89 protein-coding genes, 2 tRNA genes and 12 pseudogenes (1 of these 103 cut by a window edge) are annotated in these 115,343 nt (G+C 69.8%); 49 read left to right on the forward strand and 54 right to left on the reverse strand.

Annotated features, from left to right (window positions below; translation table 11 throughout):
• The 3 genes and pseudogenes from BM536_RS28055 to dnaA form a co-directional block, all read right to left on the reverse strand.
• Positions 1-566: NADP-dependent phosphogluconate dehydrogenase (locus tag BM536_RS28055; RefSeq protein WP_143650987.1), on the reverse strand; the 566-nt coding region annotated here is incomplete at its 3' end.
• Between the two features lie 198 nt (positions 567-764).
• A pseudogene (dnaN, locus tag BM536_RS28060) lies at positions 765-1,894 on the reverse strand (DNA polymerase III subunit beta).
• An 870-nt stretch (positions 1,895-2,764) separates the two neighbouring features.
• Positions 2,765-4,711: a chromosomal replication initiator protein DnaA gene (dnaA, locus tag BM536_RS28070; protein ID WP_073491207.1), complete on the reverse strand. Its 1,947-nt coding sequence runs from the start codon at positions 4,709-4,711 to the stop codon at positions 2,765-2,767.
• A gap of 377 nt (positions 4,712-5,088) precedes the next feature.
• Between dnaA and rpmH the strand changes: the two genes are divergently transcribed.
• From rpmH to BM536_RS28115, 9 genes and pseudogenes are all read left to right on the forward strand, one after another.
• Positions 5,089-5,226 (forward strand): 50S ribosomal protein L34, encoded by a 138-nt coding sequence (rpmH, locus tag BM536_RS28075; RefSeq protein WP_018846094.1) that lies wholly within the window; start codon positions 5,089-5,091, stop codon positions 5,224-5,226.
• Positions 5,227-5,247: 21 nt separating this feature from the next.
• Positions 5,248-5,619, forward strand: coding sequence for a ribonuclease P protein component (gene rnpA, locus BM536_RS28080; protein ID WP_073491208.1), 372 nt, complete (start codon positions 5,248-5,250; stop codon positions 5,617-5,619).
• Positions 5,616-5,969, forward strand: coding sequence for a membrane protein insertion efficiency factor YidD (yidD, locus tag BM536_RS28085; protein WP_073491209.1), 354 nt, complete (start codon positions 5,616-5,618; stop codon positions 5,967-5,969). Before rnpA ends, yidD begins: the two co-directional genes overlap by 4 nt.
• Positions 5,970-5,972: 3 nt before the next feature.
• Positions 5,973-7,235: a membrane protein insertase YidC gene (yidC, locus tag BM536_RS28090; protein ID WP_073491210.1), complete on the forward strand. Its 1,263-nt coding sequence runs from the start codon at positions 5,973-5,975 to the stop codon at positions 7,233-7,235.
• A gap of 15 nt (positions 7,236-7,250) precedes the next feature.
• Positions 7,251-7,763 (forward strand): Jag family protein, encoded by a 513-nt coding sequence (locus tag BM536_RS28095; protein ID WP_073491211.1) that lies wholly within the window; start codon positions 7,251-7,253, stop codon positions 7,761-7,763.
• A 117-nt stretch (positions 7,764-7,880) separates the two neighbouring features.
• Positions 7,881-8,597 carry a 16S rRNA (guanine(527)-N(7))-methyltransferase RsmG gene (rsmG, locus tag BM536_RS28100; protein ID WP_073491260.1) on the forward strand — a complete coding sequence of 239 codons (717 nt, stop codon included), beginning with the start codon at positions 7,881-7,883 and terminating at the stop codon, positions 8,595-8,597.
• A 265-nt stretch (positions 8,598-8,862) separates the two neighbouring features.
• Positions 8,863-9,933: a ParA family protein gene (locus BM536_RS28105; RefSeq protein ID WP_073491261.1), complete on the forward strand. Its 1,071-nt coding sequence runs from the start codon at positions 8,863-8,865 to the stop codon at positions 9,931-9,933.
• Positions 9,930-11,030, forward strand: coding sequence for a ParB/RepB/Spo0J family partition protein (locus BM536_RS28110; RefSeq protein ID WP_073491212.1), 1,101 nt, complete (start codon positions 9,930-9,932; stop codon positions 11,028-11,030). The genes BM536_RS28105 and BM536_RS28110 overlap by 4 nt, the downstream gene beginning before the upstream one ends.
• Positions 11,031-11,354: 324 nt before the next feature.
• Positions 11,355-11,971, forward strand: a pseudogene (locus BM536_RS28115) (GNAT family N-acetyltransferase).
• A 43-nt stretch (positions 11,972-12,014) separates the two neighbouring features.
• On the opposite strand, the gene trxA reads toward BM536_RS28115, so the two are convergent.
• From trxA to BM536_RS28150, 7 genes are all read right to left on the reverse strand, one after another.
• Positions 12,015-12,344, reverse strand: coding sequence for a thioredoxin (trxA, locus tag BM536_RS28120; protein ID WP_073491213.1), 330 nt, complete (start codon positions 12,342-12,344; stop codon positions 12,015-12,017).
• Between the two features lie 43 nt (positions 12,345-12,387).
• The gene (gene trxB, locus BM536_RS28125) at positions 12,388-13,356 is read right to left on the reverse strand and encodes a thioredoxin-disulfide reductase (protein ID WP_073491214.1); all 969 of its coding nucleotides are present in this window, start codon (positions 13,354-13,356) and stop codon (positions 12,388-12,390) included.
• 168 nt (positions 13,357-13,524) lie between these two features.
• Positions 13,525-14,403, reverse strand: coding sequence for an anti-sigma factor family protein (locus BM536_RS28130; protein ID WP_073491215.1), 879 nt, complete (start codon positions 14,401-14,403; stop codon positions 13,525-13,527).
• Positions 14,400-15,125: an RNA polymerase sigma factor SigM gene (gene sigM / locus BM536_RS28135; RefSeq protein WP_073491216.1), complete on the reverse strand. Its 726-nt coding sequence runs from the start codon at positions 15,123-15,125 to the stop codon at positions 14,400-14,402. Before sigM ends, BM536_RS28130 begins: the two co-directional genes overlap by 4 nt.
• Positions 15,126-15,152: 27 nt before the next feature.
• Positions 15,153-16,868 carry a protein kinase family protein gene (locus tag BM536_RS28140; protein ID WP_073491217.1) on the reverse strand — a complete coding sequence of 572 codons (1,716 nt, stop codon included), beginning with the start codon at positions 16,866-16,868 and terminating at the stop codon, positions 15,153-15,155.
• A gap of 136 nt (positions 16,869-17,004) precedes the next feature.
• Positions 17,005-19,305, reverse strand: a complete 2,301-nt coding sequence (murJ, locus tag BM536_RS28145; protein ID WP_073491218.1) for a murein biosynthesis integral membrane protein MurJ — start codon at positions 19,303-19,305, stop codon at positions 17,005-17,007.
• A 44-nt stretch (positions 19,306-19,349) separates the two neighbouring features.
• Positions 19,350-21,734, reverse strand: coding sequence for a DUF6049 family protein (locus BM536_RS28150; protein ID WP_094103669.1), 2,385 nt, complete (start codon positions 21,732-21,734; stop codon positions 19,350-19,352).
• 255 nt (positions 21,735-21,989) lie between these two features.
• Here BM536_RS28150 and BM536_RS28155 point away from each other — a divergent pair, with 255 nt between their 5' ends.
• Complete coding sequence (locus BM536_RS28155) at positions 21,990-23,456, forward strand: CCA tRNA nucleotidyltransferase (protein ID WP_073491220.1); 1,467 nt, start codon at positions 21,990-21,992, stop codon at positions 23,454-23,456.
• A gap of 106 nt (positions 23,457-23,562) precedes the next feature.
• Here BM536_RS28155 and BM536_RS28160 read toward each other — a convergent pair whose 3' ends face one another.
• The 4 genes from BM536_RS28160 to BM536_RS28175 all read right to left on the reverse strand — a co-directional run bounded on the left by BM536_RS28160 (position 23,563) and on the right by BM536_RS28175 (position 27,429).
• Entirely contained in the window at positions 23,563-24,069 is a 507-nt protein-coding gene (locus BM536_RS28160) for an LppU/SCO3897 family protein (RefSeq protein ID WP_073491221.1), read from the reverse strand.
• Between the two features lie 123 nt (positions 24,070-24,192).
• The gene (locus BM536_RS28165; protein ID WP_073491262.1) at positions 24,193-25,455 is read right to left on the reverse strand and encodes an MFS transporter; all 1,263 of its coding nucleotides are present in this window, start codon (positions 25,453-25,455) and stop codon (positions 24,193-24,195) included.
• 163 nt (positions 25,456-25,618) lie between these two features.
• Positions 25,619-26,701 carry an inositol-3-phosphate synthase gene (locus BM536_RS28170; protein WP_073491222.1) on the reverse strand — a complete coding sequence of 361 codons (1,083 nt, stop codon included), beginning with the start codon at positions 26,699-26,701 and terminating at the stop codon, positions 25,619-25,621.
• A 44-nt stretch (positions 26,702-26,745) separates the two neighbouring features.
• A complete protein-coding gene (locus tag BM536_RS28175) occupies positions 26,746-27,429 on the reverse strand; it encodes a PadR family transcriptional regulator (protein WP_073491223.1) in 684 nt (227 codons plus the stop codon).
• A 384-nt stretch (positions 27,430-27,813) separates the two neighbouring features.
• Here BM536_RS28175 and BM536_RS28180 point away from each other — a divergent pair, with 384 nt between their 5' ends.
• Positions 27,814-30,504, forward strand: a complete 2,691-nt coding sequence (locus BM536_RS28180) for a transglycosylase domain-containing protein (protein ID WP_073491224.1) — start codon at positions 27,814-27,816, stop codon at positions 30,502-30,504.
• A gap of 131 nt (positions 30,505-30,635) precedes the next feature.
• On the forward strand, positions 30,636-32,135 hold the full coding sequence (locus BM536_RS28185) for a glycosyltransferase family 87 protein (protein WP_073491225.1): 1,500 nt from the start codon (positions 30,636-30,638) through the stop codon (positions 32,133-32,135).
• Between the two features lie 80 nt (positions 32,136-32,215).
• Here the strand turns inward: BM536_RS28185 and BM536_RS28190 are convergent, their stop codons facing one another.
• The 3 genes from BM536_RS28190 to BM536_RS28200 all read right to left on the reverse strand — a co-directional run bounded on the left by BM536_RS28190 (position 32,216) and on the right by BM536_RS28200 (position 34,995).
• Positions 32,216-33,247, reverse strand: a complete 1,032-nt coding sequence (locus tag BM536_RS28190; protein WP_073491226.1) for an alanine racemase — start codon at positions 33,245-33,247, stop codon at positions 32,216-32,218.
• Between the two features lie 92 nt (positions 33,248-33,339).
• On the reverse strand, positions 33,340-34,461 hold the full coding sequence (gene femX / locus BM536_RS28195; RefSeq protein WP_073491227.1) for a peptidoglycan bridge formation glycyltransferase FemX: 1,122 nt from the start codon (positions 34,459-34,461) through the stop codon (positions 33,340-33,342).
• A gap of 222 nt (positions 34,462-34,683) precedes the next feature.
• Positions 34,684-34,995 carry a hypothetical protein gene (locus tag BM536_RS28200; protein WP_073491228.1) on the reverse strand — a complete coding sequence of 104 codons (312 nt, stop codon included), beginning with the start codon at positions 34,993-34,995 and terminating at the stop codon, positions 34,684-34,686.
• A gap of 288 nt (positions 34,996-35,283) precedes the next feature.
• On the opposite strand from BM536_RS28200, the gene rpsF reads away from it, so the two are divergent.
• The 4 genes and pseudogenes from rpsF to rplI all read left to right on the forward strand — a co-directional run bounded on the left by rpsF (position 35,284) and on the right by rplI (position 37,051).
• Positions 35,284-35,574 carry a 30S ribosomal protein S6 gene (gene rpsF, locus BM536_RS28205; protein ID WP_006604399.1) on the forward strand — a complete coding sequence of 97 codons (291 nt, stop codon included), beginning with the start codon at positions 35,284-35,286 and terminating at the stop codon, positions 35,572-35,574.
• An 80-nt stretch (positions 35,575-35,654) separates the two neighbouring features.
• A pseudogene (locus BM536_RS28210) lies at positions 35,655-36,268 on the forward strand (single-stranded DNA-binding protein).
• An 81-nt stretch (positions 36,269-36,349) separates the two neighbouring features.
• Positions 36,350-36,586 carry a 30S ribosomal protein S18 gene (gene rpsR / locus BM536_RS28215; protein ID WP_020130672.1) on the forward strand — a complete coding sequence of 79 codons (237 nt, stop codon included), beginning with the start codon at positions 36,350-36,352 and terminating at the stop codon, positions 36,584-36,586.
• An 18-nt stretch (positions 36,587-36,604) separates the two neighbouring features.
• Positions 36,605-37,051, forward strand: coding sequence for a 50S ribosomal protein L9 (rplI, locus tag BM536_RS28220; protein ID WP_073491230.1), 447 nt, complete (start codon positions 36,605-36,607; stop codon positions 37,049-37,051).
• 139 nt (positions 37,052-37,190) lie between these two features.
• On the opposite strand, the gene BM536_RS28225 is transcribed toward rplI, so the two are convergent.
• Positions 37,191-38,528, reverse strand: coding sequence for an MATE family efflux transporter (locus BM536_RS28225; protein WP_073491263.1), 1,338 nt, complete (start codon positions 38,526-38,528; stop codon positions 37,191-37,193).
• Between the two features lie 460 nt (positions 38,529-38,988).
• On the opposite strand from BM536_RS28225, the gene dnaB reads away from it, so the two are divergent.
• On the forward strand, positions 38,989-40,464 hold the full coding sequence (gene dnaB, locus BM536_RS28230; protein ID WP_073491231.1) for a replicative DNA helicase: 1,476 nt from the start codon (positions 38,989-38,991) through the stop codon (positions 40,462-40,464).
• 195 nt (positions 40,465-40,659) lie between these two features.
• Here the strand turns inward: dnaB and BM536_RS28235 are convergent, their stop codons facing one another.
• Together BM536_RS28235 and BM536_RS28240 are read right to left on the reverse strand one after the other, a co-directional pair.
• Entirely contained in the window at positions 40,660-41,226 is a 567-nt protein-coding gene (locus tag BM536_RS28235) for a dihydrofolate reductase family protein (RefSeq protein WP_073491232.1), read from the reverse strand.
• A gap of 284 nt (positions 41,227-41,510) precedes the next feature.
• The gene (locus BM536_RS28240; RefSeq protein WP_073491233.1) at positions 41,511-42,626 is read right to left on the reverse strand and encodes an FAD-dependent oxidoreductase; all 1,116 of its coding nucleotides are present in this window, start codon (positions 42,624-42,626) and stop codon (positions 41,511-41,513) included.
• A gap of 73 nt (positions 42,627-42,699) precedes the next feature.
• Here BM536_RS28240 and BM536_RS28245 point away from each other — a divergent pair, with 73 nt between their 5' ends.
• Both BM536_RS28245 and BM536_RS28250 read left to right on the forward strand, forming a co-directional pair.
• Positions 42,700-43,380, forward strand: a complete 681-nt coding sequence (locus tag BM536_RS28245) for a TetR/AcrR family transcriptional regulator (RefSeq protein WP_073491264.1) — start codon at positions 42,700-42,702, stop codon at positions 43,378-43,380.
• Positions 43,381-43,690: 310 nt separating this feature from the next.
• The gene (locus BM536_RS28250; RefSeq protein WP_073491234.1) at positions 43,691-45,076 is read left to right on the forward strand and encodes a serine hydrolase domain-containing protein; all 1,386 of its coding nucleotides are present in this window, start codon (positions 43,691-43,693) and stop codon (positions 45,074-45,076) included.
• A 97-nt stretch (positions 45,077-45,173) separates the two neighbouring features.
• Here BM536_RS28250 and BM536_RS28255 read toward each other — a convergent pair whose 3' ends face one another.
• Both BM536_RS28255 and BM536_RS28260 read right to left on the reverse strand, forming a co-directional pair.
• Positions 45,174-45,626 carry a GNAT family N-acetyltransferase gene (locus BM536_RS28255; RefSeq protein WP_073491235.1) on the reverse strand — a complete coding sequence of 151 codons (453 nt, stop codon included), beginning with the start codon at positions 45,624-45,626 and terminating at the stop codon, positions 45,174-45,176.
• Positions 45,627-45,635: 9 nt separating this feature from the next.
• A complete protein-coding gene (locus tag BM536_RS28260; protein ID WP_073491236.1) occupies positions 45,636-46,100 on the reverse strand; it encodes a MarR family winged helix-turn-helix transcriptional regulator in 465 nt (154 codons plus the stop codon).
• Between the two features lie 144 nt (positions 46,101-46,244).
• Between BM536_RS28260 and BM536_RS28265 the strand changes: the two are divergent.
• Positions 46,245-47,452, forward strand: a pseudogene (locus tag BM536_RS28265) (MFS transporter).
• Between the two features lie 113 nt (positions 47,453-47,565).
• Entirely contained in the window at positions 47,566-47,988 is a 423-nt protein-coding gene (locus BM536_RS28270) for a GlcG/HbpS family heme-binding protein (RefSeq protein WP_073491237.1), read from the forward strand.
• Positions 47,989-48,062: 74 nt separating this feature from the next.
• Here BM536_RS28270 and BM536_RS28275 read toward each other — a convergent pair whose 3' ends face one another.
• Positions 48,063-48,929: a GNAT family N-acetyltransferase gene (locus BM536_RS28275; RefSeq protein ID WP_073491238.1), complete on the reverse strand. Its 867-nt coding sequence runs from the start codon at positions 48,927-48,929 to the stop codon at positions 48,063-48,065.
• A gap of 167 nt (positions 48,930-49,096) precedes the next feature.
• Between BM536_RS28275 and BM536_RS28280 the strand changes: the two are divergent.
• Together BM536_RS28280 and BM536_RS28285 are read left to right on the forward strand one after the other, a co-directional pair.
• A pseudogene (locus BM536_RS28280) lies at positions 49,097-49,432 on the forward strand (HAD family hydrolase); the annotation flags it as partial.
• 998 nt (positions 49,433-50,430) lie between these two features.
• Complete coding sequence (locus BM536_RS28285) at positions 50,431-51,579, forward strand: globin domain-containing protein (protein ID WP_079274871.1); 1,149 nt, start codon at positions 50,431-50,433, stop codon at positions 51,577-51,579.
• Between the two features lie 16 nt (positions 51,580-51,595).
• Here the strand turns inward: BM536_RS28285 and BM536_RS28290 are convergent, their stop codons facing one another.
• The 5 genes from BM536_RS28290 to BM536_RS28310 form a co-directional block, all read right to left on the reverse strand.
• A complete protein-coding gene (locus BM536_RS28290; RefSeq protein ID WP_073491239.1) occupies positions 51,596-52,078 on the reverse strand; it encodes an NUDIX hydrolase in 483 nt (160 codons plus the stop codon).
• 97 nt (positions 52,079-52,175) lie between these two features.
• Positions 52,176-53,084 (reverse strand): LysR family transcriptional regulator, encoded by a 909-nt coding sequence (locus BM536_RS28295; RefSeq protein ID WP_073491240.1) that lies wholly within the window; start codon positions 53,082-53,084, stop codon positions 52,176-52,178.
• A gap of 227 nt (positions 53,085-53,311) precedes the next feature.
• Positions 53,312-54,457, reverse strand: a complete 1,146-nt coding sequence (locus BM536_RS28300) for a cystathionine gamma-lyase (protein ID WP_094103670.1) — start codon at positions 54,455-54,457, stop codon at positions 53,312-53,314.
• A complete protein-coding gene (locus BM536_RS28305; RefSeq protein WP_073491241.1) occupies positions 54,454-54,945 on the reverse strand; it encodes a low molecular weight protein-tyrosine-phosphatase in 492 nt (163 codons plus the stop codon). Before BM536_RS28305 ends, BM536_RS28300 begins: the two co-directional genes overlap by 4 nt.
• Before the next feature lie 7 nt (positions 54,946-54,952).
• Positions 54,953-55,330 carry a phage holin family protein gene (locus BM536_RS28310; protein WP_073491242.1) on the reverse strand — a complete coding sequence of 126 codons (378 nt, stop codon included), beginning with the start codon at positions 55,328-55,330 and terminating at the stop codon, positions 54,953-54,955.
• A 48-nt stretch (positions 55,331-55,378) separates the two neighbouring features.
• On the opposite strand from BM536_RS28310, the gene BM536_RS28315 reads away from it, so the two are divergent.
• The 4 genes from BM536_RS28315 to BM536_RS28330 all read left to right on the forward strand — a co-directional run bounded on the left by BM536_RS28315 (position 55,379) and on the right by BM536_RS28330 (position 57,686).
• The gene (locus BM536_RS28315) at positions 55,379-55,696 is read left to right on the forward strand and encodes a cupin domain-containing protein (protein ID WP_073491243.1); all 318 of its coding nucleotides are present in this window, start codon (positions 55,379-55,381) and stop codon (positions 55,694-55,696) included.
• A 175-nt stretch (positions 55,697-55,871) separates the two neighbouring features.
• Positions 55,872-56,084 (forward strand): DUF5326 family protein, encoded by a 213-nt coding sequence (locus BM536_RS28320; RefSeq protein ID WP_073491244.1) that lies wholly within the window; start codon positions 55,872-55,874, stop codon positions 56,082-56,084.
• A gap of 344 nt (positions 56,085-56,428) precedes the next feature.
• The gene (locus tag BM536_RS28325) at positions 56,429-57,142 is read left to right on the forward strand and encodes an IclR family transcriptional regulator (RefSeq protein WP_073491245.1); all 714 of its coding nucleotides are present in this window, start codon (positions 56,429-56,431) and stop codon (positions 57,140-57,142) included.
• Between the two features lie 97 nt (positions 57,143-57,239).
• Positions 57,240-57,686 (forward strand): SsgA family sporulation/cell division regulator, encoded by a 447-nt coding sequence (locus tag BM536_RS28330; protein ID WP_073491265.1) that lies wholly within the window; start codon positions 57,240-57,242, stop codon positions 57,684-57,686.
• A 107-nt stretch (positions 57,687-57,793) separates the two neighbouring features.
• Here the strand turns inward: BM536_RS28330 and BM536_RS28335 are convergent.
• Positions 57,794-59,233 (reverse strand): annotated as a pseudogene (locus tag BM536_RS28335) (YibE/F family protein); the annotation flags it as partial.
• A gap of 598 nt (positions 59,234-59,831) precedes the next feature.
• On the opposite strand from BM536_RS28335, the gene thiC reads away from it, so the two are divergent.
• Both thiC and BM536_RS28345 read left to right on the forward strand, forming a co-directional pair.
• Positions 59,832-61,628 carry a phosphomethylpyrimidine synthase ThiC gene (gene thiC / locus BM536_RS28340; RefSeq protein ID WP_245873847.1) on the forward strand — a complete coding sequence of 599 codons (1,797 nt, stop codon included), beginning with the start codon at positions 59,832-59,834 and terminating at the stop codon, positions 61,626-61,628.
• A gap of 58 nt (positions 61,629-61,686) precedes the next feature.
• Positions 61,687-63,101, forward strand: a pseudogene (locus BM536_RS28345) (VWA domain-containing protein).
• A 141-nt stretch (positions 63,102-63,242) separates the two neighbouring features.
• Here BM536_RS28345 and BM536_RS28350 read toward each other — a convergent pair.
• The 3 genes and pseudogenes from BM536_RS28350 to BM536_RS28360 form a co-directional block, all read right to left on the reverse strand.
• Entirely contained in the window at positions 63,243-64,118 is an 876-nt protein-coding gene (locus tag BM536_RS28350; protein ID WP_073491246.1) for a hypothetical protein, read from the reverse strand.
• 193 nt (positions 64,119-64,311) lie between these two features.
• Positions 64,312-65,394 (reverse strand): metallophosphoesterase, encoded by a 1,083-nt coding sequence (locus tag BM536_RS28355; protein ID WP_073491247.1) that lies wholly within the window; start codon positions 65,392-65,394, stop codon positions 64,312-64,314.
• Positions 65,395-66,224: 830 nt separating this feature from the next.
• Positions 66,225-67,336, reverse strand: a pseudogene (locus tag BM536_RS28360) (LacI family DNA-binding transcriptional regulator).
• 480 nt (positions 67,337-67,816) lie between these two features.
• Here BM536_RS28360 and hisC point away from each other — a divergent pair.
• The 5 genes from hisC (at position 67,817) to BM536_RS28385 (ending at position 76,408) form a co-directional block, all read left to right on the forward strand.
• A complete protein-coding gene (hisC, locus tag BM536_RS28365) occupies positions 67,817-68,896 on the forward strand; it encodes a histidinol-phosphate transaminase (RefSeq protein WP_073491248.1) in 1,080 nt (359 codons plus the stop codon).
• 201 nt (positions 68,897-69,097) lie between these two features.
• Positions 69,098-70,603, forward strand: a complete 1,506-nt coding sequence (locus BM536_RS28370) for a cytochrome ubiquinol oxidase subunit I (protein ID WP_073491249.1) — start codon at positions 69,098-69,100, stop codon at positions 70,601-70,603.
• Between the two features lie 21 nt (positions 70,604-70,624).
• Positions 70,625-71,629, forward strand: coding sequence for a cytochrome d ubiquinol oxidase subunit II (gene cydB / locus BM536_RS28375; protein WP_073491250.1), 1,005 nt, complete (start codon positions 70,625-70,627; stop codon positions 71,627-71,629).
• A gap of 59 nt (positions 71,630-71,688) precedes the next feature.
• Positions 71,689-75,183 (forward strand): thiol reductant ABC exporter subunit CydD, encoded by a 3,495-nt coding sequence (cydD, locus tag BM536_RS28380; RefSeq protein WP_094103671.1) that lies wholly within the window; start codon positions 71,689-71,691, stop codon positions 75,181-75,183.
• Between the two features lie 154 nt (positions 75,184-75,337).
• The gene (locus BM536_RS28385; RefSeq protein ID WP_073491251.1) at positions 75,338-76,408 is read left to right on the forward strand and encodes a peptidoglycan DD-metalloendopeptidase family protein; all 1,071 of its coding nucleotides are present in this window, start codon (positions 75,338-75,340) and stop codon (positions 76,406-76,408) included.
• Between the two features lie 7 nt (positions 76,409-76,415).
• On the opposite strand, the gene BM536_RS28390 is transcribed toward BM536_RS28385, so the two are convergent.
• The 5 genes from BM536_RS28390 to BM536_RS28410 all read right to left on the reverse strand — a co-directional run bounded on the left by BM536_RS28390 (position 76,416) and on the right by BM536_RS28410 (position 81,862).
• On the reverse strand, positions 76,416-77,297 hold the full coding sequence (locus BM536_RS28390; RefSeq protein ID WP_073491252.1) for a Cof-type HAD-IIB family hydrolase: 882 nt from the start codon (positions 77,295-77,297) through the stop codon (positions 76,416-76,418).
• Positions 77,298-77,398: 101 nt separating this feature from the next.
• Positions 77,399-78,301, reverse strand: coding sequence for an LLM class flavin-dependent oxidoreductase (locus tag BM536_RS28395; RefSeq protein WP_073491253.1), 903 nt, complete (start codon positions 78,299-78,301; stop codon positions 77,399-77,401).
• A 127-nt stretch (positions 78,302-78,428) separates the two neighbouring features.
• Positions 78,429-78,977, reverse strand: a complete 549-nt coding sequence (locus BM536_RS28400) for an RNA 2'-phosphotransferase (RefSeq protein WP_073491254.1) — start codon at positions 78,975-78,977, stop codon at positions 78,429-78,431.
• Positions 78,978-79,211: 234 nt separating this feature from the next.
• Positions 79,212-81,005, reverse strand: coding sequence for an SDR family oxidoreductase (locus BM536_RS28405; protein WP_211362965.1), 1,794 nt, complete (start codon positions 81,003-81,005; stop codon positions 79,212-79,214).
• A 2-nt stretch (positions 81,006-81,007) separates the two neighbouring features.
• Positions 81,008-81,862, reverse strand: coding sequence for a M24 family metallopeptidase (locus tag BM536_RS28410; RefSeq protein WP_073491256.1), 855 nt, complete (start codon positions 81,860-81,862; stop codon positions 81,008-81,010).
• Positions 81,863-82,100: 238 nt separating this feature from the next.
• On the opposite strand from BM536_RS28410, the gene BM536_RS28415 reads away from it, so the two are divergent.
• The 6 genes from BM536_RS28415 to BM536_RS28440 all read left to right on the forward strand — a co-directional run bounded on the left by BM536_RS28415 (position 82,101) and on the right by BM536_RS28440 (position 86,441).
• Positions 82,101-83,066, forward strand: coding sequence for an ABC transporter ATP-binding protein (locus BM536_RS28415; protein ID WP_073491266.1), 966 nt, complete (start codon positions 82,101-82,103; stop codon positions 83,064-83,066).
• Positions 83,056-83,964 carry an ABC transporter permease subunit gene (locus tag BM536_RS28420; RefSeq protein WP_073491257.1) on the forward strand — a complete coding sequence of 303 codons (909 nt, stop codon included), beginning with the start codon at positions 83,056-83,058 and terminating at the stop codon, positions 83,962-83,964. The genes BM536_RS28415 and BM536_RS28420 overlap by 11 nt, the downstream gene beginning before the upstream one ends.
• On the forward strand, positions 83,961-84,872 hold the full coding sequence (locus tag BM536_RS28425; protein WP_073491258.1) for an ABC transporter ATP-binding protein: 912 nt from the start codon (positions 83,961-83,963) through the stop codon (positions 84,870-84,872). Before BM536_RS28420 ends, BM536_RS28425 begins: the two co-directional genes overlap by 4 nt.
• 10 nt (positions 84,873-84,882) lie before the next feature.
• Positions 84,883-85,602 carry an ABC transporter permease gene (locus BM536_RS28430; protein WP_073491259.1) on the forward strand — a complete coding sequence of 240 codons (720 nt, stop codon included), beginning with the start codon at positions 84,883-84,885 and terminating at the stop codon, positions 85,600-85,602.
• 178 nt (positions 85,603-85,780) lie between these two features.
• Positions 85,781-86,032, forward strand: coding sequence for an SGM_3592 family protein (locus BM536_RS28435; RefSeq protein WP_073491267.1), 252 nt, complete (start codon positions 85,781-85,783; stop codon positions 86,030-86,032).
• 324 nt (positions 86,033-86,356) lie between these two features.
• A tRNA-Ser gene (locus tag BM536_RS28440) sits at positions 86,357-86,441 on the forward strand.
• A 520-nt stretch (positions 86,442-86,961) separates the two neighbouring features.
• On the opposite strand, the gene BM536_RS28445 is transcribed toward BM536_RS28440, so the two are convergent.
• The 9 genes from BM536_RS28445 to BM536_RS28485 all read right to left on the reverse strand — a co-directional run bounded on the left by BM536_RS28445 (position 86,962) and on the right by BM536_RS28485 (position 97,458).
• Complete coding sequence (locus tag BM536_RS28445) at positions 86,962-87,777, reverse strand: HAD family hydrolase (RefSeq protein WP_073499713.1); 816 nt, start codon at positions 87,775-87,777, stop codon at positions 86,962-86,964.
• Positions 87,774-89,051 carry a serine--tRNA ligase gene (gene serS, locus BM536_RS28450; RefSeq protein WP_073499715.1) on the reverse strand — a complete coding sequence of 426 codons (1,278 nt, stop codon included), beginning with the start codon at positions 89,049-89,051 and terminating at the stop codon, positions 87,774-87,776. The genes BM536_RS28445 and serS overlap by 4 nt, the downstream gene beginning before the upstream one ends.
• 637 nt (positions 89,052-89,688) lie before the next feature.
• The gene (pheA, locus tag BM536_RS28455) at positions 89,689-90,621 is read right to left on the reverse strand and encodes a prephenate dehydratase (RefSeq protein WP_073499717.1); all 933 of its coding nucleotides are present in this window, start codon (positions 90,619-90,621) and stop codon (positions 89,689-89,691) included.
• A 94-nt stretch (positions 90,622-90,715) separates the two neighbouring features.
• Positions 90,716-91,993 (reverse strand): iron uptake transporter deferrochelatase/peroxidase subunit, encoded by a 1,278-nt coding sequence (gene efeB, locus BM536_RS28460; protein ID WP_073499719.1) that lies wholly within the window; start codon positions 91,991-91,993, stop codon positions 90,716-90,718.
• 7 nt (positions 91,994-92,000) lie between these two features.
• Positions 92,001-94,382, reverse strand: coding sequence for a copper resistance CopC/CopD family protein (locus BM536_RS28465; protein WP_094103672.1), 2,382 nt, complete (start codon positions 94,380-94,382; stop codon positions 92,001-92,003).
• Positions 94,383-94,395: 13 nt separating this feature from the next.
• Positions 94,396-94,848 carry a copper chaperone PCu(A)C gene (locus BM536_RS28470; protein ID WP_073497391.1) on the reverse strand — a complete coding sequence of 151 codons (453 nt, stop codon included), beginning with the start codon at positions 94,846-94,848 and terminating at the stop codon, positions 94,396-94,398.
• On the reverse strand, positions 94,845-95,501 hold the full coding sequence (locus BM536_RS28475; RefSeq protein WP_073497389.1) for an SCO family protein: 657 nt from the start codon (positions 95,499-95,501) through the stop codon (positions 94,845-94,847). The genes BM536_RS28470 and BM536_RS28475 overlap by 4 nt, the downstream gene beginning before the upstream one ends.
• Before the next feature lie 86 nt (positions 95,502-95,587).
• Positions 95,588-96,346 (reverse strand): YcnI family copper-binding membrane protein, encoded by a 759-nt coding sequence (locus BM536_RS28480; RefSeq protein ID WP_094103699.1) that lies wholly within the window; start codon positions 96,344-96,346, stop codon positions 95,588-95,590.
• 236 nt (positions 96,347-96,582) lie between these two features.
• Entirely contained in the window at positions 96,583-97,458 is an 876-nt protein-coding gene (locus tag BM536_RS28485; protein WP_073497387.1) for a hypothetical protein, read from the reverse strand.
• A gap of 242 nt (positions 97,459-97,700) precedes the next feature.
• Between BM536_RS28485 and BM536_RS28490 the strand changes: the two genes are divergently transcribed.
• The 3 genes and pseudogenes from BM536_RS28490 to BM536_RS28500 all read left to right on the forward strand — a co-directional run bounded on the left by BM536_RS28490 (position 97,701) and on the right by BM536_RS28500 (position 100,217).
• Positions 97,701-98,165 carry an ATP-binding protein gene (locus BM536_RS28490; protein WP_073497386.1) on the forward strand — a complete coding sequence of 155 codons (465 nt, stop codon included), beginning with the start codon at positions 97,701-97,703 and terminating at the stop codon, positions 98,163-98,165.
• A 123-nt stretch (positions 98,166-98,288) separates the two neighbouring features.
• Positions 98,289-99,347, forward strand: a complete 1,059-nt coding sequence (locus BM536_RS28495; protein WP_073497384.1) for an intradiol ring-cleavage dioxygenase — start codon at positions 98,289-98,291, stop codon at positions 99,345-99,347.
• Between the two features lie 10 nt (positions 99,348-99,357).
• Positions 99,358-100,217: pseudogene (locus BM536_RS28500) on the forward strand (triphosphoribosyl-dephospho-CoA synthase).
• Here BM536_RS28500 and BM536_RS28505 read toward each other — a convergent pair.
• From BM536_RS28505 to BM536_RS28520, 4 genes and pseudogenes are all read right to left on the reverse strand, one after another.
• Positions 100,168-101,411, reverse strand: a pseudogene (locus BM536_RS28505) (MFS transporter). The pseudogenes BM536_RS28500 and BM536_RS28505 sit on opposite strands and share 50 nt — an antisense overlap.
• A gap of 76 nt (positions 101,412-101,487) precedes the next feature.
• Positions 101,488-102,861 carry a MocR-like pyridoxine biosynthesis transcription factor PdxR gene (pdxR, locus tag BM536_RS28510; protein WP_094103673.1) on the reverse strand — a complete coding sequence of 458 codons (1,374 nt, stop codon included), beginning with the start codon at positions 102,859-102,861 and terminating at the stop codon, positions 101,488-101,490.
• Between the two features lie 78 nt (positions 102,862-102,939).
• Positions 102,940-104,403 (reverse strand): aminopeptidase P family protein, encoded by a 1,464-nt coding sequence (locus BM536_RS28515; RefSeq protein ID WP_073497382.1) that lies wholly within the window; start codon positions 104,401-104,403, stop codon positions 102,940-102,942.
• Between the two features lie 118 nt (positions 104,404-104,521).
• Entirely contained in the window at positions 104,522-106,030 is a 1,509-nt protein-coding gene (locus tag BM536_RS28520) for a PP2C family protein-serine/threonine phosphatase (protein ID WP_211362971.1), read from the reverse strand.
• A gap of 542 nt (positions 106,031-106,572) precedes the next feature.
• Between BM536_RS28520 and BM536_RS28525 the strand changes: the two genes are divergently transcribed.
• Positions 106,573-107,238: a bifunctional DNA primase/polymerase gene (locus tag BM536_RS28525; RefSeq protein WP_073497381.1), complete on the forward strand. Its 666-nt coding sequence runs from the start codon at positions 106,573-106,575 to the stop codon at positions 107,236-107,238.
• 322 nt (positions 107,239-107,560) lie between these two features.
• Positions 107,561-107,911, forward strand: a complete 351-nt coding sequence (locus BM536_RS28530; RefSeq protein WP_425444689.1) for a hypothetical protein — start codon at positions 107,561-107,563, stop codon at positions 107,909-107,911.
• Positions 107,912-108,266: 355 nt separating this feature from the next.
• Here BM536_RS28530 and BM536_RS28535 read toward each other — a convergent pair whose 3' ends face one another.
• The 3 genes from BM536_RS28535 to BM536_RS28545 form a co-directional block, all read right to left on the reverse strand.
• Positions 108,267-109,232, reverse strand: a complete 966-nt coding sequence (locus tag BM536_RS28535) for a DUF5926 family protein (protein ID WP_094103675.1) — start codon at positions 109,230-109,232, stop codon at positions 108,267-108,269.
• A gap of 279 nt (positions 109,233-109,511) precedes the next feature.
• Positions 109,512-110,156 carry an ATP-binding protein gene (locus BM536_RS28540; protein ID WP_094103676.1) on the reverse strand — a complete coding sequence of 215 codons (645 nt, stop codon included), beginning with the start codon at positions 110,154-110,156 and terminating at the stop codon, positions 109,512-109,514.
• 180 nt (positions 110,157-110,336) lie between these two features.
• A complete protein-coding gene (locus BM536_RS28545; RefSeq protein ID WP_073497376.1) occupies positions 110,337-111,176 on the reverse strand; it encodes a glycerophosphodiester phosphodiesterase in 840 nt (279 codons plus the stop codon).
• A 314-nt stretch (positions 111,177-111,490) separates the two neighbouring features.
• Here BM536_RS28545 and BM536_RS28550 point away from each other — a divergent pair.
• Positions 111,491-112,946, forward strand: a pseudogene (locus BM536_RS28550) (S1C family serine protease).
• 85 nt (positions 112,947-113,031) lie between these two features.
• Positions 113,032-113,118: transfer RNA gene (locus BM536_RS28555), tRNA-Ser, on the forward strand.
• 71 nt (positions 113,119-113,189) lie between these two features.
• On the opposite strand, the pseudogene BM536_RS28560 reads toward BM536_RS28555, so the two are convergent.
• Positions 113,190-114,106 (reverse strand): annotated as a pseudogene (locus BM536_RS28560) (bifunctional DNA primase/polymerase).
• Between the two features lie 326 nt (positions 114,107-114,432).
• Between BM536_RS28560 and BM536_RS28565 the strand changes: the two are divergent.
• Both BM536_RS28565 and BM536_RS28570 read left to right on the forward strand, forming a co-directional pair.
• On the forward strand, positions 114,433-114,687 hold the full coding sequence (locus tag BM536_RS28565) for a hypothetical protein (protein ID WP_073498723.1): 255 nt from the start codon (positions 114,433-114,435) through the stop codon (positions 114,685-114,687).
• Between the two features lie 199 nt (positions 114,688-114,886).
• Positions 114,887-115,343, forward strand: partial view of a bifunctional MaoC family dehydratase N-terminal/OB-fold nucleic acid binding domain-containing protein gene (locus BM536_RS28570; protein ID WP_073498725.1) — the 5' portion only. 467 nt of this gene lie beyond the right edge of the window; 457 of the gene's 924 nt are visible here — the first part of the coding sequence; it begins with the start codon at positions 114,887-114,889; the stop codon falls past the right edge of the window.

Raw genomic sequence — 115,343 nt, forward strand, 5'->3', positions numbered from 1 at the left:
TCGACCTTCTCCAGCAGCTCCCAGCCCTCGGCGTAGGCCTGCATCATGGCGTACTCGATGCCGTTGTGGACCATCTTCGCGAAGTGGCCGGCGCCGACCTTGCCCGCGTGCACCGCGCCGAAGTCGCCCTCGGGCTTGAGCGCGTCGAAGACCGGCTGCACCTTGGCGACGTTCTCGGCGTCGCCGCCGTACATCAGCGCGTAGCCGTTCTCCAGGCCCCAGACGCCGCCCGAGACGCCGCAGTCGACGAAGCCGATGCCCTTGGCCGCCAGCTCCTCGGCGTGCTTCTCGTCGTCCGTCCAGCGGGAGTTGCCCCCGTCCACGACGACGTCGCCCGGCTCCAGCAGCTCGCCCAGCTCGTCGACGGTCGACTGGGTGGCGGCACCGGCCGGGACCATCACCCAGACGACCCGCGGGCCCTTGAGCTTGCCCACAAGCTCGGAGAGGCTGTGGACATCGGCGAGGTCCGGGTTGCGGTCGTATCCGACGACGGTGTGGCCTGCGCGGCGGATCCGCTCACGCATGTTGCCGCCCATCTTGCCGAGGCCGACGAGACCGAGCTCCATCAGTTGTTCCTTAGGTCGCTGTGTGGCGTGTGGGGCACCTTCGTACCCATGTCCGAGCCTAAACCCGGGCCGTCACGCACACCTGTGGGCATACGCGCTCAGACGTACACCCCATCCGCCGCGCTCACCTGCGGCTTCTGCCGCTTCACCCACAAGCCGGGAGGCGTTCCTCCACGGCCTGTGGACAAGTGCGGGGGCTCAGCCGCTGAGGCGGACCGGCATGATCAGGTACTTGTAGGCCTCGTCCGCCTCCGCGTCGACCGCCGGCCTGCCGCTGAGCAGCGCGGGCTTGGTGGACGTGGTGAAGGACAGCTGGGCCACCGGGGAGTCGATGGCGCTGAGGCCGTCCAGCAGGAAGGTCGGGTTGAAGGCGATCGAGATGTCGTCGCCGTCGAGCTGGGCGTCGACCCTCTCCACAGCCTGTGCGTCGTCGCTGGAGCCGGCCTCCAGGATGAGCACGCCCTGTTCGAAGCTCAGCCGCACCGGCGTGTTGCGCTCGGCGACCAGGGCCACGCGCTTGACGGCCTCCACGAAGGGGGCGGTCTCGATCACGGCGATGGAGTTGAACTCCGTCGGGAACAGCGTGCGGTACTTGGGGAGGTCGCCCTCCAGCAGTCGGGTCGTGGTGCGCCGGCCGGCGCCCTCGAAGCCGATCAGGCCCTCGCCGGCGCCCGAGCCGGACAGCGCGATGGTGACGCTGTCCCCGCTCGTGAGTGCCTTGGCGGTGTCCAGGAGCGTCTTGGCGGGCACCAGAGCCACCGCCGAGGCCTCCGGGTTCTCCGGCTTCCACAGGAACTCGCGGACCGCGAAGCGGTAGCGGTCGGTGGAGGCCAGCGTCACGGTGTCGCCCTCGATCTCGATGCGCACACCGGTGAGGACGGGCAGGGTGTCGTCACGGCCGGCCGCGATGGCGACCTGGGCGGCGGCGGAGGCGAAGACCTCGCCGGGGACCGTGCCCGTCGCGTTCGGCATCTGGGGCAGCGACGGGTACTCCTCCACAGGCAGTGTGTGGAGGGTGAACCGCGAGGAGCCGCAGACCACCGTGGCCCGTACACCGTCTGTGGAGATCTCCACCGGGCGGTTCGGCAGGGCACGGCAGATGTCCGCGAGCAGACGGCCCGAGACGAGGACCGTGCCCTCCTCCTCGACCTCGGTCTCCACCGACACGCGTGCGGAGACCTCGTAGTCGAAGCTGGAGAGGCTGAGCGCTCCGTTCTCGGCCTTCAGCAGGAGGCGGCGAGGACAGGCGCCGGCGGACGGGCCGGGAGGCTGCGTGCCGCCCAGGCCACTGCCTCCGCGAGTACGTCGCGTTCCACCCGGATCTTCACTCTTGCCGCCTCCTGCTGTTGCCGGCGCTTCTCGCCCTGCCTGGCTTTTCGTCGTCTGTCTCGGTGTCGTCGGCCCCTGTGAGGGGAAGGACCACCGGGGTCCAGTCTGACGCACCGCACTGACAGTAGGTGCCTCTCGGGTCAAGTCGTGACGAGGAGCAGTCGGGACCCGGACAGCGAGTTGTGCACAGCCCCTCCTTCGAACCGGACTTCTCGCTCTCTCTAGTTGGGAGTAGTAGTAGGGGCTGTGGATACCGTGGATAACCCAGTTTTCGCAGGTCAGAGCCGATATTTTATCCACCGGTCCTGGGGACGGAGGCGGTGGACAACTCGGGTCTTCTGTGGAGAACAGAAAGTTCTGCACACTCCATGCACAGGTAGAGGCGACTTCTCCCCAGGTGCGTCCCCAGGTTTCCCCGGCTTTCCCACAGCCCACTCCGGCAACTTCGTGTGACGCCTTTCACTCGACCCGGTGAGGAGGCGCGTCTGGTTGCCGAACAGTGGACAGCCATGTGGAGAAGCCGCTGATCGCTGGGGACAACCGGCCGCAGCCTGTGGGTTACCGGTGGACAACTTCGTGCACAGCCTGTGGACGAAGAAACTGTCCACAGGCTGTGGAAAACTTTTGTCCACCAATCCACAGCCAGGTGACCTGCCCCGATTCTCTTTCACCCGTGGCGCCTGTGGACACGATCTGGACAACTTGGCAGTCCCCAGGTTGTGGACGGAAGAAAGTCGCCGAATCTGTGGAGAGTGGCCGTAACCCGGCGAGTATTCGAACAGCGGATGGCGGGGCGCCGACCTGTGGCACGGCGAAGGGCGCCCCGGGAGCAGTTCCCGGAACGCCCTCGACGGGTCCGTGCGGCTCGGTCAGCCCGCCTTGATGCGGTTCGTCAGCTCGGTCACCTGGTTGTAGATGGAGCGCCGCTCGGCCATCAGATTGCGGATCTTGCGGTCCGCGTGCATCACCGTCGTGTGGTCACGGCCACCGAACAGAGCGCCGATCTTCGGCAGCGAGAGGTCCGTCAGCTCACGGCACAGGTACATCGCGATCTGCCGGGCCGTCACCAGCGCGCGTCCGCGGGACGTGCCGCACAGGTCCTCGACCGTGAGCCCGAAGTAGTCGGCGGTCGCGCCCATGATGGCCGTCGAGGTGATCTCGGGCGCCGAGTCGTCGCCGCCGGGCATCAGGTCCTTGAGGACGATCTCGGTCAGCCCCAGGTCCACCGGCTGCCGGTTGAGCGACGCGAACGCCGTCACCCGGATCAGCGCGCCCTCCAGCTCGCGGATGTTGCGCGAGATGCGGGACGCGATGAACTCCAGCACCTCCGGAGGGGCGTTGAGTTGCTCCTGTACCGCCTTCTTGCGCAGGATCGCGATCCGCGTCTCCAGCTCGGGCGGCTGGACGTCCGTGATCAGGCCCCACTCGAAACGGTTCCGCAGCCGGTCCTCCAGCGTCACCAGCTGCTTGGGCGGCCGGTCGCTGGACAGCACGATCTGCTTGTTGGCGTTGTGGAGCGTGTTGAAGGTGTGGAAAAACTCCTCCTGCGTCGACTCCTTGTCCGCCAGGAACTGGATGTCGTCGACGAGCAGGATGTCCATCTCGCGATACCGCTTGCGGAAGCTGTCGCCCTTGCCGTCACGGATGGAGTTGATGAACTCGTTGGTGAACTCCTCCGAGCTGACGTACCGCACCCGTGTGCCCGGATAGAGGCTGCGCGCGTAGTGCCCGATCGCGTGCAACAGGTGAGTCTTGCCGAGACCCGACTCCCCGTAGATGAACAAGGGGTTGTACGCCTTCGCGGGAGCCTCGGCGACGGCGACGGCGGCCGCGTGCGCGAAGCGGTTCGAGGCGCCGATGACGAACGTGTCGAAGAGGTACTTGGGGTTGAGCCGGGCGGTCGGCTCGCCGGGACCGCCCGTCGGCGCGGGCTTCGAGCCCAGCGGACCGGGCGCGCCCTGCTGTCCGTGGCCGGCCGGGCCGCGGTGCGGATGCCCGCCGCCCGCCGAGGGCTCGGGCATCTCACGCCGGGTGGGGTCGCGCTGGTCGTACTCGGGGCGCGACTGCTGGTACTCCGAGCGCTTCTGGTCGTAGGACGAGCGGTCGTAGGACGGCCGATCCATGGCCTGGGGCCGGTAGTCCTGCGAGGGCGGGCCGTAGGAGTCCTGGTCCTGGGACCCGTACCCGTCCTGGGACGGCGGGCCGTAGGAGTCCTGCCCGGACCCGCCGTACGAGTCCTGCGGCGGCGACGCGTACGGGTCGCGTTCGGGGAATCCGAGGCGCTGCTGCTGCCAGCCGTAGTCGTCCTGTCCCTGTCGGGGCCAGGCCCCGGGCTCGGGCCGCTGGTACTCCGACGGGTAGGCCGGCCGCGCGGTGGGCAGCTGGTCCTGGCGGGAACCCTGGTCACCGCCGCCCTGGGACTGATCGGCGCGGTGCCGGCCGTAGCCCTGGTACGGGTTGTCGCGCGGACCGTCGTACTGGCCGGACGGACGCTCGGGTTCGTCGTAGCGCGACGGCCCCGACGAGGCGGGAGGTTCGCCCACGGAGTCGTCGACGGTGATCGCGATGCGGATCGGCCGACCGCACTCGCGGCTCAGCGTCTCACTGACGATCGGGGCGAGGCGGCCTTCCAGTACGCCCTTCGCGAATTCGTTGGGCACGGCGAGCAGGGCGGTGTCCGCGACCAGGGCGAGCGGCTGGCAGCGTCTGATCCAGTGTTCGTCCTTCACCTCGACACCCTGGCCGCGGCCCTCACCGAGGAGCTGCTCCAGTACTCGTGGCCACACTGCGGCAAGATCGGCAGGTACGTCAGCCACAGGGCACGCTCTCTCGTGGGTCCCACGTTCGTGTGACGGTGGGACGGTGGGGGATTCGCATCGGGTGCGGGCAGGGACAAAGGAACGAATCGGAGTTCAGCCACGGTAGTCAGGCCGACGGGTACGGTTCAAGTTGTTGTCCCCAGCCTGTGGACAGTGTCTCCCACGGCCGCCGGTTTGACCGGATGGCGTAGCCGCGCGTACCGTGACCAGGTCGAGTTGTCGATGGCTGCTGCCGCCTGCCTCCGATGGGCACAGATCGCGTCAGGTGATCGGGAAGCGGTGCACTCGGGCGTTGACCGCGAGCTACCTCGTGGGCGCACGGTGACAGCCAGGACGGCACCCCGCCACCACCGATTGATTTCTGGAGCCCCCGAGTGAGCAAGCGCACCTTCCAGCCGAACAACCGTCGTCGCGCCAAGACCCACGGCTTCCGCCTGCGGATGCGCACCCGTGCCGGTCGCGCGATTCTCGCGAACCGCCGCAGCAAGGGTCGCGCGAACCTGTCCGCCTGAGCCTGATCAGGTCATGACGTCGTGCTGCCTACCGAGCATCGGCTGAGGCGGCGCGAGGACTTCGCGACCGCGGTACGACGGGGCCGTCGGGCCGGCCGTCCGACTCTCGTCGTCCATCTTCGAAGCGGTGCCACGGACCCGCACGCGCCTGGGGAGAGCGCTCCCCCGACGCGTGCGGGTTTCGTCGTGAGCAAGGCCGTGGGCGGAGCGGTCGTGCGCAACACAGTGAAGCGCAGACTGCGCCATCTGATGCGCGACCGAGTCGCCCTCCTTCCCCCCGGTAGCCTGGTAGTCGTACGGGCGCTGCCCGGTGCGGGCGACGCAGACCACGCACAGCTGGCCCAGGACCTCGATGCCGCCCTTCAACGGCTACTAGGAGGGGGCGCGCGATGAAGTACCCGCTGCTGGCCTTGATCAAGCTCTACCAGTGGACGATCAGTCCGCTGCTCGGGCCGGTGTGCAAGTACTACCCGTCGTGTTCCCACTACGGCTTCACCGCCATCGACCGGCACGGTGCGGTCAAGGGAACGGCCCTCACGGCCTGGCGCATCCTGCGATGCAACCCCTGGTCGCTCGGCGGCGTGGACCATGTCCCGCCGCGCAAGCGCCCGCGGTGGCACGAGATGCTGCGCAACACATGGCGCGCACGCAAGGGCGGGCCCTCCGCCGCCGAAACGGCCACCGAAGAGAACCCTTCTTCAAGCCCGGCCGCAGAGACACCGTCCCATGCCCAAGGAGCATGATTAGTGGACACGATTGCCAGCCTCTTCAGTTTCATCACCACACCCGTCTCCTGGGTCATCGTCCAGTTCCACAAGGTGTACGGCGCCCTCTTCGGTGCTGACACCGGGTGGGCCTGGGGCCTGTCCATCGTGTCCCTGGTGATCCTGATCCGGATCTGCCTGATTCCGCTCTTCGTGAAGCAGATCAAGGCGACACGGGCGATGCAGACGCTGCAGCCCGAGATGAAGAAGATCCAGGAGCGCTACAAGAACGACAAGCAGCGCCAGTCCGAAGAGATGATGAAGCTGTACAAGGAGACGGGTACCAACCCGCTCTCCTCGTGCCTTCCCATCCTGGCGCAGTCCCCGTTCTTCTTCGCGCTGTACCACGTGCTCAACAGCATCGCCAACGGTGACACCATCGGTGTGATCAACGAGAGCCTGCTGCAGAGCGCGCAGAAGGCGCACATCTTCGGCGCCCCGCTGGCCGCGAAGTTCACCGACAGCGCCTCGGACGTCTCCGCGCTCGACGCCTCGCTGTCCACCGTCCGCATCGTCACCGCGATCATGATCGTCATGATGTCGGCCTCGCAGTTCTTCACGCAGCGCCAGCTGATGACGAAGAACGTCGACACCACGGTGAAGACGCCGTTCATGCAGCAGCAGAAGATGCTGCTGTACGTCTTCCCGGTCATGTTCGCCGTCTTCGGCATCAACTTCCCGGTCGGTGTCCTCGTCTACTGGCTGACCACCAACGTGTGGACCATGGGCCAGCAGATGTACGTCATCCGCAACAACCCGACCCCGGGTTCCAAGGCTCAGGCCGCTTACCTGGACCGCCTGTACAAGCACGTCACGAACCACGGCAAGATCCGCGGCCGGGGCCAGAAGGCCATCGTCAAGGCGATCGTGGCCAAGGGCCGCGACCGCAACGACTACGAGCGCAAGTTCATCAACGGTCTGAGCAAGGCGGGCCTGGCGGCCCAGCCCGACGGCACCGTGGCGAAGGGCGAGGCCCAGACCGCCACCCTGACCGAGGACGGCGAGGCCACGGCCGCCGCGGCCCGGCGCCAGCAGCCCAAGCGCCAGAGCAAGTCCCAACGCCAGTCCGGTACCCCCAAGGCGGCCGGTGAGCCCACCTCGCTGACCAAGTCCGACGAGCCGCAGGACGCCAAGCCCGCCGGCGCAGCCAAGCCGAAGACCGGCTCCGGCGGTGGCCGCAGCAAGGCCCAGTCCGGGCAGCGCAAGGGCGGCCCGCAGCGCCCCAAGTCCCCGTCCAAGAAGTAAGAAGGAGCCCATCCCGTGACGGAAGGCACCACCTCCGCCGCCGCCGAGGGTGCAGACACCCTGACCCGCCTGGAGCAGGAGGGCGAGATCGCGGCGGACTACCTCGAGGGCTTGCTGGACATCGCTGATCTCGACGGCGACATCGACATGGATGTCGAGGCCGATCGTGCGTCGGTGTCGATCATCAGTGATGTGGCAGGACGCGACCTGTACAAGCTCGTCGGCCGGGACGGCGAGGTGTTGGAGGCGTTGCAGGAGCTGACGCGTCTGGCCGTGCACCGGGAGACCGGTGACCGTAGCCGACTGATGCTGGACATCGCGGGCTACCGGGCCAAGAAGCGCACCGAGCTCTCCGAGCTGGGCGCCAAGGCCGCGGCCGACGCGAGGAACAGCGGCGAACCGGTCAAGCTGAACCCGATGACGCCCTTCGAGCGCAAGGTCGTCCACGACGCGGTCAAGACAGCCGGTCTGCGCAGCGAGTCCGAGGGCGAGGAGCCGCAGCGCTTCGTCGTCGTGCTGCCCAACTGATTCAGCGCGTACGTATTCCCGGCCCCGTCTGTCGAGCAGGCGGGGCCGGTCTTGTCAGACCTGGTAGTTCTGGTGGCCGGCGCGAACGCGCCGAAGCGGTACGGAAGGACGGTCCCCGTGACGGAGGCAGCGGAGCTCCCCCCTGCGCCCGAGCAAGCACGCGAGGTATTCGGTGATCGCTTCGCGGATGCGGTCCGGTACGCCGAACTCCTGGCCGAGGCAGGTGTGCAGCGTGGGCTCATCGGCCCACGGGAAGTGCCCCGGCTGTGGGAGAGGCACATTCTGAACTGTGCGGTGCTCTCCGAAGCCGTGCCCGAGGACGTGACGGTGTGCGACGTCGGTTCCGGCGCCGGCCTGCCGGGCATCCCCCTGGCCCTGGTGCGGGAGGATCTGAAGATCACCCTGCTGGAGCCGCTTCTGCGGCGCACGAATTTCCTGACCGAGGTCGTCGAACTTCTCGGCCTCGACCATGTGACTGTCGTGCGCGGGCGGGCCGAGGAGGTCATGGGCAAGCTTCCACCGGTCCATGTCGTGACCGCACGGGCGGTCGCTCCCCTGGACCGCCTCGCCGCCTGGGGCATCCCGCTGCTCCGCCCCTACGGTGAGATGCTCGCGCTGAAGGGCGACACCGCCGAGGAGGAGCTGAAGAGTGCGGCCACCGCTCTGAGCAAGCTCGGCGCGGTGAGCACGTCGATCCTCCACGTCGGCGAGGGACTGGTGGATCCGCTCTCCACGGTCGTGCGGGTCGAGGTCGGGGAGAGCCCGGGTGGTGTGAGGTTCGCCGCCAAGCGTGCCAAGGCGGCCCGGACAGGGCGCACACGCCGTCGCCGCTGACCCGGCCTGAAGAACAGCGGTACTCCACACAAGCTGCCCAACCCATGCGTGACGGAGTGTCGCGGCGGTTCGGCCACTGGCGCTGTGCATCGTGTTTCACGTGAAACGTCGCTCATTGCTGCACGGCATCATCAGCCGCGGTCGCGCCGCGGCCGAACCCCGTGACCGGAAGCCGCTCGGCTCACTCGTCAAGGGGACGGAGTTGTCCACAGAGGTGGATTTCTCCACAGAAGACCAGGCCTCACTGGTTCGCGACCCCGAAGGCATGGGAGGCTCTGTTCATTGCGAGCCTGAAGTCGAGGAGAGTGAATCCTTGCGGTCCGACGCCAACATCGCGGGACCGATGACCGATCCGGTCCCCGGTCCCCGTACCGAGTCGATGGGGGAGGATGTTTCACGTGAAACACCGCCTCCGATGGACGACACTCCGATCGGTCGTGCCGCCCAACTGGCGGTGGAGGCTCTCGGCCGCGCCGGCGAGGGCCTGCCGCGGCCCGAGCAGACCCGCATCATGGTGGTCGCCAACCAGAAGGGCGGCGTCGGCAAGACGACGACGACCGTCAACCTTGCCGCATCACTGGCTCTGCACGGTGCCCGCGTCCTGGTGATCGACCTCGACCCGCAGGGCAATGCGTCCACCGCCCTCGGAATCGATCACCATGCCGAGGTTCCGTCCATCTACGACGTGTTGGTCGAGAGCCGCCCACTGGCGGAAGTGGTCCAACCCGTCCCCGATGTTGAAGGCCTTTTCTGCGCTCCCGCCACGATCGATCTTGCCGGTGCGGAGATCGAGCTGGTGTCGCTGGTGGCCCGCGAGAGCCGACTCGAACGAGCCCTCCAGGCGTACGAGCAGCCGCTGGACTATGTCCTGATCGACTGCCCGCCCTCGCTGGGTCTACTGACGGTCAACGCGATGGTCGCGGGCCAGGAGGTCCTCATCCCGATCCAGTGCGAGTACTACGCACTGGAGGGGCTGGGCCAGCTACTGCGCAATGTCGAGCTGGTGCGCGGCCACCTCAACCCCGCCCTTCACGTCTCCACCATTCTGCTCACCATGTACGACGGCCGGACGCGCCTCGCGTCGCAGGTCGCCGACGAGGTGCGCACCCACTTCGGCGACGAGGTGCTGCGGACGAGCATTCCCCGCTCGGTCCGCATCTCCGAAGCGCCGAGCTACGGGCAGACGGTACTGACCTACGATCCCGGATCGAGCGGTGCACTGTCCTACCTCGAAGCAGCCCGAGAGATTGCGCTGAGGGGTGTCGGCGTCAGCTACGACGGCACCCACGCCCATATCGGCGCTCAGAACAACCCGACCATGGAGGGGATCCAGTGAGTGATCGACGGAGGGGGCTGGGCCGTGGTCTTGGCGCACTGATCCCTGCCGCCCCGACCGAGAGGACACCGGCGCAGACCGCCGTGGGAGGCGTGACCTCCACGTCGTCCGCCGGTGTTCCGGTCCTGACCACCGACCGTGGGGTGGCCGCGGCGAAGGTGGCCACGCTGCCGCCTGTTTCACGTGAAACGGAGGAGCCCTCGCCGAACGGGGTGGCGGAGGTTCCCGCAGCGCCCATGGGCGTCCACTTCGCGGAACTCCCGCTCGACTCCATCACGCCGAACCCGCGCCAGCCGCGTGAGGTCTTCGACGAGGACGCGCTTCAGGAGCTGGTCACTTCCATCAAGGAGGTCGGCCTCCTCCAGCCGGTCGTCGTACGGCAGACCGGTCCCGCACGCTATGAGCTGATCATGGGCGAGCGGCGCTGGCGAGCCTGCCGTGAGGCGGGCCTGGAAGCGATCCCGGCGATCGTGCGGGCCACGGACGACGAGAAGCTCCTCCTGGACGCACTGCTGGAGAACCTCCACCGTGCTCAGCTGAACCCGCTGGAGGAGGCTGCCGCCTACGACCAGTTGCTGAAGGACTTCAACTGCACCCATGACCAGTTGGCGGACCGGATCGGGCGCTCGCGTCCCCAGGTCTCCAACACACTGCGTCTCCTCAGGCTCTCCCCGGCGGTCCAGCGTCGGGTGGCGGCCGGTGTCCTCTCGGCGGGTCATGCCCGGGCGCTGCTCTCCGTCGACGACTCGGAGGAACAGGACAGGCTTGCCCACCGCATTGTGGCGGAGGGGCTGTCAGTGCGGGCGGTCGAGGAGATCGTGACCCTCATGGGGTCGCGCCCACAGGCCCCTCAGCGTGCCAAGGGTCCCCGTGCCGGAGGCCGGGTGTCGCCGGCGCTGTCCGACCTCGCCACCCGGCTCTCGGACCGATTCGAGACGCGGGTGAAGGTCGACCTGGGCCAGAAGAAGGGCAAGATCACCGTCGAGTTCGCCTCCATGGAAGACCTCGAGCGGATCCTCGACAGCTTGGCACCCGGTGAAGGGCCCGTCCTCCAGAAGGGCCTGGTAGAGGGTGAGTCCGAGGAAACGGACGACTGAGCGCCCCATGGCCGGGTCCAACCGCCCGCCGACTGCCAAGAGCGAGCCGTCTCCGGTGTGTCCGGAACACGGCTCGCTCTTTGCTTCTGGGCGGTGTCGAGGGAATCGTGTCGTGGATACGATGCAATGAGCTATGGCGCAACCACCTGATGACACCTTCGAGTGGGAGGCGGGGGCCATGCGAACAATCAGCCGGACCGGACTGGTGGGCGCAGCCTTGGGGATCGGCGCGGTCGGCGGGTTCGTCGCCAGCCTGCTCAGGGAACGGAGCGCTCTGACTGCCGCTCGCGACGCCGCGGGCGAAGGAAGCGAGGATCAGCCTTCATGGGGCGACGGCTCGTACCGCTCACACTGGACAACCTTCAGGACCTTCCCCAACGCTGCCGCTCGTGTGTCTTCTGGGAACTGGACCCCGTCAGCGGTGAAGCAGCGGTAAGAGCGGGTACGGCGGCGGTGGAGAAGGAGGCCTGGATCTCCGCGGTCCTACTCGACTGGGGTTCCTGCGGCCGGGTCGTCTTTGTCGATGACGTACCGGTGGGCTACGTGCTCTACGCCCCGCCCGCGTACGTTCCCCGTTCGACGGCGTTCCCCACGAGCCCTGTGTCCCCGGACGCGGTCCAGCTGATGACCGCGTTCATCGTGCCGGGTTACCAGGGCCAGGGACTCGGCCGGGTGATGGTCCAGACGGTCGCCAAGGATCTGTTGCGCCGGGACTTCAAAGCGATCGAGGCATTCGGTGATGCCCGCTGGAAGGACCCGGCGTGTCTTCTGCCGGCCGACCATCTGCTGGCGGTGGGTTTCAAGACGGTCCGGCCGCACCCTTCTCACCCCCGCCTGAGGCTGGAGCTGCGCACCACCCTTTCCTGGAAGGAGACGTGGAGATGGCGCTCGACCGACTGTTGGGAGCCGTACAGAAGGAGCCGGCGCTGCGCCCCCTGTGACTGGCTTGGTGAAACACACGCCTCGTGTGCGACGTTCAGATCGTCACTCGGCGATGAAGTCCTCAAGGTCGCGGACGAGCGCGGCCTTGGGCTTGGCGCCGACGATGGTCTTGGCGACCTCGCCGTTCTGGTAGACGTTCAAGGTCGGGATGGACATCACGCCGTACTTGGCGGCCGTACCCGGGTTCTCGTCGATGTTGAGCTTGACGACCTCGATCTTGTCGCCGTACTCGGCCGCGATCGCCTCGAGGGACGGAGCGATCTGGCGGCACGGGCCGCACCAGGCAGCCCAGAAGTCCACCAGGACGGGCTTCTCGCTCTTGAGGACGTCCTGCTCGAAGGAGTCGTCGGTTACGTGCTTGAGGTCGGCCACGGCGGGCTCCTTTAACTGATGTGTGCGGTGGGGCGGAAGGGGGTCAGACGGCGGTCTTCTCGGGCTCGGCCTGCTCCTCGTCCGCGAGGGCGGCGAGGTAGCGCTCGGCGTCGAGGGCGGCGGAGCAGCCGGTGCCGGCTGCGGTGATCGCCTGACGGTAGGTGTGGTCGACGACATCGCCGGCGGCGAAGACACCGGTCACGTTCGTCCGGGTGGACGGGGCGACGACCTTCAGGTAACCCTCTTCGTCCAGGTCGAGCTGGCCCTTGAAGAGTTCCGTGCGCGGGTCGTGGCCGATCGCGATGAACAGGCCCGTCACCGCCAGGTCGGAGAGTTCACCGGTCTTGAGGTTGCGCAGCTTCAACCCGGCCAGCTTCGGGTCACCCTGGATCTCGGCGACCTCGCTGTCCCAGACGAACGAGATCTTCGGGTCGGCGAAGGCACGCTCCTGCATCGCCTTGGAGGCACGCAGCGTGTCCCGGCGGTGGACGATCGTCACGGACTTGGCGAAGCGCGACAGGAAGGTGGCCTCCTCCATCGCAGTGTCGCCGCCACCGATGACGGCGATGTCCTGGTCCTTGAAGAAGAAGCCGTCACACGTGGCACACCACGAGACGCCGCGACCGGAGAGAGCGTCCTCGTTGGGCAGGCCGAGCTTGCGGTGCTGGGAGCCGGTGGTGACGATGACGGCCTTGGCCCGGTGGACTGTTCCCGCCGTGTCGGTCACCGTCTTGATCTCACCGGTGAGGTCGACGGAGACGACGTCGTCGGGGATCAGTTCGGCGCCGAAGCGCTCGGCCTGGGCGCGCATGTTGTCCATGAGCTCGGGGCCCATGATCCCGTCCTGGAAGCCGGGGAAGTTCTCGACCTCGGTGGTGTTCATGAGGGCGCCGCCCGCGGTGACGGCTCCTTCGAACACCAGCGGCTTCAGTGATGCGCGCGCGGTGTAGAGCGCCGCCGTGTAGCCGGCGGGCCCGGAGCCGATGATGATCACGTTTCGGACGTCGCTCACGGCTTCATTCCTCGTCTCTGGTCTATGTCGATCGACCGGGGGAGCTTCTGGAAACTCTCACCCCACCCAACGGATCCTAAGGGGCGCGCATTCCCGCTGTGGCCGGGCACACCAAGGGGCCCGACGCCGTACCGGATACCACGCTCGGCGGGGACGAAGCCCGAAGCGTCAGGGGCGGGTGTAGGAGTCCTTGAGAAGGATCTTCGCTGTGCCGGACGACGGCTGGCTGACGCAGGTCGCATCCATCAGGTACGCGGTGACCCGGGTGCTGTCGGCGCTGTCGGGGAGGACGACGAGAAGCGCGTCCCTCCCCTGGTACGTGCCCTTCTCGACGGCCAGGGCCGCGTCGTTCCGGTCCATGCCCTTCTGGACGCAGCCGGGCACCGTGGGCTCCTGGAAGACTCTGGGGGTCTTCGTCTCCGGCTCGCCCTGCATGCCGAGAGTGTGCGGACTGGCGTTGGGGGAGGCGGCCAGGAGATCAGCGACCTGCTGTTCCAGACCGCTCTCGGAGAAGCTGTGCGCGACGGTGGACCGCTGACCGGGCACAGAGGTTCCCGGACTCTCGTCGCCGGTCAGTGACGACACCAGGACCGACCCGATACCCAGGGCGGCGACGGCGAAGGCGGTCCCCAGCACGGCGATCCTGCGTCGCCCATTCCGCCGGCGATCCTTGCGGCCCGGCCCGGTGGTGGTGGTTCGGGCATGCCCTGCGGGCCGCGGCGGCGATGTCGATGTTTCACGTGAAACATGCCCGGCGCTGTCCGACTCGAGTGTGGTGGGCTCCGGGGCCGTGGAGCTGATCAAGGCTTCCACCGCCAGCGCGGCATCGATGCGGTGGGCGACCTCGTCCGGCATCCGCGTCGGCCCGGGCAGCGTCCCCAGGAGGCCACGGATCTCCTCCAGCGAGGCGTGGACGTCCGCGCAGAGCACGCAGTCGTCGAGGTGTCGACGCACTTCCGTACTGCGGTCGGTAGGGAGCAGGCCCTCGGTGAGGTCGGAGATCTCCGTGACGTCCGGGTGTTCGGTCCTGTCCGTCGTCGATGTCACGTTCGCCCACCTCCGCCCTTCACAGCAGCTGAATCGCCGGTCCCGGCGCCGTCCGGGCCTTCGTCCCGAGGACCCGCTGCCGGTGGGACGGATGTCCCCTCCGCCCGGTTCCGTCCTCGCCCGGTTTCCCTCATCTCGCCGGAGTTGGCCGGCCGCAGATGGGTGAGCAGTGGCAGGAGTCTTGCTCTGCCCCGAGCGCAGCGGCTCTTCACCGTCCCCGTCGGGACGTCGAGCACACGGGCGGCCTCGGCGACGGGATAGCCCTGCATGTCGACCAGGATGAGCGCCGCACGCTGGTCGGGCGGCAGGGTACCGAGGGCTTCGAGGAGCTGGCGGTGCAGGTCGTTGCGCTCGGCGGGTGCCGATGCCGACTCGTGCGGCTCCAGCAACTGCTCCAGGCGCTCGGTGTCGTCGACCGGAGAGGTCTTGCGGGAGGCCGCCTTGCGGGCCCGGTCCAGGCAGGCGTTCACCGTGATCCGGTGCAGCCAGGTGGTGACGGCGGACTGGCCGCGGAAGGTATGGGCGGCCCGGTAGGCGGAGACCAGAGCGTCCTGAACGGCGTCAGCGGCCTCCTCGCGGTCCCCCAGGGTTCTGAGGGCCACGGCCCAGAGCCGGTCACGGTGTCGCCGTACAAGCTCACCGAAGGCGTCAGGATCGCCCTCCACGTGACGGGTGAGGAGGTCATGATCGCTGAATCCGTCGTGTTCGGCGCCTGCTGCCATCGGACCCCCTCCCCCTCAGGTGAGATCTCAGCCCGTGAATTTCACGTCGGTGATGGCCTGTTTGTAGCCGGAGCCACTGAAACCATCGGTGGGCGCATACGGTACGGCGGTGATCCAGAGCAGCACGTACTGGGTCTTCACCGTCTTCGACGTCTTCACCGTGAGCGAGGTACCGCTGGCGTCGGCGGTACCGATCTCCTTCATCCCGCCGATGCCCGTGGACGGAGTGAGCGAGTCCGTGGCGTAGAGCTTCACGGTCGTGTGGTCCCCGGCGTACCGGAGTCCTATCGACGCCGCGGAGACCTCCCGTGCCGACCCGAGGTCGTAGATGATGCCCACTCCGGGCTTGTACGGAGCAAGGGTCGGACCCTCGGCGTATTTCTTGGTCCGCCAGTACGTGGAGCTGTCACCGTCGTAGGTGTTGCCGACGTCCTCCGGCGCCTGGGCGGAACCGCTGGCTACGTACTCCTGCGAGCCCTGGATGCTGAGCTGCTGGACGGGCCTGGGCGCGGCACTGTTGTTGTCGTCGCCGTCCGTCGTCTGCGTCTGGTTCGTGTCGTCGGAGTTGCCCTGGTCCATCAGGGCGTCCGCGAGCTGCCAGCTGCCGAGACCGAGGGCGGCGATGAGCAGCGCGGAGACCGCCCACTTCAGCGCTTTGCCGGTGCGGCTCTGCAACGGGGGAGGCGGGGTCCGCACCGGCTGGGTGGCGCCCGGGTGGGCCGCGGGCCGTCCGTAGCTGCCCTGCTGGTACGTCGTGCGCTGGTATTCGGGGGGCGCGGTGAACGTGGGCTCCGGCGGGCGGATGCGGGGCATCTCACCGATGGCCTTGACCAGTTCCTCCGGTGTGGCGCACGCGGACTCATGCCGGGAGGCGGTCGCTCCGTCGTTGACGAGAGCGCGCATGGCCAGCTCCGACAGGCCCCGGTGGATGCCGGCACGCACCTGGTCGGGGGCGATCAGCCCGATGTCCTTGGGTAGTCCGGACAGACCATAGGCGTCGTTCTCGTACGGCCAGCGCTGAGTGAGCGCGGCGTACAGCAGAGCGCCGATCGCCTCGGTGTCGGTGCGCTGGGGGGTGTCGGAACTGACGCCGCGCAGCGCCGCGTTCACGGCGAGGCCGCGGATGCGCCACTGGCCGGTGGAGGTGCGCAGCACGGCGTTGGGGTTCAGCCGCAGATGCGCGAGCCCTTCACGGTGGGCGGCCGCCATGGCGGAGGCGATCTGACTCACCATCTGGTAGGCGTCGTGCGGCTCCAGCGGCCCGGAAGCGAGGAGCGTGGTCAGTTCGGTGGCGTCGGGCAGCCACTCGTGAACGACGTAGACGAGGTCGTTCTCCTCGACCGCGTCGAGAACTTGGACGAAGCGGGGGTCGCCGAGCAGGGCGGAGGACCTGGCCGCCGCCAGGACGGAACGGGCCCGCGTGTGATCCGCGGGCAGAACATGGACGCCGACGGCACGGCGGAGTTTCTCGTCGACCGCACGCCAACTGCTGAAACCGTCCAGACGGGTGACGCAGTCCTCGAGCCGGTAGCGTCTGGCGAGCTTGTGGCCGCTGTGCAGTTCCGGCGCCGAGGCCTTCCCGGGGCTCTCAGCCCCGCCACTCCCCTGTGCCTCGTCGCTGTCCGTGTCCCGCTCCCGGTTCTTGGCCACACCGTCGGCCGTGGACTGGTCCGCCTGTGCGGTCAGCGGCTCGTCACCGCTGTTGTCTGCCACGTCGACGGCAGCCGTACTCCGTTCCGCCACCGTCGTTCCTGCCTCCCCATCCATGCGCGCCGTCCGACCTCGTGCGCGCCGTCCGACGCCGAACCCAATTGTGCCCACAGTCCGCCGCTATGCACGACACGCGGCGACGAACGATGGTTGTGCGCCTACCCCCGCCTCAGCGACCCAGGCGCCCGCGCACCATGCCGACGAGCGAGTTGAGCTCCTCGATACGCATACGGCGGGCGGCGACGAAGAAGACGCCGACCAGGACGATTCCACCGGCCAGCAGGGCGGCGAAGGAACCGGCGACGCCCTGGCCGAGAGTCTGGGCGATGCCGTAGCACGCGGCGCCGCTGAGCAGGGCGGCCGGCACGGCGGCGATGCACAGCCGCGCGTACGTCCGCAGCACCCGGGTTCCGTCCAGGTCCCCGCCGAGCCGCTTGCGCAGCCGGTTCCAGGCGACGCCGACACCGATGACGTAGGCCAGGCCGTAGGAGGCGGCCATGCCGACCACGGCCCAGCGGGCCGGGAGCACGAAGTAGCAGGTGGCGGAGGCGGCGGCGTTGACCGCCGCCACGATCACGGTGTTGTAGAAGGGGGTCCGCGTGTCCTCGTAGGCGTAGAAGGCGCGCAGCACGACGTACTGCACCGAGTACGGGATCAGGCCGAGGCCGAAGGCCATCAGCATGAAGCCCATGTTGGTGGCCTCGCTGATGCCCGAGGAGCCGAAGATCAGGGTGCACATCGGGATGCCGAGCGCGATGAAGCCGAAGGCGATGGGCACGATCGCGACGGCCGTCGTGCGCAGGCCCTGGGAGATGTCGTCGCGGACGGCACCTGCGTCCTGCTCGGCCGCCGAGCGCGAGATGCGGGGCAGCAGCGCGGCCATCAGGGACACCGTGATGATGGCCTGCGGCAGGCCCCAGATCAGCTGGGCGTTGGCGTAGGCGGCGAAACCGGTGCCCTTGACGCCCGAGTCGATGCCGGCCGCGGTGGACAGCTGGGTGACCACCAGCGCGCCCGCCTGGTTGGCCAGGACGAACAGGATCGTCCACTTGGCGAGCATGGCGGCCTTGCCGAGGCCGTGGCCCTTCCAGTCGAAGCGCAGCCGCATCCGGAAGCCGGTCTCGCGCAGGTACGGAATCATCGCGAGGGCCTGGACGACCAGGCCGAGCAGGATGCCGATGCCGAGCAGCCGCTGGCCCTCCGGCGGGATGTTCGTGACGCTCATGTCGGAGTCCGCCGCGGTGCCGTACACCCAGAGGAACATGCCGAGCGTCACGATGATGACGACGTTGTTCAGGACCGGGGTCCACATCATCGCGCCGAACCTTCCGCGCGCGTTGAGGATCTGTCCCATCACCACGTGGACGCCCATGAAGAAGATCGAGGGCAAGAAGTAGCGCGTGAAGGTGACGGCGACCTCGTTGGCCGCGGGGTTGCTGGCGACCGGGTTCGCCAGCATGCGGACCAGGAGCGGGGCGGCGAACATCGCGAGACCGGTGAGCGCGGCCAGGGCCACCATCACGAGCGTCAGCAGGCGATTGGCGTATGCCTCGCCACCGTCGTCGTCCTCTTTCATGGCACGGACGAGCTGCGGCACGAAGACGGAGTTGAGGCCACCGCCCACCGTCAGGATGTAGATCATCGTCGGCAGCTGGTAGGCGACCTGGAAGGAGTCGCCGAGGAAGCCGAGGCCCAGGGCGGAGACGATCATCGCCGACCGGACGAACCCGGTCAGACGCGAGACCATCGTGCCCGCCGCCATCACCGCGCTCGACTTCAGCAGTCCCGTGGCCCGCCCGCTCTTCTTCGCGGGCGGTGCCGGAGCGGGGGTGGCGGTGAGGTTCATGGTCTGGTCGACCCCGGAGGCCGGATCCGCGAGCCCCGACGCGTGGGCGAAGGCCGGCGTCTGGTGCTGCGCGGCCGGAACCTGCCCCCCTGGAACGTAACCGCCCGGAGCGTGTGCCGGGCCCGGTACCGCCGGCGAACCCATCGGGGGGTGGGTGCCGCCCTGCTGCTGGTCGCGGAAGAGGTGCGCGAAGGCGTCGGGCTCGTGGCGTTCCTCGGCGGAGTGGGTGACGAGGTCGTCCACGCCCACGAACTGGGTCGTGCGCGGATCGTCGCCGTACGGCAGGTACTGCGTCGGGCCCTCCGGCTCGGGCGCCGGTGTCTGGGCCCACACCTGTGGGTCGGGCGCGTAGGGGGACTGCTGCGGCGGGCCGTAGAGCGGCTGCTGGGGAGGGTTGACTCCGGGCGGCGGCGGGGGGTGCGCGGCGCGGTCGTAGAGAGCCTCGGCGACCGGGTCCTGGGCGGTGAGGTCCTGGGACCGGTACGGGTCCTGGTCGTAGGCGTCCTGGAGGTACATGTCCGCGGGGTGCTGCGGCGGCACCTGGCCGTGCCCGGGCGGCGGACCCTCGGGGTAGCCCGAGCTGCCCGCGGCCTGGCCGCGGTCACCGTCGTACGGCGCGTTCATGGTTACCCCACCTCATCGTTCCGGGCCGACCGGCCACGACATCCTCAACGGTCCACTCTCTCACCCGTCCCGGACGGGTCGGTGCTTTCCGCTGCGGTGTCCGGTGTCCCGTCACTCGGCTGCACCGGGTCGTCCGCCCCGGACCGGGTGTCCGACTCCGCATCGGGTCCGTCCCCGGAGTCCTGCGTGGTCTCGGCCGCGTCGGCGGCCGGGTCCGTGTCGTCGGTGCCGTTCTCCTCGGCCTCCCGGGCCGCGGCGCGCTTTCGCTGGGTGTACATCCGGAAGCCGGCCAGCACGAGCAGCAGGAAACCGCCGCCGATGACGAGCATCACGGTGGCCGTGATCTCGGTGACCTTCACGTCGAAGGTGACCGGTGCGCCGTACGCCCTGCCGTCCTCGGTGTACAGCTGGGCGACGACCGCCGCCTGGCCGTTGGCGTTGGCCGAGGTGGTGAACTTCACCGTCGTGCTGTGTCCGCCGGAGACCTCGATGCGCTGCTCGGCGTAGGACTTGCCGCCGATCTCCAGACGGGTCGGATTGGTCGAGGTGAGCCGCAGCACCAGGCGTTCGACGCCCTGCACGAGATTGTTCTGCACGGTCACCGGGATCGTGGCGCTGCGCCCGGAGAGCTTTAGCTCCGACTTCTGGATCAGTTTGACCTGTTCGGCCAGCGTGGTGAGGTAGTCCTGGACGCCTTGGCGGAAGCTGCTCGCCGCGGTGGTCCGGCCCCGCCAGGACGTGGACATCTCACGGTTGATGGCCCGCCCGAAGGGGGTCACCACCCGGGACTCGTCGGTCAGGATCACCTTGAAGTTGTCGAGCCGGTCCTGCGTGGACGCGATGTCCACGAACGCCGACCGCGGCAGCTCCCGCTTGGTGAGCGAGGAGGGGTACGCCGACCGGGACGGCACCTTCGTCGTGGCACCGGGGTCGGGCTTGGCCGTGGCGGCCGCCGTGAGCTGCTGCGCCTGCGACCAGGTCCCGCCCTGCAGGGCGGTGACCGCCTCCGCCATCGCCTGGGCCTGACCCGCGGTCGGCATGCGCTGGGGGGCGACGACGATGCTGCGCTGCTTGTCCGTCTGGAGGTTCAGCGCCAGGCTCTGCGCGAGGAACGCCTGCACCGCGAGCGTGGAGGCGGAGGCCTTCGTGAGATCGCCCTGGAACGCCTCCGACAGCCGCGCGTCCGCGACCACCGCCGTGGTGCCGCCGCCGATGGGGCGGGCCGCGGAGGGCGTGTAGGACAGATCACCGTTCTCCGTGAGGCTGTCACTGCGCGCGATCACCTTGTCGGCACCCGCGGAGGTGGCGACCTTCACGATCGACGGGTCGACGGCACCCTCCACCGGCCAGGCGAAGTCGGTGCTCGGGGTCACATGGAGCACGGTCTCCACCGTGCCGACAGCGACGTCGGTGGCGGCCTTGAGCTGGTTCAGGGAGCCGGTGACGCTGGTCCCGCTGTGTGCCAGCGAGGCCAGATCGGGGTCGGCGTAGGGCAGGGCGACGACCTGCTTGCCCTGCACGGCCTGTTGCAGTTCGGCGAGCCACCGGCCGGCGACGGCCTGGTGCTCGCCTGCCGTGGTGGTGTCACCGGCGACGATGTCGTACCGCTCGGTCATGGCGTCGACGGAGGCCAGCAGGGCCGGGTCGATCACCCAGGTCACGTCGAGGCTCTTGCCGAGGTTCAGGAGCTGGTCGAGGCGACCGCCGGGAGAGATCTCCGCGGCGAGGTCGTCGTTGAGGAACACCGGTGTCTGCTGTTCGTTCGACGCGGTCTCGGCCGTCATGTGGACGTCGGAGACCAGGGGCCACAGCACGGTCGTACGGGTCCTGGTGTCGGCCTCGTCGGGCTGCCACGGCAGGAACGTCCGCTGGATGCCCAGCACCTGCTCCCACGGCTTCGCGGCCGTCTCGCCCGACAGGGCGACGCCCAACGGGTACACACCGCCGCCCCCGAGGTCGAGCTCGTCGACCGGTACGGAGATGCTGAACTGCTCGGAGACGCCGGGAGTGAGCTTGGCGAACTCGGCGACGTACTTGTCGCCCACCGGGGATCCGCTGGAGCTGGAGATGTCGTCGGACCGCTTGGCGGTGCTGTCGATCGCCGAGCGGGTGGCCAGCGCGGACCCCACGCGCAGGTCCACATGAGCGCTCGTGACGGTCTGCTTGCCCTTGTTGGTCACCGTGCCCGAGACGGTCAGCGTGTCGCCTTCGGTGGGAATGCTGGGGCTCAGGGAGTCGACGGCGACGGCCACCGTGCCCGTGCTGGAGGCTTCCTTGGCGTAGATGTGTTCCGCGGCCTGCGCCGAGGACGCGGGCAGCTGGAGCAGACCGGCCAGCAGAGGCGCCCCCGCGAGCAGTGCTCCGGTGCGCCGCAGCCACCGGCGGGCAGGTGAGGGAGTCATCCCCGGGAAGTCTGCCGCCTCGGCCACGCGCTCGTCCGTCCCTCGTCGTCGTCAGTGGTCGTCGGAATGTGCGTCCACGCATGGTAACGATGCCCGCTGAGGGTAAGTGCCGCGGTCTGCTCCACAAGATCAGGTGCGATGGTGGCGGATCCCCTATGTGCACGTATGAAGAGGAGCAGTCGTGTATGTCACGAGTGCTGCCTTATGCGGCTGTCGTGGGGGGTGGCGGCCCACCCCAATAGGGGCGCTCGCGCAGTGCCGGGCCACGTACCCTCTTCTGTTGTGCCGAACGCCAATGAAGACAACCTCAGTGCCCTCAGCCAGGTGCAGCACCGCGCGGTGAGTGAACTCCTGCGGGTGGCTCCTGTCGCCGACGACCTCGCCCGCCGATTCCAGGAGGCCGGGTTCTCACTCGCGCTGGTCGGCGGCTCGGTCCGGGACGCGTTGCTCGGACGGCTCGGTAACGACCTCGACTTCACGACGGACGCCCGTCCCGAGGACGTGCTGAAGATCATCCGTCCTTGGGCGGATGCCGTGTGGGAGGTCGGCATCGCGTTCGGCACGGTGGCCGCGCAGAAGGAAGCCCGCGTCGGAGACGTTCACCGAAGCTTCCAGATCGAGGTGACCACCTACCGCTCGGAGGCCTACGACCGCACGTCCCGCAAGCCGGAGGTGTCGTACGGCGACTCCATCGAGCAGGATCTGGTCCGGCGGGACTTCACGGTGAACGCGATGGCCGTGGCGCTCCCGGAGAAGGAGTTCATCGATCCGCACGGTGGTCTCGACGACCTCGCCGCACGGGTGCTGCGCACTCCGGGGACGCCCGAGGAGTCCTTCTCGGACGACCCGCTGCGGATGATGCGTGCCGCTCGCTTCGCCGCCCAGCTCGACTTCGAGGTGGCCCCGGAGGTCATCACGGCGATGACCGAGATGGCAGGCCGGCTCGAGATCGTCTCGGCCGAGCGGGTTCGGGACGAACTCAACAAGCTGATCCTCTCCGCGCACCCCCGCAAGGGCCTGACGCTGCTCGTGGACACCGGGCTCGCCGAATACGTGCTGCCGGAGTTGCCCGCCCTGCGGTTGGAGAGCGACGAGCACCACCGGCACAAGGACGTCTACGAGCACACGCTGATCGTCCTGGAGCAGGCCATCGCGCTGGAGGAGGAGGGGCCCGACCTGACCCTGCGTCTGGCCGCGCTGCTGCACGACATTGGCAAGCCGCGCACCCGTCGGTTCGAGGAGGACGGCCGGGTCTCCTTCCACCACCACGAGGTGGTCGGCGCGAAGATGACCAAGAAGCGTATGACCGCGTTGAAGTACTCCAACGAGTTGGTGAAGGATGTCTCGCACCTGGTCGAACTCCACCTGCGGTTCCACGGGTACGGCACCGGTGAATGGACGGACTCCGCTGTCCGTCGATATGTACGGGACGCCGGACCGCTCCTCGACCGTCTGCACAAGCTGACCCGCTCGGACTGCACGACCCGCAACAAGCGCAGGGCTGCCGCCCTCTCGCGTGCGTACGACGGGTTGGAGGAGCGCATCGACGAGTTGAAGGAACAAGAGGAGCTGGACGCCATCCGCCCGGACCTCGACGGCAACCAGATCATGAAGATCCTGGGTGTCGGCCCCGGTCCCGCCGTGGGCAAGGCGTACAAGCACTTGCTGGAGCTGCGGCTGGAGAACGGGCCGATGGGGTACGACGCGGCAGTGGTGGCGCTCCGGGAGTGGTGGGCCAAGGAAGGCTGAGGGCATGGAGCGGGGGCATGTTTCACGTGAAACGAAACATGCCCCCGCTCCGGATACGCCCAGGGGCGGTGTTTCACGTAGAACACCGCCCCTCTCTGCGACTGCCTTACTTCGAGTAGTCCTTCAGGCAGAGCAGGAAGTTACTGCCGTCACCGGTCTCGGTGTACGAGTACTGGAAGTCCTTGGCCTTCTCCGAGCACTTGGTCTCCGCGGAGATCGCGGAGTAGTCGCCCTCGACCTTGGCCAGCACCACGTACTGCGCCTTCGAGGAGCTGCACTCGACGACCTCGAGGTCGGGGTCGTTGTCATTCGTGCTGCCGCGGTGCATGCAGTCGCCGACCGCGGCGGTGTTGGCGTCGTCCCGGTTCGATATGAAGACGCCGATGCCCACACCGATGACGGCCAGGACGATCACGACGTTCTTGATCAGCTTGAAACTGATCTTGCGACTGGGCGGCGCCGGGGGGACCGCTCCGTAAGGGGAGTTGGCCTGCTGCGGGAATCCGGGCTGGCCGGGCTGCGGCGGGTACGGCGCCTGGCCCTGGGGCTGGCCGTAGGGCTGCTGGCCCTGCTGTGCAAACGGATTCTCGCCCTGGGGCGGCGGAGTCGTCACTGGGGGTCCCCCTAGAGAACATAGGTGTGTGACGCGTGAGACGCGAGATAAGACGCACGTAAACTACCGGCCGCCAGTGACAGCCCCGTAGCTCAGGGGGAGTCTGTGGCATTGATGTGACACTTACTGGCGTTCAAATCGGGCCATTGCTACAGAAACAGACCCGTAGATAACGGAGACCGTGACCACCAGGGCCGTAGAACGTCCGTCCGGCGGCAGCATCACGGCGGCGACCGCGGCGGCACCGACGAAGGCGACGTTGAACAGCACGTCGTAGAGGGAGAAGGTGCGGCCACGGAAGCCGTCTTCCACGGAGGACTGGACGATGGTGTCGGTGGCGATCTTCGCGCCCTGGGTGACGAGCCCCAGGACGAAGGCCGCGGTGAACGCGGTGGCTTCGGCGAACGGGAGCATCAGCGCGAGCTCCAGGACAGCGGCCACGGCCGAGCAGACGACGATCCAGCGGCCGGGACCCAGCCGCCCGGCCGCCGACGGGGTCACCACGGCCGCCACGAAGAAGCCCACGCCCGCGACGCCCACCGCCAGTCCGAGAAGGGCCAGCCCCTCCTCCGTGTCGGAGGACCAGGCGTACCGGCAGAGCATCAGCATCATGACCGTGAGGGCGCCGTAGCAGAACCGCATCAGCGTGATCGCGCCGAGCGCCCAGGCGGCCTGTCGGCGATCGGGTTCCGCGAGGTGCCGCAAGCCGGCCGCAAGGCCGCGGGCCGTGCCTCGGAGGGCGGCTGCGAGGCGGGGTGGGACCCGCTCCCGCTCGGGTCCGAGCAGGTCCACCGCCAGGCGCAGGGAGACCAGGGCGGCGCACAGATACAGCGCCGAGCCCAGCAGGACGACGGCGGCGTCGGAATCCGCGACCAGCAGACGGACCACGAAGGCGAGTCCTCCTCCCGCGGTCGCGGCGAGCGTTCCGGCGGTCGGCGAGAGGGAGTTGGCGATGACCAGGCGCTCGGCATCGACCACCCGCGGCAGCGCCGCCGACAGACCGGCGAGGACGAAGCGGTTGACCGCGGTCACGCAGAGGGCGGAGGCGTAGAAGAGCCAGTCGGGAACGCCGCCGATGATCAGGACGGCCGTGACCGATGCCAGCAGGGCGCGCAGGAGGTTGCCGTAGAGGAACACCTGGCGGCGGCGCCAGCGGTCCAGCAGGACGCCGGCGAAGGGGCCCACCAGGGAGTACGGGAGCAGCAGGACCGCCATGGCGGAGGCGATCGCGGTGGCCGAGGTCTGTTTCTCCGGAGAGAAGACGACGTACGCCGCGAGTGCGACCTGGTAGACGCCGTCGGCGCACTGGGAAAGGAGCCGGACGGCGAGCAGGCGCCGGAAGTTGCCGAAGCGCAGCAGGACGCGTAGATCGCGGACGACGGCCATGAGGGACAGCCTCACACACGGCGAGGCCCCCGGATCACATGACCCGGGGGCCCTCGTCAGCCCTGGCAGGAGCGAATTTTCAGCGCTGCCGGCAGCAGCGCGGTGTGCTGCGCCGAGCCGGCGCGCGACCTCCTGTCGGACCCGCGCGCCGTGCTTGGTCGAATCAGCGCTCGACTTCGCCGCGGATGAACTTCTCGACGTTCTCGTAGGCCTCGTCGTCGAAGTACTGGACCGGCGGGGACTTCATGAAGTAGCTCGACGCCGACAGGATCGGGCCGCCGATGCCGCGGTCCTTGGCGATCTTCGCGGCGCGCAGGGCGTCGATGATGACACCTGCCGAGTTCGGGGAGTCCCAGACCTCGAGCTTGTACTCCAGGTTCAGCGGGACGTCACCGAAGGCACGGCCCTCGAGGCGGACGTACGCCCACTTGCGGTCGTCCAGCCAGGCCACGTAGTCCGAGGGACCGATGTGGACGTTCTTCTCGCCCATGTCGCGGTCGGGGATCTGCGAGGTGACGGCCTGCGTCTTCGAGATCTTCTTGGACTCGAGGCGGTCGCGCTCCAGCATGTTCTTGAAGTCCATGTTGCCGCCGACGTTGAGCTGCATGGTGCGCTCGAGACGGACACCGCGGTCCTCGAACAGCTTCGCCATCACGCGGTGGGTGATGGTGGCTCCGACCTGCGACTTGATGTCGTCGCCGACGATCGGGACGCCGGCCTCGGTGAACTTGTCCGCCCACGACTTGGTGCCGGCGATGAAGACCGGAAGGGCGTTGACGAAGGCGACCTTGGCGTCGATGGCGCACTGGGCGTAGAACTTCGCCGCGTCCTCGGAACCGACGGGCAGGTAGCAGATGAGGACGTCGACCTGCTTGTCCTTGAGGATCTGGACGACGTCGACCGGCTCCTCGGCGGACTCCTCGATGGTCTGGCGGTAGTACTTGCCGAGACCGTCGAGGGTGTGGCCGCGCTGAACCGTGACGCCCTTGTTCGGGACGTCGCAGATCTTGATCGTGTTGTTCTCGCTGGCACCGATGGCGTCGGAGAGGTCGAGGCCGACCTTCTTCGCGTCGACGTCGAAGGCGGCGACGAACTCGACGTCACCGACGTGGTATTCCCCGAACTGCACGTGCATGAGGCCCGGGACCTTGGACGCCGGGTCGGCGTCCTTGTAGTACTCGACGCCCTGCACCAGCGACGCCGCGCAGTTGCCCACGCCGACGATGGCTACGCGAACCGAACCCATTCCGGTTGCTCCCTGTGTGTACGAGTGAGGCCCTGAATGGGCTCTCACGTGGCGGTTTCGCCGGGCGTATCCGTCCCGGGGGTGTCCCCGGGACGGGGCAGGCCGCCCGCCGATCCAGATGTGGTGTTCTGCTGAGCGGCCCCACCGGAGCCGGAACCCTTCAGGTCCCGTCCCGCCCGCTCGCTCTCGATGAGCTCGTTCAGCCAGCGCACTTCGCGCTCCACGGACTCCATTCCGTGGCGCTGGAGCTCAAGCGTGTAGTCGTCGAGGCGCTCCCTGGTGCGCGCCAGCGAGGCGCGCATCTTCTCGAGACGCTCCTCCAGGCGGCTGCGACGGCCCTCCAGGACGCGCATGCGCACATCACGGGAGGTCTGCCCGAAGAAGGCGAAGCGAGCGGCGAAGGTCTCGTCCTCGTACGCGTCCGGGCCCGTCTGGGAGAGCAGCTCCTCGAAGTGCTCCTTACCTTCCGCCGTCAGCCGGTAGACGATCTTGGCGCGGCGTCCGGTGAGAGGAGCGGCGAGGGTGTCCTCCGGGCTGTTCCCCGTCTCCTCGATCAACCAGCCGTTGGTGACCAGCGTCTTGAGGCAGGGGTAGAGGGTTCCGTAGCTGAACGCACGGAACACGCCCAGTGAGGTGTTGAGTCGTTTGCGCAGCTCGTAGCCGTGCATCGGGGACTCGCGGAGCAGGCCGAGGACGGCGAATTCGAGGATCCCGGAACGCCGGCTCATCGTCGCCTCCCCTCTTCCGCGACCCGTGGTGACGGGCCCGCTGTCGGTCTTATGTCGTGCTGATGTATCGACTCGATACATCAGCACGATAGAACGACCTCCCGGCTGGGACAAGGGGGGTGATGGTGAACGGGATCACATCACGGTTTCGTTGCAGGCAAGTTGCCTGATTTGGGGTGAACTTCGGGGCTAGGCAGGCTTTGACGGTGCGTAGTCTGTGCGCCATGCAAACCACCGGGACTCGCGTGACGCCGGGGGGCGTCGAGTTCCCCGGTGCAGTACGGGTGAATGCGCCAGGCACCCCATCCGTACTTCGGGGGGACAGGAAACCAGCCGCCGTTTCCAGGCGCGCACGGATGCGCCTGCCCGAGGAGTAGTCGTTCGATGAGCGAGCACCGTCGCAAACCGCCGCAGTCGCAGGAAGGCGGACGTGCCGCGGCCCGACGCGGCCAGTCCGGTTCGTCCTCCGGCCGCCGTGCGGCACCGCGAGGCGCCACCGGGTCTCCTTCCGACTCGTACGGGTCGGGTTTCCACGGGCCTGGAGGCGAAGAGCCGTCGTCCGGTGGCCGTGCCGACGCCCGGCGCGCGGCACAGAGAAGCACGGGTGGGCGGCGCCGAGGCGCCGAGCCCGCGGGAGGCCGCCGAGGGGGTCCGTCCGGCCCTCCGGGCCGGGGCAGAGGGCGCCCGGAGCCCGGCAAGAAGCGCCTGATCGACTATCCGCGCGCCGGCAGGTACGGCTGGCAGCGCTGGGTGCCGTCCTGGAAGCTCGTCACCGGCCTGTTCGTCGGGTTCATGGGCAGCCTGGTCGCGGTGGCGGGCGTCGGGTACGCCATGGTCGGCGTCCCGAAGGTCGCCGAGACGGCCACGGCGCAGAACAACGTCTACTACTGGGCCGACGGCACCCAGATGGTCGCCACCGGTGGTGAGACGAACCGCCAGATCATCGATCTCTCGCAGATCCCCGAGGCGATGCGCTGGGCGGTGATCTCGCAGGAGAACAAGACCTTCTACGACGACAGCGGCATCGACCCCAAGGGCATCGCGCGCGCGGTGCTCAACATGGCGCGGGGCGGACAGACGCAGGGTGGCTCGACCATCACCCAGCAGTACGTCAAGAACGCCATGCTGAACGACCAGTCCCAGACGATCTCCCGGAAGTTCAAGGAGATCTTCGTCTCGATCAAGGTCGGGGCGGAGGAGGACAAGGACGACATCATCGAGGGCTACCTGAACTCGGCGTACTACGGGCGCAACGCCTACGGCATTCAGGCGGCCGCCCGCGCGTACTTCGACAAGGACGCCATCGACCTCAACGAGGGTGAGTGCGCCTTCCTGGCCGCCACGCTGAAGGGCGCCACCTACTACGACCCGGCAGGAGCCCGCTCCATCGACCCGACCGGCGCGACGCCGGAGGCCAACAGCAGGCGGGCGCTGAACCAGATGCAGGACACCCTCGACAAGATGGTCGAGTACAAGCACCTGGACGCCGCGACGCGGGCCAAGTACACCACGCTGCCCGCGTGGAAGAACCCGCGCTCGAACACCCAGCTGAGCGGTCAGGTCGGTTACCTCGTCGACCTGGCCAACAGCTATGTGATCACCAACAGCAAGGAAACGGGGATCACCCAGGACAAGCTTCAGCAGGGTGGCTACTCGATCCACACGACTTTCGACAAGAACAAGGTCAAGGAACTCGAGACGGCGGTCTCGAAGGTTCAGAAGGCCAACATCAAGCCGAAGGAACGTCCTGAGACGGACACGCACGTCCAGTTCGGCGGGGCTTCCGTCAACCCGGCGACCGGTGCCATCGAGGCGATCTACGGCGGTGAGGACGCTACCAAGCACTTCACCAACAACGCCGACCAGACCGGTGCCCAGGTGGGTTCGACGTTCAAGCCGTTCGTCCTCGCGGCGGCGATGACCTGGGGCGTCCGTGACAAGGACCTGGGGTCGTCGCAGGCCCAGGACGAGCGCACCATCGTGTCCCCCGAGAGCCTGTTCAGCGGCAAGAACAAGCTCAAGATCAAGAACTACGACGGGACGATCTGGAAGAACGAGAAGGGCGAGGAGTGGCTTCAGACCAATGACGGCCAGGCCTCCTACGGCACCCCGCCCAACTTCAAGATCGACCTGCGTGAGGCAATGCGTGAGTCGGTGAACTCCGCCTTCGTCCAGCTGGGGATGGATGTCGGCCTGGACAAGGTGAAGGGGGCTGCGCTAAGCGCCGGCCTGAAGCCGGGCAGTCTGACCGGCGCCGGCTTCCCGTCGTTCTCGATCGGCATCTCCGACCCGAGCGCGATCCGGATGGCGGGCTCCTACGCCACCTTCGCGGCGAGCGGCAAGCAGCGTGACCCCTACTCGGTCCAGAAGGTCACGAGCCAGGACGGTGTGATCTACACGCACAAGACCGCCACGAAGCAGGCGTTCACCTCGAAGGTCGCCGACAACGTCACGGACATTCTGAAGACCGTGGTCGAGAAGGGAACCGGCACCGCCGCGCAGTTGCCCGGTCGTGAGGTGGCCGGCAAGACCGGTACCACCGACGGCAACAAGTCGGCCTGGTTCGTCGGCTACACGCCGCAGCTGTCGACCGCGATCACCATGTTCCGGTACGACGACGACGAGACGAAGAAGAACCGTACGTTCCTGGAGATGTTCGGCACGGGTGGCCAGAAGAAGATCCATGGTGCCTCGTTCCCGGCGGAGATCTGGCACGACTACATGGCCGAGGCCATGAAGGACCTGCCGAAGAAGGGCTTCCCGGCCCCCCAGCCCATTGGCGAGGTCGTCAACGAGGACCCGCTTCCGTCGCCCAGTCCGTCGGTCACGGAGAGCGAGAAAGCGAGCCCTTCGCCGTCCCCGAGCCCCAGTGAGTCGGAGCCCGAGCCGTCGCCCTCCCCGTCCGATACCTGCGACAGCTTCTTCGGTTGCGAGGACGACTCGGGCGGCGTGAACGGCGGAGGCGACAACGGCGGCACCGGCGAGGCAAGTCCCTCGCCATCCCCCAGCGACAGCGGGGATGACACCAGAGGCAACGCCAACGGCGGGAACTTCTTCGGAGGATCAAGCGGTTAGTCGCGCAATCGCCCCGCACGGGCGTTTCACGTGAAACATGCGGATGTTTCACGTGAAACGAGGGCCGCCTCACCGGACCAGGTGGGGCGGCCCTCGGTGTTTTGCTAGGTCCGTACGGCAGGATGTGAGCCATGCCCAGTGCAGAATCGACGCCAGCGCGCGTGCACGAGCCGGAGCCGGTGCGGCCGACCAGGAATGACGAGGTGGCCGCGGCCGGGAGTGAGCTGATCGGTGGCCCTCTGGGGCGGCGAGCCCTCACCGGGACGTCCTGGCTGTCTCCTGTCCGGGTCGTCGCGCTCGTCGCCATCGGGATGTTCGCCCTCGGACTGATCCAGAAGGCGCCTTGCTACAACGGCGGCTGGTTCTTCGGTGCGGTCTCCCAGTACACGCATGCCTGTTACTCGGACATCCCGCACCTGTACCAGGGGCGTGGATTCGCCGACGGACTCGTGCCGTATTTCGACAAGCTTCCCGGCGACATGCAGTACCTCGAATACCCGGTCCTCACCGGAGTCTTCATGGAGGTCGCCGCCTGGCTGACGCCGGGCAGCGGCAGCGCCCAGCACCAGGGGCAGTGGTACTGGATGGTCAACGCCGGGATGCTGATGGCGTGCGCGGCCGTCATGGCCGTATGCGTGGCCCGGACGCACGCCCGGCGGCCCTGGGACGGTCTGCTGGTGGCCCTGGCGCCGGCATTCGCCCTCACCGCCACCATCAACTGGGATCTGCTGGCGGTCGCTCTGACGGCCGCGGCGATGCTGATGTGGTCACGAGGCCGGGCGCTCGCGTTCGGCGTCCTGCTGGGACTGGCCACCGCCGCAAAGCTCTACCCCGTCTTCCTCCTGGGTCCGCTGTTCGTCCTGTGCTGGCGGGCTGGGAAGTGGCGGGACTTCGGCACGGCACTGGGCGGTGCGCTCGTCGCCTGGCTGGTGGTGAACCTGCCGGTGCTGCTCTTCGCCTTCGAAGGCTGGTCGAAGTTCTACACGTTCAGCCAGGAGCGGGGTGTCGACTTCGGGTCGTTCTGGCTGATCCTGGCCCAGAACTCCAGCGATCCGCTCACCACCGACAGCGTCAACACCCTGGCCACGCTTCTGGTCGTGGTGTGCGGACTGGGCATCGGGGTGCTGACGCTGACCGCTCCGCGGCGACCCCGCTTCGCCCAACTGGCCTTCCTGATCGTGGCGGCCTTCATCCTCACCAACAAGGTCTACTCGCCGCAGTACGTCCTGTGGCTCGTGCCGCTGGCCGTACTGGCCCGGCCGAAGTGGCGGGACTTCCTGATCTGGCAGGCCTGCGAGGTGGCGTACTTCCTCGGTATCTGGCTGTATCTCGCGTACACCACCAGCGGAGACGCCCACAAGGGACTGCCGACCGACGGCTATCACTGGGCCATCGGCGTGCACCTGCTCGGGACGCTCTACCTGTGCGTCATGGTCGTGCGGGACATCCTGGTGCCCGAGCGGGACGTCGTCCGCCAGGCCGGGGACGACGATCCCTCGGGTGGGGTGCTCGACGGCGCGGAGGACGTGTTCGTCTTCGGGGCCGCGCCCCGTCCCGCCCGGCACGCGGCCCACTTCGACGGACCGCAGGTGGAGTGGGGCAAACGGGATCCAGCCGATAGTTCGCCCTGAGCGAACGCAGAGTGGTGGCGTTCACGCGTAAGGCCGTACACGGAGGCTCCGTGTACGGCCTTACGTCGTCGCTGCGCTGCTCAGCGGTCCATGATGCGGTCGAACTGCGTGGTGGTGTGCCGCAGATGGGCCACCAGCTCGTCCCCGACCGTCGGCTCCGGTGCGTCCGAGGGGACGAACAGGATGGACACCTGCATGTGCGGGGGCTCGGCGAACCACCGCTGCTTGCCGCCCCAGACGAACGGCGACAGGTTCCTGTTCACCGTGGCCAGGCCGGCGCGCGCGACGCCCTTGGCGCGCGGCATGACGCCGTGCAGGGCCTTGGGGGCCTCCAGCCCCACCCCGTGCGACGTACCGCCCGCCACGACCACCAGGTAGCCGTCGGAGGCCGCCTTCTGCTGCCGGTAGCCGAAGCGGTCGCCCTTGGAGACACGCGTGACGTCCAGGACGGCGCCGCGGTACTCGGTCGCCTCGTGGTCCCCCAGCCACAGCCGCGTGCCGATGCGGGCACGGAAACGGGTCTGCGGGAACTGCTGCTGCAGGCGGGCGAGTTCATCGGCCTTGAGGTGGCTCACGAACATCGTGTGCAGCGGCAGCCGGGCCGCGCGCAGCCGGTCCATCCAGCCGATGACCTCCTCGACGGCGTCCGAGCCGTCGGTACGGTCCAGCGGCAGATGGATGGCGAAGCCCTCCAGGCGGACGTTCTCTATGGCGGCGTGCAACTGCGGCAGGTCCTGCTCGCTGATGCCGTGCCGCTTCATCGAGGACATCACCTCGATCACCACGCGGGCACCCACGAGACCGTAGACGCCGTCGATCGACGACACCGACCGCACGACTCGGTCGGGCAGCGGGACGGGCTCCTCACCGCGCCGGTACGGCGTCAGCACCAGTAGGTCACCGCCGAAGAAGTCCTTGATGCGCGCGGCCTCGTACGTCGTGCCGACGGCGAGGATGTCCGACCCCAGCCGGGTGGCCTCCTCGGCCAGCCGCTCATGCCCGAAGCCGTAGCCGTTGCCCTTGCAGACCGGGACGAGCCCCGGGAACTGCTCCTGCACGTGCTTGTGGTGCGCCCGCCAGCGCGCGGTGTCGACGTAGAGCGTGAGCGCCATGGCCGGACCTGGAACCTTTCTCGTGGCTGCGGTGATTCAGAGGTGGGGAAGCTGTCGAGACGTATGACGCCATCGAAGCAGCTGACGGGTGCTCAGCGACGCGACATGTAGATGTCGAGCGCCTTGTGGAGCAACTTGTTCAGCGGGAAGTCCCACTCGCCCAGGTACTCGGCGGCCTGGCCGCCCGTGCCGACCTTGAACTGGATCAGGCCGAACAGGTGGTCCGACTCGTCCAGGGAGTCGGAGATGCCGCGCAGGTCGTACACGGAGGCGCCGAGCGCGTAGGCGTCGCGCAGCATCCGCCACTGCATGGCGTTCGAGGGGCGGAACTCGCGGCCGATGTTGTCGGAGGCGCCGTAGGAGTACCAGACGTGTCCGCCGACGATCAGCATGGTCGCCGCCGAAAGGTTCACGCCGTTGTGGCGGGCGAAGTACAGGCGCATGCGGTTGGGGTCCTCGGTGTTGAGGGCTGTCCACATGCGCTGGAAGTACGACAGCGGGCGGGGCCGGAAGTGGTCGCGCACAGCCGTGATCTCGTAGAGGCGCTGCCACTCCTCGAGGTCGTGGTAGCCGCCCTGGACGACCTCGACACCGGCCTTCTCGGCCTTCTTGATGTTGCGGCGCCAGAGCTGGTTGAAGTTCCTGTGGACCTCTTCGAGGGAACGGTTCGCCAGCGGCACCTGGTACACGTAGCGCGGCTGGACGTCGCCGAAGCCGGCACCGCCGTCCTCGCCCTGCTGCCAGCCCATCCGGCGCAGCTTGTCGGCCACCTCGAACGCTCGCGGTTCGATGAAGTCGGCCTCGATGTCGCGCAGTCGCTTCACGTCCGGGTTCTGGATGCCCGCCTTGATGGAGACGGCCTCCCAGCGCCGGATGATCACCGGCGGGCCCATCTTCACGGAGAAGGCGCCCTGCTGCTTGAGGTGCGCGAGCATCGGTTCCAGCCACTCGGTCAGATTCGGCGCGTACCAGTTGATGACCGGACCCTCGGGCAGATACGCGAGGTAGCGCTTGATCTTGGGCAGTTGGCGGTAGAGGACGAGGCCCGCACCGACGAGTTCACCGGTCCTGCCGTCGAACCAGCCGAGGCTCTCCGACCGCCACTCGGCCTTGACATCGGCCCAGGCCGGAACCTGCATGTGGCTCGCCGACGGCAGGCTCTGGATGTACGCCAGATGCTGCTCGCGGCTGATCGTCCTCAGGGTCAGGCTCATTCGGGGCGCTCCTCGGGCTGGTGTGTCCCCATGGGTACAGGGGCTCCGGCTCTCGGGCCGAAGCCTACTGCGCCGCGGGAGCGCCCCGACTGGGCGTACGGCACCTTCGCCCCGGCCTTGTGGACGGCCGGGGCGTTCCGCCGGGGCGGAGTTGGTCCGGAGCGGCTTTCTCCGCCGACGATGTCGGTGCTGCCCGTGGATGCCGGACCGGGGTCGGTCAGGTCACCAGAGGCCGCCGAAGAGGCCGCCGTGCGCCATACCGAGGAAGAAGCCGATGCCGGAGGCACCGAGGCCCAGGATCAGTCCGAAGCGCTCACGGGTGGTCTCGGAGATCCACAGTCCGTAAGCGCCGGTGGCGATCCCTACCAGGCCGGCCCAAGAGCTGAGCAGGTGGAGGCTGTGGAACATCGCCGTGATGAAGGCCACCGCCCCCAGGACCAGGGTGACGGCCGTGAGCGCGTCCTGGAGCGGATGGGGCCTGCCGTCGGTGGCGAGGAGAGAACCGGCGGTGTTGGGTCGCAATGCCTGTGCCATGAGGCACCTCCTGCGGAGAGCGGCGCATCGTAGCGCCATACACACCCGATGTGTACAGACTGACGGCCTCCCCGGCCGGATTTCAACCGGAAGCCGGTGTGCAGGTAGTCTGTACCCTCTGCACCGGTGTCTGCCCAGGCACAGCCAGGGAATCCGCCCACCTGAGAGCGGGAGCGTCGCGACGCGACCCCCCGATTGTCAGTGGCGGCCGATACCGTTGCGTACGCATCACAACCCTCCTGCCACGGAACGACCGTGGCCGCTGAGTCCAAAGGAGGTGGGTTCCACATGCGTCACTACGAAGTGATGGTCATCCTCGACCCCGATCTCGAAGAGCGCGCTGTCTCCCCGCTGATCGAGAACTTCCTCTCCGTTGTCCGTGAGGGCAACGGAAAGGTGGAGAAGGTCGACACCTGGGGCCGTCGTCGTCTCTCGTACGAGATCAAGAAGAAGCCCGAGGGCATCTACTCGGTCATCGACCTTCAGGCAGAGCCTGCGGTCGTCAAGGAGCTCGACCGCCAGATGAACCTGAACGAGTCGGTCCTCCGGACCAAGGTCCTCCGCCCCGAAACCCACTGAGCTCTCCCGCTCAGCTGGTCTCGGGATCCGAGTAGCAGCACTAGCAGCCAGCAGCAGCAAACCCGCCGAGAGGTTCCCCCATGGCAGGCGAGACCGTCATCACGGTCATCGGCAATCTTGTCGACGACCCCGAGCTGCGCTTCACCCCCTCCGGTGCGGCGGTCGCGAAGTTCCGTGTCGCGTCCACCCCGCGCACCTTCGACCGTCAGACGAACGAGTGGAAGGACGGCGAAAGCCTGTTCCTGACCTGCTCGGTCTGGCGTCAGGCGGCGGAGAACGTCGCTGAGTCGCTCCAGCGAGGCATGCGCGTCCTCGTGCAGGGCCGGCTGAAGCAGCGGTCCTACGAGGACCGCGAGGGCGTCAAGCGCACGGTCTACGAGCTGGACGTCGAGGAAGTCGGTCCCAGCCTGCGCAACGCCACGGCCAAGGTCACCAAGACCGCCGGCCGCGGTGGTCAGGGTGGTGGCGGTGGCTTCGGCGGAGCCGGTGGCGGCGGCGCCCAGGGTGGCGGCAGCTGGGGTGGAAACTCCGGCGGCGGCCAGCAGGGTGGCGGCGCTCCCGCCGACGACCCGTGGGCGACCGGTGCTCCCGCCGGTGGCAGCCAGGGCGCAGCGGTGGTGGCGGCGGCTGGGGTGGAAACTCCGGCGGCAGCGGCGGCGCTGGCGGCGGCTACTCGGACGAGCCCCCCTTCTAGGCCTTCGGGCCCGGTTCTCCGGGCCTGTTCGGGTCGAAGGCGGGTCGTAACCCAACTTCTTGATCACACAGGAGAATCACCATGGCGAAGCCGCCTGTGCGCAAGCCGAAGAAGAAGGTCTGCGCATTCTGCAAGGACAAGGTCACGTACGTGGACTACAAGGACACGAACATGCTGCGGAAGTTCATTTCCGACCGCGGCAAGATCCGTGCCCGCCGCGTGACCGGCAACTGCACGCAGCACCAGCGTGACGTCGCCACGGCCGTGAAGAACAGCCGTGAGATGGCGCTGCTGCCCTACACCGCCCAGGCGCGATAAGGGAAGGGTGACCGAAAAATGAAGATCATCCTCACCCACGAGGTCTCTGGCCTCGGTGCCGCCGGCGAAGTCGTCGACGTCAAGGACGGCTACGCTCGCAACTACCTGATCCCGCGGAACTTCGCGATCCGCTGGACCAAGGGCGGCGAGAAGGACGTCGAGCAGATCCGTCGTGCTCGCAAGATCCACGAGATCCAGACCATCGAGCAGGCCAACGCTGTGAAGGCCCAGCTCGAGGGCGTCAAGGTCCGCCTCGCGGTCCGCTCCGGCGACGCCGGTCGTCTCTTCGGTTCCGTCACCCCGGCCGACATCGCCTCGGCGATCAAGGCTTCCGGTGGCCCCGAGGTCGACAAGCGCCGCATCGAGCTCGGTTCGCCGATCAAGACCCTGGGCGCCCACGAGACGTCCGTGCGTCTGCACCCCGAGGTGGCCGCCAAGGTCAACCTCGAGGTCGTCGCGGCCTGATCGCTGCACTCGGCTCGTAGAGCTGGGAAGGGGCCGCATCCTCAGGGGTGCGGCCCCTTCCGCGTGCCCAGCGCTGTCAGGCGGGGACCGGCTCCACGCGGTGGTGTTTCACGTGAAACACCCGTTTCACGTGAAACGATCAGCGGCTCGCGCCGGTGACCAGCCAGCGTCCCGAACGGGTGCGCAGCCAGAGGGTCAGCATTCGGACCACCATCATCAGCGTCATCGCTCCCCACAGCGCGGTCAGACCGCCGCCGAGAGCCGGGACCAGCAGGGCGACCGGAGCGAAGACCGCCAGGGTGAGCACCATCGCCCAGGCGAGGTAAGGGCCGTCTCCGGCACCCATGAGCACGCCGTCCAGGACGAAGACGATGGCACAGACCGGCTGGGACAGGGCCACCACGAGCAATGCGGGCAGCGCGGCGTCCTTGACTCCCGGGTCCCCGGTGAACAGGGGCAGGAACAGTGGCCGGGCCAGCACCACGAGCAGGGCCAACATGGCACCCACGGCAATACCCCATTCGACCATGCGGCGGCAGACGACCCGGGCGCCCTGGGGGTCGTCTGCACCGAGGTAACGCCCGATGATCGCCTGTCCGGCGATGGCGATGGCATCGAGAGCGAAGGCCAGCAGGCTCCAGAGCGACAGGACGATCTGATGTGCCGCGATGTCCGCGTCACCGAGGCGGGCGGCAACGGCGGTGGCGATCATCAGTACCGCCCGCAGGGACAGGGTGCGCACGAGCAGGGGCACTCCGGCTTGGGCCGAGGCGCGGATGCCGGCGGCGTCGGGACGCAACGAGGCGCCATGCCGCCGGGCACCTCGGACCACCACGACGAGGTAGACGGCGGCCATGCCGCACTGGGCGATGACCGTGCCCCAGGCGGAGCCCGCGATGCCGAGATCCGCGCCGTAGACGAGACCGACGTTCAGCAGGGCGTTGGCGACGAAGCCCCCGATGGCGACGTAGAGCGGAGTCCTCGTGTCCTGGAGTCCGCGCAGAACACCGGTCGCGGCGAGGACGACCAGCATGGCCGGGATGCCCAGTGCCGAGATGTGCAGATAGGTGATCGCATACGGGGCGGCCGTCTCGGAGGCGCCGAAGAGGGCCACGAGGGAGGGGGCGGTGGGCAGGACGAGAGCGATCACGGCCGCGCCGAGCAGCAGTGCCAGCCAGATGCCGTCCATGCCCTGGCGGATGGCTGCCGGAAGATCGCCGGCGCCCACGCGTCGTGCGACGGCAGCCGTGGTGGCGTAGGCGAGGAAGACGAAGATGCTGACGGCTGTGGTCAGGAGAGCGGAGGCCACACCGAGTCCGGCGAGTTGCGCGGTGCCGAGGTGGCCCACGATGGCGCTGTCGGCCAGGACGAAAAGGGGCTCGGCGACGAGTGCACCGAAGGCCGGGACGGCCAGTGCGACGATCTCTCGATCGTGCTGTCGCCGCGTGGCCTTGGGGATCGTGGGAGCCGGTGTCATGGCCACCAATCTAATCATCCACAGGTAAGACATGCAATTGCCTGGTGACCCTTACTTGGTGACTCCCTGTGTGTGCTCCCCTGCACCCTTCGCGACGATCTTGATCCCACTGGGAAAGTTTTTCTTCTGCACAGCCGGTGGACGGGAAACCTGCTGGTCAGCGAAGTCGGGGAGGAAAAGGGGAGTGCTTGTTCACAGGGCTGTCCACCGGGTCGTGCACAGGTTTCGCGCAGTTGTCCACAGCATCGGGGCCGTCGTCCACATGGCCTGTGGATAACCAGATTGGCTGACGTGGCCTGCGGGCCTACCGTGGTCCGGCGCCCGCTCCGTTCGTCGACCGTGAAAGTCTCACAAAACCGACGCGCCCGAACCGGAGTTGGGCCTCTTAGTTGTCAGTGCCGTGCCGTAGAAATATGGGGCGCGGTTAGGTCCGCTCCGCGGACGGGAGGAGGTGGCTCGGTTGAGCATTTCCGAGCCCTTGGACGATCCGTGGGCCGACAGCGGTCCCAGTGATCGTCTGCCCCCCGCACGCCGGCGCGACGGGGGCCGCGGGCGCGACGAGCAGCATGACCGGGGCCGGGACAGCGGGGAGTGGGACGGAGGCGGGACGCCCTTCGAGCGGGTGCCGCCTCAGGACCTCGACGCCGAGCAGTCGGTACTCGGCGGCATGCTCCTGTCCAAGGACGCCATTGCCGATGTCGTCGAGATCCTCAAGGGCCACGACTTCTACAAGCCGGCGCACGAGACGATCTACCAGGCCGTCCTCGACATCTATGCCAAGGGTGAGCCGGCCGACCCCATCACGATCGCCGCCGAGCTCACCAAGCGCGGCGAGATCAACAAGGTCGGTGGCGCGTCGTATCTGCACACGCTCGTCCAGACCGTGCCGACGGCGGCGAACGCCGAGTACTACGCGGAGATCGTGCACGAGCGGGCGGTCCTGCGCCGCCTGGTCGAGGCCGGTACCCGGATCACCCAGATGGGATACGCGGGCGATGACGACGTCGACGAGATCGTCAACCGCGCCCAGGCCGAGATCTACGCCGTCACCGAGCAGCGCACCAGCGAGGACTACCTCCCGCTCGGCGACATCATGGAGGGCGCCCTCGACGAGATCGAGGCGATCGGCTCGCGCAGCGGCGAGATGACTGGCGTGCCCACCGGTTTCACGGATCTCGACTCGCTCACCAACGGGCTGCACCCCGGCCAGATGATCGTCATCGCGGCCCGGCCCGCCATGGGTAAGTCCACGCTCGCCCTGGACTTCGCCCGCGCGGCCTCGATCAAGCACAACCTGCCCAGCGTCATCTTCTCCCTCGAGATGGGGCGCAACGAGATCGCGATGCGCCTGCTGTCCGCCGAGGCCCGTGTCGCCCTGCACCACATGCGCTCCGGCACGATGACGGACGAGGACTGGACCCGTCTGGCCCGCCGGATGCCCGAGGTGTCGTCCGCACCGCTCTACATCGACGACTCGCCGAACCTGTCGATGATGGAGATCCGCGCGAAGTGCCGACGACTGAAGCAGCGCAACGACATCAAGCTCGTGATCATCGACTACCTCCAGCTGATGCAGGCCGGTGGCTCCAAGCGCTCCGAGAGCCGTCAGCAGGAGGTGTCGGACATGTCCCGTAACCTCAAGCTCCTCGCCAAGGAGCTGGAGGTCCCGGTGATCGCGCTCTCCCAGCTGAACCGTGGTCCCGAGCAACGCACGGACAAGAAGCCGATGGTGTCCGACCTGCGTGAGTCCGGCTCCATCGAGCAGGACGCCGACATGGTGATCCTGCTGCACCGCGAGGACGCGTACGAGAAGGAGTCGCCGCGCGCGGGCGAGGCGGACATCATCGTGGGCAAGCACCGTAACGGTCCGACGGCCACGATCACCGTGGCCTTCCAGGGTCACTACTCGCGCTTCGTGGACATGGCGCAGACCTGATCGCGTGCTTGGGGGGTCTCACATCTCGCGGCACAATCTCATCTCCGACGGCACACAGGCGGCACATATGCCGTGTTTGACATCCCCCTCCGGCGGCCACGCGGCGGAGCCAGCCACCGGACCGCCCTACGCGCCGCTGACAAAGCCAGGGTGGGAGGAGACACCGACCCAAGCCGCGAGACAGCGGGAAGCTGCTCAACGCCTCGCCTCGTACCTGGTCAGGGCCACGCCGCCGGAAAACGTCCGTGTCTCCACCAGGTTCAGGTTCACCCAGCTGTCCAGCGCCGTGAAGAACGGCGTACCGCCGCCCACCAGGACCGGATGGGTGACGATCGTGTACTCGTCGATCAGCCCGGCGCGCATGGCCGCCCCGGCGAGCGTTGCGCCGCCGATGCGCATGGAGCCGCCGTCCTCTGCCTTGAGCCGGGTGATCTCGGCGATCGCGTCGCCGGTGACCAGGCGGGTGTTCCAGTCGACCTTGTCGATCGTCGAGGAGAACACCACCTTCGGCGTGTCCCGCCAGTTCCGCGCGAACTCGATCTCCGCCGGGGTGGCGTTGGGCTGCTGGTCGCCGGTCGGCCAGTAGGAACTCATCGCCTCCCACAGCTTGCGCCCGTACAGCGACAGGCCACTCGCCTGCTCCTGGTCGAGCCACCACTGGAACAGCTCGTGGTTCCGCGGCCCGCTCCAGCCGATGTCGTCGCCGGCCGCGGCGATGTAGCCGTCCAGGGTCAGGTTCATGGCGTAGATCAGTTTCCGCATGGCCCAGCCTTTCGTGAGTCGGACTCCGGCGTATGGACCGGCGCCGGGCGGGAAACTCATCGGTGCGCGAGCCGGGCTCGCCGGTGGTCCTCGGGCTCGGGGCTCAGCGTGGTGTACTCGGCCGACACGGGCAAGCCGCCTGATCTCGACCTCGCCCTCGCGAGGAAATGCCATTGAATTTGAGACTGATCACGGGGGACAAGGCCGTGAGACAACCGAGAACGCCCAGGTCACGCAAGATCGACGTGTCACGAGCGGCGAGTCCCCGCAGTGCCTGTGGGGAGTCAGATTCCGTCAGGTTGAAAGAACGCGAGCATCTTCTTGCCGGCGTCCGGTGACATCAGCAGTTCCTGCAAGTCCGTGGACATCCGGGCGGCAGCGCTGGTGCGTTCGAACATCTCGCGTTCGTGTTCTCTGACGGCGGCGGGAAAGTCGTCCGGGTGCGCGGCCAGCGCGAGACCGAGCAGGGCGCCGTCGAGCAGCGCCATGTTGGCGCCCTCGCCCACCGGCGGCATCAGGTGCGCGGCATCGCCGACCAGCGTGACGTCCGGCTTTGACGGCCAGGTAAGGCCGACCGGGAGAGCGGTGATCGCCCGCGGCACGACCGTGTCGTCGCAGGCCTCGATCAGCGCGATGAACCGTTGGTCCCAGCCAGGGAGCAGGTCGATCAGCCGCGCCCGGGCGGCGGCCGGGTCGTCGAACGGGATCCCGCTGGTGGCGAACCAGTCCTCGGCCGTGTTGTAGAAGCTGAGGCCGATGCGAACGCGGCCGTCACCGTTGCGCTGCGCCGCCAGGGACAGTCCGTTGCCGAGGACCCAGTAGTTGCCGCGCCCGACCATCGCCGCGAGCGCGGGGTGCGTGCGGTCGATGTCGGGAATGCCGACCTCGACGACGTTCTGGCCGATATGCGCCGGGCGGGCGTCGGTGAGCAGCGCGCGGACCCGGGACTGCGCGCCGTCCGCGCCGACCAGCAGGTCATACGTCGCACTGCTGCCGTCGGCGAAGTGCAGCAGGCCGTTGGCGGCGGATGTGAGCGCGTGCCCCCAGCGCACCACGTCTTCGGGGAGGGAATCCAGCAGCAGGTTGCGCAGATCGGCGCGGTCGACCTCGGGTCGCTCGAGCGGGGCGTCGTCGGGCGTGTCCTCCTGGAACAGCAGGGTGCCATCCGGCTTGAGAAGACGCATGTCCTGGCCCGCGCCTCGGGCGATTCCGTAGAACTGGTCGATCAGACCGGCCTCGCGCAGCGCCCGCTGGCCGGAGTGGATGTCGAGCATGCCGCCCTGGCCACGCGCATGGCGTGACGATTCACGTTCATAGACGACGGAGTCCATGCCGTTCACGTGCAGCACACGGGCGAGGGTCAGGCCTCCGAGGCCGGCTCCGACGATGGCAATGGTCATTGGCTGCTTTCCCCTCGATACACCGTACTGACCGATACACTGTATCGCTCGGATGCGAAGTATGGTGAGCGGCATGTTGGTGTGGGAGAGGCCGGAGCCGCCGAATCGACCCGTGCCGGCCCCGTTGAGCCGGGAGCGGATCGTGCGAGCGGCGATCCAGCTGGCCGACGCGGACGGCCTGGACGGGGTGTCGCTGCGTAAGGTCGCCACCGCGCTGGACGTCCGTCCGATGCGGCTGTACGGCTACATCGCCAGCAAGGAGGAGCTGCTCGACCTCATGGTCGACGCCGTCCACGGCGAGGTCCGGCCGGTCGGAGACGGTTGGCGGGAGGTGCTCCAGTCTCTTGCCGAAGCCACTCGGCACGCCGCTCACGAGCACGAATGGCTCGCCGACCTACTGGGTGGCCGACCCCAGTTGGGGCCGCACGCACTGGCCAGTGGAGAGGCCGTGGTGGCCGCACTGGGCGACGTCGACGTGGACGCCGTCATGCCGGTGGTCGCCGCAGTCAACGCGTACGTGATCGGAGCGGTACGCCGAGAGGTCGCCGAGCGGCGGGCCGAGCGGGCCACCGGGATGGACGAGAAGCGCTGGCAGGCCTCACTCGGGCCCTATCTGGAGCGGACCCTGGCCACCGGCCGATTCCCCGCGCTGGCCACGGTGGTGCGCGATGCCGCCCATCTGGACGCCGACGACACCTTCCGGATCGGCCTCGACTTCCTGCTCGACGGCATTGAAGCCCGCATCTCAAGGTGACGCGCGGCCGAAGGACCGGGACCGATGACCGGGACCGATGACTGGGACCGGCCCATGGCGCCCAGGTCGGCGGGCTGACAGGTTGAGACGACGCGACATCGCCGAAGCGCGCGGAGACTGCAGCACCGGCCGGCTCTCCGGCCCGCCGCAGAGAAATGCCATGGAACTGAGATTCCAGCCGCACCAGATGCGTTGAGACACCTCAGGCTCCGCTGGTCGGCTCAGAACTGCATGTCACGCGATCCTGGACTTACAGTGCCCTCGGCGAAATGGACTCGACTCCGGCAGCGCCGCCGGGTGGACTGGGTTCATGACGACACCTCTGGAAGAGCTGCTGCCCGGCACGCGGCGGGCGCTGCTGCACCGGATCGCCGTCGCCCAGTCCGAGGGGCGGGCGCCCTCGCTCGTCGCCGCGGTGGTGCGGGACGGGTGGGCTGTGTGGCACGGGGCGCGGACCTGCGTCGACGGGCACGCGCCGGACGAGAACGTGCAGTATCGGATCGGCTCGATCACCAAGACCTTCACCGCCGTCCTGGTGCTGCGGCTGCGGGACGAAGGGGCGCTCGACCTCGAGGACCCGCTGGAGAAGCATCTGCCGGGCTCGGGCGCCGGGGAGGCGACCATCGCCCAACTTCTCGCTCATACGGCCGGGTTGGCGGCCGAGTCACCCGGTCCGTGGTGGGAGCGGACACCGGGCACGCTGCGTCCCGACCTCTCCGACGTTCTCGGTGACCAGCCCGCCCTGCATCCGCCGGGGCGTCGTTTCCACTACTCCAACCCCGGCTACAGCGTCCTCGGCGCCCTTGTCGAGGAACTCCGCGGCGCGCCGTGGGAGGAGGTACTACGGCGGGAAGTGCTCGAACCCCTGAGTCTCGACCGCACGAGTGCGCGGCCCGTGGCTCCTCAGGCGGAGGGCTGGGCGGTGCACCCCTGGGCCGATGTGATGCTGCCCGAGCCCGCCGAGGACTTCGGCCGGATGGCCGCGGCCGGGCAGCTCTGGTCCACGAGCGGCGACCTGGCACGGTTCGCCGCCTTCCTGGTCCGAGGGGACGACCGGGTGCTGAGCGCGGAGACGCTCAAGGAGATGCGGACGCCCGCGGCGCCGGCCGAACTCACCGACCTCGTGGACGGCGGCACCTACGGGCTCGGGATGCGGATCGAGAACCTGGGCGGCCGGGTGCTCGTGGGGCACTCCGGATCGGTGCCGGGTTTTCTGGCCGGCCTCACGATCAGCGTGGCCGACGACGTCGCCGCCGTGGTCCTCGCCAACTGCACGTCCGGTCCGATGGTGACTCAGGTGGCCGCCGACCTCGTCCGCATCGTGGCCGAGGCCGAACCGCGGATTCCGGAGCCGTGGCGGCCGCTGCGGGATGTCGATCGGGCCGTCCTGGAGTTGGCGGGTCAGTGGTACTGGGGGACCAGTCCGTTCGCCCTGCGGGTCATGGCTGATGGCGACCTCTCCCTCGGGCCGCTCTCCGGCGGTGGGCGACGCTCGCGGTTCCGGGCGAACGGCGACGGAACGTGGACAGGGCTGGAGGGCTACTTCGCCGGCGAGACTCTGCGGGCCGTACGGCGACCGGACGGAGCCGTGGATCACCTCGACCTCGGGTCGTTCGTGTTCACGCGCCAGCCCTACGACGAACGGGCCGAGGTGCCCGGCGGTGTGGACGCGCAGGGATGGCGGGGGATCGGCTAGCGCTCAAGACGGGAAGGCGCCGTGTTTCACGTGAAACACGGCCTTCCTGCTTTGTGACGTCCGGGAGGAGCGGTGGCGCTGTCGCCGTCCGGGCGCTTCAGAGCTGGAGCTTGAAGCCGACGTGTGAGGCTTCGAAACCCAGCCGCTCGTAGAAGCGGTGGGCGTCGGTGCGTGTGCTGTCGGAGGTCAGCTGGACCAGTCGGCAGTTCTCCCGCCTGGACTCCTCGATCGCCCACTCGATGAACCGGGTGCCCAGGCCGCTGCCGCGCTCGTCGGCGTGGACGCGTACGCCCTCGATGATCGACCTGGTCGCCCCGCGCCGGGAGAGGCCGGGCACGATCGTCAGTTGGAGCGTGCCGACGACCCGTCCCTCGCACACGGCGACGACCAGACGTTGGTTCGGGTCGGCGCTGATCCGCTCCAGCGCGCTCACATACGGGGCGAGGTCGTCCGGCGACTCGCGCCGCGCACCCAGGGGGTCGTCCGCGAGCAGGCCGACGATCGCTGGGACGTCCTCGGCGACGGCGGCACGTATCTCAAGATCTCCCATGGTCGCACCCTATGCAGCGGCGGGGGTCTTCAAGGACTCCACGACCCGGACCAGCGGGGCCAGCTCGGGGTTCTCCGCCGCCTTGTCGAGGGCCTCGCGAAGGGCGGCGTCGTTGGTCGGGCGGGCCTCGGCCAGCAGCTCCAGGCCGGCCTCGGTGACGTTCGTGTAGATGCCGCGGCGGTCCGTGGGGCACAGGTAGCGCTCCAGCAGGCCACGGTCCTCGAGGCGGGTGACGAGCCGCGTGGTCGCGCTCTGGCTGAGGACGACGGCGTCGGCGACCTGCTTCATCTGCAGATGGCCGCCCTCGTCGTCGTGCTGGCGGCTGAGCACGTCGAGGAGGGAGTACTCGCGCACGCTCAGGTCGTGCCGGGCCTGGAGAGCACGCTCGATGTGGGCCTCGATCCTGCCGTGGAGCAGGGAGAGGGCGCACCAGCCCTGAGCGAGAGCGGTGAGCGCGGGGTCCGTCGCAGTCATGGGTGTTCTCCTCCGTCCCGGTGCGGCTGGATCCCAGGATAGAGCAGCCCCGCAATAGACCGCAGTTGCATGCATCCCGCGTCTGCAACTATTGTGGACGAACATAAAGCGCTCCTGCAATCGTCTGGGAAGGTCTACCCCACCATGCCTCTCGCGCTACTGGCCCTCGCGATCGGGGCCTTCGGAATCGGCACGACCGAGTTCGTGATCATGGGCTTGCTGCCCGAGGTCGCGGGTGACTTCGGAGTCTCCATCCCCACGGCGGGCTTCCTGGTCACCGGCTACGCGCTCGGTGTCGTGCTGGGGGCCCCGCTGATGACGGTCCTCGGCACCAGGGTGTCCCGCAAGCGGATGCTGATGCTGCTGATGGGCTTGTTCATCATCGGCAACCTCCTGTCGGCGGTCGCCCCCGCCTTCGGCGTCATGCTCACCGGCCGGATCGTCGCCTCGCTCGCCCACGGCGCGTTCTTCGGCATCGGCTCGGTCGTCGCGGCGGACCTGGTCGCTCCGGAGAAGAAGGCCGGAGCCATCGCGATGATGTTCACCGGCCTCACGGTCGCCAACGTCGTCGGCGTCCCTCTGGGCACCCTCGTCGGGCAGACCGCCGGCTGGCGCGTGACCTTCGGCATCGTCGCCCTGCTCGGAGTCCTCGGCCTGGCGGGCATCGCGAAACTGGTGCCCGAGCTGCCCCGCGTGGAAGGCGTACACCTGCGGCACGAACTGGCCGCCTTCAAGAACACCCAGGTCCTGCTCGCCATGGCGATGACCGTCCTCGGCTTCGGCGGTGTCTTCGCGGCCATCACCTACATCGCGCCGATGATGACCCACGTGACCGGCTTCGCCGAGGGCTCCGTCACCTGGCTGCTCGTCCTCTTCGGGCTCGGCATGGTCGGCGGCAACCTCGTCGGCGGCAGGTACGCCGACCGTGCCCTGATGCCGATGCTGTACGTCTCCCTGGGCAGCCTGGCGGTCGTCCTGGCCCTCTTCACCCTGACCGCGCACAACAAGGTCCTCGCGGCTGTCACGATCGTCCTGATCGGCGCCCTGGGCTTCGCCACGGTCCCGCCGCTCCAGAAGCGGGTCCTCGACCAGGCGCACGGCGCTCCGACGCTGGCCTCGGCGGTGAACATCGGCGCCTTCAACCTGGGCAACGCCCTCTCCGCCTGGCTCGGCGGCCTCGTCATCGCCGGAGGCCTCGGTTACACCGCCCCGAACTGGGTCGCGCCGCCCTCGCCGCAGCGGCCCTTGTCCTCGCCCTCGTCTCGGCCGCGCTGGAGCGCCGCGACGGCGCCGCCAGCGCCGTCGTCACCGGACGGACTCCGGCCGAACAGCCGGCAGCCGTCCACCACTGAGCCGCTCGGAGATGCGGAGCCAGGGCCGTCCCCGCACCTCCCGGTTCCTCCCACCCCACGACAAGCACGCACAGACCTTCCCGCACAAGAAGCACCCGCAAGGAGAAGCCCCCGTGAGCACCACCACCGCCGTCGCCCCCCTGACCGTCCATGACGCCGAGGTCCTCCTCACGGCCGCCCGCCGCGCAGCCGAGACCGCCGGGGTCACGGTCAGCGTCAGCGTCCTGGACGCGGGTGGCCATCTGCTGGCCTTCCGCCGGGACGACCGCGCCGTCCTGATCTCCGGCGAGACGAGCACGCGCAAGGCCTACACGGCGCTCCAGCTGAACACTCCCACCGCCGACCTCGTCGACGCCGTCCAGCCCGGTGGCCTCTTCCACACTCTGCCCACCGCGCTCGACAGGCCGCTGCTGTTCATCGCGGGCGGCGTACCGGTCCACCGTGACGGGCGGCTGATCGGGGCCGTCGGCGTGGGCGGCGGTGCACCGGAGCAGGACCACGGCTTCGCCACCGCGGCCGTGGAGGCGCTGGCCTGACCCAAGCTGTCCTTCGTTCGGATGACGCCGGGTTCCGCGATTCTCGGGACCCGGCGTCCGCGTCCCCGGTTGCCTCAGCCGGCCGCCACCGTCAGCGGAGCGAACCGCCGCGTCCAGTCGCCGGGCAGCTCCGTGATGCCATAGGTCATGACGGTGTTGAAGGCGACGGGCGCCAGGCCGCGGTCCTTGAGCCAGGCCAGCAGCTCCTCGTGCCGGACGTCGATGTCGGTGCGCAGCGGACGGTCGGTGTGCTCGGCCAGGGACGCCACGAGGGACTTCGCCGTCTCCGTGTCCCGGGCGATCAGCGGCCCCACGACATGGGTGTCCATGTTGGGCCAGGCGGCCGCGTAGCCGACGATCCGGCCGCCGTCCTCGGCGACCCGGACCTGGTCGGCGAACGCGGGCAGCCGGGCGATCACGGGGGTACGGTCGGTGCCGAACACCTCCTCGTCCAGGCGGAGGATCGTGGTGAGGTCCTCCGCCGTGGCCGCACGCGTCGAAACGCGGGGCTCCCATCCACCGGGCGAGAAGCGGCCGACCATCATCTCGGCGCGGCCCGTCGTCTTGAACCCCAACTCCTCGTACAGCGGACGCCCGTTCGGTGTCGCGTGCAAGGTCAGAGGGGTCGTGCTCATGACGGAGGTGATGTGCCGCATGAGCCGGCGGCCGACGCCCTGCCGGGCATGCCGTTCGGCGACCAACACCATGCCGATGGCTCCGAGAGCGGGACGGCCGTGCGGGCCGTACTCGGTGACCACACAGGCGCTGACGAGACCCCCGTCCGGGTCGTCGATGCCGTAGCCCTTTCCGGCGGTGAGGAGGAGGCCCCACTTGTGTTCCTCGCGCGGCCACCCCCTGTCCTCGGACAAGTCGGCGCAGGCGACGAGGTCGCGGTGCGTCAGGCGGCGGATGGGGAGAGCGAGGAGGGAAGGAGTCGGCACGCACGTCAGGCTGTCCGACCGGTGCCGTCGGCGTCCACCTGTTTCCCCAAGGTCGTATGTGCTTTTGGCCAAGCCGTGGCCCACTGCACAGCGTGCCGACAACCAGGCGTCGTTTCACGTGAAACATCGGGCGGATACGTCCCCTGAAGGGCTGGGCCCAGGAGCCGCCGTCGTTCTTCGTGGAGCGGCTGACCGGCTGGGGTGCACACGCCGCTCACGGTTCGCGCTTTCCCGCAGTTCCTTTCACCGAGCCCGTGGATCCGGCGGGCGTGCTCAATGCCGCGGCGAAGGTGCTGATCGCCGACCGGCTGTGTGCGGACTTCGGCGTGACGCGGGCCGACTGCGTCGCCTATGGCGATTCGCTCTCCGGCAGGGATCCGTTCGCGGCGGTGCCGGTCTCGGTCGCGGTCAACGCCGACCCGCACCTGACGGGCCTGGCGTCCCACTCCTACGTGGGGAAAGATCTGTGGGATGCCTATGAATTGGTGTGTGGCGCCCGGTAATTGAGGGAACCGGTGGTTCGCGCCCGGGTGCAGTCGTGGGGAGGGAAGGCGGGACTTGTGTGTGAGGCGGCGCCCGGTATGGTCGACTCCGGTTCGTGTCCGGGACGTGATGCGCGAAACACGGCCTACGCATTCCACGCGGACCGGAAACAGGGCAATGCAGCCTAACGAGATGGAGAGATCGAAGACCCGCTATTCGGGTTGAACGACCGAGGGGTTCACGCAGAGGCGATGCTGCGGTGAGGGATCCGCGACCCAGTCGCATCTCTCCCGTGCGTGCGTCACCGTACGCAGCCGAATTCACGGGTGGACAGCGGTCGGACGGGCCGCTGAACGGCAGACCGTCTGCGGGGGAAGCAGGCACCTTCCGAACGTGGAAGTGCACAGACCGACCGAAATATGTTCGAGGCGAGGCACACCATGGACGCTCCGACCACCAGGTCGGCCGACAACGGCACGTCCGGCGGCGGGGACGGATGGTTCACGCCGCACAAGCAGCCGGCACCAGCCACCGACGGCGAACGGGAAGCCGCCGACGGCCGCCGTCTGGCGGCGCTCCGCCCGGTGGGCAGGAAGGCGAACGCCCCCATCGGCGAGCCGCCCCCGGGCGAGGCCGCGGAAACCGGCACCCGAATACCCTCGCCTCCCACGGCAGCGCCCGAGCCGTCGGCCGATCGGCGCACGGAATCCACCGTGGAGCCGCCGGGCGACCTCGCCGGGGCGCCCTCCACGGAGCCCCGGCCGTCCTCCGTCGCCGAGCGGTCAGCCGCAACGACTCCACCGGCCGGCCGCACCCACGCACCCGTGGAGACCACTGATTCCGTCGATGCGCGTGCGGTGACCCCTTCGCGGACTCCGGCCGGGTCTCGGACAGCCACCGCCCTCCATCAGCCCGGTACGCATCGGGCTGATGCCCCCTCACAAGCCGCTGGTGGCCTCCAGGCAGCCCCCGGGCCGTCCCGCGACCCGCACCGCCTCCCGCGCCCTCTGAGCCCCGAGTGCCCGCCCAACGCCCCGCCCTCGCCGGGAACCCCTCTCCGGACGCCGTCCTCGTCCGCCGGACCATGGCCGAGGTGGCTCCCGTGGCCGACAAGGTCACCTCGTACTTCTACGCGCTGCTCTTCGTACGCCACCCCCACCTGCGTCCGTTGTTCCCGCCCGCGATGGACGCCCAGCGCGACCGGCTGCTCAAGGCGCTGCTCACCGCCGCCGAGCACATCGACAACACCCCGGTCCTCGTCGACTACCTGCAGAACCTCGGCCGTGGACACCGCAAGTACGGCACCCGCGCCGAGCACTACCCGGCCGTCGGCGAGTGTCTGATCGGGGCGTTGAGCAAGTACGCCGCTTCCGTGTGGGACGCCGAGACCGAGGCGGCCTGGGTACGGACGTACACGACGATCTCGCAGGTCATGATCGACGCGGCGGCCGCGGACGAGTTGCGCGCACCCGCGTGGTGGTACGCCGAGGTCGTCTCCCGCGAACTGAGGACGCCCGACATCGCCGTCCTCACCCTCCGCCCCGACCAGCCCTATCCCTTCCGCGCCGGGCAGTACGCGGGCCTGGAGACGCCGTGGTGGCCGCGGATCTGGCGGCACTACTCCTTCGCCTCGGCACCCCGCTCCGACGGACTGCTCACGTTGCATGTGAAGGCCGTACCGGCGGGATGGGTGTCCAACGCCCTCGTGCATCGCGCGCAGCCCGGCGACGTCGTCCGGCTGGGGCCGCCGGCAGGCTCGATGACCGTCGACCACACCCGGGACAGCGGGCTGCTCTGTCTGGGCGGCGGCACCGGCATCGCCCCCATCAAGGCTCTCGTCGAGGATGTCGCCGAACACGGCGCCCGCCGCCCGGTGGAGGTCTTCTACGGCGCCCGCAGCGACCATGACCTGTACGACATCGACACCATGCTCAGGCTCCAGCGGTCCCACCCCTGGCTCGAGGTCCGCCCGGTGGTCGACCGGCACGGCGTGCTCCAGCTGCCCGACGCCATACGGGCCTTCGGCCCCTGGACCGAGTACGACGCCTATGTGTCCGGTCCACCTGGCATGATCCGCAGCGGCGTGGACGCCCTGCGCGGCGTGGGTATCCCGGCGGAGCGCATACGCCACGACTCGGTGGAGGAACTGGTCGCCGCCGGGAGCTGATCCCGAGCCGTGGGGGTCACCCCAGGTCGGGCGCGTGCATGGCCCGTACCCCCTCGATGTTGCCGTCGAGGTAGTGCCGCAGCGACAGTGGGACGAGGTGGACGGAGGCGATCCCGACCCGGGTGAACGGCACGCGGACGATCTCGTACTCCCCAACGGGTTCGTCGATCTCGGGTCCGTGTCGCAGGCCCAGGTCCATGGACACCAGTCGGCAGACGAAGAAGTGCTGCACCTTCACGCCGGTCGCACCGCCGTCCTCGCCGATGTGCTCGACGGTGTCGACGAAGCAGGGGACCACGTCGATGATCTTGGCACCGAGTTCCTCGTAGACCTCCCGGTGCAGGGCGTCGACGACGGTCGTGTCCTCCGGTTCGACTCCGCCACCGGGCGTGACCCAGTACGGATCGAGGCCGGGCTTGGTGCGTTTGATCAAGATCAGGTCGTCGCCGTCCAGCAGAACGGCGCGCGCTGTGCGCTTGACCACAGGTCGGACGGTCATGGGAGGAATGTGGCCCGGCTGGTTCCACGTGAAACATCGCGAATCGTCACCGGGTGAGCCCGGTGCGTGAGGAGCCGGAGGCGCGGAGGAAGCCGGTTCAGCACCAGTCGGCCGCCGCCCTCAGCAACCAGTCGTGCGCCCGTGCGATGTGCGGCATCGCCAGCGTGCCGGTGCGCACCACCAGGACGTAGGTCCGAAGCGGCGGCACCGGCGGTCGGTGCAGTTCGACGACGTCCCCGCGGCCGAGGGCGGCCGTGCACAGATAGCGGGGCAGCACCGCCAGACCCGCCCCCGCGGTCACACAGGCCAGGACCGCGCGCAGGTCGGGGACGATGACGACGCCCGAGGCCGCGGGGCGGGCGTCGAAGACGGAGGCCCAGTAGCGGGAGACGAAGGGCAGCGACTCGTGGACCTCGACCACAGGAAGATCCTCCAGCGCGGACGCTCCCCCGCGGCGGCCCAGTCTCTCGGTGTCGATCGGCCCGGCCCGGCTCGGCGCGGCGACCAGGACGTGCTCCTCGTCGCACAGCGGGGTGGCCGTGAACAGGGCCCCGCGTGGCCGGGCCGTGGTGATGGCGAGGTCGTGGTGTCCGGCGGACAGCCCGTCCAGGACCTCCTCTGCGGTCCCGAAGGAGGCGCGCAGGGCGAACCCCTGTCCGTCGTCGCCGGTCAGCCCGGTGAGGGAGGGAAGGGCGCGTTCGGCGGTGAACTCGGGCGGCCCGGCAAGGTGCAGCGTCCGCACGGATGATTCGTCGTCCAGGCCGGTCCCGGTGATCTCCACCAGGGCGTCGAGGTGCGGGGCGGCCTTGTGGGCCAGCTCGTCCCCGATGGTCGTCGGCGTCACACCTCGGGCCTGGCGCAGGAACAGGGGACGGCCTAGCTGCCTCTCCAGCGTGCGGATCTGTGAGGTGACGGCCGGCTGCGACAGGCCCAGCAGGGCGGCGGCGCGGGTGAAGGAACCGGCTCGGTGCACGGTCACGAAGGTGCGCAGCAAAGCCAGATCCATGAAGCGAGCTCCCCCTTCCCCTGCTTTCTCCCGGGCCGAGGCAGGGTCCAACTATAAATATGTCGATAGGTCTCTGTCGCTACTGTGATTGGACACTGACACAGAGTCAACTAGCCTAGTGCGCGCGGTTCTTCGCGCGCAGAACCGCAGGACGTCGAGCCACGAGGGGGGAGGCTCGGACCGTCCGCCGCACGGAGAAGGACACCCGCGGGGCATCCGTGAGCCGGTCACCACACCGACTCCTCCAGCGCGCGGAGTACGTCCGCCACCAGATCGTCCGGGTCCTCGGCGCCGACCGACAGCCGGATGAAGCCCTCCGGCACAGCGTCCCCGCCCCAGCGCCCACGCCGCTCGGCGGTCGAGCGCACACCGCCGAAGCTCGTCGCGTCGTCCACGAGCCGCAGCTCCTCGAGGAAACGCTCGGCACGCGCGCGCGTGGGCAACGTGAAGGAGACCACGCACCCATGGCGCCGCATCTGCCGGGAGGCCACCTGGTGCGACGGGTCGTCGGCCAGCCCCGGGTACCGCAGCCCGGTCACCTCCGGCCTTCCCCGCAGCGCCTGAGCGACGGCCAGGGCGGTGGCGCTCTGACGGTCCACACGCATCTGGAGCGTGGCGATCGACCGGTGCGCGAGCCAGGCCTCCATGGGCCCCGGGATCGCCCCGACGATCTTGCGCCAGCGTCGTACGGCCGTCATCGGTTCGCCGGAGCGTCCGGTGACGTAACCGAGGAGGACGTCGCCGTGCCCGGTGAGCTGCTTGGTTCCGCTGGCCACCGAGAAGTCGGCGCCGAGTTCCAGCGGGCGCTGCCCGAGCGGCGTCGCGAGCGTGTTGTCGACGGCCACCAGGGCCCCACGCGCGTGTGCCGCCTCGGCGAGACGCCGGATGTCGCAGACGTCGAGGCCGGGGTTCGAGGGGGACTCGATCCACAGCAGCTTCGCCCCGTCCAGAACGGCGAGCTGGGCGTCGCCGCCGGTCGGCGCGGTGCGCACCTCGATGCCGTACGCCTCCAGTTGGGCACGCACCAGGGGGAGCGCCTGATAGCCGTCACTGGGCAGGACCACGGTGTCCCCGGCGCGCAGCTGGGAGAAGAGCACGGACGAGATCGCCGCCATGCCGGAGGCGAACACGAGCGTGTCGACGTCGTCCTGCCCCGGCGCCTCCAGCTCGCCCACGGCGCGCTCCAGACGGGTCCAGGTCGGGTTCTCGTCACGGCCGTAGGTGTAAGGCCCCGTGGGCTCGCCGGGCAGGTGGAAGTGCGCGGCGAACACCGGGCCCGGCAGCGTGGGTTCGTACTTCACCGGCTCCGGAAGACCGGCACGCACAGCGCGCGTGCCCTCGCCGGTGCCTCCGGCCGCGGTGGGCTCACTCATGCCACTCGTCCTTCCATGTCCGCGCGAACCGCGGCCAGCAGGCCGACGCTCGCCTCCTCCACCATCCGCAGGCACTCCTCGAAGCCGTCCCGGCCCCCGTAGTACGGGTCGGGAACGTCCAGGTCGCCGTCCGCTGCGGGGGCGTACGCGCGCAGCAGGCGAATCTTCTGGGCGTCCTCGTCGGTGGGGGCGAGGCGGCGCAGGGCCCTGAGGTGGCCGGCGTCCAGGGCGATCACGAGGTCGAGGCGGGAGAACCAGGACCGTTCGAACATGCGGGCCGTGTGTTCGACGGAGTAGCCGTTCTCCTCCAGGACGGAGAGGGTGCGCGGGTCGGCGCCCTCGCCCACGTGCCAGTCGCCCGTACCGGCACTGTCCACCTCGACCAGGGCTGCGAGACCGGCCTCCGCGACGCGCGCGCGGAAGACGGCCTCGGCCATCGGGGAGCGGCAGATGTTGCCGGTGCAGACGAAGCAGACGCGGTAGTTCATCGCACGCTCAGTCCTCGTCGGGCAGGACGACGTTGAGGGCCCAGGAGACGACGGAGATGATCAGGCCACCCAGGACCGCGGTCCAGAATCCCTCGACGTGGAAGCTGAGGTCGAGCTTGTCGGCCAGCCACGAGGTGAGCAGCAGCATCAGCGCGTTCACCACCAGGGTGATCAGGCCGAGCGTGAGGATGAAGAGGGGGAAGGTCAGCACCTGCACGACGGGCTTGACCAGGAAGTTGACCAGGCCGAACAGGAGCGCCACCACGATCAGGGTGCCGACCTTCTTGCCCGTGCCGGCACCGGTCAACGTGATCTTGTCCAGCAGCCAGACGGCGACCGCCAGGGCGCCCGCGTTGGCGATCGTCTTGACTACAAAATTCTTCATGTGTCTGATCGTGGCAGAAGAGATCGGCTACGAGGGCGGACGAGGGCGATGAAGGCATTCCGGTTGGATGAACTGGAGGCGGAGAGAGCCGCCAACGATGGGGCCTACCTGCAGTTTCTGCGGGAGCGGAACATGTCGGTCGGCCTCTACGCACTCGATGCCGGGGACCATGATCCCCAGAACCCGCACAACCAGGACGAGGTCTACTTCGTCGTGAGCGGGCGGGCCTCCATCACGGTCGGCCTGGAGACCACCCAGGTCGCGCGCGGAAGCGTCGTGTACGTGCCCGCCGGGGTCGCCCACAAGTTCCATCACATCAGCGAGGACCTGCGAGTCCTGGTCGTCTTCTCACCTGCGGAGGGCTGAGCGTCTCCGTCTGGCAGGGGACGCGCCACCTCGGGGTTCCCTAAGGGATCGGTCAGGGGAGGACAAGGGGTGCGAGGCCCCCGCAGGCACCCCCTTCGGCCCTAGCATCGACGGCAGGACACCGAAAGATCCGGGCCGTCAGTGGCACCGGACAGGACAGACGAGGACGAGGGCGATGCAAGAGATCTTCGCGGGACTGCCGTGGTGGGTGAAGTGGGTGGCGGTGCCGGTCATCGCACTGGTCGTGTTCGGCGGCCTGATAGCGAGCGTCGTCGGCTTCGTGATCGGCCTTCTGTTCAAGCTGCTGGTCTTCGTCGCAGTCGTCGGCGGACTGGTCTACGTGGTCCGCAAGTTCACGGCGGGGTCCTCGTCCCGCGGCGACTGGTGAGTGGTGCGGGGAGCGGGGACCGGTAACAGGATGCGCCGGTTCCCTCGGCCGGGGGAAGTTTTCCTGACAGCACGACCGTCTGCGGTGGCGGGCCGTTAAAGTCCGGAACCCCTCGCGGGGATGCACCCGCGATCGGTGCCCCCTCCCGTGTTCCCCGCACGGACCGCCCTCTCGAGCTTCGGGAGTGACCCTTGGCCACGGTTGACACCGCAGCATTCGCGGAACCGCACTCACCCCCCACCCGTCCGCATTCCACCACCCCCCCGCTCCAGCGGCCGGCGGACAGAGGCATCCCCGGACAACCGCAGTCCGCGGCGACGCTCATCGGTTCCGTACAGCGCGCCATGCGACTGCTGGAATCCGTGGCCCGGCACGACGGCGGGGCGCCGGCCAAGCAACTGGCCCGTGAGACAGGGCTGGCGTTGCCCACGGCGTACCACCTGCTGCGCACCCTCGTGCACGAGGGCTACCTGCGGCGCGACAAGGGGATGTTCTACCTCGGCGAGGCCGCCGAGCGCCTCGGCAGCAGCGGGGCCGCGCAGGAACGTCGCAGCACCGTGGCCGCCACCCTCGCGCACTGGCGCGATTCGATCGGCGTTCCGGTGTACTACGCCCGCTACCGGGACGGCGAGATCGAGGTCGTGTGCGTCTCCGACACCCCGGGTAATCCAGCTGTCGAGGAATGGGCGGACTTCCGCGAGACCGGGCACGCGCACGCCATCGGCCAGTGCCTGCTCTCCCAGCTGGACGACAAGGCCCGCCGCGACCATCTGGACCGCTACCCCGTGCAGTCGATCACCCCGTACACCGTCCGGGACGACCACACCCTGTTGCGGCGGCTGGCCCAGGTGCGGCGGATGGGGACGGTCGTCGAACGGCAGGAGTACGCGCTGGGCACGGTGTGTGCCGCGATCCCGATCACGGTGGGCACCACCGCCGCCACGATGGCCATCTCCCTCCCCGCTCACCAGGCCGACCGGCTGCCCACTGCCGTGGAGCAGTTGCAGAGCGAGATCGGCCGGGTGCTGGGATCACTTGCGGTCTCTATCAGTATCTGAAAACTCACTCCTTGTGATCTGTTGTGTACGTTCAGCAAGATGCGTGCAGTGTCAGGGGTTGATTCCCAGCCAGTCGACGGCAATGACGGGGAAGGCGATGCGCGAGTCCGTGCAGGCAGTAGAGGCAGAGGTCATGATGAGCTTTCTCGTTTCCGAGGAGCTCTCGTTCCGCATCCCGGTGGAACTGGGCTACGAGACCTGCGATCCGTACGCCGTACGGCTCACTTTCCATCTGCCCGGTGATGCCCCGGTGACTTGGGCGTTCGGGCGTGAGCTGCTCATCGACGGGGTGGGCAGGCCGTGCGGTGAGGGAGATGTGCGGGTCTCGCCGGCCGACCGGGAGGTGCTGGGCGAGGTGCTGATCCGGCTTCAGGTGGGGGGTGACCAGGCGGTGTTCCGCTCGTCGGCGGCTCCGCTCGTGGCCTTCCTCGACCGCACAGACAAGTTGGTCCCGCTGGGACAGGAGGGTGCGTTCGCCGACTTCGACGCCCATCTCGACGAGGCCTTGGACAGGATCCTGGCGGAGGAGCAGAGCGCCGGGTGAGGTCTGGACGGGGGCTCGTGGCGCAAGGTTGAAGGAACGCTTCTGCGGGGACGGGGCGTTCGAAGGGCGACGGCACCCCGTGGCTCCCTTCGAGCGCCCCGCCCGCGTCAGTGCTTGCGCCGCCTGCCCTTGCCGCCCCGAGAGCCCTGCTGCGGGGCGGGGCCCGACGTACCGGCCGATGTGGCCCCGGGTGTCGCCGGGGCCGTCTCGGGCAGCGCGCCGGTTCCTGGCCGGTCCGCCGAGACCACGAGTGCGGCGAGTGCCGTGGTGACCGGAACCGACGCGACCAGACCGATCGAACCGATCAGCGTGCGCACGATCTCCTCGGCGACCAGCTCGCTGTTGGCAACCGTACCGACACTGCTCTCCGCGATGGAGAACAGCAGCAGCAGTGGCAGCGCGGCGCCGGCGTAGGCGAGGACGAGCGTGTTGACCACGGACGCGATGTGGTCGCGGCCGATCCGGATGCCTGCCCGGTACAGCCCCCGCCAGCCCATCGACGGGTTGGCCTCGTGGAGTTCCCAGACCGCCGACGTCTGCGTGACCGTCACGTCGTCGAGGACACCGAGCGAACCGATGATGATGCCGGCCAGGAGCAGACCGCTCATGTCGATCGTCGGGTACAGACCGTGGATCAGACCGGTGTTGTCGTCCGTGTTGCCGGTCAGCGCCGCCCAGTCGACGAACCAGGAGCCGAGGACGCCGATCAGCAGGAGGGAGATCAGCGTGCCCAGTACGGCCACGGAGGTGCGGGCCGAGAGGCCGTGACACAGGTAGAGGGCGATCAGCATGATGGCACTCGCCCCGACGACCGCCACGGCCAGCGGGTTCGAGCCCTGCAGGATCGCGGGCAGGACGAAGAAGTTCAGCACCATGAAGCTGATGGCCAGCGCGACCAGCGCCATGACACCCCGCAGTCGCCCGACGACCACGACGGCGACGGCGAAGATGATGGCGAGCAGGCTCAGGGGGACACGGCGGTCCACGTCGGTGACCGAGTACTGAAGGTCCTTCGGCGCGGAGGGCTCGTAGGCGACCACGACCTTCTGGCCCTCGTGCAACTGCCGTGACTGGTCCGGCTGGACGATCTCGGTGAACGTACGGCCCTTGTCCGCGCCGGTGTCCACGCGGATCGTGGCCTTCTTGCAGGTGCCGTCCTCCTGCTGCTGCGCGGAGGAGCCCTCGGCGGTCGAGGTGTCACCGGTCGGTGTGCCGCCCGAGGCGTTCGCCGACGAGCAGCTGATGCTCTCGACCTCGGCGACCGTCGCCTGCTGTGTCTGCCGGTCGAAGCCGACACCGGTGCGCTCGTGCGCCGGGGCACCGCCGGGCCACAGCACGACCATGCCGACGAGTACGGCCACGCCGAAGGGGATGAGAACGGCCGCGATGACCTTGCGCAGATGTCGGGAGACGGGGGCGGCAGGACCGTGACTGTGGCTGTGCCCATGCCCGTGCCCGTCGCCTGCGCCGGGGCCGTGTCCACCGTGCCCGCCGCTGTGCCCGCCGCTGTGCCCGTTGCCGTCGTCCGAGCCGTGCCCGTCACCCGGACCCGCACCCGGACCCGGGCCGTGTCCGCGGCCCCCGCCTGCGCCCTCGCCTGCGCCTCCGTCACGGCCGCCGCCCTGGCCCCCACCGAACCCATGTCCTCCGTCACCGGGTACGTGTCCGGGTCCGCCGGAGCCGGGGCCGGCGCCCTGTCCGCCGTCAGGACCGAAGCCGTAACCGCCCTCGGGACGGGAAACCGGGCCGGAACCGGGTTGGGCGACGGGGCGGGGAGCGGAACCGCCACCGACGCCGTACCCCTGTCCTCGCCCGGGGCGTCCGTCGGGAGGAATGCCTGGCCTACGGGGCTGTTCGGGCGGTGGGAACGGGGGATGGGGTGTCGTGGTCACCGCCCGATCATCGCAAGAACGACAGAGGCCCACTGTTCACCGCGCCACAAAGGACGCTAGCGTGGAGGCACCTTTGCACACGCGGGAGCTCGGAGCACCGGGCTGAGAGGGCGCTGACCTCCGTCTTCGCGATGTTTCACGTGGAACGTCACCACAACCGAGTGATGTTTCACATGACACGTCGGCAGACGGAAGCCGCTGCGTCGACCGCTGAACCTGTTACCGGGTAATGCCGGCGTAGGGAGTAGGTCTCATGACCAACAAGGACGCACGCACGCCTGCCTCCGCGCAGACCTCCGACGAGGTCTCTGCCGACGGGGAGGCCGGGAAGTCCATCGGATGGCACAAGGCGTATGTCGAGGGCACCCGCTCCGACCTGCGCGTGCCGGTCCGTCAGGTGCATCTCACCAACGGCCGGTCGGTCACGCTGTACGACACCTCGGGCCCGTACACCGATCCGCTCGTCGAGACGGACGTCCGCAGGGGGTTGCCGCCTCTGCGGGAGAACTGGGTCATCGCCCGCGGTGACACGGAGGAGTACGCGGGCCGCCCCGTCCGTCCGGAGGACGACGGGATCAAGCACACCTCGCCGCGCGGCGGGCTGCGCAACCTCGACGCGGTCTTCCCGGGGCGGCCGCGCCTGCCACGCCGGGGCCGTGACGGTCAGGCGGTCACCCAACTCGCGTACGCGCGCCGGGGCGAGATCACACCGGAGATGGAGTACGTGGCCATCCGGGAGAACGTGGAGCCCGAGGTCGTACGAGAGGAGATCGCGGCCGGACGTGCGGTGCTGCCGGCCAACGTCAACCATCCGGAGATCGAGCCGATGATCATCGGTAAGCGGTTCCTGGTGAAGGTCAACGCCAACATCGGCAACTCGGCGGTGACGTCCTCCATCGAGGAGGAGGTCGAGAAGATGACCTGGGCGACCCGTTGGGGCGCGACACGGTCATGGACCTGTCCACCGGCCGCAACATCCACACCACCCGCGAGTGGGTGCTGCGCAACTCCCCCCGTCCCCATCGGCACCGTGCCGCTCTATCAGGCGCTGGAGAAGGTAGACGGCCGGGCCGAGGAGCTGACCTGGGAGATCTACAAGGACACGGTGATCGAGCAGGCCGAGCAGGGCGTGGACTACATGACCGTCCACGCGGGCGTGCGCCTCCCGTACGTCCCGTTGACGGCCAACCGCAAGACCGGCATCGTCTCCCGCGGCGGGTCGATCATGGCCGCCTGGTGCCTGGCACACCACAAGGAGTCGTTCCTCTACGAGAACTTCGAGGAACTCTGCGAGATCCTCGCGGCCTACGACGTCACGTACTCGCTGGGCGACGGTCTGCGGCCCGGTTCGATCGCGGACGCCAACGACGAGGCGCAGTTCGCGGAGTTGCGCACGCTCGGGGAACTCAACCGGATCGCGAAGCGTTTCCATGTTCAGACGATGATCGAAGGCCCGGGACATGTCCCGATGCACAAGATCAAGGAGAACATCGACCTTCAGCAGGAGATCTGCGATGAAGCTCCGTTCTATACGCTCGGCCCGCTGACGACGGACGTCGCCCCGGCGTACGACCACATCACCTCCGGCATCGGTGCGGCGATGATCGCCTGGTGGGGTACGGCCATGCTCTGCTACGTCACGCCCAAGGAGCACCTGGGCCTGCCCAACCGTGACGACGTCAAGACCGGCGTCATCACCTACAAGATCGCCGCCCACGCGGCCGATCTCGCCAAGGGACACCCCGGTGCGCAGGAGTGGGACGACGCGCTGTCCGACGCCCGTTTCGAGTTCCGCTGGGAGGACCAGTTCAACCTGGCCCTCGACCCGGACACCGCCCGGGAGTTCCACGACGAGACACTGCCTGCGGAGCCGGCCAAGACGGCTCACTTCTGCTCGATGTGCGGACCGAAGTTCTGTTCGATGAAGATCTCCCATGACATCCGTCGTGAGCACGGCGGCAGTCGGGCGGAGGTCGAGGAAGGAATGGCGCAGAAGTCCAAGGAGTTCGCGGCCGCGGGCAATCGCGTGTATCTGCCGATCGCGGACTGACGCGCGGGGGATCGTCCTGGGGGCGGTGCTTCTGGGGAGGGGTCGGCACACTGGGGGTATGACAGCGCGATCCATGAGCAAGGGCGCCAATCTGCCGGTCGATGTGCCGTCCGTGCGCGTCGAGATCAGTTGGTCCGAGCTGGGTGGCGGGCCGGACGTGGATGTGTCGGCTCTGCTGCTGACCGCCGCCGGAAAGGTGCGTGACGACGCGGACTTCGTCTTCTACAACCAACCCCGGCATGCCTCCGGCGCCGTCACCCATCTGGGGAAGCGGAGCGCCGCCGGTGTCACTGCCGACACCGTCGAGGTGGACCTGCGTTCGCTGGAGAGTGCCGTCGCGCGCGTGGAGCTGTGCGCGTCCGCCGACGGCGGCACCTTCGGGCAGGTGGCCGGGCTCACGCTCAGGCTGATCGATGCCGGGAGCCTGGCGGAGCTGGCGCGGTTCGAGATGCGGGGAGAGACGGAAACGGCGTTCATCGGAGGTGAGTTGTACCTGCGGGCGGGCAGTGGAAGTTCCGTGCGGTCGGGCAGGGGTATGCCTCCGGGCTCGCGGGGCTGGCCACGGACTTCGGGATCAGCGTCGATGAGGAGCCCGCCGCCACGGCAGCCGACCCCGCGGCATCGGCCGTACGTACGCCGCTCCCGCCCCCGCCTCCCTCGGCTCCGCCAGCCTCCGCCGCCGTATCAGCGCCGCCTGCCGGGACTCGGCTCACCAAGGGGGAGGAGCACCTTCCGGTTGACATGCGCAAGCGGTTGTCCCTGCGGAAGGAGCAGGTCGCGGTCAGTCTGAGGAAGAGTGGTGCCTCGGGGGTCAGCGCGCGGGTCGTACTGGTGCTCGACGCGTCGGGGTCCATGTCGTTCCTGTACTCCGGCGGGGTGGTGGCCGACGTGGTCGAGCGGATGGCCGCTGTGGTGGCGGAGCTTGATGACGACGGCGAGATGCAGGCCTGGACGTTCGCCTCCGACCCTGCCCGGCTGCCGGACCTGCGCCTGGGCGAACTGCCCGAGTGGCTGCGGCTGCATGTGCGGGTGGGGGAGATCAGCCTCTTCCGGCGGAGCAAGAAGCCGCGCAAGGGGCTGCAACCGGGCCAGGTGGACATGCGTTCGGTCGGCATCCAGAACGAGGAACAGAAGGTGATCGCCCAGGTCAGAGACTATGTTCGGGCGAATCCGGCGGCGGTGCCGACGCTGGTGCTGTTCTTCTCCGACGGAGGTGTCTACCGCGACGCCGCGATCGAGAAGGAGCTGCGCGCGGCGGCGGATGAGCCGATCTTCTGGCAGTTCGTCGGGCTCGGCCGCTCGAACTACGGCGTTCTGGAGCGGTTCGACACTCTGCCCGGCCGACGTGTGGACAACGTCGGCTTCTTCGCCGTGGACGACATCCGCACGGTCCCGGACCAGGAGCTGTACGACCGTCTCCTGTCCGAGTTCCCGAGCTGGCTCATGGCCGCGGGGCAGGCGGGCATCCTCTGACCGGCATGCCGACTGACGCCGTCGGCCTCCTTTCGTCGGCCGAGGACGCCCGGGACAGCCGGGCCCAGGCGGCCCGCTGCCGCGGCGAACCGGCGGGGCCTGCGGCCTGCGCTCCCCTGGGCGGGGGCGCAAGCCGGGGGCCTATTCCGGCTGGTGTTCCGGCCCCCCGAAGTCCGGACTGCTGTAGTCCGGGCTGCTGTAACTGGGGCGGGAGCCGGCCGAGGTTCCTTCGTCGGGACTGCTGAAGCCCGGACGGTCGTAACCGATCTTCGGCAGGCGGCCGGTGGGTGGCGGCGGGGCCGGTGCGGGGTCGAGTGCGGCGCTGGTGCCGGGGTTGGCGAGGGCCTCGCGCAGGAAGGGCAGGATGCCCCGCTCCAGCAGGGCTTCCCGCCAGGCTTCCTTCGCGCGGTCCACCTCCTCGCTCAGTTCGCTGTACGGGCCGGCCGCCAGGGAGGGACGGTTGCGCAGGGCGGTGAGCAGGAGGCCGACGGTGGCGACGAGGATCGCGGCCGCGGCCACGGCCCCGAACGTCCATCCGGTGGTGAGCATCGCCTTGGCGAACGCCGGCTCGGGGTCGAGCATCCGCAGGATGTAACCGACGAGCAGGAAGATCACTGCGGCGGTACCGGCGAGGACCGGGGTGAGCACGGCGGCGATGGCGACGGCGCCCGCTCCGGCGACCTCGGCGGCCTCCCCCATGGTGGCGGCGAGGCCCATCCCGCCCACGCCCGGCTCACCGGTGCCGGACTCATGCCCGGCCGAGGACGGGGAGGACGGCGCCGGATGGCGCAGTTCGGCGCGGACCTTCACATAGTGCTGGTACTCCGTCGCCGCGGACGCCGTGATGAGCGCGGAGGCGTTGAGCGCCATGGTGCGCAGTTGTTCGGGGTTGAGCCGCTGTCCCCCAGCGGCCAGTTCCGGGTGGTGTGGTGCGGAGCGCAGCGCCTCGTCGAGGATCCGCTCGTACTCCTGGCGGTCCTCGCTGTGCAGGTGCTGCGGAACGCTGTTCATGTGCATCCCCCGATGCTCCGTAGGGCTTGGGGCTCGCATGCCAACGAGCCGTCGGGTAGAAACGGAGGGGAGCCTGCTACGGATAAGCCGATGGTAGAGCGGCGACGGCATGAGGTAACAGGGGGTTTGCTGAAATTGGCCCCTGGGCCGCGCCGCCGTCGGACGGGTCCGGCGCGGTCGGCGTCGGACCCGGGAACGGTCAGAGGGGCAGTGGCAGTTGCTGGACCAGCAGTTTTCCGGCCATCGTCACGCCGCCGTCCATCGCGATGGCCAGTCCGTCGGCGTAGACGTGCGGCCCTGCGACCACCGGACCGGCCGAGTCCTCGTCGTCCTCGGAGCCGACATCGCCCAGCAGATACGGAATCGGGCTGTGGCCGTGAACGATGCGGGTGCCGCCGTACGTATCGAGCAGGGAGCGGACGGCATCGGCGCCGCCCTCGTCGCGGAAGGAGAAGCGCTTGGTGAACTTGCGGAACAGGTCCCACACTTCGTCCGCGTCGTTACGGGTGATCATCTCGTGGACGGTGTCGTTGACCGCCTCGATCGAGTCGCCGTAGTCGAGGTAGGCGGTGGTGTCGGAGTGCACGAGCAGATGACCGTCGACCTCCTCCACGGCGTCGAGGCGGGCCATCCACTGGAGGTGATGGTCCTGGAGGCGGTCCATGTCGGATTTCTGTCCGCCGTTGAGCAGCCAGGCCGCCTGGAAGGTGGCGGTGCCGGCGCCGGAGTTGACGGGGGTGTCGCCGAACCGCTTGGCGCCCAGCAGGAGCAGCTCGTGATTGCCCATGAGGGCCTTGCAGTAGCCCCCGGCCGCCGCGGCCTCGGCGGACAGGCGCATCACGAGGTCGATCACGCCGATGCCGTCCGGGCCGCGGTCGGTGAAGTCGCCGAGGAACCACAGCCGGGCGGTACCCGCGCACCAGTTGCCTGCCGTGTCGACCAGGCCCTTCTCCTGGAGCGCGGCGATCAGCTCGTCCAGATAGCCGTGTACGTCGCCCACGACGAACAGCGGACCGGGGCCGGTCGCGGCCTGGGGAGCCTGCGCGACGGCCGGGTCGACGCTCACCTGAACGGTGTCGCCCCGGTTGATGACGGGCAGGTCCCGCTGGGTGGGCGTGTAGCCGTCCGGGGGTTCGAGGGGGTCCTCGAGAGGCGGTGCCGCGTTGCCGGGGTGCGCGCTGTGGGCGTGCGGACCGGTCTCGTGGACGTATGCGGGCACCCGGAAGTCGCGCACTGTCGCCGTACGCTCCACCTCGGGTCCCTGACCGGCCCCCTGAGTCATCAGACCCCTCCACCATCGCGCCGCATCTGCACCGCTTCGGACTGCCTGGTCGCAACGGTCCGCGGTGCCGTGCGCCCATCATAGGAATGCGGATCGTGCCGTGTGACGACCCAGGGGTGGTGAATCGGAGCAAGACTCCTGTTCACCGCGGCTTTCGCCCCGATTGGGTCGGGCTTCGGCAGTACTCGCTCACCCACCGCACACCGTGCTTACACCCTCGGCCCCCGCATGTCCGCCGTCGGCGGGGAATCCGGGGGTGTGTTGCGGGGTGCCGCGGCGCGGCGTGGGGTGTGGGGTCCGGTGGCGTTCGGCGGCGGGCCGGGTTTCGGGTGGCGCCGGCAACTCCGCCTCGGCTCATGCCGATGCGCTCATGCCCAACGGCTCATGCCGACCAGTTCCGACTGGACTCCGGGCTGCTCGAGCCGGGCGTTCAGGGACCGCCGGGGCCGTGTCCCTCCGGTGGGCCTTCGACTGCCGTCGACCCCTGCCAGCGGGGCGGCGCCGCGGGCGGGCGCGGCGGAACCCCTCCGCGGCCGTCCGACTGACAGAGGCCCGGTGGCGCCCCTTCCCTACGGTCCGGACGGCCCGGAACCGGAACCAGGCCATCTGCCCCGCCACCCTCTTCCCTCCGCCCCGCCACCCTCTTGTCGGGCCACTTCCTCGGCGGGCCACCCTGCCGTCGGGTCACCCCGCCGTCGCGCCGCCCTGCCCCGTGCCAGAAGCCGCACGGCAAGCGGAACGGAAGGTCGGACGGCAGGTCTGACGAGAAGCCGCTCGAAAGCCGCTCGAAAGCCGCACGAGAAGCCTCCCCCGCCGCCCGCCCGCCCCTCCTACTTCTCCTCCGGCAACCGCGGTGGACTGACCGTCGTACGTGGTGAACGTCGCTGGGACGAGGTACGCACGATCAGTTCCGTCGGTATCACCTGTTCGACGGGCCGGTCCGACTCGACGCCCTCGATCGCGTCGATGAGGAGCTGGACCACCGCGGTGCCGATGCGCCGGGGCTTCAGCGACAGGGTGGTGATGGGTGGCTCGGTGTTGGCGTACACGGTGGACTCGCTGCAGCACACCAGCAGCAGGTCCTCCGGGACGCGCAGGCCGTAGCGGCGGGCGGCGGCGAGGAGATCGGTGCCGTTGGGGTCGAACAGGCCGTAGACGGCGTCCGGCCGGTCGGGCCGGGCCAGCAGCCGGTCGGCCGCGACGGCGCCCGCGCACGGATCGTGGGCGGGGTAGGACTCGTAGACCGGGTCCTGGCCGACGCGCTCGCACCAGTGCAGGTACGCGCTGGTCGATAGGTGGGTGTAGGTGTCGGTGGTGGTGCCGGTGAGGAGGCCGATGCGGCGGGCGCCGGCGTCGGCCAGGTGGTCGAGGATGTCGAGGACGGCGGCCTCGTGGTCGTTGTCCACCCACGCGGTGACCGGGAGCGGCCGGCCGGGCGGCCGTCGGAGACGACCGGTAAGCCCTGGCGGACGAGTTCACCGACCACCGGATCCTGGTCGGAGGGGTCGATGACCACCGTGCCGTCCAGGGCGACGTTCGACCACACGTCGTGGCGCGAGGTCGCGGGGAGGATGACGAGGGCGTAGCCGCGGGCGAGCGCGGCGGACGTGGCCGCCCGCGCCATTTCGGCGAAGTACGCGAACTCGGTGAAGGTGAAAGGTTCATCCCCGTACGTGGTCACGGTCAGACCGATGAGGCCCGACTTGCCGGTACGGAGCGTTCGGGCCGCTGCCGAGGGGCGATAGCCCAGTCGGTCGGCGACCTCGCGGACATGGCGTCGGGTGGCGTCCGGGAGCCTGCCCTTGCCGTTGAGGGCATCGGAGACGGTCGTGATGGAGACTCCGGCGGCGGCGGCCACGTCCCTGATGCCCGCCCGGCCCGGCCGGCTGCCTCGGCGTGAGGTTTCCGCGCGGCTCACCTGGTGCTTCCCTGCTGCTGTCATGGCGAGCCGATAGTAGGGCTCATCCGGTGGGGTAGGGCGGACGCATATGCACGCATTAGCAGGCACGTTTCTGCACGGTCAGAGGTAGCCAATTGCATCGGAAAGCAAGGCAGTTGGACTGTTCTGTGCCAGGACGTGGCGCGTGAGCACGGATGGGCCTGCCAAGGCACCGATGTTTCGAAGAGGTCTCAACTCACCTGCACGAGGGATGCGCGCTACGGCGCAGGCCACCGGCGCATAGATATATGTTCGGTGCGCCCCCCACCGTGTACGCCTTCGTCCGCCTTCATGGGGGGATGCCTCTGATGTAGGTGGGGTGTGTCACGGCCGCCGGGCCGGCCCGGCCGGCCCGGCCGCCCGGCCGGGCCGGGCCGACGCGGGTTTCGCGAGCGGAGGTCCGTTCTCAGCTGTACGCAGGCGCGCCGAATCCTCATAAGGTGAGCAGTATTGAAGCCGGTGGTGGTCACGAGGAGGACTGCGGTGAGCGAGACGAGCCCCAAGCTGCGCGCCGAGCTGGAGGGAATCCCCACCTACAAGCCGGGTAAGCCGGCCGCGACGGGTGGTCCCGTGGCCTACAAGCTGTCCTCCAACGAGAACCCCTATCCGCCGCTGCCGGGGGTGCTGGAGCGGGTCACGGCCCTCGCCGGGTCGTTCAACCGCTACCCGGACCTGGCGTGCTCGGGCCTGGTGGCGGAGCTGTCCGAGCGCTTCGGCGTGCCGGCCTCCCACATCGCCACGGGCACCGGCTCGGTCGGCGTCGCCCAGCAGCTGATCCAGTCGACGGCCGGACCGGGCGACGAGGTCATCTACGCGTGGCGGTCCTTCGAGGCGTACCCGATCATCACGCGGATCAGCGGCGCGACCGCGGTGCAGGTGCCGCTGACGCCCGGTGATGTGCACGACCTGGACGCGATGGCCGACGCGATCACCGAGCGGACCCGGCTGATCTTCGTCTGCAACCCCAACAACCCCACCGGCACCGTGGTGCGGCGGGCCGAGCTGGAGCGTTTCCTGGACCGGGTGCCCGGCGATGTCCTGGTCGTGCTCGACGAGGCCTACCGGGAGTTCATCCGCGACGCCGAGGTGCCGGACGGCGTCGGGCTGTACCGGGAGCGGCCGAACGTCTGTGTGTTGCGGACCTTCTCCAAGGCGTACGGGCTCGCCGGGCTGCGCGTCGGATTCGCGATCGCCCATGAGCCGGTGGCGGCGGCGCTGCGCAAGACGGCGGTGCCGTTCGGGGTGAGCCAGATCGCGCAGGAGGCGGCGATCGCCTCGCTCCAGGCCGAGGACGAGCTGCTCGGCCGGGTCGGTTCCCTGGTCTGTGAGCGTAACCGGGTGGTCGAGGGGCTGCGTGCCCAGGGCTGGACGGTCCCGGAGACGCAGGCCAACTTCGTGTGGCTGAGGCTGGGCGAGCGGACGGTCGCCTTCGCGGCGGCGTGCGAGCAGGCGGGCGTCGTGATCCGGCCGTTCCCGGGCGAGGGTGTACGGGTGACGATCGGGGAGAACGAGGCCAACGACATCTTCCTGAAGGTGGCGGAAGGGTTGCGCAAGGAGCTGTAGCCGGTGAGAGATGGGTCACCCGGTCTGCTGAGCTGAGGATGGTTTCCGCAGGTCAGAGCCCGTGACCTGTCGTCGTCGGCCGGTGCCGCGAGGGGGTTCCCCGGAGTAACGGGGGACCCCCTTCGTATGTCGAAAATCCGTGCGCCATAATTGCTTGTGAATGTGAACGCTTTCACAAGCGGCTGAGTAAGGAGCGGTGACGTGGACCTGGCTTTGGCGCCGGAGACCCTGGCGCGCTGGCAGTTCGGCATCACGACCGTCTACCACTTCCTGTTTGTTCCCCTGACGATCTCGCTGGCCGCGCTGACCGCCGGACTCCAGACCGCGTGGGTGCGCACAGAGAAGGAGAAGTACCTCAGGGCGACGAAGTTCTGGGGCAAGCTCTTCCTGATCAACATCGCGATGGGCGTCGTCACCGGCATCGTGCAGGAGTTCCAGTTCGGCATGAACTGGTCGGACTACTCCCGCTTCGTCGGCGACGTCTTCGGAGCGCCGCTGGCCTTCGAGGCCCTCATCGCCTTCTTCTTCGAGTCCACCTTCATCGGCCTGTGGATCTTCGGCTGGGACAAGCTGCCCAAGAAGATCCACCTGGCCTGCATCTGGATGGTCTCGATCGGCACGCTGCTGTCGGCGTACTTCATCCTCGCGGCCAACTCCTGGATGCAGCACCCCGTCGGCTATCGCATCAACGAGGCGAAGGGTCGCGCGGAACTCACCGACTTCTGGCTCGTCCTTACCCAGAACACCGCGCTCAACCAGGTCTTCCACAGCTTCTCGGCGGCCTTCTTGACGGGTGGCGCCTTCATGGTGGGCATCGCCGCCTTCCACCTGATGCGCAAGAGGCACATCCCCGAGATGCGGACCTCGCTGCGGCTCGGACTGGTCACCCTGGCGGTCGGCGGACTGCTCACCGCGGTCAGCGGCGACACCCTCGGCAAGGTCATGTACGAGCAGCAGCCGATGAAGATGGCCGCGGCAGAGGCGCTGTGGGACGGCGAGGAGCCCGCGCCCTTCTCCGTGTTCGCCTACGGCGACGTCGACAAGGGTCACAACAAGGTCGCCCTGGAGATACCCGGCCTGTTGTCCTTCCTGGCGCACAGCGACTTCGAGTCGTACGTGCCCGGCATCAACGACACCAATGAGGCCCTCCAGAAGAAGTTCGGCCCCGGTGACTACAAGCCCATCGTCCCCGTCGCCTACTGGGGCTTCCGCTGGATGATCGGCTTCGGCATGGCGTCGCTCTCCCTCGGCCTGGTCGGGCTGTGGCTCACACGCAAGAGGTTCCTCCTGCCGGCCGCCCTGCGGACCGGGGAGGACGAGGTGCCCCGTCTGGTCCTGCTGAAGAAGCCCCTCGGCGCGAAGCTCACCCGCCTGTACTGGCTGCTGGCCCTGTGGACCATGGCGTTCCCGCTGATCGCCAACTCCTGGGGCTGGATCTTCACCGAGATGGGCCGCCAGCCCTGGGTCGTGTACGGCGTCATGCAGACGCGGGACGCGGTCTCCCCCGGCGTCTCCCAGGCCGAGATCCTCACCTCGATGATCGCCTTCACGGTGCTGTACGCCATCCTCGCCGTCGTCGAGGTCAAGCTGCTCGTGAAGTACGTGAAGGCCGGCCCGCCCGAGCTGACCGAGGCCGACCTCAACCCGCCCACGAAGATCGGCGGCGACTCCCGTGACGCCGACAAGCCGATGGCCTTCTCCTACTAGGCCCGAGGGAGCTGCACAGTCATGGAACTGCACGACGTCTGGTTCGTCCTCATCGCCGTCCTGTGGATCGGCTACTTCTTCCTGGAGGGCTTCGACTTCGGGGTCGGCATCCTCACCAAGCTGCTCGCCCGCGACCGGCCCGAGCGGCGGGTGCTCATCAACACCGTCGGCCCCGTCTGGGACGGCAATGAGGTGTGGCTGCTCTCGGCGGGCGGCGCCACCTTCGCCGCCTTCCCGGAGTGGTACGCCACGCTCTTCTCCGGTTTCTATCTGCCCCTGCTGCTCATCCTCGTCTGCCTGATCGTGCGGGGCGTCGCCTTCGAGTACCGGGCCAAGCGGCCCGAGGAGAACTGGCAGCGCAACTGGGAGCACGCGATCTTCTGGACCTCGCTCCTCCCCGCGTTCCTGTGGGGTGTGGCCTTCGGCAACATCGTGCACGGTGTGAAGATCGACCAGGACTTCGAGTACGTCGGCACCGTCGGAGACCTGCTCAACCCCTACGCGCTGCTCGGCGGTCTGGTCACCCTGACGCTGTTCACCTTCCACGGTGCGGTGTTCACGGCCCTCAAGACCGTCGGCGACATCCGCCGGCGGGCGCGGAAGCTGGCGACCAAGGTCGGTCTGCTGACCGCCGTTCTCGCGCTGGTCTTCCTGCTGTGGACGCAGATCGACAGCGGTGACGGCAAGAGCCTCGTCGCGCTGGTCGTGGCCGTCGCCGCGCTCGTCGTGGCGCTGGTGGCGAACCAGGCGGGGCGGGAAGGCTGGTCGTTCGCCCTCTCCGGACTCACCATCGTGGCCGCCGTCACGATGCTGTTCCTGACGCTCTTCCCGAACGTCATGCCGTCCTCGCTCAACGCGGACTGGAACCTCACGGTGACCAACGCCTCGTCGAGCCCGTACACCCTGAAGATCATGACCTGGTGCGCGGCGATCGCCACGCCGGTCGTCATGGTCTACCAGGCGTGGACCTACTGGGTCTTCCGTAAGCGGATCGGTACGCAGCACCTCGCTGAGCCCGCGCACTGAGTCCGAGTTGGGGCCTGTTTCACGTGAAACATGCCCCTTGAGAAGAGGGTGTGTTTCACGTGAAACCGATCGACCCGCGTCTCCTCCGATACGCCCGCGCCACCCGCCGCTTCCTCATGGCGGTCGTCGGCCTGGGCACCGTCGGAGCGGTGCTGGTGATCGCTCAGGCCATGCTCATCGCCGAGGTGGTGGTCGGTGCCTTCGAGCAGGGTCAGCCTGTCGCGGAACTCCGGACGCCCCTGCTGCTCCTGGTGGCTGTGGCGCTCGGGCGGGCGCTGATCGCCTGGCTCACCGAACTGTCCGCGCACCGGGCCGGCGCGGCAGTGAAGTCGGAGCTGCGGAGCCGCTTGCTGGAGCGGGCTGCCCGGCTCGGTCCCGGGTGGCTGAGCGGGCAGCGGACCGGTTCGCTGATCGCGCTCGCCACTCGGGGTGTGGACGCCCTCGACGACTACTTCTCGCGCTATCTGCCGCAGTTGGGACTCGCGGTGGTCGTGCCGGTGGCGGTGCTGGCGCGGATCGTGACAGAGGACTGGGTGTCTGCCGCGATCATCGTCGGCACCCTGCCGCTGATCCCCGTCTTCATGGTGCTCATCGGCTGGGCCACGCAGTCACGGATGGACCGTCAGTGGCGGTTGCTGTCCCGGCTGTCCGGTCACTTCCTCGACGTCGTCGCGGGACTGCCCACGCTCAAGGTGTTCGGAAGGGCCAAGGCACAGGCCGAGTCGATCCGGCGCATCACCGGTGAGTACCGGCAGGCGACCATGCGGACGCTGCGGATCGCCTTCATCTCGTCGTTCGCTCTGGAGCTGCTGGCGACGCTCTCGGTGGCCCTGGTCGCCGTGACGATCGGCATGCGGCTCGTGCACGGCGAGATGGACCTGTACACCGGCCTGGTCATCCTCGTGCTCGCACCCGAGGCGTATCTCCCGCTGCGGCAGGTCGGGGCGCAGTTCCACGCGGCAGCCGAGGGGCTGGCCGCGGCCGAGGAGATCTTCGAGGTGCTGGAGACACCGCTGCCGGTGTCCGGCACCGGCGCGGTGCCGACGGGCGGCGTGGCCTTCGAGGGCGTGACGGTCCGCTACCCCGGCCACTCCGGCGACGCCGTCTCGAACGTGTCCTTCACCGTTGCCCCCGGGGAGACGGTGGCACTTGTCGGCCCGAGTGGAGCCGGCAAGTCGACCCTGCTGAACGCCCTCCTGGGCTTCGTCCCGCCGGCCGAGGGCCGGGTGAGCGTCGGGGGAGCCGACCTCGCGGACATCGACCTGGAACAGTGGCGTTCCCGGATCGCCTGGGTGCCGCAGCACCCGCACCTCTACGCCGGCACGATCGCCGAGAACGTACGGCTGGCGTGCCCTGATGCCGATGACGCGGCCGTGCGCCGGGCGCTCGGGGACGCGGGCGCGCTGGAGTTCGTGGACGCGCTGCCGGCGGGCGCCGGGACGGTGCTCGGTGAGGACGGGGCCGGGCTGTCCGCCGGCCAGCGTCAGCGGCTCGCGCTGGCGCGGGCGTTCCTCGCCGACCGGCCCGTGCTGCTGCTGGACGAGCCGACGGCCGCGCTCGACGGGGAGACCGAGGCGGAGGTCGTGGCCGCCGTACGACGGCTGGCGGCCGGTCGGACGGTCCTGCTGGTGGTGCACCGGCCGGCGCTGCTGGCGGTGGCGGACCGTGTGGTGCGGCTGGAGGCCACGGACACGGCGGCGCGAGCGGAGGCACGCGGACCCGCGGCCACACCGCAGCCTTCCGGGATGGTCGCCGAAGGCCACGTGGTGGACGCCGTGCAGGGGACGCGGACGGCTCCGGCCGGGGGCGGAGTCCTCGCCCGGGTCCGTGACATGGCCGGCGCCCGGCGTGGACGCCTCGGTCTCGCGCTGCTCCTCGGCAGCCTGGCTCTCGGCAGTGCCGTCGGCCTCATGGCCACCTCCGGCTGGCTGATCTCACGCGCCTCGCAACAACCTCCGGTGCTCTATCTGATGGTGGCCGTGACGGCGACCCGGGCTTTCGGTATCGGACGAGCCGTGTTCCGGTACGCCGAGCGGCTCGTGTCGCACGACGCCGTGCTGCGGATGCTCGCCGACACACGGGTCGCCGTGTACCGGCGACTGGAGCGGCTCGCGCCCGCCGGGCTGCGCACCACACGCCGGGGAGACCTGCTGACGCGGCTCGTCGCCGACGTGGACGCCCTCCAGGACTACTGGCTGCGCTGGCTGCTGCCCGCCGCGTCCGCCGTCGTCGTCTCGGCGGGATCCGTCGCGTTCACGGCGTGGCTGCTGCCCGAGGCGGGGGCCGTGCTCGCCGTGGGGCTGCTCGCGGCCGGTGCGGGCGTCCCGGTGATCACCGGTGCCGTGGCCCGCAGGGCCGAACACCGCCTCGCCCCCGCACGAGGAGTACTCGCCACCCGTGCCGCCGACCTGCTCACCGGCACCGCCGAACTGACGGTCGCGGGCGCCCTGCCCGCCCGAACGGCCGCGGTCCGCGAGGCGGACTCCGTGCTCACCCGGATCGCCTCGCGAGCTGCCACCGCCACCGCGCTCGGGGGCGGGCTGACCGCACTCGTCTCGGGACTGACGGTGGCAGCCGCCGCCCTCGTGGGTGCGCAGGCCGTCGACGCGGGACGGCTGAGCGGCGTGGCGATGGCCGTGGTCGTCCTCACCCCGCTCGCCGCCTTCGAGGCAGTCCTCGGCCTGCCGCTCGCCGTCCAGTACCGCCAGCGCGTGCGTAGAAGCGCGGAGCGCGTGTACGAGGTCCTGGATGCCCCCGAGCCGGTGCGGGAGCCGGAGCTGCCTCGCCAGGTGCCCGTGTCCCCCTTCCCCCTCGTCCTGAAGGGGCTGTCCGCCCGGCACACGGGACAGGACCGGGACGCGCTCGCCGGTGTCGACCTCATGGTGGAGCAGGGCCGCAGGATCGCTGTCGTGGGGACCTCCGGTTCCGGCAAGACGACACTCGCGCAGGTTCTGCTGCGGTTCCTGGACTCCGGTGCGGGCTCGTACACGGTCGGTGGGGTGGACGCGTATGCCCTGAACGGGGACGACGTACGACGGCTGGTCGGGCTGTGCGCGCAGGACGCGCACCTCTTCGACAGTTCGGTTCGCGAGAACCTGCTGCTGGCGAGGAAGGACGCGACCGAGGGCGACCTGCGCGACGTGCTGGCGCGGGTCCGGCTGCTGGAGTGGGCCGACGGACTGTCCGACGGGCTCGACACGCTGGTCGGTGAGCACGGCGCCCGGTTGTCCGGCGGCCAGCGCCAGCGCCTGGCCCTGGCCCGCGCGCTCCTCGCCGACTTCCCCGTCCTGGTGCTCGACGAGCCCGCCGAGCATCTCGACCTGCCGACCGCCGACGCCCTCACCGCGGACCTGCTGGCCGCCACCGAGGGCCGTACGACGCTCCTCATCACCCACCGGCTCGCCGGGCTCGACGCGGTGGACGAGGTCGTCGTCCTGGACGAGGGCCGGGTCGTGCAACGCGGCGGCTACGCGGAGTTGGTGGCGGAAGAGGGACCGCTGCGCGAGATGGTCGAGCGGGAGGAGGAGGCCGACCTGCTGGTGGGGATGCGGTGAGGCGCGACCCTTCACCCGGTCGGTGCGAAGGTCCCCGGCTCTCATACTGAGTGAACGCCCGGCACGGTCCACGTTCGGCCATTCGGGGTCGGTCTTCCCCCAGGCGTACGACCAGAAGAGGACCGGGGCGGGTGGCCGGGACAGGATCGCTGACATGCCTTCACATCACCGTAGTCCGCTGCTCGTTCCGGTAGTGCTGTGTGCGGCCGCGGTGCTGGTGGCGCGGCCCGCGACCGCCGACGGTCAGCCGGGCGGTGACGGCGCGGGCTCCGGGCCCGGCTCCGGGCTCAGCGCGCAGGTGGCGCGGCTGTACGAGGAAGCGGCCGTGGCCAGCCAGGAGTACGAGGCGGGGCGCGTCGAGGCCGAGGCGCAACGGGTGAAGGTCCGGCGTCTGGAGCAACTCCTCGCCCGTGAGCGGCGGGAGATCACAGTGCTGCGTGACGACCTGGGCCGCATCGCGCGCGCCCAGTACCGCGGCAGCGGCGGGCTGCCGGTGGCCGCGCAGCTCGTCCTGTCGAGCAGCCCCGACGAGCTGATGCGAGGTCAGCGCGTTCTCTCGCGGACCAATCTGGCCGTGGACAGCGCGATCGGCAAGAGCCGGCGGGCCGAGAACCGGTTGGCGGCCGACGAGGCGAGGGCGGCGGGCGCCCGGCGGGCGCTGGAGCGGCGCACCGCAGAACTGGCCGTGTTGAAGAAGGGCATCGCGCAGAAACTGGAACAGGCGCGGTGGCAGTTGCAGGGGCAGGCGGACGCCTCGGTCGCCGCGGGTTCCTGCCGAGGTGCCGAGCGGCTCGACGGGCCACCGACGCGTGACGCGCGGAAGTGGGTCGTACCGGTCGACGGCTACACCCTGTCCGCGGGCTTCGGCAGCGGCGGCGCCCGCTGGGCCGGTCGGCATACCGGTCAGGACTTCGCGGTACCGATCGGCACGCCGGTGAAGGCGGTCGGCGCGGGCCGTGTGGTGCGGGTGTCGTGCGGCGGCGCCTTCGGCATCGAGATCGTGCTCCAGCACGCCGACGGCTACTACACGCAGTACGCCCACCTGGCGTCCGTCGCCGTGGACCAGGGCGAGAGCGTGACGGCGGGCCGGTGGATCGGGCAGTCGGGCACCAGCGGCAACTCGACGGGCCCGCACCTGCACTTCGAGGTGCGGGTCACCCCGGAGATGGGGTCGGCGGTGGACCCGGTGCCGTGGCTGGCGGCACGCGGGGCACCCGTCGGGTAGACCTGGCTCAGTCGGAGGCCTGGAGTCGCTCGGTGACCAGCCGCTCGATGACGACGGCGACCCCGTCGTCGTTGTTGGCGACCGTCTGGCCGGAGGCCGCGGCGATCACATCCGGGTGCGCGTTGCCCATGGCGTACGAACGGCCCGCCCAGGTGAGCATCTCGACGTCGTTCGGCATGTCCCCGAACGCGACGACCTCCTCGTGCGAGATGCCCCGCTCCGCGCAGCACAGGGCGAGCGTGCTGGCCTTGGAGACACCCGGCCCGCTGATCTCCAGCAGCGCACTGGGGCTGGAACGGGTGACATTTGCGCGGTCACCGATGGCCAGCCGCGCCAGGGTGAGGAAGGCGTCGGGATCGAGCGTGGGATGGAACGCGAGGATCTTCAGCACCGGCTCACCGGCCCCCGGGGCGTCCGGCGCCAGCAGTCGCTCGGCGGGCGCGAGGGAGTCGGGGACCTCCAGGTGCATCTTGGGATACTCCGGCTCCTGGTAGAAGCCGTACGTCTGCTCGACCGCGTACACGGTCCCGGGCGCCGCCTCACGCAGCAGCCGCACGGCGTCCAGCGCGTTGTCCCGGGCCAGCTCGCGCACCTTCACGAAGCGGTGGGCGCCGGGGCCGCCGTGCAGGTCGACCACGGCGGCGCCGTTGCCGCAGATCGCCAGGCCGTGCCCGTGGACGTGGTCGCTGACGACGTCCATCCAGCGGGCGGGGCGGCCGGTGACGAAGAAGACCTCGATGCCCGCCTTCTCGGCGGCGGCGAGGGCCGCGACCGTACGCGGGGACACCGACTTGTCGTCGCGCAGCAGGGTCCCGTCGAGATCGGTGGCGATCAACCGCGGCGGGGAGGTGGCGGCCGGGGTCTCGGGCTGTCGAGTCGCTGAGGTCACCCGGTCATTCTCCCGTATCGATCCGCACGGTCGTGCGGGAGTCCGCACGGATGAGTTGTGACCGGTGATGTCGCAGGTCGGCGCCGTTCCCGTGGCCGAGGTCAGCGCAGCTGCGCCGGGGCCTCCATGGCGATCTGCTCGAACACCTTCTGGTCCGCGGCGAAGTCGGAGTCCGGGATGGGCCAGTGGATGACGATCTCCGTGAAACCCAGCTCCTGGTGACGGCCCGCGAAGTCAACGAAGGCGTCGAGGGACCCCAGCGGCCGGCCGCGGTCCGGTGTGAACCCGGTGAGCAGGATCTTGTCCAGGGTGCGCACATCGCGTCCGAGCGCCACACAGGCGTCCGTGAGCTTCTCGATCTGGCCGCGGATGGCCTCGACCGACTGCTCGGGGGTGCCCTTCTCGAACAGCTTGGGGTCGCCGGTGGTCACCCAGGCCTGGCCGTGACGCGCGGCGAGCTTCAGGCCGCGCGGGCCGGTCGCGGCGACGGCGAAGGGCAGCCGGGGGCGCTGGACGCAGCCGGGGATGTTGCGCGCCTCGTGCGCCGAGTAGAAGTCGCCCTCGTAGGACACCGAGTCCTCGGTGAGCAGCCGGTCCAGGAGGGGTACGAACTCGGCGAAGCGGTCGGCCCGCTCGCGCGGCGTCCACGGGTCCTGGCCCAGGGCGGTGGCGTCGAAGCCGGTGCCGCCCGCGCCGATCCCGAGGGTGATCCGGCCGCCGGAGATGTCGTCCAGGGAGATCAGCTCCTTGGCGAGGTTCACCGGGTGCCGGAAGTTCGGCGAGGTCACGAGGGTGCCCAGGCGCAGCCGCTCGGTGGCGGTCGCGGCGGCGGTGAGCGTCGGGATCGCGCCGAACCAGGGGCCGTCGCGGAAGGTGCGCCAGGACAGATGGTCGTAGGTGTATCCGGTGTGGAAGCCGAGCTGCTCGGCGCGTGTCCAGGCCGAACGGCCGCCCTCGTGCCAGCGGAGGTACGGGAGGATCACGGTGCTCAGTCGCAGACTCATGTCGTCGAGAGTATGCGGACGACCGTGTTTCACGTGAAACCGTCGCTGTACGCGCCGGGTCGGTCGCGGCCTGCGCAGTGACGGCGGTCACGGCAGCGGTCACAGCGGTGGTCCCGACGGAGAAGGATCAGTGCTGCGCGGGAAAACGCAGGTACCGCGGCGGCACCGCCTTCGTCAGCCACACCCCGTTCGCGCTCACGTGGAAGACGTGGCCGTCGCGGTGCATGGCACCCGCGTCCACGGACAGCACCACCGGCCGTCCTCTGCGGGCGCCGACCCGGGTCGCGGTCTCCCGATCGGCGGAGAGGTGCACGTCGTGCCGGTTCATCGGCCGCAGCCCTTCGTCCCGGATCGCGTCCAGATGCGGGGCCACGGTCCCGTGGTAGAGGTACGGCGGCGGTGTCGCCTGGGGAAAGCCGAGTTCCACGTCGATGCTGTGACCCTGGCTGGCACGGATACGTGTGCCCTCGACCGCGAAGCGCTTCTTGTCGTTCGCGGCGACGACGTGGTCCAGCTCTTCCCGGGTGAAGTGGAATCCGTGGGCCGCGGCTGCCGCGATGAGCGTCTCGATCTCGACCCAGCCGGCTTCGTCGAGCGTGAGGCCGATGCGCTCGGGCTGGTGGCGCAGGTGCTTGGAGAGGTACTTCGACACCTTCACGGTGCGTCTTTCGTCCATCCGGTCAGCATGACGGCGAGACGAGGATCACGCATCGAGTTTTGTGCCCGATGTTTGATCCACAACCAACTGTAGTTATCCACAGGCAAATTGGAGATCCTGTGGACAACGACCTGTCAGCCAACGGCGTTTCGGCAAGCGCGGCGCACCGTGCAGGACTTGAAGCACAGTGGTCGAAGAGGGCTGTCAGGACGTCCACTTCGACGCCCGCACCGCCACTGGTCCTCAAACCCCCTACAGCGGCGGTTCCACACGCGCGAGACGCCTCAACATCCCCGGTGCGAAACGGGACAGGGCGTGCGAGATCCGCGCCTCGGGTGTGACCGGGACCACCGCCTCGTTGCGGGCCACGGCGCGCAGGATGGCGCTCGCGACCTTCTCCGGCGGGTAGTTGCGCAGCCCGTACATGCGTGCGGAGCGCTTCTGCCGACGCTTCTCCTCCTCCGCGTCGACACCGACGAACGTGGCGGTGGAGGTGATGTTCGTGTTGACCAATCCGGGACAGACCGCCGTGACTCCGATGTCCCGGCCGGCCAGTTCGGCGCGCAGACACTCGCTCAGCATCAGCACGGCCGCCTTGGACGCGCTGTAGGCGGGCAGCGATCTGGAGGGCTGGAAGGCGGCGGCGGAGGCGGTGTTGACGATGTGGCCGCCCTGGCCACGGTCCGCCATCTGCCTGCCGAAGAGACGGCAACCATGGATGACGCCCCACAGGTTGACGTCCAGGACCTTGCGCCAGTCCTCCGGCGTGGTGTCCAGGAACGAACCCGACAGCCCGATGCCCGCGTTGTTCACCAACACGTCCACCACGCCGTGTTCGGCAAGGACCTTCGCCGCGAGCTTCTCCATCGCCTGCTCGTCGGAGACGTCCACCGTCTCCGCCCAGGCATCCGCGGCACCGACGACACGGGCCAGCTCGGCGGTCCGGGAGGCGCTTTCGGTGTCCCGGTCGATGGCGATCACCCGCGCGCCCGCCTCGGCGAACGCGAACGCCGTCGCCCGTCCGATGCCGCTGCCCGCCCCGGTGACCAGCACCAACTGCCCGCCGAACCGGTCGGCGTAGGGACCGGCCGCCCTCGGACTCGCCGCCGCGTGGGGCGCCTCCCTGTCGCTCCCCCTCCCGCTCTCCCCTTCGGCTTCCACGGAGTTCACGAACTCCGTGATCCAGGAAGCCAGCTGATCGGGCCGAGTGCGCGGGACCCAGTGCTTCGCCTGGATCGTCCGACGCGTCAGACGCGGAGTCCACAACTCCAGGTCGTCGTAGAGCTGCTCCGACAGGAACACGTCCCCCAGGGGCGTGATGAGCTGCACGGGCGCGTGCGCGCGGGCGTCCGGGCGCGGACGGCGCAGCCGGGCCCGGACGTTGTCGCGGTAGAGCCAGGCACCGTGGGTTGCGTCGGAGGGCAGCGAGGAGGTGGGGTAATCACCGCCGGGCACCTTCTCCAGCCGCCGCAGGATGCCGGGCCAGCGCTTGCCGAGGGGCCCGCGCCAGGCGAGTTCGGGAAGCAGGGGGGTGTGGAGCAGGTACACGTACCAGGACTTCGCCCCCTGGCCGAGGAGTTGGCCGATACGCCGCGGAGTGGGCCGGGTGAGGCGCTTGTTGATCCAGTGACCGAAGTGGTCGAGGGACGGGCCGGACATCGACGTGAAGGACGCGATCCTGCCCTCACTGCGCTTGACCGTGACGAACTCCCACGACTGCACCGAGCCCCAGTCGTGCCCGACCAGATGCACCGGCCGGCCGGGGCTGACCGCGTCCACGACCGCCAGAAAGTCGTCCGTCAGCTTCTCCAGGGTGAAACCGCCCCGCAGCGGCCGCGGAGCGCTCGAACGGCCATGGCCCCGGACGTCGTACAGGACGACGTGGAAGTGGTCGGCCAGCCGGGACGCGACCTCGGACCACACCTCCTTGCTGTCGGGATAGCCGTGCACCAGGACGACCGTCGGCCTCCCGGGGTCCCCCAGTTCGGCCACGCACAGCTCGATCCCGCCGGTCCGCACCCGGCGCTCGCGCGCATTCTCCAGCATCGTCACTTCTCCTCCGCCTTCCCCTGCGCCCAGCGCCGCACATGCGGTAGATCGTCGTCCAGCCAGAAGGCGCTCTCCTCGGGATCCCGGGAGTCGGTGACTACCAGGATCTCCTCGAACTTCGCGCCCGTACCCCGGAACCCGAGATGAGGTTCGACCGCCCACAGGCCCGGCCGCGGCGGATGGTCGGAGAAACGGTACGGCGACCACAGCGGCGACCAGCCCTCACGGTGACCGTGCAGCGCGTCCGACGCCAGTCCTTTCAGGGCCTGGGCGCCGAAGCCGAACAGCCGGGGCGACCAACGGCGTTCCCGGACCCTGTCCACTTTGTGCGCGATCACGCCGAAGGGGTACGCGCGATGCCGGTTGGCGTAACCCTGGAGGACCATGAGGCGGTCGACGTCCCGGTAGATCTCGCGCAGCGGCCGCCGCTCGCGCACCTCGCCCAGGATCAGCTCCCGGTGGACCTCCAGGTCGTTTATCAGCTTCTCCTGAAGCGGATGGCCACCGAGCGCGCCCGAGTAGCCGATGTCCGCCGTGAAGCCCTCGAAGACCGGGGCCATGTCCAGGATGAACGGCATCCCGGGCTCCAGCCGGCGGTCGGTCGGGAAGAACTGGAGCGGCACCCGGAAGCCCACGAACGCCGTGCGGTCCCCGAACCAGGCGAACGGCAGATGGAACCAGTCCCGCACGCCCCGCGCGCGCAGCCACTCGCGCTGCATGCGCGCGGCCTCGCGCTCCGTGACCCCTGGCTCCAGCCGGGCCGCCACCTCCTGCGCGCACTCGTACGCCAGACGCTGCACCCGCTGGAATCCCCGCAGGTCGGAGGAGAGTTCGCGTGTCTCTGCCGTCGTCATGCCACCTCGTCCCACCGGTCCGCACCGATTGCGCTACGTGTCCGTAACTTGACCCCGCCGAATCTGGCACTTGTTAGAGAGAGCGTCAATAGGGCGGACGGCATGCCCGATTCCCGCGTTCCCTAGCTCTCAGGATGGGGAACCCTTACGGGCCCGTACATCTCGAGTCTGAGACGAGGACAGCTCTGCGGTCTGACGACCTGGCGTGGTCCGCGTCACTATCGTCGAGGACGTGACTGTGATCGCGACCGAAAGCCTGAGCAAGCGGTTCCCCCGGGTGACCGCTCTTGACCGGCTCTCCGTGGATGTCGGACCCGGTGTGACCGGACTCGTCGGCGCCAACGGAGCCGGCAAGTCCACACTGATCAAGATCCTGCTGGGTCTGTCCCCCGCCACCGAGGGCCGCGCCGAAGTGCTCGGACTCGATGTCGCCACCAAGGGCGCCGCCATCCGGGAGCGCGTCGGCTACATGCCGGAGCACGACTGCCTGCCGCCCGACGTCTCGGCCACCGAGTTCGTCGTGCACATGGCCCGCATGTCCGGCCTGCCACCGACCGCCGCGCGCGAGCGCACCGCCGACACCCTGCGCCACGTCGGGCTGTACGAGGAGCGCTACCGCCCCATCGGCGGCTACTCCACGGGCATGAAACAGCGCGTGAAGCTCGCCCAGGCCCTGGTCCACGACCCGCAACTGGTCCTCCTCGACGAGCCGACCAACGGCCTCGACCCCGTCGGGCGTGACGAGATGCTCGGCCTGATCCGTCGCATCCACACCGACTTCGGGATCTCGGTCCTCGTCACCTCCCACCTGCTGGGCGAACTCGAACGCACCTGCGATCACGTCGTGGTCGTCGACGGCGGCAAGCTCCTGCGCTCCAGCGCCACCACCGACTTCACCCAGACCACCACGACCCTCGCCATCGAGGTCACCGACACCGACGAGCACCCGGACGGCACCCGCGCGGCCCGCGAGGCACTCCGCGCGCGCGGGGTCGAGGTTCTCGACGCCGCAAGCGGCCTGCCCGGCGCCGGCCACGTCCTGCTGCTGACCGCACAGGGCGAGGACACCTACGACGTCGTACGGGACGTGGTCGCCGACCTGGGCCTCGGCCTGGTGCGCATGGAACAGCGCCGGCACCACATCTCCGAGGTCTTCCACGACAGTGACGAGCAGCGGAAGGAGGCCGTCGGCCATGGCAGTTGAGCACCCGGTGACCACCCCCTCGGGCGACCAGACCCGCATCCACAACATCGGCTACCGCAGTTACGACGGCCCGCGCCTGGGCCGCGCCTACGCCCGCCGGTCCCTCTACTCGCAGTCCCTGCGCGGCGCCTACGGCCTCGGCCGCTCGGTGAAGTCCAAGGTGCTGCCCATGCTCCTGTTCGTGGTGATGTGCGTGCCGGCGGCCATCATGGTCGCCGTCGCCGTCGCCACGAAGGCCAAGGAACTCCCGCTGGACTACACCCGCTACGCGATCGTCATGCAGGCCGTCATCAGCCTCTACGTCGCCTCGCAGGCACCCCAGTCCGTCTCGCGCGACCTGCGCTTCAAGACCGTGCCGCTGTACTTCTCCCGGCCGATCGAGACCGCGGACTACGTCCGAGCCAAGTTCGCGGCGCTCGCCTCCGCCCTGTTCATCCTCACCGCCGCACCCCTGCTGGTGCTCTACGTGGGCGCCCTGCTGGCCAAGCTCGACTTCGCCGACCAGACCGAGGGATTCGCCCAGGGACTCGTGTCCGTGGCGCTGCTCTCACTGCTCTTCGCCGGCCTCGGCCTGGTCATCGCCGCGGTCACCCCGCGCCGCGGCTTCGGCATCGCGGCGGTCATCGCCGTACTGACCATCTCCTACGGCGCCGTCTCCACGCTCCAGGCCATCGCCGACGCCCAGGGCAGCACCGGAGCCATCCCCTGGATCGGGCTGTTCTCGCCGGTCACCCTCATCGACGGCGTGCAGTCGGCGTTCCTCGGTGCCAGTTCCGCAGCTCCGGGCGGGATCGGCCCGTCCAACGGGGAGGGCGCCGTCTACGTCCTCGTCTGCCTGGGCCTGATCGCCGCGTGCTACGGCCTCCTGATGCGCCGCTACAAGAAGGTGGGCCTGTGACCACGCTCTCCCTCGACCACGTCTCCCGCTGGTTCGGCAACGTGGTCGCCGTCAACGACATCACCATGACCGTCGGCCCCGGCGTCACGGGCCTGCTGGGCCCCAACGGCGCCGGAAAATCCACCCTCATCAACATGATGGGCGGCTTCCTCGCCCCCTCCACCGGCACCGTCACCCTCGACGGCCAGCAGGTGTGGCGCAACGAGGACATCTACCGGCACATCGGCATCGTCCCCGAGCGCGAGGCGATGTACGACTTCCTCACCGGCCGCGAGTTCGTCGTCGCCAACGCCGAACTGCACGGCCTCGGCGCCAAGGCCGCCCAGAAGGCCCTGGCCACGGTCGAGATGGAGTACGCGCAGGACCGCAAGATCGAGACGTACTCCAAGGGCATGCGCCAGCGCGTGAAGATGGCCAGCGCCCTCGTGCACGACCCGTCGCTGCTGCTGCTGGACGAGCCCTTCAACGGTATGGACCCGCGCCAGCGCATGCAGCTCATGGACCTGCTGCGACGCATGGGCGACGAGGGCCGCACCGTGCTGTTCTCCTCGCACATCCTCGAAGAGGTCGAGCAACTGGCCTGGCACATCGAGGTCGTCGTCGCCGGGCGCCACGCGGCCAGCGGCGACTTCCGCAAGATCCGCCGGCTGATGACCGACCGCCCGCACCGCTACCTCGTGCGCTCCAGCGACGACCGTGCTCTCGCGGCCGCGTTGATCGCCGACCCGTCGACCTCCGGCATCGAGGTCGACCTCGCCGAGGGAGCGCTGCGCATCCAGGCCGTCGACTTCGGCCGCTTCACCTCACTGCTGCCACGGGTCGCCAGGGACCACGGCATCAGACTGCTCACGGTCTCGCCGTCCGACGAGTCCCTCGAGTCCGTGTTCTCGTACCTGGTCGCGGCGTAGGAGGCCGAAGATGTACGACCCCACAGTCGCCCGACTCACGTACCGCGCCCTGCTCGGCCGACGCCGAGCCCTCATCCTCGGCGCGCTGCCGCTGTTGCTGATCGCGATCTCGGTGGTGGTGCGCGGCCTCGCCGGCGCCGACGATCAGACCGCGTCCGACCTGCTCGGCGGGCTCGCGCTCGCCACCATGGTGCCGATCATCGGCGTCATCGCCGGCACGGGCGCGATCGGGCCCGAGATCGACGACGGTTCCGTGGTCTATCTGCTGTCCAAGCCGCTGAAGCGGCCGACGATCATCTTCACCAAGCTCATCGTCGCCATCGCGGTGACGATGGTGTTCTCGGCGCTGCCCACCCTCATCGCCGGGTTCATCCTCAACGGCAACGGGCAGCAGATCGCCGTCGCCTACACGATCGCCGCGCTGGTCTCCTCCATCGCCTACGCGGCGGTGTTCCTGCTGCTCGGCACGGTGTCCCGGCACGCGGTGGTCTTCGGCCTCGTCTACGCCCTCGTCTGGGAGGCCCTGTTCGGTTCGCTGGTGCCGGGTGCGCGCACCCTCAGCGTCCAGCAGTGGTCGCTGGCCGTCGCCGACAAGGTCGCCGGCGGTGACCTCATCAGCTCGGACGTCGGACTGACCACGGCGACCGTCCTGTTGGTCGCGGTGACGGTGCTCGCGACCTGGTACGCGGGACAGAAGCTGCGGGCGCTGACGCTGGCGGGGGAGGAGTAGGCGCCGGGGCTCCCCGCAAGGGCCTTGCCTCGGATCTTGACGGGGGCTTCATCTCTGCCCCGGCAGACTGGACGGACGGAAACGGCCGTGAGGACGGCAGGAGGTCGGGATGGCGGACGAGGTGGCGCAGTTCGGCGGGCCCGAGCACGGCGACGACCGCGGGCGGTCGGAGGGCGGCATACCCGACCGGTTTGCCGACCGGTCTGCCGGCCGGGCCCCGGAGCAGGGCTCGGACGAGGGATGGAGCGAACTCGTTCTCGACGAGGACTTCATACGGGCCGCCGACACCTCCGAGCCGTCCGCCCGCGCGCGGATGCTTGCCGCGCGCTGGCGCGCGGAGGAGCCCGAGCCCCAGCCGTGGCGCTCGGACGAACCGCCCGCGGGGTGGTTCTTCAGCAAGGCGCGGCGGCGTAGGTGGCGCCGCCGGTAGGGCGGTGCCACGTCCTGACGAGGCGGCTTCGGCCGGTCGGCGGACCTCGTGAGTTCCGTCGCTCGTACAGCTGTTTTATTCGGTGGCACTCAACTCGGTCTGTGGGCAGGATGGTTGTTGTCCGCAGCGCCGGGGAGCCGGCGCCACACGCTGGGAGAGGAGCGGGGCGATGTCCATGCACGGCAGTACGTCCAGCTCCCGACAGGGCAGCCGGCGGCGGTCTCCGGAGTAGTTACCCCTCCATGGAGTCCGCCGCACACGGGGAGCTGCCCGGGGCGGCCGCTTCGAGCACGCGATGTCGCTCTCGCGTGAGGCCGCCCACCCGGAGGATTGGCCGAGCGGTAAGGCACCGGCTTGCTAAGCCGTGGTCGGGGGAGACCCCGCGCACGTTCGATTCGTGCATCCTCCGCAGGACGTTGTCACTTTGACTGGGCCGGGGTCTTGGTCCGGGGTATGTCGAGAGGCTCGGGTGGGTTGTTGCGGCCGGGGCCGGGGCCGCAGCCCGGGCCGGGTGTTCGGTCGGGGTGCGGGTGGGGTGTGGCTGGTCGCGCAGTTCCCCGCGCCCCTGATCGCCTACGGCGATCCCGGACGCCTCCGATCGCCTGCGGCGATCGTTGTGCCGCGTGCCGCGTGCCGCGTGCCGCGTGCCGCGTGCCGCGTGCCGCGTGCCGCGTGCCCGCAGTGCCGCGTGCCGCGTGCCGCGTGCGCGTGCCGCGTGCCGCGTGCCGCGTGCCGCGTGCGCGTGCCGCGCTGCCGCGTGCCGCGTAGACCCTTGCCGTAGCCCGTAGCCCGTAGCCCGTAGCCCGTAGCCCGTAGCCCGTAGCCCGTAGCCCGTAGCCTTCCTGCCCCGCAAGCCGGTTGTCCTGTGCCCAGCCGGGCGGTTGAACCAGCCGGGCGGTTGACCAGCCCGGGGCAGACGGTCCGGCCGGCTAGCCCAGCAGTCTCTCCAGGACGACCGCGATGCCGTCCTCCTCGTTGGAGGTGGTCTGTTCGTCGGCTACTGCCTTCAGGTCCGGGTGGGCGTTGGCCATGGCAACGCTTCTGGCGGACCAGGCGAACATGGGGATGTCGTTGGGCATGTCGCCGAAGGCGATCGTGTCGGCCGCCTTCAGGCCCAGGCGGCGGGCCGCGAGGGAGAGGCCGGTGGCCTTGGACAGGCCGAGGGGGAGCAGTTCCACGATCCCCGCTCCGGCCATCGCGACGGTGACGAAGCCGCCCGCGGCCTGGCGGGCGGCCTCGGCCAGGTCGTCGTCCGACAGCTCGGGATGCTGGATGTAGATCTTGTTCAGCGGGGCCGACCAGAGGTCCGAGGCGTCGGTGAGCGGTGTCGAAGGGAGCCTGCCGGTGACCGCGTAACCCGGGCCGACCAGCACCTCCCCCTCCAGTCCGTCCCGGCTCGCCGCCAGGTACAGCGGGCCGACCTCCGCCTCGATCTTGGCCAGTGCGACCCCGGCCAGCTGCCGGTCCAGGGTCACCGAGGTCAGCAGGCGGTGCGTGCCGACGTCGTAGACCTGGGCGCCCTGACCGCAGACCGCGAGACCGTCGTAGCCGAGGTCGTCGAGGATGTGCCGGGTCCACGGGACGCCGCGGCCGGTCACCACGATGTGGGCCGCGCCCGCCGCGGTGGCCGCGGCGAGGGCTTCACGGGTGCGACGGGAGACCGACTCGTCGGAGCGCAGCAGCGTCCCGTCGAGGTCGGTCGCGATCAGCCGGTACGGAAACCCCGGGGCGGCGGCCTCGCTCACTTGGCCACCGGCTCCAGGACTTCCCGGCCGCCGAGGTAGGGCCGCAGCACCTCGGGCACGCGCACGGAGCCGTCGGCCTGCTGGTGGTTCTCCAGGATCGCCACGATGGTGCGCGGGACGGCGCACAGCGTGCCGTTGAGGGTGGCCAGCGGGCGGACCTGCTTGCCCTCGCGGACCCGGATCGACAGTCGGCGGGACTGGTACTCCGTGCAGTCCGAGGTCGACGTCAGCTCGCGGTACTTGCCCTGGGTCGGGATCCAGGCCTCGCAGTCGAACTTGCGGGCGGCCGAGGAGCCGAGGTCGCCGGTGGCTACGTCGATCACGCGGAACGGCAGCTCCAGCGAGGTCAGCCACTGCTTCTCCCACTCCAGCAGGCGCTGGTGCTCGGCCTGCGAGTCCTCGGGAGTGACGTAGGTGAACATCTCCACCTTGTCGAACTGGTGGACGCGGAAGATGCCCTTGGTGTCCTTGCCGTGCGAACCGGCCTCACGGCGGAAGCAGGGCGAGAAGCCCGCGTAGCGCAGCGGCAGGCGGTCGGCGTCGATGATCTCGTCCATGTGGTACGCGGCGAGGGCGACCTCGGAGGTTCCGACGAGGTAGAGGTCGTCCTTCTCGAGGTGGTAGACGTCCTGGGCCGCCTGCCCGAGGAAGCCGGTGCCCGCCATGGACTGGGGCCGGACCAGAGCCGGGGTCAGCATCGGCGTGAAGCCGGCCGCCGTGGCCTGGGCGATCGCCGCGTTCACCAGGGCCAGCTCCAGCAGGGCGCCGATGCCGGTGAGGAAGTAGAAGCGCGAGCCGGAGACCTTCGCGCCGCGCTCGACGTCGATGGCGCCGAGCAGCTGGCCGAGTTCCAGGTGGTCCTTGGGCTCGAAGCCCTCGGCGCCGAAGTCGCGGATGTCACCGTGCGTCTCCAGCGTGACGAAGTCCTCCTCACCGCCGACGGGCACGTCGGGGTGGACGAGGTTGCCGAGCTGGAGCAGCAGCTCCTGCGTCTCGGTGTCGGCGGCGTCGCGCTCGGCGTCGGCCACCTTCACGTCGGCGGCGAGCTGGCTCGCCTTCTTCAGCAGCTCGGCCTTCTCGTCCGCGGAGGCCTTGGGGATGAGCTTGCCGAGCGCCTTCTGCTCGGCGCGCAGCTCGTCGAAGCGGACGCCGGACGACCTGCGCCGCTCGTCGGCAGACAGGAGAGAGTCGACGAGCGCGACGTCCTCTCCACGGGCGCGCTGGGACGCGCGCACACGGTCGGGGTCCTCACGGAGCAGGCGAAGGTCAATCACGTGGTCAAGGCTACCGGTGCGGGGTGACGCCTCACGACTCACTATTGTGAAACGCTCCTTACATACCGTTATGGGGGAATTGCCCTGTGGCGCCAGAAGGCGGTTTTCCGCGTCAATAGAGGCCGTTTCACTCCCTGGACGGGGCGGCGGTGCGGCAGTGTGTTGACTCGATTTCCTTGTGCGGAGCGGTACTTGGGCGCGGGTTGTCCACAGGGATCCACCCTCCGGAAAAGTTATCCACAGGCTGTGCGAAAGATCTGTGGACATCGGAATTGATCATTCCGGGGAGGCTCCTCCCTTGGTCGAATTCCTTGGTCAAACCCCTCCTGCGCCCACTTTCGGGTGGAAATGGGTAGCCCTAAAGGATTGATCGAAGGAAACAGGTGGACGAAGAGTGATCGACCGGGTCGGGGGTCAAGTGGAGGGCTGTAGGGCGATATGTCGACCGGATGGTGCTTCGGTGTCGACTTGTCCCCAGGTCGAGATGCCGCCCTGTGGATAACTCCTGTGGATAACGAAGATATGCAGGTAGGACCGGCTGAAAGGCGCGCTTGGGGCAGGCGACAGGTCGGCGTAACGCGGGCGAAGGGCATGCGTAAGCCGCGTGTCGCCTCCCCGTAATCCGGCCCGACCCGGTCTAGAACCGGCCGTCCTGGCAGCGCGTGACCCATTCCGCCGCCGCCATGAACTCGCCCTCCGAGGTCCCCGGCAACGGCGTCCGCACCTGCGCCGCGGTCACGTCCGCACGCGGGTACGAACCGAGGAAACGCACGTCACGGCAGATCCGCTTCAGGCCCATGAGGGCCTCCGCCATCCGGCGCTCCGAGATATGACCGGCCGCGTCGATGCAGAAGCAGTAGTTGCCGATGCCGGCGCCGGTCGGCCGTGACTGGAGCACCATCAGGTTGATGCCACGGGTGGCGAACTCGCCCAGCAGGTCGCGCAGCCCGCCCGGATGGTCGTCGCGCTGCCACAGCACGACGGACGTCTTGTCGGCGCCGGTCGGCGCGGCGGGCCGGGCCGGGCGGCCCACGAGCACGAAGCGCGTCTGCGCGTTCTCCGCGTCGTGGATGTCGCTCTCCAGCGCCTCGAGGCCGTATCGGGCGGCGGCGAACTCGCCCGCGAAGGCGGCGTCGTAACGGCCCTCCTGGACCAGGCGCGCGGCGTCCGCGTTCGAGGCGGCCGACTCCCACACGGCGTCCGGGAGGTTGGCCTTCAGCCAGTTGCGCACCTGCGGCTGCGCGGCCGGATGGGCCGAGACCGTCTTGATGTCGGACAGCTTCGTGCCCGGCCTCACCAGCAGCGCGAAGGTGATCGACAGCAACACCTCGCGGTAGATCATCAGCGGGGTGCCCGCGACCAGCTCGTCGAGGGTCGTGGTGATCCCACCCTCGACCGAGTTCTCGATCGGCACGAACGCGGCCTCGGTCTCACCGGTGCGGACCGCGTCGAGGGCGGACTGCACGGACACATACGGGATCAGCTGCCGGGTGGCCGCCTCCGGAAGCGTCCGCAGGGCGACCTCCGTGAAGGTGCCCTCGGGGCCGAGATACGCATAGCTCGCTGGCATGACCTCACCCTAATGGGCCTTGCGGAACGAGGAGCGCGCGTCTCACACGCACCCCTCACGCGAGTGAACCGGCGTGACCCGCGCCCGGCGTGTCTCACCCCTCCAACAACCGCTGCCCCACGTACTCACCCTCCGCGGCCCCGCCCGGCACCGCGAACAGGCCGCTCGACTCGTGGCGGATGAACGGGGACAGCGCGTCCCCGCGGTCCAGCTTGCGCTGCACGGTGACGAAACCACGCAGCGGATCGGCCTGCCAGCAGACGAACAGCAGCCCCGCGTCCGGCACCCCGTCGGCGTCGATGCCGTCGTGGTACGAGAACGGCCGGCGCAGCATTGCAGCGCCCCCGTTCTGGTCGGGGCGCGTGATCCGGGCGTGGGCGTTGATCGGAACGACCAGATCACCGTTGGCGTCGGTCTTCTCCAGGTCCATCTCGGTCGTCTCGGTGCCTCCGGTCAGCGGCGCCCCGTCGGACTTGCGCCGCCCGATGACCTGCTCCTGGGCCTTGGCCGACAACTGCTCCCAGTCGTCGAGGAGCATGCGGATCCGGCGTACGACGGCGTAGGAGCCGTTGGCCATCCAGGCCGGGTCGTTCGACCCCGACTCCGGCACGAAGATCCGCTTGTCGAAGTCGGTCTCGCTCGGCTTCGGATTGCGGGTGCCGTCCAGCTGTCCCATCAGGTTCCTGGCCGTCATGGGGTGGGCGGTCGCGCCCGGCGTGCGGTTGAAGCCGTTCATCTGCCAGCGGACCTTGGCCGCGCTGCCCGCGTCCTTCTGGATCGCGCGCAGGGCGTGGAAGGCCACCAGGGCGTCGTTCGCGCCGATCTGCACCCACAGGTCGCCGTTGCTGCGGGACCTGTCGAGCTGGTCGGAGGAGAAGTCGGGCAGCGGGTCCAGGGCGACCGGACGCTGCTTCTCCAGGCCCGTGCGGGCGAAGAAGCTGTGGCCGAAGCCGAAGGTGATCGTCAGCGAGGACGGGCCCGCGTCCCGCGCCACATCCGTGTCGTCGTCCTTCGCGGCCTCACCCGCCATCAGCCGCCGGGCGGTCTCCGACCAGCGGCGCAGCAGTGCCGTGGCCTCCTTGCGACCTGCGCCTGCCGCGAGATCGAAGGCGACGAGATGGCCGCGGGCCTGGAGTCCCTGGGTGATGCCCGGCTGATGTTTCACGTGGAACATCTCCTGGCCGGACCCGATCGAGGACAGCGGGGTGGCCTGCGCGGGCGCGGCCGCATAGCCGACGGCCCCGCCCGCGGTGCCCACCACGAGCCCGGTGGCCCCGGCGGTGCCGAGCAGCTTGCGCCGCGTGAGGCCCGCCGTGGGCGTCTCGGGGGACAGGGGTTTCTCCGGGGCCTGCGGAAGGGTCTGGTCAGACATGCGTGGTTCAGCCGATCTGCGCGTTCTTGGAGACGGTCACCTGGTCGATGTCGGAGGTCCGAACGGTCACGGCGATCTGCCATTCGCCGGCCATGGGGATCTGGACTCCGTTCGCCGACCAGTGGCCGGTGGTGATGTGGTCGGGGGTGACGGGCAGCGGCCCGATCTTCTTGGCTTCGAGGGTGAAGGCGACCTTCACCTCGGGGATGTCGAAGGCGCGCCCGTTGGGCCGGGTCACATAGACGTGCATCTCGTTGGCGCCGGTCCGCGCGGGATCTATGTCGACGCTGACGACGCCCTGACCGTCCGTGCCGCCGGTGTCGAAGGACATGTCGAGGGTCACGGCTCCCGAGGTGCCCTCCGGGGCGGAGGACGAGGAGGCCGCCTTAGCCGCCTTGGCGTCCTGTTCCGTACGGCCCGGCTCGGTGGAGGTCAGCGACGTGGTGACGGCGAGCAGGACGACGGCGACGCCGGCCTCGGCGAGTACCGAGCGGCGCAGCCCGAGCCGCTGGGGGTCGGCGTCCCGCGCCCGCTTCTGCCGCGTCGCGTCCACGGCGGCCCGCTGCCGCGCGAGCTGGGCGGCCCGCTTGGCGTCCCCGGACCCGGACGCGGATCCAGTCCCGGACTCGGACGCGAATCCGGACTCGGCTCCAAACCCGGAACCGGACGCGGATCCAGTCCCGGACTCGGACGCGGATCCGGACTCGGCCCCGGACTCGGTCCCGGACTCGGTCCCGGACTCGGACTCGGTCCCGGCCCCGGTCCCGGTCCCGGTCCCGGCCCCGGTCCCGGCCCCGGTCCCGGCCCCGGTCCCGGCCCCGGTCCGGGACCCGGTCCCGGAACCGTCCGCGGATCCCTCCTCCGGCCCCGTGGCCGTGGCGGAGGCCTTCGCCGCCCGCGTCCCGGCGGGGGACGCCTCGTCCGTGGCGGGCGCCTTCCACGCACGCGCCTTCGCCGCGGCCGCAGTCGCTCCTGCGGTCTCCGCTCCCGCGGCCGCAGTAGCTCCTGCCGTCCCCGCTCCCGCAGTCACTCCCGCTATTGCTCCCGCAGTCTCCGCTCCCGCCATTGCTCCGGCAGTCTCAGTTCCCGCAGTCTCAGTTCCCGCAGTCTCAGTTCCCGCAGTCTCCGTCCCCGCAGTCTCCGTCCCCGCCGTCTTGCTTGCCGCCGTCTCCCCCAGCCGGTTCGTCCACCGCCGTGAGATCCAGGCGATGCCGACCAGCAGCGCCACCAGCCCGATCTTGATGAGCAGGAGCTGCCCGTAGCGGGTCTCGGTGAACGCCGACCAGGAGCCGAGCTGGCGCCACGACTGGTAGACGCCGGTCACGACGAGGGCGACGACACTGCCGAAGGCCAGCCGTGAGAACCGGCGGACTGCCGACGCCCCCACCGGAGTGTCGCCCCGGTACAGCGCCACGAGGAGCGCGCCCAGCCCGCCGAGCCAGACGGCGACGGCCAGCAGGTGGACGACGTCCACCGGCATCGCGATCCCCGGCTGGAGCCCGGTGGAGGCGTGCTCGGCCATCGCCCAGCTCGCCGCGAGCCCGGAAGCCACGACGGTCCCGCCGATGGCGAGCCCGAAGGTCAGGTCCCGCTTCTCCTCGCCCTCCCGCTTGTCGTACGCGCCGAAGAGCACGGCGATGAACAGCGCGGCCGCGGCGAGCAGCAGCAGCCGGGAGACGAGCGCGGCGCCCGTCTTGGTCTGGAGGACCTGACCGAGCAGTTCGAGGTCGAAGACGTCGCCGAGCCTGCCCGAGCCGGTGTAGGAGCCGCGCAGGAGCAGCAGGAAGAGGGTGGCGGAGGTGAGCGCGAGCCAGCCGGAGACGACCAGCCGCTGTACGGCACGCACCCCGGTGCCGGCCGGCCAGCAGCCCAGGACGAAGGCGGCCCCGCCGACCATGACGATGAACCCGGCGTACGACAGGTAGCGCCCGAAGCCGTACAGCCCGCCGACGACCCCGCCGCCGGCCTCCCCCGCACCAGCCGGGACGCTGGTCGCGGAGGGGGCTCCGATGGAGAAGGTGTAGGCGCCGGCGACGGGATGGCTGTCGGCGGACACCACCTGGTAGGTCACCGTGTACGTGCCGTCGGGCAGCCCCGAGTGCAGCGGGACGGAGTAGGTGGTGCCGCCGACGGCGGACGGCTCGCCGGTGTCGACGCGCTCGCCCTTGGGGTCGAGCACGCGCACCGCGTCGGCCCCCGTGGAGACCTGCTCGGAGAACGTCAGTGAGACCTGGGTGGGGGCCTTGTCGACCACCGTCCCCTGTGCGGGGTCGCTGCCGGTCAGCGCGGCGTGCGCGGAGGCCTGTCCGGCGCCGGCCAGGAGCGCGCCGGTGACGGCCAGGAACAGCAGCACCAGCGTCCGGATTCTGGGGGCGATGATCGTGGGCAAGGTGGTCCCTCCCTCAGTTCCCGGTGTCGGGGGTGTAGGTGGCGGATTCCACCGGCATCTCGACCTCGATGGTCCCGGAGTCGGCGAAGTGCAGTTCCACGGTCACCTTCTCGCCCTGTCGCGGCTTCCGTTTCAGCTTCTCGAACATCAGGTGGTTCCCTCCACTGGTCAGCTGGAGCCGCCCGCCCGCCGGTACCTCGAGGGAGTCGACCTCCTGCATGGTTCCGCCGACGGTCTCGTGGACGGTGACGTCGGCCGCGACCTCGCTGGTGACGGAGGTCAGTTCGTCCTTCGTCCCGCCCTTGTTGGTGATCGTCAGGAAGCCCGCGGCCATGGAGTCGGAGACCGGCTGCGGCATGTACGCGGAGCTGACGGACAGCTCGGCCGCCGAGTCACCGGAGCCGCAGCCCGCGAGGACCAGGGCGCCGGTCAGTGCGGCGGCACAGGCGGCGGTGGACCGTCTCACGGGTTCTGCCCCTTGATGATCTTGGGCAGGTCCTTGATGTAGTCGTCGACCTCGGCGTCCTCGCCGTAGAGGAGGTAACCGGCGTCGGTCTTCGGGGAGAAGGCGACGACCTGGGTGCCGTGGGTGGAGACGATCTTGCCGTTCTTGTCCTTGTGCGGCGCCTCGAGGGAGATGCCGAGGCCGCGTGCGGCGGTCTGGATGGTGGCGAAGTCGCCGGTCAGGCCGACCACCTGGGAGTCGATGCCCTTGAGCCAGGCGCCGAGCGCGGCCGGGGTGTCGCGGTCCGGGTCGCTGGTGACGAACACGACGCGCAGCGCGTCCTGGTCCGCCTTGGACAGCTGCTTCTTCGCGACGGCGATGTTGTTCATCGTCAACGGGCAGACGTCCGGACAGTGGGTGTAGCCGAAGTACACCAGCGTCGGGTGTCCCGCGGTCTCCTTGCGGAGGTCGTAGGGCTTGCCCTGGGTGTCGGTCAGGACCAGGTCCGGCTTGGTGAAGGGCTGGTCGAGCACGGTCGCGGCCTGCTGCGAGGAGCCGTCGGAGACGACGGCGACGGGGCTGGAGCCGCTGTCGCCGCTGTCGCTGCCGCAGGCGGAGAGGGTGAGGGTGGTCGCGGCGAGCAGCGCGGCCGCGGCGAACGTCTTCATGCGCATGGAGGAAATGTCCCAGTTGTGTGGGCTCCGGTGTCCACCGGGGGGGGCTTGGGCACCCCCCCGGTGGACACCGCGGACGAGCAGGGCTAGGAGGCGTCGGTGGTGCGGCGGCGGCCGGCGAGCACGCCGTAGGCCACGCCGGCGGCACCGACCACGATGCCGACGATGCCCAGGACCCGGGCGGTGGTGTCGGTGCCGTCGGAGGAGTCGGAGGCCTCGGTGGTGGCGGCGGCCGGCTCGGCATCGCCGGACTTGCCGGACGACGCCGCGGACGACTCCTCGGCGGCCGAACCGTGGGAGTGGTCGTCCTCGGCGGCGGAGAGGGCGAGCACCGGTGCCGGGTTCTCCGGCTCCTCGGCACCCTCCTTCTGCACCTCGATCCAGCGCACGACCTCCTTGTTGGAGTACGTCTGGATCGCCTTGAAGACCATCTGGTCGGCGTTCTCGGGCAGCGCGCCCAGGGAGACCGGGAACTGCTGGATGAAGCCCGGCTCGATGCCCTTGTCGGCGGCGGTCCAGGTCACCTTGGAGACGGCCTCGGAGATCTGCCGGCCGTGCACCTCAAGCGGCTTGGCCAGCTTGCTCTTCGTGACCGTGATCTTCCAGCCGTCGACCTTCTGCGGCATCACCGAGGCGAGCGGGGCGTCGGCCGGGAAGGTGACCTCCAGCTGGGTGGTCGAGGCGTTGTCGCGCTCGTTGGGAACGCGGAAGTTCACGACGGCGTAGCCGCCCTTGGCCGCCGTGCCCTCCGGCTGCACGCTGACGTGCGCGAAGGCGGGCGAGCACAGGACGAGAACGGCGGAACCGGCGACGGCAGCGGCGGCGGCGAGACGAGAGGCCTTCAGGACAGGCTTCATGACAGCGAGCACTCCACTCTGAGTGAAATCCGACGGTGAAATCCGACGGTGTCCGACGGTGGGATACGACGGTGAGGTACGACCGTGAGGTCAGGCCGTGCGTCCGACCGCGAGGTCGGGCGTGGACACGGCCGGGCGTGGGCGCGCAAAGCGTGCGCACGCGCGCGTGCCGCACGACGGCGGCCCGCGCCCCCCGGATGAGGTGGAGTGCTGGTCGTGTCGTGTCAGGCAGCGAGGACGAGGGCGGCGGCCGGCGGGCCGCGCCTGATCACCATGTGCTGGAGCGCGTCCGCGGGCGGCCTGGGCGAAGGCAGCAGCGCCGTGCGTGGCACACGCGGACCCGCGTCCGGCAGGGCGGGCAGTCCGGAGAACAGGGCGCGCACCAGGGCGAGCGCTCCGCGCAGGGACCGTACGCACGCGGTCTCGGCGACGCCGTGCGCGGACAGGGCCATGAGCCGCAGCAGGGCGGAGTCGCCGCGCCGCAGCAGCCATCCGGCGGCGACGGCCGCGAGGACGTGACCGAGCAGCATCGGCAGGGACGGCAGCAGCGACATCGACGAGCCCGCGGTGCCGGCCAGGGCGTCGGCCGAGTGATGCATCGACCCCATACCGGTACCGGCCCCCGCACCCGTGCCAGTACCCGTGCCCGCATCCGCTGCCACCGGATGGAGCCGGGCGTCGACGAGGATCTTCTGGGCCTGCGCCGGGCTGAGTGCCGCGGCGGCGGCCCCGCACACGAGCCGTGCCGCCCGCTCGACCAGTGCGGCGTCGGAGGCGGCGGTCGTGGTCGACGCGACGGTCGATGACGCGACGGTCGACGAAGCGTGTTGTCCGAGGCCGAACAATGTGTGCAGGACGGCCTGTCCGACGGCGAGCAGGGCCGCGATGGCCGGCAGCGAGCGCTCGCGCCCGGCGAGCGGCACCACGACCGTGAGGACCCCCAGGAATCCGGCGCCCAGCGTCCACAGCGGGACGGCGGCGCAGGCGGCCAGCGTGTGACCCGCCCCGGCCAGCACGACACAGACCGCGGCGAACACCGCGGCCCGCAGCAGCCGGAGAGCGCCTCCGGAGCGCGCCGTGCGCTGGTGGGGGTCAGTCATGGCGGGCTCATCATCGCACTGGCCCCCCAGCGGCCGTACGGCAGGTCCGCGAGATTCCGTCCGATCCGGAAGATCACCTTCTGATACGACAGGTATGACTGATGCCCCTGCGTCACGCATACACCGTTTTCCGCACCCCCCACATCCCCCATATGGGCGGCGTCACGTGGAAATCGCGCTTACTTACGGTTCAGGGCGGCAATACGTATCGGTATGTCGAGCCGCGGCCTGGAGGCTGGAGCATGAGCATCTGGTGGTCACTCCATCTGCGCCGCGAGGCCGCGAGCGTGCCGCTGGCCCGGCGTCTGCTGCTCGGCACCATGGAGACGGCGGGGGTCGACCCGGACATCTCGTACGACCTCTCCGTCGCCCTGAGCGAGGCCTGCGCCAACGCCGTCGAGCACGGCGGGAGGACCACGGCGCACGGCGGCTGTTCGGAGGCCTACCGGGTCACCGCCTACCTGGACGGCGAGAGGTGCCGCATCGAGGTCGCCGACTCGGGCCCCGGCTTCACGGTCGAATGCCCCGCCCCCACGCATGCGCACGCCGACGCCGACGCCGACGCCGAGGCGGGCCGCGGCCTGTATCTCATCCGGGAACTCGCCGACCACGTCCACATCGGCAACAAGCCGGGCCTCGGCGGGGCCGTGGTGAGCTTCGACAAGGTTCTGAAGTGGCGCGCGGACGCCCCGCTGATGGCGGTCTGACGGCCCGTCGGCCCGTCGCCGTCCGCCTCTCCGACCGGGCGGCCTCAGCCTCGACGGCACTCACAGCTTCTTCCCAGCCTCCGCCCACGCCCCTGACGGGTGGCGTTCCTACCTTTCGTGTCCATGACGGGAAACCACAAGAACACGTCCATCACGCGGCGCCGCGCCCTGGCGGTGACCGGTGGCACGGTCGCGGCCGGCGGCCTCGCCGTCGCCGGCTACCAGTCGGCCTTCGCCGACACGACGGCCGACACGACGACGGACACGGCAGCCACGACGGGGACGGCGGCCACGGCCTCCGCGTCCTCGACCACCGGCGCCTGCATGACGCTGATGTCGAGCGTCACCGAGGGGCCGTACTACCTCGACGGTGCCTTGGTGCGCAAGGACATCACCGAGGGCAAGAGCGGCGTCCCGCTGACCCTGCGCCTGACCGTCGTGGACGCCACCGACGGCTGCACCCCCGTCCCCGGCGCGGCCGTGGAGATCTGGCACTGCGACGCCTGGGGCTACTACTCCGGCTACACCACCGCCAACCCCGGCGGCTCGGCCCCGGCCGAGAGCGAGGACGGCTCGACCGCCGACGACAACACCTACCTGCGCGGCTACCAGATCGCCAACGCCAACGGGGTCGTCAAGTTCGAGACGATCTTCCCCGGCTGGTACACGCCCCGGACCTGTCACATCCACCTCAAGGTCCACACCGGCGGCGCGAAGGAGGACGGCACCTACGAGGGTGGCAAGGTCAACTACACCGGCCAGCTGTTCTTCGCCGACGACATCGCCCAGGAGGTCTTCACACTGGAGCCCTACGCCAAGCACTCCGGCACCTACACCAAGCTCGACGACGACATGGTCTACGAAGGCGGCGGGGCGGCCGGTGGCCTGCTCACCCTCAAGCCCGTCAAGAAGGCCGACCCGTCCAAGGGCTACAAGGGCTCCCTGACCCTCGGCGTCGACCCCGACGCGGAGAACACGGGCGCGGGCGGCGGCGGTGGCGGCACACCCCCGGGCGGCGCCCCGACCGGCACCCCGCCGAGCGGAACACCGACCGGCACCCCGCCGAGCGACGCCCCCACGGCCTCCGCGTCCGCCTCCTCGACCTCGTCTACTTCCGCCTCCTCGACCTCGTCTACTTCCGCCTCCTCCTCTTCCTCTTCCTCTTCCTCCTCGTCCTCGTAGAGGTACGGCGATGACCAGCCGCGAGGACGAGACGCTCGCGCAGGCGGCCGTGGCCGCGCTGACCGGACAGCTGGCCCTGGTTCCCAAGCCCGGACTGCCCGACCCGCGCGACCTCGCCGCCCCGCGTCACCCGCCCGCGACCACCGCGGACTGCGCTGGTCGGCCAAGGCGCTCGCGCCCGGCCTCGCGGCGATGGCCGCCGCCGCCCGCCGCACCGGCGAGGCCACGCCACGCCTGCGGGCGGAGCTGGGCGCGATCGGGCGGTGCGCGGAGCACTCGGTGGGGCTGGCCGGCGGCGGGCACCGGGGCGCGCTGTGGACCCTCGGCCTGCTGGTGTCGGCAGCGGCCCTGGACCCGTGCGCGCGGGGCGCCGAGGTCACCCGCACCGCCAAACGGATCGCCGCGCACACCGACCGGGGCGCCCCGCGCCGCCCGTCACGCGGCTCCACGATGTCGGCCACGTACGGCGCGGCCGGCGCCCGGGGTGAGGCGCGGGCCGGGTTCCCGCACGTCCGGCGGGCGCTGACCGCGCTCGCCGGGGCCCGCTCGGCCGGCGCGAGCGAGGCCGAGGCACGGCTCGACGCCCTGCTCACCGTCATGTCCACGCTCCAGGACACCGAACTGCTGCACACCGCGGGCCCGGTGGGCCTGCGGCACGTCCAGGCGGGCGCACGCGGTGTCCTGGAGGCGGGCGGCACGGCGACGGAGGCGGGCCGCACGGCCCTGTCCGCGCTCGACGCCGACCTCCACGCGCGCGCGTGGAGCCCCCGCGGCAGCGCGGGCCTGCTGGCGGGCGCCCTCTTCCTCGACTCCCTGCCGGTCACGACGTCTGGGAGACCCGGCCGACCGGGGCCGACCGGGTCTCGCTGACTTCCCCGACCTCCCGCTCCCGCCCGGCGGCAGCCCACCGTGCCGCCGGGCCCATCGCGTACGAGGCCGCAAGGATCAGCCCGCCCAGCAGCAGCCAGCCCGGCGTGCCCCACTCCACCAGGAGCGCGGTCAGGACGAGCGGGCCGAGGGTACGAGCGACGGTGACCCCCGTGCCGAACAGTCCCTGGTACTCGCCGACCCGGTCGGCCGGGGCCAGGTCGAAGGACAGCTGCCAGGAGCCCGCCGACTGCCCCATCTCGGCCACCACCTGGAGCACCGCTCCCACCACCAGGACACCCGCGGCCACCCACGCGGAGGCCCCGGCGGACAGCGCGAACACGGCGCAGGCGGCACCCATCACCCAGCCCGAATGCCGCAACGCGCGCGTGGCGCTGCCCAATCCGGTCACATCCCGCGCCGCGCGCACCTGGAACAGGGTCACCGCGGCCGTGTTGAGCACGAACAGCGCGGACACGAGCCAGGCGGGCGCCCCCGTCCGCTCGGTGATCCACAGTGGCAGGACCAGGCTCAGCAGTGGCAACCGCAGCAACAGCACGGTGTTCAGCAGCGCGACGACCGTGTACGGCCGGTCGCGCAGCACCCCGAGGCCGCCACGCGGGCGGACCGGTACGGGCGCGACGCGGGGCAGCCCGACGAGCAGCAGCGCGCACACCAGGAAACTGACCGCGTCGACGACGAACACCGCGAGATACGCCGACGGCGTCCCGGCGTGCAGCGCGAGCCCCCCGAGCGCGGCGCCCACCGCCAGCCCGGCGTTCAGCGTCGACTGGAGCCGGGCCAGCAGCCCGGTCCGCTCCCCGGCGGGCACCAGTCCGGCCAGCAGCGCCTGGCGGGCCGCCGCCAGCCCGGACTGCGCGGCCGCGTAGGCGCAGGCGGCCAGCACGAACGGCAGGAAGCCGCGCACGAGCGTGAAGGACGCCACCGCCAGCCCGGTCGCCAGTGCCAGCAGCACGGCCGTACCGCGTGGTCCGCGCCGGTCGCCAGTCGGCCCAGCGGCAGACCGGCCAGTGAGCCGACCGCCCAGCCGATGGTCAGCCCGAGCCCCACGCGCGCGGGGGCGAGACCGACGACCTGGGTGAAGTAGAGCGCCGACGTCGTGTAGTACGCGCCGTCCCCGACGGAGTTGCTCAACTGCGCCAGGGTGAGCAGGCGCGGGGCCGGTGTCTTCGTCATGCTCATGAAGCTAGACGCGCAGTGGGCCCGTCAGTAGCACCAATCGGACGTCATCCCGTTGGCCCAATTAGCCTGATCAGGCCCCCTCCAACACCTTCACCAGCACTTCCAGCGCCTCCGGATACGCCCGCTCCCTCGGCGTCCCGTACCCCACCACCGGGCCCTGCGGCCGTCCCTGGGCGCCCTCGCGCGCATGCCAGTGCTCACCGAGGCGACCGACCGCGAGTCCCTCGGCCGCCGCCCGTTCCAGTACGTCCGCCTCGTCGCGGACCTCGACCAGCGCGTGCAGCCCGGCCGCGATCCCGCGCACGCCCCTGCGCGTCCCCAGCCGGTCGAGGAGCAGGTCCCTGCGACGCCGGTAACGCAGTCGGCACGCGCGCACATGACGGTCGTAGGCGTGACCGTCGATCAGTTCGGCGAGGGCCAGCTGGCCGATGGTCTCGGTGTGGTGGTCACTGTGCAGCTTGGCGTCGGCGACGGCGTCGACGAGGTGCGGGGGCAGCACCATCCAGCCCAGCCGCAGCGCGGGCCCGAGTGTCTTGGAGGCGGTGCCGAGGTAGGCCACGTGCCCCGGTGCCATTCCCTGGAGCGCGCCGACCGGCTGCCGGTCGTAACGGAACTCGCCGTCGTAGTCGTCCTCGACGATCAGTGCGCCACGCGCGCGTGCCCAGTCCGTGAGCGCCCGCCGCCGCTCCGGGTGCAGGGTCACGCCGGTCGGGTACTGGTGCGCGGGCGTGACGACCACCGCCGCGAGATCGCCCAGCTCCCGCGGTCGCACCCCTCGGTCGTCGACCGGCACCGGCACCACGCGCCCGCCGTTGCGCCGCACGACCTCCCGGTGGAAGGGCAGTCCCGGGTCCTCCATGCCCACCGGCGCGCCCTCCAGCGCGCGCGTGAGCAGCGCCAGCCCCTGCACATAGCCCGAGGTGATCACGATCCGCTCCGGCGGCGCGATCACCCCGCGCGCCCGCCCCAGGTACCCCGACAGCGCCGTCCGCAGCTCTGTGCGCCCGCGCGGATCGCCGTAGTCGTACGCCAGTGAGGGTGCCGTGGCGATCGCCCGGCGCAGCGCCCGCAGCCAGGCCGCCGCCGGGAAGGCACCGACGTCGGGACTGCCGGGCCGCAGGTCGAAGCGGGGCTCCCGCGCGCGCGCGGCAACGGCCGGCGGTTCGGTGGCGGCGGAGGGCAGCGCGGCGACCCGGGTGCCCGAGCCCTGGCGGGCGGTCAGATAGCCCTCGGCGACCAGCTGGTCGTACGCGGCCTTGACGGTGTTGCGTGAGATGCCGACCTCGGTCGCGAGCCGCCGGGTGGCCGGCAGCCGGGTGCCGGGGGCGAGCCGCCCGCCCCGCACGGCGTCCCGCAGCGCCCGCTCCAGTCCGGCCCGCCGCCCCTCGTTGCGGTCGGTCTCCAGATGCAGGTCGACACCGACCCCGGACCAGAAGTCGTCCACGAAGCCCTCCCCCTAGGTACGTGAAGCGGACACAGCGATGGCCGGGCACCTCACCGGTACCCGGCCATCGACTCCGTATCAGCCCTTGAGCGAAGCCATCCACGCCTCGACCTCGGCGGACCGCCGCGGCAGTCCGTCGGACAGGTTACGGTTCCCGTCCCGCGTGACCAGGATGTCGTCCTCGATCCGGACGCCGATCCCGCGGTACTCCTGCGGCACGGTCAGATCGTCGGCCTGGAAGTACAGCCCCGGCTCGACCGTCAGCACCATGCCGGGCTCCAGCGTCCCGTCGACGTACGACTCCACGCGCGCGGCGGCGCAGTCGTGGACGTCCATGCCGAGCATGTGGCCGGTGCCGTGCAGCGTCCACCGGCGCTGGAGACCCAGCTCCAGCACCCGCTCCACGGGTCCCTCGACCAGGCCCCACTCGACGAGCCGCTCGGCCAGCACCCGCTGCGCGGCGTCGTGGAAGTCGCGGTACTTGCCGCCCGGCTGCACGGCCGCGATACCGGCCTCCTGGGCGTCGTACACGGCGTCGTAGATCTTCTTCTGGATCTCGCTGAAGCGGCCGTTCACCGGCAGCGTGCGAGTGACGTCGGCCGTGTAGTACGTGTGCGTCTCGACGCCCGCGTCCAGCAGGAGCAGGTCACCCGAGCGCACGGGCCCGTCGTTGCGCACCCAGTGCAGCGTGCAGGCGTGCGGGCCGGCGGCGGCGATGGTGCCGTAGCCGACGTCGTTGCCCTCGACGCGCGCGCGGAGGAAGAACGTGCCCTCGATGTAGCGCTCGCTCGTGGCCTCGGCCCTGTCGAGGACCTTCACGACGTCCTCGAAGCCGCGGACCGTCGAGTCGACGGCCTTCTGCAGCTCGCCGATCTCGAACTCGTCCTTGACCAGGCGCGCCTCGGAGAGGAAGACACGCAGTTCCTCGTCGCGCTCGGCGGTGACCTTGTCGGTCAGCGCGGCCTCGATGCCGGCGTCGCGGCCGCGGACGACCCGCACCGGGCCCCTTGCCTCGCGCAGCCGGTCGGCCAGTTCGCGGACGTCGGCGGCGGGGATGCCGTACAGCTTCTCGGCCTCGGTGAGGGAGTGCCGGCGGCCGACCCACAGCTCGCCCTGGCCGGAGAGCCAGAACTCACCGTTCTCGCGGTCGGAGCGCGGCAGGAGGTAGATCGTGGCGACGTGACCCTCGCCCCTGGGCTCCAGGACCAGGACGCCGTCCTCGGTCTGGTTGCCGGTGAGGTAGGCGTACTCGACGGAGGCGCGGAAGGCGTACTCCGTGTCGTTCGAGCGGGTCTTCAGGTTGCCCGCGGGGATCACCAGGCGCTCGCCCGGGAAGCGCGCGGAGAGCGCGGCGCGGCGGGCGGCGGTCTCGGCGGCCTGGGCGATCGGCTCCAGGTCACGCAGTTCCGTGTCGGCCCAGCCGGACTTCATGTTCTCGGCCAGCTCGTCGGACACGCCCGGGTACAGGCCGTTCTTGCGCTCTTTGATCGGCTCTTCTTCAGCGGTCCCCGGGGTCTCCGGGAGCTCTTCCGCCACGGTCATCCTCCTCGATACGGCACTGGGCCCCCTCCATCGTACGGTCGTACAGAAGGGGGCCCAGGGGCGAAGTGCCTCTTACCGTCCCGGGAACGGAACGCGCCGGGCGCCCCGGTCGGCGATCTCATTCGAAGCGCGCCGCGAGCAGCACGACGTCCTCCGCGCTGTCGGCCTCGTCCAGTCCTTCGGGCAGCACCGTGCGCAACACGTGGTCGGCGACCGCCCCCGGGTCGTGGCGGATCGACCGGGGGGCTCCGGCCGCGGCCGCGTGCAGCCGGGCGAAGGCGCGGTCGACGGGGTCGCCGGTACGGTGCAGCAGCCCGTCCGTGTAGAGCAGCACCGTCTCGCCCGCCTCCGCCTCCAGCTCCACGCTCGGCGCCTCCCAGCAGGCGAGCATGCCCAGCGGCGCGGACACGGACGTCTCGACGAACTCCGTGCGCCGCTCGCCGACCACCAGCGGCGGGCAGTGTCCGGCACCGGCCAGGGTGATCTTGCGCAGCGCTGGTTCGCAGTAGGCGAACAGAGCGGTGGCCGAACGAGCGGGCTCGGTCAGCCGCAGCAGCAGCTCCAGGTCGGACAGGACGGCGACCGGGTCCTCGCCCTCCATCACGGCGTACGCCCGCAGGGAGGCGCGCAGCCGGCCCATCGCGGCGACCGCGCTCGGCCCGGAGCCCGTGACGGAGCCGACGGCCAGGCCCAGGGCCGCGTCGGGCAGCGGCAGCGCGTCGTACCAGTCGCCACCGCCGCGCGGGCCGGTGCGGTGCCGGGCGGCGAGCTGGACGCCGGCCACCCTCGGCAGCCGTGAGGGCAGCAGTTCCTCGGTCATCGTCGTCATGCACGCGCGTGTGCGCTCGAGTTCGAGGAGGCGCGCGAGGTGCTCGGCGGCGTAGCGGACGTACAGGCCGACCAGGTGGCGCTGGCGTTCGACCGGCTCGGCGGGCTCGTCGTAGAGCCAGACGGCCGCGCCCAGGCGGTCCGCGCCCTCGTCGGCGGCCAGGGGCAGGGCGTAGCTGGCGGCGTAGCCGAGGCGGGCGGCCACCGCGCGGTGCCGGGGGTCGAGGCCGTCCTCGGCGAGCAGATCGGGCTGGGCGATCTCGCCGTCGCCGCCGGGCAGACCGTCGAGGATGCGGCCGTACGGCATGGAGCTGCGCGGCACGGTCTCGAGGTGGCCGAGGTCGGCGCGGCCGAGGCCGAGGCCGATGGTGGTGTCGGGGCCGAGGCCGTCGGCGGGTTCCACCACGACGAGCCCGCGTCGGGCGCCCACCAGGGCGGATCCGGCGCCCAGCAGTTCCTGGAGCGCGTCGGGCAGCGTGGCCGTGCGGGCCAGGCGTTCGGTGAGTTCGTGGAGCGTCGTGAGGTCGGAGACCCAGCCGGCCAGGCGGTCCTGGAGGAGCGCTCCCGCGCCGGTGGGAACCGGTGGGGCGGCCGGGGTGGCGGGCGCGGGCGCGACAGTGTGTGCGGGCGAGGGAACCGTCGAATCGATTCCAGCCACTTTCGAGGGGTGAGGGGCGTTCATGGCGTCCGGCTCTCGGACCGGTGCGTATTGCTCAGAAGCATCGCAAACCCCCATGTCATTCTGCGCCGCCAGCGGTGTCTCCACATGTACACGCACTCGTGAGGGGATGTCCAGCATTGTCCTGCTGGGATTGCTGGTGTCCGTGGGATCGGAAGGGTTGTCGGTCACGCTTTGTCCGGCTCCCTTGCGTAAATGCAAAGTTGGCTTAAAACTGCCTCGGGTAACGGGTGTTTGCGGTCGACTGGGCCTGCTCCACGGAGCGTCACAGCGGTCGTGATGGGTACGTACTCGGTAAGGACCAGGGGTCGTTGGGAACCACCGGAACCTGGTGACCCGCCCCGGCGTCATAGTCACCGACGACCGTGCCCCATCCTCCCGTCGCGGAGGCGGAGAGAAATGCGCGGACGGCAAAACGCCAGACTTCGCCACCCCTCGCCAGGCCCATGCTCCTGATGGGCGCAGTATTGGACGGAGTGGCCGCGTAAGCGCAGCCGATGCTCGACCCTCAGGGGTTTCCCTTGTCTCGGACAGGGGTGTGATGCGCCAACAGGTACGCACAGTGAAGTGATCGACACATGGTGTGATGTGACCCACGGTGTTGCCAGCGGTGCAACGGACCACGGTGTTGCCAGCGGTGCAACGGAAAGGAACGAGCGCTCATGCGCGAGATCCTCGGAAGGCGACGCAGGCTCCTGTCCCGGCGCAGCGGCGGAGGGCCTGAATTGATCGACGCGGCCCTGACCTTCGCGACGGAATGGCAGTGGCCCGTACTCCCGGGCGTGACGGCGAACCCGCAGGGGATGTCCCGGTGCGGCTGCCCCGACCCGGAATGCTCGGTGCCCGGCGCCCATCCCTTCGACCCAGGCCTGCTGACGGCCACGACCGACGCGCGCATGATCCGCTGGTGGTGGACCAACCGCCCGGCCTCACCGATCGTCCTGGCCACCGGCGGAAAGGCACCCTGCGCGGTCAGCCTGCCCGCCCTCGCGGCCTCCCGCGCGCTCGTCGCGCTCGACCGGCAGGGCATCCGCCTCGGCCCGGTCGTCGCCTCGGCCACCCGCTGGTCGATCCTCGTCCGGCCGTACTCCATGGAGCAGTTGGGCGAGCTGCTGTACGCCAAGGACTTCGTCCCGGGCTCACTGCGGTTCCACGGCGAGGGCGGCTACCTCGCCCTGCCTCCCTCCGAGACCGGCCAGGGGGAGATCCGCTGGGAGCGCGCGCCGCTCCCCGGCTCGGCCTCGCCCTGGGTGCCCGACGTGGAGGCCGTGGTCGACGCGGTCGTCGACGCCCTCACTCGTACGGGTGTGAGCGCGCCCGAGTTGTAAGGGTGTCGGGCCCCGACCGGACCGGACGCCCGCCTCGGCTCGTTATCTTCCGCACCATGCAGCGACATTCTGGGGGACCGCCCCCAGGCCCCCGATGGCTCCGTCTCCTCGGCCTCGGGGGCGCGGTGGTGTGCGTGATCGCCCTGCCCCTGGCCATGGCGTCCGCGGGTCCGGTGGCCGAGGAGCGCGGCTCCACCGAGCGGCGGGACGTGGCACCCGGCACCGCGGCGGGCCGTGCGGGCCGGCCGTCGGCCGGTCACGGCGAGGACGCCAAGGACCCCCCGTCGAACCCTCCCGTACGCCCCTGTTGCTGGGCCTCGGCGTGGCCACAGCCGCCCGCTGCGGTCCCGAGGTCACCTCCCCCGACGGCGTCGAGGCGCAGACCTGCGTGCTCACGCAGGCCGAGGACACCTGGGCGCGCACCTACTACCGCAACGCCACCGGCAGCGCCCTGGAGGCCGTCCTCAGCTTCATGGGGCCCGGCGGGCGCACGGTGCAGATGCGGTGCGTGGTGGGCGCCGACGACGAGCCGGGTACCTGTGAGACACCCCGTGAGCGGGGCCGGGGCGGGCCCACCGGGTACACGGCGGTCGCGGAGTTCGCGCGGACGGCCGGTGACGGGCCGCTGCTGTTGCGTTCCGGCAGCAACTCCTCGGCGGACAGCGGCGGTTGACGTCCGGGGCCGGTGCGTGCACGGGCGGAGGGCGAAGCCATGGTGCGAGGCTGGGGTGCAGGGCCGGTGCAGGCCGGTACAGGGCCGACGCGGGCCCGGTGCGGAGCCGGGCATGGAAAGACCCGGTTGCTGGCGACGGGGGATGCACCAGCAACCGGGCTATTGGAACGGTAACAAGAGATCGGCTCCAAGCAAATTCGATCTCCTGTTTTCATCGGCTTTCCGGACACCGGCAGATCGGCGCTTATGGCGCCGACTCACCTTGTAGGGACGGGAGTTGTGAGCGGAGTCACGTCGTCCCGCCCGGTGCCGTGCGCTGCCCGGCGGGCAGCGCACGGCCGAACCGGACCGTGCGTCAGCTGAGCGTCACCTGTCGGTTGGTCAGACCGCCGCGCGCGCGACGCTCGTCGGCCGTGAGCGGCGCGTCCGAGGCCAGCGCGCCGGCGAGCCGGTCGGCGAACTCGGCGGCCGGCTTCTCCACGTCCTCCGCGGAGACCCCGCTCGGCAGGTCCCACACGGGCACGGTCAGGCCGTGCGCCCGGAAGGAACCCACCAGTCGCGTGCCCTCGCCCAGGCTCGACCGACCCGCCGCGTGCAGCCGCGCGAGCGCGTCCAGAAGCCGCTCCTCCGGGTACGGCATGACCCAGCGAAGGTGGTTCTTCTCCGGGGTCTCGCACCAGTAGGCGGCGTCCGCACCGGTCAGCTTCACGGTCGGGATCGCCGCGGCGTTGGCCCGCTCCAGGGAGGCGGCCACCTCCGGCGTCGCGTTCTCCGGGTCCGGGACCCAGAACTCGAAACCGCTGTGCACAACTGGCTCGAACGTGCCCTGCGGGTCGAGCAGATCCTGCATCCGCGGACCGTCGGCCGGCGCGCGCCGGGCCTGCACGGGCGTGCCCGGCTCCGCCGCCAGCGCCCGCAGGAGGGTATCGGCGAGGTCGCGGCTGATGTCGCCGGAGGGGGTGTCGTTCTGCAGCCCCAGGAGGACCGAACCGTCGTCGCGGCGCAACGCCGGCCAGGCCATCGGCAGGACCGTGGCGAGCGTCACCGACGGGACGCCCTCGGGCAGGCCGTCCTTCAGGGGCAGTTCGACCGTGGCCGCCGGGACCAGCTCGCGCAGCGCCACCCAGTCGCCCTCGCCCGGCAGGCCCTCGAAGGGACGCTGCACCAGCTCGGTCACGGCATGGGCGGCGGCCCGGCCGTGACAGGCCTTGTAGCGGCGGCCACTGCCACAGGGGCAGGGCTCCCGCGCGCCGACGACCGGGATCTCCCCCTCGGTGAGCTGCGGCCGCTGGGCCTTCGTCTGAGGTCGCTTCTTGGCCATCTGGGTGTCTCCCGGGTACGGCTCGTCTGGTACTGGCGGGAGCCTAGCCGTTCGCACGGAGAGCCACGGGAACCTGTGGACGACGGCCGGGCCTGTGGACAGTGCGCCGAGGCCCGAGGAGCGGAGAGCCCGGCCGGTTCCGATCGGGTTTCCCCCGGGTTCTGTCGGTGCCTGTTGGTGCCTGTCGTGTCGGTGCCTGTCGGTGCCCGTCGTGTCGGTGCCTGTCGGTGCCCGTCGGTCCCGCGGGCAGCGGTGCCGGCGCCGGTCGTCCGGCCTCGCCTAGTCGAAGTCGTCGAACGCGTCCGCGAAGTCCAGGCCCGGAATCGACGCCACCGACGGCGCTCCGACCCGGGAGGCGAAGTCGTCGCGCCGGCAGCCCGCGTCGGGGTCGTACACGTCCGCGTGGACGACGACCCACACCGTGACCTCACCGCGGACGTCGTCCCGGACGCCCCAGTCGTCGGCCAGTGCCGTGATGATGTTGAGCCCGCGTCCGCCGTGCGCCGTGACGGAGGGGGTCGCCGGGGCCGGCCGGGTCGGCCCGCCGCCGTCGGTCACCTCGACGACCAACCGGCCGCCGGAGTCCACCCGCCACGCGGCCCGCACATCCCCGTCCCCGGCCAGGGCATCGCCCAGCGGACGGCCGTGCTTGCACGCGTTGCTCAAAAGTTCGGAAAGGATCAGAACGGCATCGTCGATGACCGTGTCCGAGACTCCGCCCGTACGCAGTTGATCGCGCATACGGCGTCGCGCCTCACCCACGCCCGCAGGGCCATGGGGTACGGCCATGCTTGACGACGTGGGCACCTCTTGTGCCACCACCAACGCCACCCCCGAGACCTCCTTCGCCCCACGCCACGGTGTGAATGCCCCATTGGCCTGTACCGGAAACCGGCCAATCCCTGTCCCGCGACGCACTCGCATCGATCGAACACGGAACGAATGCGCCGGAGCACTCCCGGTGAACGGAAGGCCGTGTGTGGCTGGATTTCTTCGGTATGGCTGAGAAGCGAGGATGGTTCAGCTGATGCTCGGGGTCAAGAGGTGCGGATGGGACCAGTGGGGCTTCTGCGGCTTTCTGTCTCTTCCTACGGAAGAAGACTTTCAGCGGCCCAGGCGGTCCAGCACCGCGCGCGGGCGGTTGGTGATGATGGCGTCCACGCCCAGGCGCACACAGAGGTCGACGTCCTCCGGTTCGTTCACCGTCCACACGTGCACCTGGTGGCCCGCCCGCTTGAGACGCTCGACGTAGGTGGGGTGACCGCGCACGATCCGCATGGAGGGCCCGGCGATGCGGACGCCGGCCGGCAGACGTCCGTCGCGCAGCCGGGGTGAGACGAACTGCATCAGGTAGACCGTCGGCAGCGTCGGCGAAGCGGCACGCACGCGATGCAGCGAGCGCGCCGAGAAGCTCATCACCCGCACCGTGGAAGCCTCGCCGGTGACGGGTGAGTCCAGGCCGAACCGCTTCAGCAGCACCAGCAGCCGCTCCTCGACCTGCCCGGCCCAGCGCGTCGGATGCTTGGTCTCGATGGCCAGCTCGACCCGGCGCCCCGAGTCGGCGACCAGCTCCAGCAGTCGCTCCAGGGTGAGGACGGAGGTCGCCTCGCGGTCCTCGGGCCGCACCTCCCAGTCGGGCTCCTCGTCGCGCGTGTTCCATGCCTCTCGTGCCGCCCGTGTCTTCCAGGAGCCGAAGTCGAGGGCCGCCAGGTCGGCCAGCTCCAGCTGGGAGACCGCGCCGCGGCCGTTGGACGTACGGTTGACGCGGCGGTCGTGGACGCAGACGAGATGGCCGTCCGCGGTCAGCCTCACGTCGCATTCGAGGGCGTCCGCGCCGTCCTCGATCGCCTTGCGGTACGCGGCCAGGGTGTGCTCGGGGGCATCCTCGGAGGCCCCGCGGTGGGCGACGACCTGGATGCGTTGCTGCTGCCGTGCGTGGTTCACCGCGTCATGGTGTCACCGGCGCGGGGTACGCGTCCGGCGGGCCGAATCGGAGGTGTCGGCGGACGGCTGTCTGAGAACCCTCTGAGAACCGTCTGAGATGTTTCGGGGATGTGCCGCTAATGCAGGAAAATGCCCCATATAAAGAATGGTCAAGGACCCACAGGCAGCGCTTATGGTGCTCTGACGGCCCGTGGGAAAAGCTGACACCAAACAAAAGCAGAAGCACAGCTTCAGCGCGCAGGGTCGGCGACAAGCGTGAACGAGCGTGACCGAGTGCGACCGAGCAGGACAGCCGTGGACCGAGGAGAAGAGCTGTGAGCACCGAGAACGAGGGCACCAACGAGGGCACCCCGGTTCCCCCGGCCCCGTCCGCACCCCCCGTGCCGGTGGAATCTCCCGCGGCCTCCCCCCAGCAGGCCGCCCCCGGCACCGGGGCACCCACCACCCCGCTGCCTGTGGGTCCTTGACCATTCTTTATATGGGGCATTTTCCTGCATTAGCGGCACATCCCCGCCGCAGCCGCCCACCCCCTCCTACGCCGACCACGGCTTCCGGCGCGCACGCGGCGCCCCCCGGGGAACCCCGGCGGCACCGGAATCCGACACCGCCGCGTGGGGCGCCGCCTACCAGGCAGCCCGCCCCGCCGCAAGGCCCGCCGGCGGGCGGGGCGGCCTCGCCGCCGCCGTCCTGGTCGCCGCGCTCGTCGCGGGTGGCCTCGGCGGCGGCCTCGGCTACACGCTCGCCAAGAACGACGACACCGGCTCGACCACCGTCTCCGCCTCCGACAGCGGCGGCTCCGTCAAGCGCGACCCGGGCACCGTCGCCGGCGTCGCCGCCAAGGCACTGCCCTCGACCGTCACCATCCAGGCCGAGTCCAGCGACGGCGAGGGCGGCACCGGCACCGGCTTCGTCTTCGACACCCAGGGCCACATCGTCACCAACAACCACGTCGTCGCCGACGCCGTCGACGGCGGCAAGGTGACCGCCACCTTCCCGAGCGGCAAGAAGTACGACGCCGAGGTCGTCGGCCACGCCCAGGGCTACGACGTCGCGGTCATCAAGCTGAAGAACGCCCCGTCCGACCTCAAGCCGCTCACCCTCGGCGACTCCGACAAGGTCGCCGTCGGCGACTCGACGATCGCCATCGGCGCGCCCTTCGGCCTGTCCAACACGGTCACGACCGGCATCATCAGCGCGAAGAACCGCCCCGTCGCCTCCTCCGACGGCACCGGCAGCAGCGCCTCGTACATGAGCGCCCTGCAGACGGACGCCTCGATCAACCCGGGCAACTCCGGCGGCCCGCTGCTCGACGCCCAGGGCAACGTGATCGGCATCAACTCCGCGATCCAGTCCACCGGCAGCGGTGGCCTGGGCGGCACGGCCCAGTCCGGCTCGATCGGCCTCGGCTTCGCCATCCCGATCAACCAGGCCAAGTACGTCGCCCAGGAACTGATCAAGGACGGGGAGCCGGTGTACGCCAAGATCGGCGCCTCCGTCTCCCTGGAGGAGTCCACCGACGGCGCCAAGATCACCGATCAGGGTGCGGGCGGCGCCGCCGCGGTCGAGGCGGGTGGCCCCGCGGCCAAGGCCGGCCTCAAGCCCGGTGACGTCATCACCAAGCTCGACGACACGGTGATCGACAGCGGCCCGACCCTCATCGGCGAGATCTGGACCCACAAGCCGGGCGACAAGGTCACCATCACCTACGAGCGCGACGGCAAGACCCACACGGTCGACCTCACCCTCGGCTCGCGCAAGGGCGACAGCTGACCCCCTCCCACCCCCATGACGGCACCACACGCGCGCGGCCACCCGTTACTCTTGTCCCCGCGCCGCCCGTCATCGGGTGGCGCGGGGTGGGTTGCCCGAGCGGCCTAAGGGAACGGTCTTGAAAACCGTCGTGGCAGCGATGTCACCGTGGGTTCAAATCCCACACCCACCGCGTAGATCATGAAGTCGCAGTGCAGAAAGGGGTGCCACCCTCCCAGGTGGCACCCCTTCCCTGTTCCCCCGTCACAGTGGCTTGTCCGGGTCGGGGTGCGGGTGGGGGAGGCCCGGGTGCGGGGAGCGTTGCGGGTGGGTCATGCGGGCTGCCGAGGCCAGGGTGGAGCGGGCTTCCCGGGGGGTCAGGCCGGTGTGGACGGCCGCGTCGACCAGGGCGTCGGAGAGGGCGTCGCCGATGCCGTCCTCGTAGGCCCGGCAGGCGGCCCAGTACAGGCGGGTGTTGCGTTGGCCCTGGTGGGCGGCGAGGACGAACTGGACGAGGCCGCGGCCGTGGGCGCCGCCCGCTGTCGGGGACGTGGAGCGGGGGGGGAGGAGCAGGCGCAGGAGGGCTCGGGGGCAGGGGGCGGGGACCAGGTGGGCGGTGCCGGGGGCGGTGGCGTACACGCCGTGGTCGGTGCGCGAGCCGGGGCCGACGAGGTAGCCGCCGGCGCCGCGGATGTCGATGCCGGGGGCGAGACGCCGGCCGAGTTGGGGACGACGACGTGCGGTGGGCCGGTGAGCCAGAGGTGACGGCCGCCGGAGGGGGTGAGGACGACGACCGTGGGCGGGATGGTGAAGAGGTGGCGCAGGGCGAGTTCGCGCAGGGCGGTGGCGGAGTCGGTGCCGGACTTGGTGTCCAGGTCGACGCCGATGAGGTGGTGCGGGGGGAGTCCGCAGGCGATGCCGTAGCCGGTGGACCAGGGGGCGGCGGCGAAGAGTTCGCGGATGCGCGCGGGGTCGGTGCTGGCGTCGTACACGCCGTGGCCGGGTCGGCCGCAGTCGCCGTGGCAGGGCGGGGCCGTCGGGTCGTCGCGGTGGGGGGAGCGCAGGGCCGGGAGCTTGGTCCGGGACAGGGGGATGACGGCCAGGCCGCGTTCGGCGGCCGACAGGGCGTGGGCGAGGGCCAGCGCGGTGGCCTGCCGGGGGTTCCGGTCAGTGGTGGCCATGGATCCATTTTCGTATGTGTGTTCGAAAAAGGGAAGAGGGCGAGAGGGTGACGCGCCGAAGAGGCGGGGGCGGCGGGGGCGGTGGGGGAGGCGCCGGAACGCTTCGCCTCTTGTGGGGCTTGAGGGATGAGTGCCCGACTTGCCAAGGATTGAGATGACTCGGGTAGGAAAAGTGATGCTAGGGGTTTCTCGACTTGTCATCTCGCTTGCGTGCTAATCAGGGCTTCCAGGTTGGTTCGACGCGGATTCGATGGGCGACTCTGATCTCGCGACGTCGTCACAGGAGCGGGGCGGTCGGCCAACTTCCCTGGTGAGAGCCGCACTTCTTGCTGTTCACCGGCGTCGCGGCGGCGGGCAGCGGCGCCATCGCGGACGACGGATCGAACGCGGGTGTCGCCGGCGTCGTCGGCAGCGGCGTCGGGCACGACAGCAACGGCAACTCGTCCACCACACAGCAGAACGCCGTCGGCTCGGGCGCCTCGAACCAGACCAACACCGCGCAGGTCGACGGCTCCGCGTTCACCGCCGTCAACCAGGGAATCAGCAACGTGGGGGTCACCTTCACGTCGCCGTGGTGGTGATCGGAGGGGCCGGCGTTCCCGCGCCGGTGCCCTCCTTCCGCGCTGGGTGTGCTCTGTGGGGTGGTAAGGCGGCTGCGCGGCGGTGCTTCGGTACGCCGCGCAGGCGTTCGTGCCTGCGGGGAAGCCGGTGACCTTGACATCGCCAACCACCTGACGGACAGTCAAAAACACTTCGGTCAGGGGGAAGTGGTGGTGAGGGATGAGCGGCACGGAAGAAGCGCGGGACGCGCTGGAGGCGCGTCTCAAGGCCTACGAGGGCCGGCCCGCCGCGACCGCCGGAGCCGGCCGTGATCCGGTCAACGCGCCCATGATCCGCCACTGGTGCGAGGCGATCGGTGACACCAACCCGGCGTACACCGGACCGGACGCCATTGCCCCGCCCACCATGCTCCAGGCCTGGACCATGGGCGGTCTCGGCGGTCACGCCGGACGCGCGCCCGCCTACGAGGAGTTGCTCGCCCTCCTCGACGAGGCGGGCTGCACGGCCGTCGTCGCCACGGACTGCGAGCAGGAGTACGTCCGTCCCCTGCGCCCCGGCGACGAGATCACCTTCGACACCGTGATCGAGTCGGTCTCCGACCGCAAGACGACGAAGCTCGGTACCGGCCACTTCGTGACGACCCGCACGGTGGTGCGTGTGGCCGGGGAGCCGGCGG

The organism is Streptomyces phaeoluteigriseus (assembly GCF_001896135.2).
GTDB classification, from domain to species: Bacteria; Actinomycetota; Actinomycetes; order Streptomycetales; family Streptomycetaceae; genus Streptomyces; species Streptomyces phaeoluteigriseus.

What these genes read in the sequence shown, in the direction of transcription:
- yidD (WP_073491209.1), top strand. Translation starts at nt 5,616, where the DNA reads ATGAAGTACCCGCTGCTGGCCTTGATCAAGCTCTACCAGTGGACGATC.
- BM536_RS28105 (WP_073491261.1), top strand. Translation starts at nt 8,863, where the DNA reads ATGGGAGGCTCTGTTCATTGCGAGCCTGAAGTCGAGGAGAGTGAATCC.
- sigM (WP_073491216.1), bottom strand. Translation starts at nt 15,125, where the DNA reads ATGGCAGCAGGCGCCGAACACGACGGATTCAGCGATCATGACCTCCTC.
- murJ (WP_073491218.1), bottom strand. Translation starts at nt 19,305, where the DNA reads ATGAACGCGCCGTACGACGGTGACCGCGGCCAGGCCGCGGGCAGCTCG.
- BM536_RS28165 (WP_073491262.1), bottom strand. Translation starts at nt 25,455, where the DNA reads ATGGCCGTCGTCCGCGATCTACGCGTCCTGCTGCGCTTCGGCAACTTC.
- BM536_RS28170 (WP_073491222.1), bottom strand. Translation starts at nt 26,701, where the DNA reads ATGGGTTCGGTTCGCGTAGCCATCGTCGGCGTGGGCAACTGCGCGGCG.
- BM536_RS28175 (WP_073491223.1), bottom strand. Translation starts at nt 27,429, where the DNA reads ATGAGCCGGCGTTCCGGGATCCTCGAATTCGCCGTCCTCGGCCTGCTC.
- BM536_RS28180 (WP_073491224.1), top strand. Translation starts at nt 27,814, where the DNA reads ATGAGCGAGCACCGTCGCAAACCGCCGCAGTCGCAGGAAGGCGGACGT.
- BM536_RS28185 (WP_073491225.1), top strand. Translation starts at nt 30,636, where the DNA reads ATGCCCAGTGCAGAATCGACGCCAGCGCGCGTGCACGAGCCGGAGCCG.
- BM536_RS28190 (WP_073491226.1), bottom strand. Translation starts at nt 33,247, where the DNA reads ATGGCGCTCACGCTCTACGTCGACACCGCGCGCTGGCGGGCGCACCAC.
- femX (WP_073491227.1), bottom strand. Translation starts at nt 34,461, where the DNA reads ATGAGCCTGACCCTGAGGACGATCAGCCGCGAGCAGCATCTGGCGTAC.
- BM536_RS28200 (WP_073491228.1), bottom strand. Translation starts at nt 34,995, where the DNA reads ATGGCACAGGCATTGCGACCCAACACCGCCGGTTCTCTCCTCGCCACC.
- rpsF (WP_006604399.1), top strand. Translation starts at nt 35,284, where the DNA reads ATGCGTCACTACGAAGTGATGGTCATCCTCGACCCCGATCTCGAAGAG.
- rpsR (WP_020130672.1), top strand. Translation starts at nt 36,350, where the DNA reads ATGGCGAAGCCGCCTGTGCGCAAGCCGAAGAAGAAGGTCTGCGCATTC.
- rplI (WP_073491230.1), top strand. Translation starts at nt 36,605, where the DNA reads ATGAAGATCATCCTCACCCACGAGGTCTCTGGCCTCGGTGCCGCCGGC.
- BM536_RS28225 (WP_073491263.1), bottom strand. Translation starts at nt 38,528, where the DNA reads ATGACACCGGCTCCCACGATCCCCAAGGCCACGCGGCGACAGCACGAT.
- BM536_RS28235 (WP_073491232.1), bottom strand. Translation starts at nt 41,226, where the DNA reads ATGCGGAAACTGATCTACGCCATGAACCTGACCCTGGACGGCTACATC.
- BM536_RS28240 (WP_073491233.1), bottom strand. Translation starts at nt 42,626, where the DNA reads ATGACCATTGCCATCGTCGGAGCCGGCCTCGGAGGCCTGACCCTCGCC.
- BM536_RS28245 (WP_073491264.1), top strand. Translation starts at nt 42,700, where the DNA reads ATGTTGGTGTGGGAGAGGCCGGAGCCGCCGAATCGACCCGTGCCGGCC.
- BM536_RS28250 (WP_073491234.1), top strand. Translation starts at nt 43,691, where the DNA reads ATGACGACACCTCTGGAAGAGCTGCTGCCCGGCACGCGGCGGGCGCTG.
- BM536_RS28255 (WP_073491235.1), bottom strand. Translation starts at nt 45,626, where the DNA reads ATGGGAGATCTTGAGATACGTGCCGCCGTCGCCGAGGACGTCCCAGCG.
- BM536_RS28260 (WP_073491236.1), bottom strand. Translation starts at nt 46,100, where the DNA reads ATGACTGCGACGGACCCCGCGCTCACCGCTCTCGCTCAGGGCTGGTGC.
- BM536_RS28290 (WP_073491239.1), bottom strand. Translation starts at nt 52,078, where the DNA reads ATGACCGTCCGACCTGTGGTCAAGCGCACAGCGCGCGCCGTTCTGCTG.
- BM536_RS28295 (WP_073491240.1), bottom strand. Translation starts at nt 53,084, where the DNA reads ATGGATCTGGCTTTGCTGCGCACCTTCGTGACCGTGCACCGAGCCGGT.
- BM536_RS28300 (WP_094103670.1), bottom strand. Translation starts at nt 54,457, where the DNA reads ATGAGTGAGCCCACCGCGGCCGGAGGCACCGGCGAGGGCACGCGCGCT.
- BM536_RS28305 (WP_073491241.1), bottom strand. Translation starts at nt 54,945, where the DNA reads ATGAACTACCGCGTCTGCTTCGTCTGCACCGGCAACATCTGCCGCTCC.
- BM536_RS28310 (WP_073491242.1), bottom strand. Translation starts at nt 55,330, where the DNA reads ATGAAGAATTTTGTAGTCAAGACGATCGCCAACGCGGGCGCCCTGGCG.
- BM536_RS28315 (WP_073491243.1), top strand. Translation starts at nt 55,379, where the DNA reads ATGAAGGCATTCCGGTTGGATGAACTGGAGGCGGAGAGAGCCGCCAAC.
- BM536_RS28320 (WP_073491244.1), top strand. Translation starts at nt 55,872, where the DNA reads ATGCAAGAGATCTTCGCGGGACTGCCGTGGTGGGTGAAGTGGGTGGCG.
- BM536_RS28325 (WP_073491245.1), top strand. Translation starts at nt 56,429, where the DNA reads ATGCGACTGCTGGAATCCGTGGCCCGGCACGACGGCGGGGCGCCGGCC.
- BM536_RS28330 (WP_073491265.1), top strand. Translation starts at nt 57,240, where the DNA reads ATGCGCGAGTCCGTGCAGGCAGTAGAGGCAGAGGTCATGATGAGCTTT.
- thiC (WP_245873847.1), top strand. Translation starts at nt 59,832, where the DNA reads ATGACCAACAAGGACGCACGCACGCCTGCCTCCGCGCAGACCTCCGAC.
- BM536_RS28350 (WP_073491246.1), bottom strand. Translation starts at nt 64,118, where the DNA reads ATGCACATGAACAGCGTTCCGCAGCACCTGCACAGCGAGGACCGCCAG.
- BM536_RS28355 (WP_073491247.1), bottom strand. Translation starts at nt 65,394, where the DNA reads ATGACTCAGGGGGCCGGTCAGGGACCCGAGGTGGAGCGTACGGCGACA.
- cydB (WP_073491250.1), top strand. Translation starts at nt 70,625, where the DNA reads ATGGAACTGCACGACGTCTGGTTCGTCCTCATCGCCGTCCTGTGGATC.
- BM536_RS28385 (WP_073491251.1), top strand. Translation starts at nt 75,338, where the DNA reads ATGCCTTCACATCACCGTAGTCCGCTGCTCGTTCCGGTAGTGCTGTGT.
- BM536_RS28395 (WP_073491253.1), bottom strand. Translation starts at nt 78,301, where the DNA reads ATGAGTCTGCGACTGAGCACCGTGATCCTCCCGTACCTCCGCTGGCAC.
- BM536_RS28400 (WP_073491254.1), bottom strand. Translation starts at nt 78,977, where the DNA reads ATGGACGAAAGACGCACCGTGAAGGTGTCGAAGTACCTCTCCAAGCAC.
- BM536_RS28405 (WP_211362965.1), bottom strand. Translation starts at nt 81,005, where the DNA reads ATGCTGGAGAATGCGCGCGAGCGCCGGGTGCGGACCGGCGGGATCGAG.
- BM536_RS28410 (WP_073491256.1), bottom strand. Translation starts at nt 81,862, where the DNA reads ATGACGACGGCAGAGACACGCGAACTCTCCTCCGACCTGCGGGGATTC.
- BM536_RS28420 (WP_073491257.1), top strand. Translation starts at nt 83,056, where the DNA reads ATGGCAGTTGAGCACCCGGTGACCACCCCCTCGGGCGACCAGACCCGC.
- BM536_RS28430 (WP_073491259.1), top strand. Translation starts at nt 84,883, where the DNA reads ATGTACGACCCCACAGTCGCCCGACTCACGTACCGCGCCCTGCTCGGC.
- pheA (WP_073499717.1), bottom strand. Translation starts at nt 90,621, where the DNA reads ATGCCAGCGAGCTATGCGTATCTCGGCCCCGAGGGCACCTTCACGGAG.
- efeB (WP_073499719.1), bottom strand. Translation starts at nt 91,993, where the DNA reads ATGTCTGACCAGACCCTTCCGCAGGCCCCGGAGAAACCCCTGTCCCCC.
- BM536_RS28475 (WP_073497389.1), bottom strand. Translation starts at nt 95,501, where the DNA reads ATGCGCATGAAGACGTTCGCCGCGGCCGCGCTGCTCGCCGCGACCACC.
- BM536_RS28485 (WP_073497387.1), bottom strand. Translation starts at nt 97,458, where the DNA reads ATGACTGACCCCCACCAGCGCACGGCGCGCTCCGGAGGCGCTCTCCGG.
- BM536_RS28490 (WP_073497386.1), top strand. Translation starts at nt 97,701, where the DNA reads ATGAGCATCTGGTGGTCACTCCATCTGCGCCGCGAGGCCGCGAGCGTG.
- BM536_RS28495 (WP_073497384.1), top strand. Translation starts at nt 98,289, where the DNA reads ATGACGGGAAACCACAAGAACACGTCCATCACGCGGCGCCGCGCCCTG.
- BM536_RS28515 (WP_073497382.1), bottom strand. Translation starts at nt 104,403, where the DNA reads ATGACCGTGGCGGAAGAGCTCCCGGAGACCCCGGGGACCGCTGAAGAA.
- BM536_RS28520 (WP_211362971.1), bottom strand. Translation starts at nt 106,030, where the DNA reads ATGCTGGACATCCCCTCACGAGTGCGTGTACATGTGGAGACACCGCTG.
- BM536_RS28525 (WP_073497381.1), top strand. Translation starts at nt 106,573, where the DNA reads ATGCGCGAGATCCTCGGAAGGCGACGCAGGCTCCTGTCCCGGCGCAGC.
- BM536_RS28535 (WP_094103675.1), bottom strand. Translation starts at nt 109,232, where the DNA reads ATGGCCAAGAAGCGACCTCAGACGAAGGCCCAGCGGCCGCAGCTCACC.
- BM536_RS28540 (WP_094103676.1), bottom strand. Translation starts at nt 110,156, where the DNA reads ATGCGAGTGCGTCGCGGGACAGGGATTGGCCGGTTTCCGGTACAGGCC.